This window comes from Streptococcus ilei (assembly GCF_000479335.1).
Lineage (GTDB): Bacteria > Bacillota > Bacilli > Lactobacillales > Streptococcaceae > Streptococcus > Streptococcus ilei.
Genome location: NC_022584.1, coordinates 863,906 through 979,248, shown reverse-complemented (window position 1 = coordinate 979,248; position 115,343 = coordinate 863,906). Strand labels below are relative to the sequence as shown.

The window sequence follows — 115,343 nt, the reverse complement described above, 5'->3', positions numbered from 1 at the left end:
TCTTTCTTCACCGATGAGTCCGAAAACCTTAGCCCCCATTTCCCCGTTCCCGACTGGAAGGGCTTGTTTTTCCCAACCATCATAGGTAGCAGCAGCAGGTTGATTGTAACTTAATTGATAATCTGTTTGTTTTGCCACAGGAGTCTCAACTTTCATCGTTTCCTTATCTTTATTCGTCTCAATCGAAGTAGTCGAATCGTCTGTATGATGACTTTCAACAGCTCTATCAGGAGTTGAGCTTCTTTCTTCAGAAATAGGAGCGATATGTGGATTCTCTGACTTGGATCCTCCAGTTCTGTCAGTCGGACTCTCTAGTGATGGGGCAGCTTCAAGGTGGTTGCTTTCGTTTTGACTTCCAACAATACTATCAGCATCTACCTGGTGTGAGCTGAGAAAAAATGCACCTAGTAAAACAGAAGCAGTGCCAACTGTTAGTTTGCGGATACTATAACGACAGGATGTTTCCCAAAATCTTTGGTCCATAGAACTCTCCTCTATTTTTTTGAGACCGCTTACATTATTGATTAAAGACAGTCCCTTCATATTTATTTCTATCATATCCAATTTAATAGGGAAACAGGAAAATGTCAATAGCATTTAGGTAAGATGCATATTTGAGAGTGTTATTTCTTAAAATAGTAGAGAAATAGGAGATAAATAAGCTATTGATTTTTGCCATAGAGAATCGGTAAGAGTAAGGCCGACTGGAATGACCTGTACTAATACAATGGTATGAAATTGAAAAACAGTTTATTTTCTAAAAACTAGTCAAAATCCTTTTATTCACAAGGAATCATGTTATAATAAGACCATAAAACGTTTTCAAGAGAGAAGGACAAGACATGGAAAATGAAACAGTTGACTATGGAAAAGTAACAGGAATGGTACACTCTACGGAAAGCTTCGGTGCTGTAGATGGACCAGGGATCCGTTTTATTGTCTTTCTTCAAGGCTGTCAAATGCGGTGTCAGTATTGCCATAACCCGGATACTTGGGCTATGGAAACCAACAAGTCTCGTGAACGAACAGTAGATGATGTATTGGAAGAAGCCCTTCGCTATCGTGGTTTTTGGGGCCAAAAAGGTGGGATCACTGTCAGTGGCGGAGAAGCCCTGCTTCAGATTGACTTCTTGATTGCCTTCTTTACCAAGGCTCAAGAGCTGGGCATCCACTGTACTTTAGACACCTGTGCTCTGCCTTTCCGAAATACCCCTCGTTACTTGGAAAAATTTGACAAACTGATGGCAGTGACCGATTTGGTGCTCCTTGATATTAAGGAAATCAATGATGAACGTCACAGATTTGTAACCAGTCAAACAAACAAGAATATTTTGGCCTGTGCCAAGTATTTGTCTGATATTGGCAAACCAGTATGGATTCGTCACGTCTTGGTGCCAGGTTTGACAGACCGAGATGATGATTTGATCGAACTTGGTAAATTTGTCAAAACCCTTAAAAATGTTGATAAATTTGAAATTCTTCCCTACCATACCATGGGTGAGTTCAAATGGCGAGAATTGGGCATTCCTTATTCCCTAGAAGGAGTAAAACCTCCAACAAAAGAACGAGTTCAGAATGCTAAGGACTTGATGGAAACTGAAAGCTACCAAGATTACTTGAAACGGGTTAAAGGATAAATAGATCGAGACAGTTGGTTCTTCCAGCTGTCTTTTTTCTGATGAAATGCATCACTATTCCCTTTCTTTAAACGGAAAAACGTGCTAAAATAGAGTGAATCTATAAATGAAAATGAAGAGGTAGAAACATGTCAAAAATTCTTGTTTTGGGTCACCAAAACCCTGATTCAGATGCTATTGGCTCATCTGTAGCCTTTGCTTATCTTGCAAAAGAAGCTTATGGTTTGGATACAGAAGCAGTGGCTCTTGGAACTCCAAATGAAGAAACAGCCTTTGTATTGGATTATTTTGGTGTGGAAGCGCCACGCGTGATTACATCTGCTAAGGCAGAAGGTGTAGAGCAAGTCATCTTGACGGACCACAATGAATTCCAACAATCTGTTTCAGATATCGCTGAAGTAGAAGTTTACGGTGTGGTAGATCACCACCGTGTGGCTAACTTTGAAACTGCAAGCCCACTTTACATGCGTTTGGAACCAGTTGGATCAACATCTTCTATCGTTTACCGCATGTTCAAAGAACACGGTGTAGCTGTTCCAAAAGAAATTGCAGGTTTGATGCTTTCAGGTTTGATTTCAGATACCCTTCTTTTGAAATCTCCAACAACTCACCCATCTGATAAAGTGATTGCGCCTGAATTGGCTGAATTGGCTGGTGTGAACTTGGAAGAATACGGTCTTGCCATGCTCAAGGCTGGTACAAACTTGGCAAGCAAATCTGCAGAAGAATTGATCGACATCGATGCTAAGACTTTTGAATTGAACGGCAACAATGTCCGTGTGGCTCAAGTCAATACAGTTGATATTGCCGAAGTATTGGAACGTCAAGCTGAAATCGAAGCAGCTATCCAAGTCGCAATTGCAACTAACGGATACTCTGACTTTGTCTTGATGATTACAGACATCGTCAACTCTAACTCAGAAATTTTGGCTCTTGGTGCTAATATGGACAAGGTGGAAGCAGCCTTCAACTTCAAACTTGAAAACAACCACGCTTTCCTTCCAGGTGCTGTTTCTCGTAAGAAACAAGTGGTACCACAATTGACTGAAAGCTTTAATGCTTAATGATAAACGGGATAACCCATTGTTAAAAAAGGAGTTTCGGCTCCTTTTTTGCTAGGAGGAGACTATGTTAGAATCTGGCGATTTGATTTTTGTGAGGGATCATACGGAAATGGGACAGGCCATCCAGGCATCTACTGGGAACTATAGCCATGTGGCCATCTTTTTGGATGGAAAGTTCTATCATGCCACGGTGGAAGGTGGCGTCCTGGCCCAGTCCTCTGAAGATTTCTTTGAAACTGAGAAGGTATATGACCTATACCGCTATGCAGAGATTGATGACAAAGAAGTCAAAAAGCGAGCAGAAAACCTTTTAGGTGCTCCCTACAATGTTTCCTTTTACCCAAATGGAGATGGCTTCTATTGTTCCCAGTTCATCGCTGAACTGCTCCCTATCTTTGAGACCATTCCCATGAAGTTTGGTGATGATGAGCAGCAGATTAGTGATTTCTGGAGAGATTACTATAAAGAACTAGGATTAGCTGTACCTCTGAATCAGCCTGGTACTAATCCCAGTCAGTTAGCCCAGTCTCCCCGTCTACAGTTTAAAGAAAGATATACGGATGATTACAATCATTAATCCCACACGTTTGACACGTCAGCCTTTTTTTAAGGATTTGATCAACTATCTGGATCAGCAGAATGATGTGATCCTGCGGCAAATCAAGGCCCAATTTCCAGATCAGCCGGTGGACAAGCTGATGGAAGAATATATCAAAGCGGGCTTCATCCTTCGAGAAAATAAACGCTACATCCTCAGCCTGCCTTTCTTGGAATCTGCTGAAGCAGTCGACTTGGATCAAGAAGTCTTTGTCCGAGAGGAGAGTGACCTTTATCAGGAACTGAAAGCCAAGGTCTTCCAAACGGAACTTCGCAACACGACCAATACAGCGATTCTCATAGAAGAGACAGACTTTGAGCGAAAGGCACAGACCCTGTCCAATTACTTTTACAAGGTGAAACACCAATACCCTTTGACGGAGGTTCAAGAGAAACTCTATGCCATCTTGGGAGATGTCAATCCCGAATATGCACTCAAGTATATGACCAGCTTTTTGCTCAAGTTCCTCAAAAAAGATGAAGTCCAGCAAAAGCGCAGAGACATCTTTGTCGATAGTTTAGAGGTCTTAGGCTATATCCGAAAAAATGATGAAGGCAAATATGAATTAGCAGTGGACTTGGACAAGGAAAGACTGATATTTTTGAAACACTAGAAAAGGCTAGGAAATTTTCCTAGCCTTATTTGATTAGAGATAACGTTCAGCAATAGCAGCATCACCTGGATATTCTTCTTTGACGCCATTGACGATTTGGTAGCAGTCAGCTCCTTTTCCAGCGATAATGACGGCATCTTCAGGCTTGCTGGTAGTTGCCATCGCCAGTTGAATGGCTTGCTCGCGATCTGCAATTTTCTCGACAGGGCGCGTGATAAAGCTGCTAATCTCTTCAGCGATAGCCAAAGGATCTTCATAGTTGGGGTCATCCGCTGTGAGGAAGACTTGGATCTCAGGATGGTCTTCTAAGAGCAGGCCAAAGTCCTTGCGGCGGCTCTCTCCTTTATTCCCAGTTGATCCAAGGACCAGTGAAATCGTTCCTGTCTGATGGGTTTCAACAACAGAGAGCAGTTTTTTCAAGCTATCTCCATTATGGGCATAGTCAATAAAAACTTTTGCCCCATTCTTTTGAGTCAAGACTTCCATCCGGCCAGGAACACGGGTTTTGGCAATCCCCTTTTTGATGTCTTCAAGACTCGCTCCTAGACGAAGGCAGGCGAGACCTGCAGCTACAGCATTTTCTTGATTGAAGTGGCCGATGAGCTGGGTATCATAATCCCCTGCCAGCTTGCCAGTGACAGAAAAGCTAAAGGCTTTTGAGTTGTGGACTTGGTTGGTCGATTGACTACCGTAGAAGTCGTGGTCTTGCTCAGTCACCTGCTCCGCAAGAATGTTAAAATGGTCCATATCACTATTGACGACAACAGCACGACTATTTTCCATCAAGAGACGTTTATGGTAGAAGTAGTCTTCGAAACTTGGATGCTCAATCGGTCCAATATGGTCAGGGCTGATGTTGAGGAAGACACCAACATCGAATGTGAGTCCGTAAACACGTTTGACTAGATAGGCCTGACTAGAGACCTCCATAATCAGGTGAGTCCGATCATGGGCAACTGCCTGGGCCATCATTTCAAACAAATCGATACTTTCTGGGGTGGTCAAGGTTGATTTGAAGAAGGTCTTGCCATCCAAGGTTGTATTCATAGTGGATAGCATGGCAGGACGATGGCCTTGCTCAAGAATCTTGTAGGCATAGTAAGCAGAAGTGGTTTTGCCCTTGGTCCCTGTAAAAGCTAAGAGTTTTAGCTGGCGCTCAGGGTGGCCATAGAATTCCATGGCAATTAAGCTCATAGCCTGTTTAATGTCCGTAACGATAATGGCCGGGATGCTGACCTCAAAGTCCTGCTCAGCGACATACCACTGTAAACCTTGCTCGATCGCTTGCTCCAAAAATTCCTTCTTGAAATTTGCCCCCTTCACAAAAAAGAGGGTCTCAGCGTTGACCTTTCGACTATCGTAGCTAATTTGATTAAAAGAAACACCACTTGCAGAATAGTGGTATTCTCCGTCTTGCAGGATCTCACGAAAGTTGTGATCCTCTTTTAAAATGTTTAGTACAGTTTCTATCTTCATCATAATCCTATTTTAAACTGAAAGCCCTTATTTTACAAGTGTAAAGGAAAAGTTTATAATGAAAGAAGACTATAAAGTAGAGGAAACATATGAGTAACGAAACAAGTAATCAACAGGCCCAAATGCTCCGTGGAACTGTCTGGTTAACAGCCAGTAATTTCATTAGTCGTCTCTTAGGAGCGGCCTATATCATCCCTTGGTATATCTGGATGGGCAAACATGGTGCAGAGGCAAACGGTCTCTTTACCATGGGCTACAATATCTACGCTTGGTTTTTGCTGATTTCAACAGCAGGAGTTCCTGTAGCGGTTGCTAAGCAAGTGGCCAAGTACAATACAAAGGGTCAAGAAGAACACAGTTTTGCCATGATTCGTGGCTTCCTTAAGTTCATGTCTTTATTGGGCTTGGTTTTTGCCATTATCATGTATTTGCTTTCTCCAGTATTTGCAAACTTGTCTGGAGGTGGGAAGGACTTAATCCCTGTCATGCAGAGCCTTTCTTGGGCAGTCTTGATTTTCCCTTCCATGAGTGTTATTCGAGGCTTCTTCCAAGGTCATAACAATCTGAAACCTTATGCCATCAGTCAAATTGCTGAGCAAGTGATTCGGGTTATCTGGATGCTCTTGACAGCCTACTTCATTATGAAGGTCGGCTCAGGTGATTACGTTGAAGCCGTGACCCAGTCCACTTTTGCAGCCTTTATTGGGATGGGAGCGAGTCTCCTTGTCCTCCTCTATTACCTCTGGAAAACAGGACTTCTACAGCACATTATCCATCGACCAGAGTCTGATAATGAGATCGATACTAAGGCTCTCTTGTGGGATACCATTCGTGAAGCGATTCCGTTCATTGTAACAGGATCAGCCATCCAGCTCTTCCAAATTATCGACCAGATGACCTATAGCAATGTCATGTCTTGGTTTACCAACTTCAGTCGTTCAGAACTCTTGGTTCAGTTCAGCTACTTTTCAGCAAATCCAAATAAAATCACCATGATTTTGATTGCGGTAGCGACCTCTATTGGAGGAGTGGGGATTCCTCTTCTTACAGAGAACTATGTCAAGGGAGATTTCCGGGCTGCGGGTAAGCTGGTTCAAGATAATTTGACCATGTTAGTAGCTTTCTTGCTTCCAGCGACGATTGGAGCAGTAGCCATTGCAGAGCCGCTTTATACTGTCTTTTACGGGAAACCAGATTCCCTCGCTTTGGGACTCTTTATCCTAGCGATGCTACAGACTATTATTTTAGGCTTGTATACGGTACTTTCTCCTATGATCCAGGCTCTTTTCCAAAATCGGAAGGCGATTCTTTACTTTGGCTATGGAGTGTTGGTGAAACTGATTCTACAAGTGCCTTTCATCTATTTCTTTAAAGCCTATGGCCCTCTTCTTTCTACTACGATTGGTTTAATGATTCCAATCGTCCTCATGTATAAAGAAATCCATGTCGTAACTAAATTTAATCGAAAGACTGTCTTTAAACGGAGCTTATTAACAGCTATTTTAACCTTGATCATGCTCTTGGTGGTCCTAGTTGCAGGCTTTATCCTTGGCTTGGTCATCAAACCAAATGGTCGAGTGACGAGTATGATCTATGTAGCTGTGATTGGCGGTGTGGGGATCATCGTTTATGGTGGCCTCGGTCTTCGTCTTCGTTTCTTAGATCGCTTCATCGGTAGCAAGGCGGCTAGTCTTCGAAATAAATTTCATATTTCATAACCAGTAGAGGTTGGGTCCGTACCCACCTCTTTTTTTCATTATAGTTTGAAGCTATATCTAGCTCTTGAAAAAGGAAAAACCGAATCCTCTAAAGAAGTGATACAATAGAGACAATTGAATTTACGTCCATTGGAGGTTTGTATGAGTCACAAAAAAAACATTAACACCATCCTAGCTCAAGCGGGAATTAAGTCAGATCCAGCAACGGGGGCTTTGATTACTCCGCTTCATTTTTCAACCACTTACCAGCATCCAGAGTTTGGTCAATCTACTGGTTTTGACTATATTCGTACCAAGAATCCGACTCGGGTAAACGCTGAAAAGACCTTGGCAGCCATTGAGAGTGCAAAGCATGCCTTGGTGACGAGCTCAGGTATGTCTGCTATTGTCTTAGCCTTTAGTATTTTTCCTGTTGGCAGTAAGGTCTTGGCAGTACGGGATCTTTATGGGGGCTCTTTCCGCTGGTTCAACCAGAAGGAACAAGAAGGACGCTTTTTCTTTACCTATGCAAATTCAGAAGCAGAATTGGTAGAGGGATTGAAAGAGGAAGTGGATATCCTCTATATTGAAACGCCGACTAACCCGCTCATGCTAGAGTTTGATATCCAGAAACTAGCTGCCTTAGCTCATGAAAAAGGGGCAAAAGTGATTGTAGACAATACCTTCTATAGCCCTATCTACCAACGTCCAATTGAAGAAGGAGCAGATATCGTCCTCCACTCAGCGACCAAGTATCTAGCGGGGCATAATGACGTGTTGGCTGGTGTTGTTGTGACTGATGATGAAGGACTCTATGAGCAACTCTTTTATAATCTCAACACAACAGGAGCTGTTCTCTCTCCTTTTGACAGCTACCAATTGATTCGCGGTTTAAAAACCTTGGCTCTTCGTATGGAGCGCTCCACTGAAAATGCGCAGAAGGTAGTAGAGTTCTTGAAGGGGCATCCAGCTGTTAAGGAAGTCTTGTATACTGGCAAGGGAGGCATGGTTTCCTTTAAAGTAAGCCACCAAGAAAAAATTCCAACCATTCTCAACCACTTGCAGGTCTTTACCTTTGCAGAAAGCTTGGGTGGAGTGGAGAGTTTGATTACCTACCCAACAACACAGACCCACGCAGATATTCCTGCAGAGGTTCGTCATTCCTATGGGTTAACGGATGACTTGCTTCGCCTTTCCATCGGAATTGAAGATGCACGGGATTTGATTGAGGATTTAGAACAAGCATTGGCTAGATAGGAGTCCATCATGGGAAAAGAACAATTTTTGACTGTCCCTAATCGTTTGGGGCATCATACTAGCAAGTGGAAGGAGTCAGAGCAAGATCCAGAACTTCTTCCTGCTTGGATTGCAGATATGGATTTTGAATCCTTGCCTGCGGTTCGACAAGCCATTCGAGATTACGCGGATCAATTAGTCTACGGCTATACCTATCCTAGTGAGGAACTTTACCGAGCTGTTCAAGAATGGGAAAAGACAGAACATGGATATGTGTTTGAGAAGGAAGCGATTGTCTTTATGGAAGGAGTTGTTCCCTCTATTTCAACGGCTATTCAGGCTTTCACCAAGGAAGGCGAGGCTGTTCTCATCAATACGCCAGTTTATCCACCCTTTGCCCGTAGCGTCCGCCTCAATCAACGCAAATTAGTGACCAATTCCTTAGTAGAAGTGGATGGACTCTTCCAAATTGATTTTGAGCAATTGGAAAAAGACTTTGTGGAGCACCAAGTCAAGCTCTACATCCTGTGCAATCCTCATAACCCAGGCGGTCGCGTCTGGGAACGAGAAGTCCTAGAAAAGATTGGTCGCCTTTGTCAAAAATATGGGGTCTTGCTTGTTTCAGATGAAATTCACCAAGACTTGGCGCTATTTGGAAATCGACACGTATGTTTTAATACGGTAGATCCAAGCTTTAAGGATTTCACCCTTGTCTTATCGAGTGCGACCAAAACCTTCAACATCGCAGGGACAAAAAATTCCTATGCCATCATCGAAAATGATGCACTAAGAAAATCCTTCCAAGCTCAGCAGTTGCGAAACAATCAACATGAAATTTCTGCCCTTGGCTTTATAGCCACCGAAGTAGCCTATCAGAATGGAAAGGCTTGGTTAGAGGACTTAAAGGAAGTCTTGGAAGAAAATATCGATTACACTGTAGAAGTTTTGCGTGAGCAGACAGATATTGGTGTAATGAAACCGCAAGGGACCTATCTACTCTGGCTTGATTTTTCTGCCTACGGTTTGTCAGAGGAAGAACTCCATGCTCGACTTCATGACCAGGCCAAGGTCATCCTCAATAAAGGGACAGACTTTGGAGTAGAAGGGAAGCAACATGCCCGTTTGAATGTGGCAGCTCCGAAAACCCTAGTCCAAGAGATTGTCGATCGGATCGTAACAAATTTTCCTAAAAAAGGTTGATTTTAAGGGTTGACTTTTCTATAGGGGAGGAGTATACTCAAGGGGAATAACGGTAGGTGAGGCTACCACAAGGATACGGATGACTACCGCAAAGCAGTGGAGACACTACTCGTTGGTCAACAGTCCTGATCGCAAAGGTCAAGACTAAGCTCATTTCATTGCCTTGCGGAGCTAAAGCTTGGACGGTCTATTTTTTGAGAATTTTTATTAAAAAATAAACGACGAGTTTAATGAGTCCTACCTGTAAAAGGGGAGGGCTCTTTTCTTATGCTTAAGAAGCCTCTCACCTATCAAGTAGAGAAGGAGAGCACTATGATACAAATCGATGATCATCCCGAACCGCACATAGCCAGCCAATCGCTGATTTGTGTCATCGGGACTCTATAAGCGTTTGGCTCCTGATTTAAAAGGAGATTCCAATGCAAACAACAAAAGAAAGACTCATTGCTGCATTACAAGATGCAGAAACAAAAACCTTAGCAACCTATCAATCTAGCTGGTCTGGCTTGACGGAAGACCAAGTAGAGGAGAACCGGGATAGCTATGGAGAAAATGTCCTCACAAAGGGACAGGAAAGCTCTATCTGGAAACGGATTGTTGAATCCATCATTAATCCCTTCACAGTCATCCTGCTTCTCATTGCCCTTGTTTCTCTGGTGACCAATGTTTGGTTAGCCAAACCAGGAGAGGAAGACCCAACGACTTCTCTCATTATTGTCGTTCTCGTTCTCCTCTCTGGAGGGATTCGCTTTGTCCAAGAATTGCGAAGTGACAAGGCTGCTAGTAACCTCTCTCGAATGATTGTCAATACAGCAACGGTGATTCGAGAAGGCAAGGAAGCAGAAATCCCTATCGATGAAATCGTTGTGGGCGACTTGATCAAACTGAGTGCAGGTGATATGATTCCAGCAGATGTGGTCTTACTAGATTCACGAGACTTTTTCGTTCAACAATCCGGCTTGACTGGTGAGAGTGATGCTGTCGAAAAAGTTTGTTTAAAAAAGGCGACTAGCCAAAATCTAGACAGTCTCCTAGAGAGTGAGAGTCTGGCTTTCATGGGGACCAACGTTATCTCAGGTCGAGCAACAGCCTTAGTTTTAGTGGTTGGGGATGAAACCATGATGGGAGCGATTGAACAAACCATCAATACCTACGATGAACCAACCTCTTTTGAACGAGAAATGAACACCATCTCTTGGTTGTTGATTCGACTGATGATGGTGATGGTGCCCATTGTCTTCTTTTTCAATGGCTTGACAGATGGGGACTGGCTAGAAGCGGGCGTCTTTGCCCTCAGTGTGGGGGTAGGCTTGACTCCGGAAATGCTTCCGATGATTATCACTGCTAGCTTGGCCAAGGGCTCCATTATCATGGCCAAAGAAAAAGTGGTCATCAAAAAGCTCAACGCCATCCAAGACCTAGGGGCTATCGATATCCTCTGTACGGATAAGACGGGAACCTTGACTCAAGATGAGATTGTACTCGAATACCCCCTTGATATTCATGGGGAGCTTGATTTGTCCGTCCTTCGTCGGGCCTATCTCAACTCTTACTTCCAAACGGGTCTTAAAAATTTGATGGACCGGGCCATTATCAGTCGGACAGAACGAGAAGCTAAGAAACATGAAATCGTCAGAGGTTTAGATCAAAGCTTCCAAAAGATTGATGAACTGCCTTTTGACTTTGAACGCCGGCGGATGAGTGTCATCGTCAAGGATGAGCAAGGCCTTGTGAGCATGGTCACCAAGGGAGCCTTGGAAGAAATGTTAGCAGTGTCTCGTTATGTAGAATACAAGGATGAGATTATTCCCCTAACAGACCAAGTGCGAGAAGAAGTCTTGGCAGAAGTAGCTCAGCTTAATGAGCAAGGTTTACGCGTGCTAGGTGTCAGCTACAAATCAAACCTTGAGGAAGGCTATGCCTTTGAAGTAGCGGATGAAGCGGATATGATCTTGACGGGCTATCTTGCTTTCTTGGACCCACCAAAACCATCTGCAGCACCAGCCATCAATATCCTTGCTGAATACGGAGTTGCCACGAAAATCCTTACGGGTGACAATGAAAAAGTGACCCAAGCTGTCTGTGAAAAGGTGGGTCTGGATGTGGACCGCATTTTGCTGGGTAGCGATATTGACAGTCTTTCTGATCCAGAGTTGGCCCAGGCAGTCGAAACCACTACCGTCTTTGCAAAATTGTCTCCGGATCAAAAAGCACGCATTATCCTTCAACTCAAAGCAAATGGCCACAAGGTCGGCTATATGGGAGATGGTATCAACGATGCTCCATCCATGAAGGTGGCAGATGTGGGGATCTCGGTTGATACAGCCGTTGATATTGCTAAAGAAACAGCAGATGTTATCCTTCTGGATAAGGACTTGATGGTCCTTGAAAAAGGCTTGGTAGAAGGACGCAAAGTCTATGCCAACATGACCAAGTACATCAAGATGACCGTTTCTTCCAACTTTGGGAATATCTTCTCTCTTCTCTTTGCCAGTATTTTCCTTCCTTTCCTTCCGATGGCCCCTATCCATCTCATCGTTTTGAACTTGGTTTACGACCTTTCCTGTATCGCCTTGCCTTTCGACCGGGTGGATAAGGACTTTTTGAAGAAACCAAGAATCTGGGAAGCAAAATCCATTACCCGCTTTATGGCCTGGTTCGGACCTATTTCCTCTGTCTTTGACATCCTGACCTTTATCATTCTCTACTTTGTTATCGTACCAATGATTACGGGATATGGCTATGTCCATGGTGCAGATAGTGCAGGACTCTTCATTATGCTCTTTCAAACAGGCTGGTTTATCGAGTCCATGTGGTCCCAAACCATGGTAATCTACATGCTTCGTTCTCCAAAATTGCCCTTTGTTCAAAGTCGACCAGCTTTTGCTGTCATGGCAACGACCCTATTGGGCGCGCTCTTGGTTACCTTCTTACCATATGGCCCATTGGCTTCCTTGTTAAAAGTAGCGCCACTGAATGCTCTCTATTTCCTATTACTAGCGGGGATTCTCTTCCTTTATATGGCAAGCGTCACCCTGGTCAAACACTATTATATTGGTAAGTACAAGGAGTGGCTATAAGATAGCTATTAAAATAAGAAAAGAAAAGGTTTGCATATTTGTAGGCCTTTTTCTTCCTTTTTGATATAATAAGATGAATATAGAGAAAGAAGGAACCACAATGGGAAAACTTGAAGTTATTAAACATCCACTTATTCAGCATAAATTGTCTATTTTGCGTCGGACTGATACCTCTACAAAGGCTTTTCGTGAATTAGTTGATGAAATTGCTATGTTGATGGGCTACGAGGTGTTGCGCGAACTTCCTCTTGAAGATGTAGAAATCGAAACACCTATCACAAAAACGGTTCAAAAACAAATTGCTGGTAAAAAACTAGCAATTGTCCCAATCCTTCGTGCAGGAATCGGGATGGTAGATGGGCTCTTGAGTTTGGTACCGGCTGCCAAAGTTGGGCATATCGGGATGTACCGCGATGAAGAAACCTTGAAGCCAGTTGAATACTTGGTGAAATTGCCAGAAGATATTGATCAACGTCGCATCTTTGTAGTAGATCCAATGCTTGCAACTGGTGGATCAGCTATTCTTGCGATTGATTCTTTGAAAAAACGTGGAGCTAGCCACATCAAGTTTGTCTGCTTGGTGGCAGCACCTGAAGGGGTGAAAGCTCTTCAAGAAGCTCATCCAGATGTTGATATCTTTACAGCAGCCCTCGACGACCACTTGAATGATCATGGCTACATTGTTCCAGGCCTTGGAGATGCTGGGGACCGCTTGTTTGGTACCAAATAAGCGCCTATCCAATCCTTCTTTGGGAAAGTAAAAAATTGACCTTTGTTGACCAATGGGATATAATAGCTTTTATAAAGATTGGAAGGAGAGTTAGCCTCTCGAATCAACCGGATGAAACTCATGAGGTGGTGCCGGTTATAATGGATAAAAGGAGATGAATGAATGATTCCAGTAGTTATTGAACAAACCAGTCGTGGCGAACGCTCGTACGACATCTATTCCCGCTTATTAAAAGACCGTATTATCATGGTAACAGGACCGGTAGAAGATCAAATGGCCAATTCGATTATTGCCCAATTGCTCTTCTTGGATGCCCAAGATAATACCAAAGATATCTATATGTATATCAATACGCCAGGAGGCTCTGTCTCTGCAGGGTTGGCTATCGTCGATACCATGAACTTTATCAAATCAGACGTCCAAACTATTGTTATGGGGATGGCTGCTTCAATGGGAACTGTGATTGCATCAAGTGGTGCCAAAGGCAAACGTTTCATGTTGCCAAATGCTGAGTACATGATCCACCAACCAATGGGTGGTACTGGTGGCGGTACCCAACAAACAGATATGGCGATTGCTGCAGAACACTTGTTGAAAACACGTCACAGATTGGAAAAAATCTTGGCAGAGAATTCAGGTCAAACCATCAAGAAAATCCATGCTGATGCAGAACGGGATAATTGGATGACTGCAGAAGAAACCTTAGCTTATGGTTTCATCGATGAAATCATGGCCAACAACAATCTTGGATAAGGAAACTCAACCACTGCGTCTTGCTCGACAATCCAAAGATAATTGAGAGGCTAGGACTTTTGTCCCAGCCTCTTTTTTAGTCTTTCTAGAAAAAGATAGAATTTTTACCTAAAATTTGCTATACTTGTAACAGAAGCAGAAAGGGATTGTATATGTTTGAGAAGCAAGCTAGAACAGGCTTAATTGTAAAATTGTATTATAATCGAGATGCAAAGAAATTACAGGGAATTGGGGATGTGATCTATCATTCCAAAAAAATGCGCTATGTACAGGTCTATGTCGATAGTCCTCAAGTCCTTGAAATCGTGCAGCAATTAAAAAAAGAACGCTTTGTAAAGAAGGTACAAATTTGCCATATTCAAGAATTGGATCGTGATTTTGTGGGAAGTTTGCATCGTCAAAAGGATGAAACACAAGGAGAAAACGCAATCATTTAAAGGATTGCGTTTTTTATATTGACAATTTTCAGATAATTCGGTATATTCTTAATATCTATTTATTTAAAGAATTATTTAAGGAGATTATTACAAATGAAGAATAAATTTGCTCTTTCATTTTTAACAATTGCAAGTGTCGCTCTTCTTGCTGCCTGTGGTGAAGTTTCAACTTCAGGTTCAAACACAACTGGTAACGAAATCGGCAAAGAACTAAAAATCGGTTTTAACTTTGAAAAAACTGGTGAAGTAGCAGCATATGGTAGTGCTGAACAAAAAGGTGCTCAATTGGCCGTTGATGAAATCAATGCTAATGGTGGAGCCGATGGTAAGAAGATTGTTGTCACAGACAAAGATAACAAATCTGAAACAGCTGAAGCAGCTACAATCACTACAAATCTTGTCACTCAATCAAAAGTGAACGCTCTTGTAGGACCTGCAACTTCAGGTGCCACTGCCGCAGCGGTTGCGAATGCTGGTAAAGCAGGTGTTCCATTGGTAACCCCATCTGCAACACAAGATAATTTGACAAAAGGTCAAGATTACCTTTTCCGTGCAACCTTCATCGATAGCTTCCAAGGACAAATCATTTCAAAATACACAACTGAGAACTTGAAAGCGAAGAAAGTTGTTCTTTACTATGATAACTCATCTGACTATGCGAAAGGGATTGCTGAAGCCTTTAAGAAATCTTATAAAGGTGAAATCGTAGCGACAGAAACTTTCCAATCTAAGGATACAGACTTCCAAGCTGCCCTTACAAAAATCAAAGATAAAGACTTCGACGCGATTGTTCTTCCAGGGTACTACACTGAAACTGGTAAAATCGTAAACCAAGCACGTGGTATGGGAATCAAACAACCAATCATCGGTGGTGATGGATTTAGTGATGCGAAATTCGTTGAACAAGCAACACCTGCTGCAGCTACAGATATCTACTACGTAGCTGGATTCTCTACTGAAGGTGAAATGACTGATAAAGCCAAGAAATTCGTAGAAGCTTATAAAGCGAAATACAACGAAGAACCTTCAATGTTTGCGGCTTTGGCATATGATTCAGTTTACATGATTGCAGAAGCATCTAAAGGTGCTAAGAACTCTGTTGAATTGAAAGACAACCTTGCGAAGTTGAAAGACTTGGAAGGTGTTACTGGTACAATGTCTATTGACAAAGACCATAATCCGGTTAAATCTGCACTTATGATTGGCTTAAAAGATGGTAAAGTTGAGTCAGTTGAGTCGGTTAAACCTTAATTATCATTTGTTGTTTGTACAAGAGGCTGGGAGAATGAAAATTCCTGGCCTCGCTCTTTATTGTTAGAAAGGATGGTTCAAATGCTCCAGCAATTAGTGAACGGTCTAATCTTGGGAAGTGTCTATGCACTCTTAGCCCTTGGTTATACCATGGTGTATGGAATTATCAAATTGATCAACTTTGCCCATGGGGATATCTACATGGTAGGTGCCTTTATGGGATATTTCTTATTGAACTCATTGAAAGTTAACTTCTTTGTAGCCTTGCTTCTGGCGATGGTTGGGACAGCTATTTTAGGGGTTGTGATTGAATACCTGGCTTATCGTCCGCTTCGTCATTCAACTCGGATTGCAGCCTTGATCACAGCCATCGGGGTTTCCTTCTTGCTCGAATATGGGATGGTCTTCTTTGTAGGGGCCAATACCCGTTCCTTCCCGCAAGTCATTGAAATTGTTCGTTACAACTTTGGTCCTATTTCAATCTCCAACATTCAATTGATGATTTTAGGAGTGTCTATTTTCTTGATGGTTGCTCTTCAATTTATTATCCAAAAGACAAAGATGGGGAAAGCCATGCGTGCCGTTTCCGTTGATAGCGATGCTGCTCAATTGATGGGGATTAACGTCAACCGGACCATCAGCTTTACCTTTGCTTTGGGATCAGCCTTAGCGGGTGCTGGTGGTGTCTTGATCGGTTTGTACTACAACTCGATCGAACCTTTGATGGGGATGACACCAGGGATCAAAGCCTTTGTCGCAGCCGTTCTTGGAGGAATCGGAATCATCCCAGGTGCGGCTCTAGGTGGATTTGTCATCGGTTTGTTGGAAACCTTCGCTACAGCGATCGGTCTCTCAGATTTCCGTGATGCCATTGTGTATGCCATCTTGATTGTGATCTTGCTCATCCGTCCTGCAGGTATCCTCGGTAAAAATGTGAAAGAGAAGGTGTAAGCCATGAAACAAAATTTAAAAGTGAATTTAGTCTGGCTTGGTCTTTTGGTAGCAGGTTTTGCCTTGATCCAAGTCTTGGTTGCAGCAGGTGTCCTCAACCTCTTCTATATCCAAATTTTGGAACAAATCGGGATTAATATCATTCTTGCGGTTGGTTTGAACCTCATCGTTGGTTTTTCAGGTCAATTCTCGCTCGGACACGCTGGATTTATGGCGATTGGTGCCTATTCTGCAGCTATTCTCGGTTCTAAATCACCAACCTACGGCGCTTTTTTTGGCGCTATGGTTTTAGGAGCCTTGATCGCTGGTATCGTTGCCTTGATCGTTGGGGTACCAACCCTTCGGTTGAAAGGAGATTATCTGGCGATTGCAACACTTGGGGTTTCAGAAATCATCCGGATCTTGATCGTCAATGGTGGTACTCTAACAAATGGTGCCGCGGGGATCCTTGGTTTACCAGCTTTTACAACCTGGCAATTGGTATACATATTTGTTGTCATTACGACTATTTTTACCATCAACTTCTTACGCAGTCCAATTGGGCGTTCTACCCTTTCTGTTCGTGAAGATGAAATCGCCGCAGAATCTGTTGGGATCAATACGACCAAAGTTAAAGTCATTGCCTTTGTATTTGGTGCGATCACAGCGGCGATTGCTGGATCTCTTCAAGCCGGCTTTATCGGTTCTGTTGTTCCGAAAGATTACTCTTTCACCAATACCATTAATGTCTTGATCATTGTCGTTTTCGGTGGTTTGGGATCGATGTCAGGAACAGTTGTGGCAGCCATCGTCTTGGGGATTTTGAACATGGTGCTTCAAGACTTCTCAAGCATCCGTATGATCATTTACTCATTAGCCTTGATTCTCGTAATGATCTTCCGCCCAGGTGGTCTTCTTGGAACATGGGAATTTAGCTTGAAAAAACTACTCTCAAAAAAGGAGGCTAACTAATGGCACTTCTTGAAGTAAAAAATTTAACAAAAAACTTTGGTGGTTTGACAGCCGTTGGGGATGTGACCATGGAACTCAATGAAGGGGAATTGGTTGGTTTGATTGGACCCAACGGTGCCGGTAAAACAACCCTCTTCAACCTCCTAACAGGAGTGTATGAGCCAAGTGAAGGGACCATTACTTTAGATGGGCACCTTTTAAACGGGAAAGCCCCTTATAAAATCGCTGCTGGTGGTCTTGGACGGACCTTCCAAAATATCCGTCTCTTTAAAGATTTGAGTGTTTTGGACAATGTCTTGATTGCCTTTGCCAATCACCACAAACCACATGTTTTTGCTAGTCTTTTCCGTTTGCCAAGCTATTACAAAAATGAAGAAGCATTGAAAGCAAAAGCCCTCGAATTGTTAGCGATATTTGGTTTGGAAAAAGAAGCAGCTACCTTGGCCAAAAACTTAGCTTACGGTCAACAACGTCACTTAGAGATCGTTCGTGCCCTTGCTACAGAGCCAAAAATCCTCTTCTTGGATGAGCCTGCTGCAGGGATGAACCCTCAAGAAACCGCAGAATTAACCCAACTGATCCGTCGCATTCAAAAAGAATTTAATATTACGATCATGCTGATCGAGCACGATATGAGTTTGGTCATGGAAGTAACAGAGCGGATTTATGTATTGGAATATGGTCGCTTGATTGCCCATGGTACGCCAGATGAAATTAAGTCCAACAAACGTGTAATCGAAGCATATCTAGGAGGTGAAGCCTAATGTCTATGTTAAAAGTTGAAAATCTTTCTGTACACTATGGCATGATCCAGGCTGTCCGTGATGTCAGTTTCGAAGTCAATGAAGGGGAAGTTGTTTCCTTGATCGGTGCCAATGGCGCTGGGAAAACATCTATTCTTCGTACCATTTCAGGTTTGGTGCGTCCAAGTGCTGGGAAAATCGAGTTTTTGGGTCAGGAGATTCAAAAGGTTCCGGCTCAAAAAATTGTAGCTGCTGGGCTCTCTCAAGTTCCAGAAGGCCGCCACGTCTTTCCAGGCTTGACCGTTATGGAAAACTTGGAAATGGGAGCTTTCTTGAAGAAGGATCGAGAAGAAAATCAAGCGAACTTGAAGAAGGTCTTCTCACGTTTCCCACGTTTGGAAGAACGGAAGAACCAAGATGCAGCTACCCTATCTGGTGGGGAACAACAAATGCTTGCAATGGGTCGTGCCCTCATGTCGACGCCAAAACTCTTGCTTCTGGATGAACCTTCCATGGGATTGGCACCTATCTTTATCCAGGAAATCTTTGATATCATCCAAGATATTCAAAAACAAGGTACAACCGTTCTCTTGATTGAGCAAAATGCCAACAAGGCTCTTGCCATCGCAGACCGCGGTTATGTTTTGGAAACAGGGAAAGTCGTTCTGTCCGGAACAGGAAAAGAACTCTTAGCCTCAGAAGAAGTCCGCAAGGCCTACCTTGGTGGATAAATAGATTAAGGGAGTGGGACAGAAATCGGTAATTCGTTAGAATTCGATTTCGTCGTCCCACTCAACCACTGCGTCTTGCTCCATACTCCAAAGACAATTGAGAGGCTAGGACTTTTGTCCCAGCCTCTTTAAAAATGGTTTCGCTTCGATTGGAAAAATCTAGTTTTCAATGGGGAGAATGCAAGGATTATTAGGCAATTCTGAATTTTGAAAACAAGAGAAAACTGCTGAAAGCGTTTGAAATCAAACATAAAATCAAGTATAATAAAACTAATAAAAGCATAGGAGAATGATTATGGCTGTTAAAGATTTTATGACCCGTAAAGTAGTGTACATTAGTCCTGAGACTACCATTGCCCATGCGGCAGATTTGATGCGGGAACAAGGTTTGCACCGTTTGCCAGTTATTGAAAATGACAAATTGGTCGGCTTGGTGACAGAAGGTACCATTGCAGAAGCTAGTCCATCAAAAGCGACCAGTCTTTCCATTTTTGAAATGAATTACCTACTCAACAAAACCAAAGTTAAGGATGTCATGCTTCGTGACGTAATCACTGTCTCGAAATTTGCTAGCCTAGAAGACGCGACCTACCTCATGTATAAGAACAAGGTTGGCATTCTTCCAGTCGTGGACAATGATCAAGTTTCTGGTGTGATTACAGACCGTGATGTTTTCCGTGCCTTCCTTGAAGTATCCGGTTATGGAGAAGAAGGAGTGCGGGTTCGTTTCGTGACAGAAGACAAGGTTGGGGTCCTAGAGCAAATCATTCATTTAATTGTAGAAGAAGGATACAATATTGCCAATACAGTCAATATCCCAACCAAAGATGATCATGTCGTCATTGAAGTTCAGATTGATGGGATTACCGATACTGAAGCCATCAAGAAGAAGTTTGAAGAAAATGGTATCCGTGTGGACGAAATTAGTCGCACATCTGCAAAAGCCTTCTAAAATAAAGAGCCTGAGAATCTCTCAGGCTCTTTATTTGTCTTAGCGAGCAATGGGTTGCTTGTTGGTATCCAAGGTAAATCCTTCTCCCAGTATTTCGTGGGCTTCTGTAATGGTAATGAAGGCGAATGGATCAATTTTATTAATCAAATCTTTCATTTGTTTCATTTCGTTCCGAGAGACGACGCAGTAGACGATCTTCATTTCTTGTTGGCTATAATAGCCCATACCGTTCATGAATGTGACCCCTCGACCCAAATCAGTCGTGATTTGTTTAGCAATTTCATCCGGTTTGGAAGTAACCACGAGGAACCCTTTTCCTGCAAAACCTCCTTCACCGACGATATCAATGACGACGGTGTCAATCAGGATAAAGAGGAGGGTATAGGCCGCAATTCGGAAGTCCTTAAAGACAATCAAAACAGTTGTCAAGACGATGGCATCCACAATCAACATGAGGCGTCCCATAGAAAGTGTCGTATACTTGTTAAAGATACGAGCGACGATATCGGTTCCACCTGTTGTACCGCCTGCGTTGAAGATGATCCCTAGTCCAGTTCCAAGGATAACCCCTGATCCGATGCAGGCTAGGAGAATATCGCCATCTAAAGCAGTGTAAATCGCATTCTGGAGATGATGACTCCCTGGAATCATCTCGAAAATAGCCATCCAAGAAGAAACAGAGAAGGTTCCTATCAAACTCAGGTAGAGAGAGCGGAGGCCAAGTAATTTCCAAGCCAGAAAAAAGAGGGGGATATTGATGGCCAAGTTCATGACCGAAACGGGAATTTTAAAGAGGTAGTAAGTAATCAGGGTAATCCCTGTAGCCCCTCCTTCATAAAAGTGAAATGGAATTACTAGAAAGAAGATTCCAAAAGAAAAAATGCCAGCCCCAAAAATAATAGCTAGAATATTTTTTGCCTTAAACATGCTCGTTCTCCTAATCGTTTTTCACCATACATTTTACCAAAAAAAATGAAAAATAGGAAATAATTTTCATCCATTTTCACGAATTCGGACAGGATTTTTACCCCTATTTTTGGTAAAATAAATAGAAGTGATGCATGTTAGAGAAATGAGTATAGAAAGATAAGATAAGAGAATGAAACAGGGAACATTAATTTCAATTGAAGGCCCAGAAGGAGCAGGGAAATCCTCCGTTTTAGAAGCCTTGTTACCACGCTTGGAAAAGGCAGGGATTGCCTATATTACCACGCGGGAACCAGGTGGCGTAGGAATAGCAGAAAAAATACGCGAAGTTATTCTTGATCCATCCCATACGGAAATGGATCCTAAGACAGAATTGCTTCTTTATATCGCCAGTCGTCGCCAACACTTGGCAGAACGCGTCCTTCCAGCTTTGGAAGCAGGGAAGCTAGTCATTATGGACCGGTTTATCGACAGTTCGGTAGCTTATCAAGGTTTTGGCCGTGGATTAGCAGTAGCGGATATTGAATGGTTAAACCAGTTTGCGACCGATGGTCTCAAGCCAAACCGGACCTTCTATTTTGACATTGATGTAGAAGAAGGATTGGCTCGAATTGCTAAGAGTGCTAGTCGTGAAGTCAATCGCTTGGATTTAGAAGGCCTCAGTCTTCATCAGAAAGTCCGTCAAGGCTATCTGGCCATCCTCGAAAAAGAACCGCAACGTGTGGTGAAAATTGATGCCAGTCAAAGTTTTGACAAGGTGGTCGAGGATACTTGGGTTCTACTCAAAGAAGTCTTGGAGATCAGTGAATGAAGTTAGAACAAGTGCAAAAACTTCAACCTCAGTTAGTAGATCGCTTCCAAGCTGTTTTAGAACAGGGACGATTGAGCCACGCCTATCTCTTTACAGGTGATTTTGGCAGTTTTGAGATGGCCCAGCTCTTGTCCCAAAGTCTTTTTTGTACGGATAAGAAGGGTGTCTGGCCCTGTGGGACTTGTCGGGCTTGTCGCTTGATTGAAGAGGATGAATTCTCAGATGTAACAGTTGTACGACCGGTCAATCACATCATTAAGACAGATCGGATCCGAGACTTGATCCAGAATTTTTCTCAGTCAGGCTATGAAGGATCTAAGCAAGTCTTTATCATTTGCGATGCAGACCGGATGCACGTCAATGCGGCCAATTCTCTCCTAAAAGTGATTGAAGAACCTCAGAGTGAAGTACATATCTTTCTGCTGACAGCAGATGAGCAGTTGGTTCTCCCGACTATTAAAAGTCGGGCGCAGCAGGTTCATTTCCCGAAAAACCAAGATTTCCTAAAAGAGTATCTCCTTCAGGAAGGTTTGTTGCTTCAACAAGCAGATCTGTTAGCCAACTTTAGCCAAGGTTTTCATGAGGCCCAAAGTCTCGCCCAGAATACATCCTTTTTCGATCTGGCGAGGGAGTGTGAGCGTTTCGTCACAGCTTGTCTAAAAGCAGATCCGCATGTTTACTTGTTGGTCTCTCGCTTGGTCCAAGAGACGGATGATAAAGAAAAGCAGGCCCAAGCCTTTCGCTTGATGGAAGTGTTCTTTGCACGCTCCATCAGTCTGTCCCTAGGAAGAGACTATCTAGAAAAATTAGTCTTAGCCAAACAGATGTGGGAACGTAATGTGAGTTTTCAAAATGCTCTTGAGTTTATGGTCCTGCAGTTGAAAAATAGAAGGTAAAGAGATGAATAAAAAAGAATTATTTGATGCTTTGGATGGCTTCTCCCAGGAATTGCTGGTTACATTAGCAGAGGTTGAAGCCATTAAGAAAAATCTCAAACTCATTGTCGAGGAAAACACTGCTCTCCGTCTTGAAAATGATAAATTGAGAGAACGGTTAGGAGAAGTGGAGAAAACCAGCTCTCCTAAATTCCATCGAAACGGTCGTGAAAATTTGCAAAGAATTTACAATGACGGATTTCATGTTTGTACAGATTCCTATGGTCAACGCCGTGAAAACGATGAAGAGTGTATTTTCTGTGATGAATTGTTATTTAGGGAGTAAGTATGCAGATTCAACGAAGTTTTAAAGACCAAAGAGAGACAGGAACCCTCTTTTTGGTGCCGACTCCGATTGGCAATCGGGACGACATGAGCTATCGTATGATCCAAACCTTAAAAGAGGTAGATCTGATCGCTGCGGAAGATACACGCAATACAGGACTCTTGCTCAAGCATTTTGAGATTAGGACGCCACAAATCAGCTTTCATGAGCATAATGCTATGGAGAAAATTCCTGATTTACTAGCTCATTTGGAATCTGGAAAGAATGTGGCTCAGGTATCGGATGCTGGATTGCCAAGTATTTCGGATCCAGGTCATGACTTAGTCAAGGCAGCCATTGAGCGAGAAATTCCCGTTGTGGCGGTTCCTGGTCCGAGCGCCGGTATTACGGGTCTAATTGCGAGTGGATTGGCTCCCCAGCCTCATATCTTTTATGGATTTCTCCCGCGAAAGGAAGGGCAGCAAAAGGCTTTTTTCCAAGAGAAACGAGACTATCCTGAGACCCAAATCTTTTATGAGTCACCGCACCGGGTACGTGCGACGCTTCAAAATATGCTGGCAGTTTATGGGGACCGTCCAGTTGTGCTAGTCCGAGAACTGACCAAGATCTATGAAGAGTACACGCGAGGGACCATTGCGGAGTTAGTAGCTTACCTAGAGGAAAATCCCCTGAAGGGAGAGTGTCTCTTGATTGTGGAGGGGGCCAGTGAGCAGGAAGCTAATCTAGAAGAAGTGGATTTGATCCAAGAGATTGATCTTCTGGTCCAGTCTGGCATAAAAAAGAACCAGGCAATCAAACAGGTTGCCAAACAATTTGGGCTACAAAAGAGTGATCTTTATGCCCGTTACCACCAAGAGGAAGAAAAAGGAGAAGCTGATGGAAATTAGAATGGCCTATCCCAATGAAATCAATCGGATTATGGAAATCATTCAAGATGGTAAGGACAGTTTAGCCGCAGCTGGAGTGGACCAATGGCAGGATGGTTATCCGGATCAAGAAATTATTTTTGAGGATATCCTAGAGAGCCGTGGTTATGTGGCTGTAGAAAATCAAGAAGTCGTGGCCTATGCCGCTCTCCACAAGGGAAATGAAGCTGCCTATAATGACATTTATGATGGAAAATGGGAACATGATAACTATCTCTATATCAGTTTCCACCGAGTCGCTGTTGCCAAAGAAGCCGCAGGTCGAGGCGTAGCCCAAACTTTCCTTCAAGGTTTGATCGAAGGAGAGAAAGGTCCAGACTTTCGCTGTGATACCCATCCTGACAACAAGGTCATGCAGCATCTTTTAGAGAAGTTAGGCTTCCATTACTGTGGGAAGGTACCAATTGATGGTGTTCGTCTCGCTTATCAGAAGATTAAACGGAAGGCAGAAACTAGCCTTTTCCAAGTGATTAGCGAAGATGATCGATGGGACTACCGTGCGGAGCAATCTCAAAATGACTAGGTTCTATCGGCGACTCTATCAGAGTCCCTTGGGACCTCTATCTATTGTGGTGGATGAGGAAAGCTTAGTTGGGATCTGGTTTTGTGACCAAGCTAATTGTGAGCAAGGGATTGATCACATTGAAGAAAAGTGTCGTCCTCTTCATGAAGCTGTCTTTGAATGGCTGGATCAGTACTTTTTAGGGGAAGATCTTCCCATCCCCATTGCCCTGTCTCCTCAAGGGACAGAGTTTCAACAAAGAGTTTGGACCTACCTAGCTCAGATTCCCTATGGGGAAAGTCGGACTTACGGAGAGATTGCTCAAGCCCTGTCTTGCAGATCGGCCCAAGCAATCGGTCAAGCAGTAGGACGGAATCCCTTTATCCTCCTTATCCCATGTCACCGAGTGCTGGGGATGGAGAATAAATTGACTGGCTATGCGGCTGGATTAGACCGCAAACGTTGGCTGTTGAATCATGAGGCCATATCTTGGAAAGAATAAGGAGAAAAAATGTTATCATTTATTGAATACCCAAAATGTTCGACTTGCCGCAAGGCGAAATCGGAGTTAACGAGTTTAGGTTGTGAGTTTGATAGCCAAGATATCGTGGTAGATACCCCGACCAGTGAGCAATTGCAAACCTGGATGACGGAATCTTCCCTACCAATTAAATCATTCTTTAATACGAGTGGGATGAAGTATCGGGAATTGGGCTTGAAAGACAAGGTGGCCCAACTGACAGTGAAAGAAGCGGCAGATCTTTTAGCTAGTGATGGCATGCTGATCAAACGCCCACTATTAGTGAAGGATGGGAAAATTGTTCAAGTGGGCTATCGGAAACCATACTCGGACTTAGGTTTGTAAGAGATTCTGGGCAAAAATTGTCCAGCTTTCGATGTTTAATAGGCGTAACTGTATAACGCAGTGGTTGATTGGTATCTTCGTTCGCTTTTTAAGCTCCAAAGATGACCTAATCAACTGTGCGGGGGTGGGAAAACGAACTCTTTTTAACCAGTTAGAGTTCTTTCCCACTCCCATTTTGCTGTGAAGATGATATAATCATACGAGTGAAATCAATGAAAGAGAGTCAATCATGAGTATTTTAGAGGTAAAAAATTTAAGCCACGGCTTTGGAGACCGGGCTATTTTTGAGGATGTGTCCTTCCGTTTGTTAAAGGGAGAGCATATCGGATTAGTCGGAGCCAATGGTGAAGGGAAATCTACCTTCATGAGCATCGTGACAGGGAAGATGTTGCCTGACGAAGGAAAGGTTGAGTGGTCTAAGTATGTGACAGCTGGTTATCTGGACCAGCACGCTGTCTTGAAAGAAGGGCAAACTGTGCGCGACGTTTTACGGACAGCCTTCGACGAACTCTTTAAAGCAGAGGCTCGCATCAATGACCTCTATATGGAAATGGCTGAAGATGGAGCGGATATGGATGCCCTCATGGAAGAGGTCGGAGAGCTCCAGGGTCGATTAGAGAGTCGGGATTTCTATACCTTGGATGCTAAGATTGATGAGGTGGCACGGGCTCTTGGCGTTATGGATTTTGGGATGGAGACGGATGTCACAGCCCTTTCAGGTGGCCAACGGACCAAGGTTCTCTTGGCGAAACTCCTTCTTGAAAAACCAGATATCCTTCTCTTGGACGAGCCAACCAACTACTTGGATGCAGAGCACATCGATTGGCTTAAACGCTACTTGCAGAATTATGAAAATGCCTTTGTCCTCATTTCCCACGATATTCCTTTCTTGAATGATGTGATCAACATCGTCTACCATGTAGAAAATCAACAATTGACCCGCTATTCTGGAGACTATTACCAATTCCTCGAAGTCTATGAAATGAAGAAATCACAATTGGAAGCGGCTTATGAGCGCCAGCAAAAAGAGATTGCTGACCTCAAAGATTTCGTAGCCCGAAATAAGGCGCGAGTGGCAACGCGGAATATGGCCATGTCTCGTCAGAAGAAGCTGGACAAGATGGAACTGATTGAATTGCAAAGTGAGAAACCAAAGCCTTCCTTTGAATTTAAAAATGCCCGTACCCCAGGACGTTTTATCTTCCAGGCTAAGGATCTCCAGATTGGCTATGATCGTCCTTTGACTAAGCCTTTGAACTTGACCTTCGAGCGCAATCAAAAGGTAGCCATTATCGGAGCCAACGGAATCGGGAAAACCACTCTCTTGAAGAGCTTGCTAGGGATTATTCCACCAATTGCTGGTGAAGTCGAGCGCGGGGATTATCTTGAGCTTGGCTACTTCGAGCAAGAGGTCGAAGGGGGCAATCGTCAGACACCGGTAGAGGCAGTCTGGAATGCCTTTCCGGCTCTCAATCAAGCAGAAGTTCGTGCAGCTCTTGCCCGCTGTGGTTTGACTACCAAGCATATCGAGAGCCAAATTCAGGTACTATCCGGTGGGGAGCAAGCCAAGGTACGCTTCTGTCTCTTGATGAACCGTGAAAACAATGTCTTGGTACTAGACGAGCCGACCAACCACTTGGATGTGGATGCCAAAGAAGAGTTGAAACGGGCTCTTAAAGAGTACAAGGGATCTATCCTGATGGTTTGTCACGAGCCAGATTTCTATGAAGGCTGGATGGACCAGATCTGGGACTTTAATGAATTGACTTAAACATAAAAGGGAGTGGGACAGAACGAATTTTGACTAAAAATCGTTCGTTGTCCCACCCCCGCAAGGCTGATTAGGTCATCTTTGGAGTTTAAAAGGCGAACAAAGATGCCAATCAGCTACTGCGTCTTGCAGTTATAACTATCATATATAAAAGGCTGGACACTTTATGCCCAGCCTCTTTTGTTATTTTTTAAAGTTGTAGTCTTTAACGACTTCCATTTTTTCAATTTTGACATCTTCTTTTGGTTTGTCTTTGTCGTCTGTTTCAACTTCGGCAATTTTGTCAACTACATCCATGCCGTCGATGACTTGTCCAAAGACGGTGTAGTTGCCACCATCAAGAGTAGGGTTTCCTCCGTTTTTATAGGCTTCGATGATTTTAGCTGGGAATCGGTCTGTTGGAAGCTTGCTGGAGATATCTGCCTTATTTTGGTTGATGTAGAATTGGCTACCATTTGTATTTGGACCTGAATTGGCCATGGCTAGAGCTCCACGAAGGTTGTAAAGATATGGAGAATACTCATTCTCAAAACCAGTACCTGAATCTTTAGATTTATCTTTGCCCTTCCAGATGGATTCCCCACCCGTACCATCACCTTTAGGGTCTCCTGTTTGGATCATAAAGTTGTTAATGACACGGTGGAAGAGGAGGCCGTCATAATAACCTTCCTTAGCGTGGGTTAAGAAATTCTCAACGGCTAAAGGGGCGTATTTAGGAAAGAGTTTGACTGTAATGTCTCCTTGGCTCGTAGTGATTTTCACGACCGCTTCATCTTCAGCAACTTCATTTGAGAGCTGAGGAAAGACTGCATTTTCATTGGTCATGGCATCGTTAAAATCTTTGCGCAGTTGTTCTAATTTCTTTTGTTCGCTAGCATCTTGACTAGAAGTAGTCGTTTGCTTAGTTTCTGAAGTCGAGCTAGAGGATGTTTTTGTATCTGATTGATGAGAGCCACATCCTGCCAAAGCTAAACCGGAAAATACAAGTAGGGCAATTATTTTTTTCATATTAATCCTTTCAACACATTAGTCTATCCTCTATTGTACCTTAATTTTTCATTTGATTCAAATCTAGTCATAGGAGGGGCCTATATTCAACTTGCGGGCCTATGGAAAATAAGGTATGATGGAAAGGTATTTCTTTGTTCTGTTAACATTATCCTGTCAATTTAAGAAAACACACTATTTAAAAATTTTGGAAAAGAAATATTCCCCTTAATTATTTATCGTATCATTTAACTATGAGGGGGTTCAAAACGAAGACAAACATCATTTTTTGGGTTTGTCTTTTTATCTATTCAAAAATCTGAATTTGAAATCTATGTTCTAAGGGCTTTGTCTTCAATCTGAGTCTGTCTTTTTTTGTTTATTCAAGTATCAATACTATTTTCTCTTTTGCGAGAAAAAATCTTGGTTTCCTTTTTTAATTGCTTTATAATAGAGTCATACTGCGGCCTTCTGCTGTGATAAAGAAGGCAGATTTTAGGAGATGAGAAATTGGCTTTTTGTGTTTAAAAAACGCGATTTGTTGATTTCTTACTAAAGGGAGATTGATATGGCAATGATAGAAGTGGAACATCTTCAGAAAAATTTTGTGAAGACAGTCAAGGAACCAGGGCTGAAGGGAGCGTTGCGTTCCTTTATTCATCCTGAAAAGCAGACCTTTGAAGCGGTCAAGGATTTGACCTTAGAGGTGCCCAAGGGGCAGATTCTAGGTTTTATCGGGGCAAATGGTGCTGGGAAGTCGACCACCATTAAAATGCTGACAGGGATTTTAAAACCGACATCTGGTTTTTGTCGGATTAATGGCAAGATTCCACAGGATAATCGCCAGGATTATGTCAAGGATATTGGAGTAGTCTTCGGACAACGAACTCAGCTATGGTGGGATTTGGCCCTGCAAGAGACTTACACGGTTTTGAAGGAGATTTACGATGTCCCAGACTCGCTCTTTCACAAGCGCATGGATTTTTTGAATGAAGTCTTGGATTTGAAGGAATTTATTAAGGATCCTGTGCGGACTCTTTCATTGGGTCAACGGATGCGGGCGGATATTGCGGCTTCCTTGCTCCACAATCCCAAGGTTCTCTTTTTAGATGAGCCAACTATTGGTTTGGATGTGTCGGTCAAGGATAACATTCGTCGGGCTATCACCCAGATCAATCAAGAGGAAGAAACAACCATTCTCTTGACCACTCACGACCTGAGTGATATTGAGCAACTCTGTGATCGGATTTTTATGATTGATAAGGGGCAAGAGATTTTTGATGGAACGGTGAGTCAGCTCAAGGAAACCTTCGGCAAGATGAAGACTCTTTCCTTCGATCTGATGCCAGGTCAAAGTCATTTAGTCTCTCACTATGAAGGCTTGCCTGATATGTCCATTGATAGACAAGGAAATAATCTGACTATTGAATTTGATAGTTCCCGCTACCAGTCAGCTGATATTATCAAGCAAACCTTATCTGATTTTGAAGTCCGTGATTTGAAGATGGTAGATACGGATATTGAAGATATTATCCGTCGCTTCTATCGAAAGGAGCTCTAAGATGGTCAAATTGTGGCGACGTTATAAACCCTTTATCAATGCAGGGATTCAGGAGTTGATTACCTATCGAGTCAACTTTCTTCTTTATCGGATTGGCAATGTCATGGGTGCTTTTGTGGAATTTTATCTCTGGAAGGCTGTCTTTGATTCCTCGCAAGAGTCTTTGATTCAGGGTTTCAGTATGGCAGATATCACCCTCTACATCATCATGAGTTTTTTGACTAATCTTCTGACTAGGTCGGATTCTTCCTTTATGATTGGTGAGGAGGTCAAGGATGGTTCCATTATCATGCGTTTGTTGAGACCAGTGCATTTTGCAGCTTCTTACCTCTTTACGGAACTCGGATCCAAGTGGTTGATTTTTATCTCTGTTGGACTGCCATTTTTAAGTGTCATCGTATTGATGAAAATTTTATCTAGGCAAGGGGTTGTAGAAGTGCTAGGATTAACCATCCTTTATCTCTTTAGCTTAATCCTAGCCTACCTGATCAACTTTTTCTTTAATATCTGCTTTGGATTTTCAGCCTTTGTGTTTAAAAATTTATGGGGCTCTAATCTGCTTAAGAATTCTCTGATTGACTTTATGTCTGGGAGTTTGATTCCCTTGACCTTCTTTCCTAAAATCGTTTCAGATATTCTGTCCTTTTTGCCTTTTTCATCCTTGATTTACACTCCGGTTATGATTATTGTTGGAAAGTACGATGCTAGTCAGATTTTTCAAGCACTCGTTTTGCAGTTTTTCTGGCTCTTAGTGATGGTGGGCTTGTCTCAGTTGATTTGGAAACGAGTCCAGTCATTTATCACCATTCAGGGAGGTTAATATGAAAAAATATCAACGCATGCATCTGATTTTTATCAGACAATACATCAAGCAAATCATGGAGTACAAGGTCGATTTTGTGGTTGGTGTTTTAGGTGTTTTCCTGACTCAAGGCTTGAACCTCTTGTTTCTCAATGTACTCTTTCAACACATTCCATCGCTAGAAGGATGGACCTTTCAAGAAATTGCCTTTATTTATGGTTTTTCCTTGATTCCCAAGGGATTGGACCACCTCTTTTTTGACAATCTCTGGGCTCTGGGACAACGTTTAGTGCGAAAAGGAGAGTTTGACAAGTACCTGACTCGCCCCATCAATCCTCTCTTCCATATTCTGGTTGAGACCTTTCAGATTGATGCCTTGGGCGAACTCTTGGTCGGTTGCATTCTATTGGGAACAACAGTATCAAGCATTACTTGGACTCTTCCAAAATTCCTACTTTTTCTAGTCTGTATTCCTTTTGCGACCTTGATTTATACTTCCTTGAAAATCGCGACAGCCAGTATTGCTTTTTGGACCAAGCAGTCAGGCGCCATGATTTACATTTTCTATATGTTCAATGATTTTGCCAAGTATCCTATTTCCATTTACAATTCGCTCCTTCGTTGGTTGATCAGTTTTATCGTGCCATTTGCCTTTGCGGCTTACTATCCTGCTAGCTATTTCTTGCAAGGCAAGAATGGGCTCTTTAATATCGGTGGTTTGATGTTGATTTCCCTTGTTTTCTTTGGCATTTCCCTCAAACTCTGGGACAGGGGATTGGATGCCTACGAAAGTGCGGGATCCTAAGAGGAAGAATCTCAAAGCCTTGTCTTAGGACAGGCTTTTTTAATGGTGATGAAAATTTCTTGATAATAAAATTCTGACCACATAGTTTGTCGAGTCTACCTCATAAGCAAAACTGATTGTTTGGGCTTTTTTTTCGGATATAGTAGTCATTGTCAAAGGGGGTGAAGCTTCCTAGCAAAATAGAAAACGAGGGAGTATCATGAAAAAAGCCATTCTCAAAAAGAAGGGGGTCGCGGGCTTGTCCAAGATGAAAGCAGCTGATTTGAACCAAGCTTTGGCTGATCACTTTACAGAAGAAGAGCTAGCACAAGAGTTCACGGTTCGGGGCTATCAGTTGACGGAGAAAGGAAAGCAAGCGCTGAAAGACTATCAAGCTATCATTGGCCGTCTTCCAAAGAAAAATCTATCATCAACAGTGCCTGAGAGGTACTGTTTTTGTTGTTTATTTCGCACATGAGAGAAAAGGATTTTACTAGAGAACTAGCTTAGAAATATGGTATAATAAAGGTTATGGCAAACAATAATCAATCAAAAAAAACACGGTCGACGAGACGACTGTCTAAAGCAGAAATAGAAAGAAAAAAAGCAATTCGCCGAATGATCATGACGATTGTCTTAACTCTCGTCTTCATTTTCGCCTTTTTACGATTAGGAGCCTTAGGCTTAGTGACTTACAACCTTATCCGGCTCTTGGTAGGTAGTCTGGCTTATGTGGCAATGACAGCTGTTATTTTCTACCTCTTCTTTTTCAAATGGATTGAGAAGCATGAGGGAACCTTGTCGGGCTTTTTAAGTCTTTTTGCAGGCTTACTACTCATGTATCAAGCTTACTTTGTCTCCCTTTTGAAACTGGAAGGTTCTTCAGTGGGACCAACCTTATCACGTATCTTAGGAGACCTCGTGCATCTTCGTGTCTCTTCTTTTGCAGGAGGAGGTTTGCTTGGTGCAATCTTGTACACGCCGGTTGCTTTCTTGCTCTCTAACATTGGGACTTACTTTATCGGAGGACTCTTGATCCTATTAGGGCTTCTCTTGATGAGTTCTTATTCGGTTTATGACGTGTATGAGCAAGCTGTCGCAGCTTTTCACTCCTTTATGGAAAAACGGGAAGTTCGTCGCCAGGAGCGCTTTGCTGAGCGTGAAGAGAAGAAGGCTCTTCAAGCAGAAGCAGAGGAGGCTGCCCGCATCGAGCAACTTGCAGAAGCTAGTCCCATGAGCACGGAAGGCTATCCTGTAGATCTTGAGACAGGTGAAGTTATTGAACCTGAGTTCGAAGCAGAAGTGCCTGCTGAGGAGGCCTACCCTCAGATCTATCTACCAAATGAAGAAGAAGGCTATTCGGAAGACTGGCCAGAAGACGATCCAGAGGAGATGGAAGAACTTACTGAGGAGGATATGGATGAAGAAGTCACTGTGGATTTCACGCCTAAGGAACTCCTTCAGTACAAACTTCCAACCATTGATCTCTTCGCACCTGACAAGCCTAAAAATCAATCCAAAGAGAAAAATATCGTTCGTCAGAATATCCGCATTCTGGAAGAAACCTTTGCAAGCTTTAACATCAAGGCGACAGTGGAGCGGGCGGAAATTGGTCCATCTGTTACCAAGTATGAAGTCAAACCGGCTGTCGGTGTGCGGGTCAACCGCATCTCCAACCTCGCAGATGATTTGGCCTTGGCCCTAGCAGCCAAGGATGTGCGGATCGAAGCACCGATTCCAGGGAAGTCTCTGGTCGGGATTGAAGTTCCCAACTCAGAGATTGCGACAGTTTCCTTCCGTGAATTGTGGGAGCAATCCAAGACAGACCCAGCTAAACTCCTTGAGATTCCACTTGGGAAGGCTGTAGATGGTTCAGCTCGGACCTTTGATTTGGCCCGGATGCCCCATCTCTTGGTAGCGGGTTCTACCGGATCTGGTAAGTCGGTTGCGGTCAATGGGATCATTTCGAGTATTTTGATGAAGGCCCGTCCGGACGAAGTCAAATTTATGATGGTCGATCCAAAGATGGTGGAACTTTCTGTTTACAATGATATTCCTCACCTCTTGATTCCAGTTGTGACCAACCCACGCAAGGCCAGTCGAGCCCTACAAAAGGTTGTTGATGAGATGGAAAATCGCTATGAGCTCTTCTCGAAAGTGGGTGCTCGGAATATTGCTGGTTTTAATGCCAAGGTTGCTGAGTACAATACCCAGTCAGAGATGAAGCAAGTACCCCTCCCATTGATTGTGGTCATTGTCGACGAGTTGGCAGACTTGATGATGGTTGCAAGTAAAGAAGTGGAAGATGCTATTATTCGTCTTGGACAGAAGGCGCGTGCAGCAGGGATCCACATGATCCTTGCGACCCAACGGCCATCGGTTGATGTTATTTCAGGTTTGATCAAGGCCAATGTGCCTTCCCGTGTCGCTTTTGCGGTATCATCTGGGACTGACTCACGGACCATCTTGGATGAAAATGGGGCAGAGAAATTGCTCGGTCGTGGAGACATGCTCTTTAAACCGATCGATGAAAATCATCCGATTCGTCTGCAAGGATCCTTTATCTCAGATGACGATGTCGAGCGGATTGTGAACTTTGTCAAGGAACAAGCAGAAGCGGATTATGATGATGCCTTTGATCCAGGCGAAGTATCCGAGTCGGACTTTGACGGAGGCATGGGCGGCTCTGACGAGGGTGATCCACTCTTTGAAGAGGCTAAGGCTCTTGTGATTGAAACTCAAAAAGCCAGTGCGTCAATGATCCAACGTCGCTTATCGGTCGGCTTTAACCGGGCAACTCGCCTCATGGAAGACTTGGAAGCAGCAGGTGTCATCGGACCAGCTGAAGGAACCAAGCCAAGAAAGGTCTTGCAGACCAATTAATCTTTCTTTAAATGAAGAAGGAATGAGATAGTTGACAATAGCAAAAGCCTGCCTGTACAAGGGGCAGGTTTTGTTTACGAAAAAAAGAAAAGGAGAGCAGATGCAGCTCGATACTATTCACCATATTGCCATTATTGGACACGATTATGATAAAACCAGAGAATTTTATGTCGACAAATTAGGCTTTGAACCTTTAGACGAACACCATCGGCCTGAAAAGCAGGATATTCTCTTTAATATTCGAAAGGGAAATCTGACCTTGGAAATATTTATCAAACCAGATGCTCCAAAGAGACCCTTTCTCCCTCATCCAGAGCATACCGGTCTCCGTCATCTGGCTTTTCGAGTAGAAGACGTTCAAGCCTGTCTAGCAGAGTTTGATCAATTAGGAATCCCTCATACAGAGCTACGGGTGGATGATTTTGATGGGCGCAAAATGGCCTTCTTCTTTGATCCAGATGGCTTGCCTCTTGAACTTCACGAATAGGTCTACAGAATCTTCGTTCTCTAGTCTGAAGCAAGAAGATATTCTTTTTGCTAAACTAGATACAGAAAAAAGAAAGAAGAAAATATGGAAGAGAAGCGCTATAGCGGGCTAACGAATGAGCAAGTCCAAAGCCGAATCAGAGAAGGCAAACAAAATCGAGTAACCATTACGGCAGAAAAGTCGACGAGAGAGATTGTTTATTCAAATGTCTTCACTTATTTCAACCTAGTCTTTGGTATTTTAGCTATTTTATTGATACTAGTACGGTCTTGGAACAATATGTTATTTGTTCCTATTGTCGTCGTTAACTCCTTGATCGGGATTGTTCAAGAATTGCGGTCCCGTCGGATTTTGAATAAGATGCGTCTCCTTCAAGTGGAGAAAGCTCGAGTGATTCGTGAAGGAGAACGGTTAGACCTTCCTGTTCATCAGGTGGTAGAGGGAGATGTCGTCTTGTTCCAAGCGGGGGATCAGATCTATGCGGATGCCAAGATTCTAGATGGCTCGATCATGGTCGATGAGTCTCAATTGACAGGAGAAGCAGATGAAATCCCTAAAGCTGAGCATCAGACACTCATGTCAGGAAGTTTTGTTATTTCAGGCCAGGCAGTTGCGGTCTTGGAACAAGTAGGCGATGCGTCTTATATTAATCAGCTGAGTCTCTCTGCAAAAAAAGTCAAGGGACACGAAGAATCCGAAATGGTTCATGCAGTGGACGGTCTTGTCCGAATGATCGGAATGATTCTCATCCCGATTGGCTTACTGTTGTTCTTGCAGAGCTATCTAGGAAATCACGAAACCCTCAAAGTTAGCATCACCTCTATGGTCGGTGCCATCATTGGGATGATTCCAGAAGGTCTCTACCTCTTAATGACTCTGGCCTTGGTGCTTGGGGCAACCCGTTTAGCCCTTCAAAAGGTCCTACTCAACAGTATGAAGGGGATTGAAACCCTATCCCGTATCGACGTCCTCTGTCTAGATAAGACGGGAACCATTACCGAACACAGGATGCAAGTGAGTGAGCTTCTACCCTTGGTGCTAGAGGAAAAAGAAGGCAAAGAAATATTAAGTCACTATCTCCAAGCAAGTGAAGATCAGAATGATACCATCTCGGCCATTCGGCAGTATCACTCTGTCCAACCCGCCCAAGTATGGCCCGTTCAAGACCGCCTACCTTTTTCATCTAAGAAGAAATTTGGGGGCCTTCAGTTCCAACAAGGGATTTACCTATTAGGGGCACCAGATGTTTTGCTGAGAGATGATCTCGATGCTTACCAAGAAGTGTGGCAGCGAGAGATTGAACGAGGGGCGCGTGTTCTCATTTTTGGGCAATACCAGGGGGAACAGTTGACGGAAGTATTAGAAGCTCCAGTCCTCCCTCTTCTAGCCCTGGTCTTGGAGAATCCTGTACGAACGACTGCTCCTGAAACCTTTGCTTATTTCCAAAAACAAGGGGTGACCATCAAGGTTATTTCAGGGGATCATCCTGTGACAGTTGCTGCCGTAGCTCAGAAAGCAGGCATTCCAGATGCGGATCAAGTCGTAGATGCGAGTCAGCTCAGGACGCGTGAGGAGGTAGTAGAGGCGGTACGAATCTACACAGTCTTTGGACGAGTTAGTCCAGAACAAAAACAAATCCTCGTAGAGAGCTTGCAAGCGGATGGCCATAAGGTTGGGATGACAGGGGATGGGGTCAATGATATCCTCGCTATGAAAAAAGCAGATTGTAGTATTGCCATGAATACGGGGCATGATGCGACCAAAAAGGTAGCTCAGGTTGTGCTTTTAGATTCAGACTTCTCACACATGCCGTCGATTGTGGATGAAGGTCGCCGAGTGGTTAACAATATTCAGCGTTCGGCCAGTCTCTTTTTGGTCAAGAATATCTTTTCAATTTTGTTGGCTATACTGGCTATTCTCTTTAGTTTCACTTATCCCATTCAGGCTTCTCAAATGTCCTTGATCAGTGGATTTACCATTGGAATCCCCGGTTTCTTACTAGCCTTGGAGAAGAATCGTGCCCGGATAGAAGGAGACTTTGTTGAGACTGTGATAGAGCAAGCTCTTCCGGCTGCCTTGACCAATCTCATTTCAGTCCTTTTCCTTGTGGTTCTGGGTCCTTTCCTTGGATTAAGTCAGGGAGAGATTTCGACCATCTCCATCTACTTGCTGGCTTTGATTGGATTTACAAAAGTATACCAACTCAGTCTTCCCTTTAATCATGTGAAATTGGGAATCATTCTTCTTAATGTGGCAGGTTTTTCTTTATCGGTCTTTGTTTTTTCTTCCATTTTCAATCTCAGTCGTCTTCATTTTACTGGTTGGATCTTGACCCTTGTCTTAGGGTTGGTCATGGAAGGAGTCTTATGGTTGATGAATCGTCTTGTCTATAGCTTGGTGACCCATCGGCATAAGTCTAGAATAAAATAAAAAAAAAACAGTATGAACTATGATTTTAGTTCATACCGTTTTTTTATTGTTATATTTCAGATGAAGAGACTGATTGTCATAATGAGGTAAAGGAAAAAGGTAATGAGGAAGCCTGCTCGCCAAAAGTACTTAAAAAACTTTGGATAGTAAAAACTGCGTCTCTTTTTCAAAAAATAAGTGGTTAAGCCAATAGCTAGAAGAGACAAGGCCAATAATAATTGAGGCAACAAATTATGGTAGTAAGCCGCATCTGAAATTAAATAGTACTCTAGCGCGAACAGAGGAAAAGCCAGGTCGGCAAAATTCCAGCCATAACGGCGCAGTTTAAAGACTCGAATAATAATCCCACTGAGAATGAGGGTCAAAAAAATAAATACAAGGGAAGCAACTTTTATTAACATACCTCCATTTTATCACAAAAGAAAAAAAAGTGTGATGAAAATGAAATTTTTTCTTGCATTCGGAAGAAAATAGTGTATAATAGAAAGGTATGCGCAGAGCATACTTGTGGGAGGTAAAAATCTGTAATTACCGCCAAAACCACAAAGGAGGATTTAAGAAATGGCTAAAAAAGTCGAAAAACTTGTAAAATTGCAAATCCCTGCTGGTAAAGCTACTCCAGCTCCACCGGTTGGACCAGCACTTGGTCAAGCAGGTATCAACATCATGGGATTCACTAAAGAGTTTAACGCTCGTACAGCTGACCAAGCTGGTATGATTATCCCAGTTGTGATCACTGTTTATGAAGATAAATCATTTGATTTCGTTACAAAAACACCACCAGCTGCTGTTCTTTTGAAAAAAGCTGCAGGTGTTGAAAAAGGATCAGGTACACCTAACAAAACGAAAGTTGCAACAGTTACTCGTGCACAAGTACAAGAAATTGCTGAAACTAAGATGCCAGATTTGAACGCTGCAAACATTGAGTCTGCAATGCGTATGATCGAAGGTACTGCTCGTTCTATGGGATTCACTGTTACTGACTAATTGTAACAATCCTATTTGCCCGCAATACACTTGATCATGAGACGAGTGACGTGGGAGATGAAAATCGATATGACCACATTACAAGGAGAAAGATAAAATGGCTAAAAAAAGCAAACAACTTCGTGCTGCACTTGAAAAAATTGACAGCACAAAAGCATACAGCGTAGAAGAAGCTGTAGCTCTTGCAAAAGAAACTAACTTTGCAAAATTTGACGCAACTGTAGAAGTTGCATACAACTTGAACATCGACGTGAAAAAAGCTGACCAACAAATCCGTGGTGCAATGGTATTGCCAAACGGAACTGGTAAAACAGCTCGCGTTCTTGTATTTGCACGTGGTGCAAAAGCTGAAGAAGCAAAAGCTGCTGGTGCAGACTTCGTAGGTGAAGATGACCTTGTTGCGAAAATCAACGATGGTTGGTTGGACTTCGACGTAGTTATCGCTACACCTGACATGATGGCTCTTGTTGGACGTCTTGGACGTGTCCTTGGACCACGTAACTTGATGCCAAACCCTAAGACTGGTACTGTAACAATGGATGTTGCTAAAGCAGTTGAAGAGTCTAAAGGTGGTAAAATCACTTACCGTGCAGACCGTGCAGGTATCGTTCAAGCGATCATCGGTAAAGTGTCATTTGACGCTGATAAATTGGTTGAAAACTTCAAAGCTTTCAACGATGTTATTCAAAAAGCAAAACCAGCTACAGCTAAAGGTACTTACGTAACTAGCTTGACTTTGACTACAACTCAAGGTCCTGGTATCAAAGTGGATGTTAACTCACTTTAATTAGAAATGAAAGCTACCTTCGGGTAGCTTTTTTTATTTGTTTGAATGATTTTAGAAGCTTCCACCTTGATGATGAATACGAAAAATATTAAAACGCTTGCATAAGTACAGGAAAAAGGTATAATATAGGTGAAAATAAAAATTAAGGAGAATCAAATGATTTTTAAACGTTCAAACGGAGAATTCCGTGAAACTGATCGAGTGACTCGTTTCAAGTTGATCAAGTCAGGTAAGAACTGGTTGCGTGCAGCTACTTCAAACTTTGGTTTGCTCAAAGTGATTCGTGGTCAAGTCGAAGAGACAGTTGTAGCTGAGGTGCGTGAAGATGCTGTTTCTGCTAAGAGCCGTCACTTGGTAAAAGGGATCTTAGTGGCAGCGGCAGTTCTAAGTGCTACTACAGTTGCAAATACTACCTTTGCGGATGAAGTAGGAAACGAAGTAGTTTCTTCCTCTACGGCAGTGAGTGCTCCATCCACTTCACCTGAAGCTGCCCCATTAACTGAAGAAGGCTCTAAAGAAGTCTCAGCCCCTCAAAATGAAACTGCTACAGAAACACAACCTTCAGCAGTAAGTTCATCTGAAGTGGTCGAACGTGCTGTAGCATCGGATGATAAAGCTATTTTGGAACAAAATGCTTCTGAGGCTGCATTATTGAATCAGATAGCAGAAAAATATGCTTCCAATCATCAAAATGCAGAACAGAAAGCTGCTATCAAAGAGGCTGTTGCTAAAGTTCAATCAGAATTGCCAGCAAAAGAAGCTTCGACCAATTCTGGTGAGAATGCTCCATCATATGCTGAGCAACGATCACGCTTGAACAAGTCAGTAGATGACATGATGGAAACCTTGAAGGCGGCAGGTTTCAATGGAAACACAACCGTTAATGGTGCACCTGCAATTTCTGCTCAGTTGGCACCAATCTCAACATCTACTTCTGGTAGTGTAGCTACTAACCCAGTTATTTCAGATGCTAATGGTGCAACGATTGAAGATGCAGCCTTCAACAAAGCAGGCTATGCATTAGATCCAAACGCTGATCGTTTCACTTTCGGTGTATGGCAATTCCTTAAAACCAACCACGCTACTGGAGCTAAAACAAACTTTGATTATTATGCTACTCTTGCAGTAGATCGTTCAGCTATCACTGGTAGCCTTTCAACTAATCCAGATGTTTACTTGCGTATTGTGAAGAAATCTGATGGATCAGAAGTTTACACTCGTACCCTCAAAGCTGGAGAAAGCAATATCTCCCTTCCAAGCTACATCACCAACAACAACTCTGATGTAACTAATACTTTGACATACGCAGCTGCTAACGGAACTAATCCAGGTAACGTAACCTTCTCATTGGTGAATGCGAACCTTGAGTATGAAACACTTCAAATTCGTGATACCAACTACCCAGGTAACGAAGGTGAAGATAAACAAAACGTTCAAACCTCTGTTCCTTATGCTAAAGCTGATCAAACAACTTACTATAGAGTTGTTGACAGTAGCAAGTACACAGAAGGACAACCATACAAACCAACTGGAAATGAAACAGTTCTTGCAAGCTATACTCAAACAGGTCTTGCAGGGCAACAATTCACAGCTTCAAACAATCGCGAGATTGCTGGTTACAAACAAGTAGCAGCAACAACTGACTCAACTCAAAAAACATCTGGTATCCTTGGTAAAGGTGTTGTTGGACAAAAACTTGTCGAACTTCAAGGTGGAGCCAACCACTACTACGTGAAACGTATTTCTGAAATCGTTGATACTGATGGCTCAACTGTAACGAAATTCTACGCCCTTGATCCATCTCAAGTGAACAATTTTGCTACATCAGATATTGGTACTGAAGATGTATCGAAATATACACTCATCTACACAAGTAAAGTTAACAAAGCTGCTGAAGAGTGGAAGGCTGATGAGACAAAAGTTACAAAAGTAAACAGCAAAAATGGCGACTACTATATTGAAGTCAGCGAAACTGCTGGAAGTAAATCCCTCATTATCAGTGGTTGGTCGTCTACTACTGAGACAGATACTTATAAACAAATGGATGGAACTCTACACACTTATCCACGTCCATTCAAAGGTGCTCCAAGCACATCATTGACACCTGCGGGTGCTGGTAACAACAGTTACAATGTCATTGCTGGTAAAGTTCCAGTGATTCAAGCAGACGGATCTGTAGCAGATGATCCTACAGCTCCAAACGGAAAAGTATACTCTAATTTGAAGGGGTACGCATCATTCTCTAACAACTACTCAATTCCAACAGCGATTAAACCTTCAACTGATGTGAACTATTACTTTGTCAAGTCTGATGTTAAAGGAAATGTCTTCGTTCACTATAAAGATACTGAAGGAACAACCCTTAAAAATTCTGTAACTGACGAAGATCAACAGCCAATTAACAAACACTATGACACAGTCGTAGACAACCGCCCACAAACAATAGAAAAAGATGGCAAGACCTATGAATTGGTACCAGCAGGCAACTACACAGTTGGTGAAGTAGATGACCAAGGTCACTTGAAGTCTTCAGATCCTACAACTGGAGAAGTTGCTGAACAAGATAAGAATGTCACCTACATCTACAAATTGAAAGAAGAGCCTAAGGGTAACGTCTATGTTCACTATGTAGATACAGAAGGCAAGACCATCAAGTCAGATGTTACTGACGAAAAAGCTCAACCAGTGGATAAAGACTACGATACAGTGGTAGACAACCGCCCACAAGAGATTGAATTCGAAGGTAAGACTTATAAATTGGTACCAGCAGGTAACTACACTGTCGGTGAAGTAGATGATCAAGGTCACCTCAAGTCAACAGACCCTACAACAGGTAAAGTGATCGAAGGCGATAAGAACGTCACCTATGTATACAAAGTGAAAGAAGAACCTAAGGGTAACGTCTATGTTCACTATGTGGATACAGAAGGCAAGACCATCAAGGAAGATGTAACTGACGAAAAAGCTCAACCAGTAGACAAAGACTACGACACAGTTGTAGACAACCGTCCACAAGAGATTGAATTCGAAGGTAAGACTTATGAATTGGTTCCAGCAGGTAACTACACAGTAGGTGAAGTTGATAAAGAAGGTCACTTGAAGTCAACAGACCCAACAACTGGTAAAGTCATCGAAGGTGATAAGAATGTCACTTATGTATACAAACTGAAGGAAACACCAGCTGAGCCTAAGGGTAACGTTTATGTTCACTATGTGGATACAGAAGGCAAGACCACAGAAGGTAAGACCATCAAGTCAGATGTGACGGATGAAGAGGCTCAAACAGTGGGCAAGGACTACGACACAGTTGTAGATAACCGCCCACAAGAGATTGAATTCGAAGGCAAGACCTATGAATTGGTACCAGCAGGTAACTACACAGTTGGTGAAGTAGATGATCAAGGTCACCTTAAGTCTACTGATCCTACCACAGGTAAAGTTATCGAAGGAGATAAGAACGTTACCTACGTATACAAACTGAAGGAAACCCCAGCTGAGCCGAAGAAGGGTGAAGTCGTCATCACTTATGTAGACGAAAATGGTAAGGAAATCGAAAAACCTCGTCAAGATACACCAAACTCACCGTATGACACACCATATAACACTACTGAGGAAGGTGAAAAACCGAATACTATCAAGACACCAGATGGTAAGACCTATAAGATCGTACCAAAAGGTGACTACCCAGTAGGTAAAGTTGACGAAGATGGACACTTGGAATCATCTGATCCAGTTAAAGGTAAAGTTGACAAACCAAAATCAACCATCACTTACGTCTATAAAGAAGTGAAGGGTAACGTCTATGTTCACTATGTGGATACAGAAGGTAAGACCATCAAGTCAGATGTGACGGATGAAGAGGCTCAAACAGTGGGCAAGGACTACGACACAGTTGTAGATAACCGCCCACAAGAGATTGAATTCGAAGGCAAGACCTATGAATTGGTACCAGCAGGTAACTACACAGTTGGTGAAGTAGATGATCAAGGTCACCTTAAGTCTACTGATCCTACCACAGGTAAAGTTATCGAAGGAGATAAGAACGTTACCTACGTATACAAACTGAAGGAAACCCCAGCTGAGCCGAAGAAGGGTGAAGTCGTCATCACTTATGTAGACGAAAATGGTAAGGAAATCGAAAAACCTCGTCAAGATACACCAAACTCACCGTATGACACACCATATAACACTACTGAGGAAGGTGAAAAACCGAATACTATCAAGACACCAGATGGTAAGACCTATAAGATCGTACCAAAAGGTGACTACCCAGTAGGTAAAGTTGACGAAGATGGACACTTGGAATCATCTGATCCAGTTAAAGGTAAAGTTGACAAACCAAAATCAACCATCACTTACGTCTATAAAGAAGTGAAGGGTAACGTCTATGTTCACTATGTGGATACAGAAGGTAAGACCATCAAGTCAGATGTGACGGATGAAGAGGCTCAAACAGTGGGCAAGGACTACGACACAGTTGTAGATAACCGCCCACAAGAGATTGAATTCGAAGGCAAGACCTATGAATTGGTACCAGCAGGTAACTACACAGTTGGTGAAGTAGATGATCAAGGTCACCTTAAGTCTACTGATCCTACCACAGGTAAAGTTATCGAAGGAGATAAGAACGTTACCTACGTATACAAACTGAAGGAAACCCCAGCTGAGCCGAAGAAGGGTGAAGTCGTCATCACTTATGTAGACGAAAATGGTAAGGAAATCGAAAAACCTCGTCAAGATACACCAAACTCACCGTATGACACACCATATAACACTACTGAGGAAGGTGAAAAACCGAATACTATCAAGACACCAGATGGTAAGACCTATAAGATCGTACCAAAAGGTGACTACCCAGTAGGTAAAGTTGACGAAGATGGACACTTGGAATCATCTGATCCAGTTAAAGGTAAAGTTGACAAACCAAAATCAACCATCACTTACGTCTATAAAGAAGTGAAGGGTAACGTCTATGTTCACTATGTGGATACAGAAGGTAAGACCATCAAGTCAGATGTGACGGATGAAGAAGCTCAACCAGTGGACAAAGACTACGACACAGTTGTAGATAACCGCCCACAAGAGATCGAATTCGAAGGCAAGACCTATGAATTAGTTCCAGCAGGTAACTACACAGTAGGTGAAGTGGATGACCAAGGTCACCTTAAGTCTACTGACCCAACAACAGGTAAAGTTATCGAAGGCAATAAGAATGTAACTTATGTATACAAACTTAAAGAAACTCCAGACAAGCCTGTAGAACCAACTCCAGACAAGCCTGTAGAGCCAACTCCAGACAAACCTGTAGAACCAACTCCAGATAAGCCTGTAGAGCCAACTCCAGACAAACCTGTAGAACCAACTCCAGATAAGCCTGTAGAGCCAACTCCAGACAAACCTGTAGAACCAACTCCAGATAAGCCTGTAGAACCAACTCCAGACAAGCCTGTAGAACCAACTCCAGACAAACCTGTAGAACCAACTCCAGACAAACCTGTAGAACCAACTCCAGACAAGCCTGTAGAACCAACTCCAGACAAACCTGTAGAACCAACTCCAGATAAGCCTGTAGAACCAACTCCAGATAAGCCTGTAGAACCAACTCCAGACAAACCTGTAGAGCCAACTCCAGACAAGCCAGTGAATCCAACACCAGATAAGCCTGTAGATCCAACACCAGATAAACCAGTGAATCCAACACCAGATAAACCAGTGGACCCAACACCAGGTAAACCAGTGGACCCAACACCAGGTAAACCAGTGAATCCAACACCAGGTAAACCAGTGGACCCAACATCAGGTAAAGGACAACTTCCAAATACTGGTGAAACTACATCTGTAGGATCAACTGTACTCGGACTAGTTGCAGGCCTTGTAGGATTCGTGGCATTTGGTCGTCGAAAAAAAGAAGACGAAAAATAATTCTTCTTTCTTTGGTGAAAGATTGATTTTGCTGAATTCCAAATAGCAAGGTCTACTCGATGACTAGAAAAGGTTTTATGGCCTTGAAAAAGGGGATGATGCATCCCCTTTTTTAGACCAGTCAATCACTTTAGTTATCACAATGAGATTTTTATAATAGGAGCCTCAAGTTCTAAACAGGTTAAAAGCTACAACCTGTTTGTTTCAAGAGGCTCTTTTTGATAGGCAAGAAAGTTATACAACTTCATTAATTTGGAATGTGGAAAGGAAGTTCTACTTTTGGGGGAATCACCTATTCATACGAGCTGGCATACTCAGAAATGGTCAATAGAAAAGTATGAGGTAAAATAATCGATTTTAAGACGACAAGATAGAATTTTTTTGATAGATATCACTATATAAAAAACGCTTTTTGTGGTAAAATAATACAGATCATAAAAGGAGTGACAAAATGGTAGAACCTAAGTATAAACGTATTTTAATTAAGTTATCAGGTGAAGCGTTAGCCGGTGAACGGGGTGTCGGAATTGATATCAAAACGGTTCAAAAGATGGCCCTTGAAATCAAAGAAGTTCATGACCTTGGAATTGAAATTGCTCTCGTCATTGGTGGAGGCAACCTCTGGCGTGGAGAACCTGCGGCGGAAGCAGGTATGGATCGCGTTCAAGCAGATTACACTGGAATGCTTGGAACAGTTATGAACGCCTTGGTGATGGCAGATTCTCTTCAACAAGTTGGAGTAGATACGCGTGTTCAAACAGCGATTGCTATGCAACAAGTTGCTGAGCCTTATATCCGTGGCCGTGCCCTTCGTCACTTAGAAAAAGAGCGCATCGTCATTTTTGGAGCGGGAATTGGTTCTCCATACTTCTCAACAGATACAACGGCTGCTCTTCGTGCCGCTGAAATTGAAGCCGACGCAATCTTAATGGCCAAGAATGGTGTCGACGGCGTTTATAATGCTGATCCAAAGAAAGATAAGACAGCTGTGAAGTTTGAGGAGTTGACTCACCGCGATGTGATTAATAAAGGTCTTCGCATTATGGATTCGACAGCATCAACCATCTCAATGGACAATGATATTGACTTGGTAGTCTTTAACATGAATGAGCCAGGTAACATCAAACGTGTTGTCTTTGGAGAAAATATCGGTACCACCGTTTCAAATAATGTAGAAAAATAAGGAAGTTAGAGGAATAAAATGGCAAATCCAATCGTAGAAAAAGCAAAAGAAAGAATGACTCAGTCTCACCAAAGTTTGGGACGTGAATTTGGAAGTATCCGGGCAGGCCGTGCAAATGCAAGTCTCTTGGATCGTATCTATGTTCAATATTACGGAGTTGATACACCATTGAATCAAATTGCATCTATCACGATTCCAGAAGCTCGTGTGATGTTGATTACACCTTTTGACAAATCTTCATTAAAAGACATCGAGCATGCTTTGAATGCTTCTGATCTTGGTATTACTCCGGCTAACGATGGATCTGTTATCCGCTTGGTCATCCCAGCTTTGACAGAAGAAACACGTCGTGACTTGGCCAAAGAAGTAAAAAAAGTTGGTGAAAATGCTAAGGTAGCCATCCGTAACATCCGTCGTGATGCTATGGATGAAGCTAAGAAACAAGAAAAAGCAAAAGAAATTACTGAAGATGAATTGAAGGGTCTCGAAAAAGAAATCCAAAAAGTAACGGATGATGCTGTGAAACATATCGATGAAATGACAGCACACAAAGAAAAAGAATTGCTTGAAGTCTAAACATTTCCAGCAGTTTACAGAGGAAATGAACTCAGTTGGCACTGCTGGCTGGGTTTTATTTCCATTAAAGGGCTATTGATTATCATTAGCCAGAAAGAAGGAAGAAATGAATACCAATCTCGCACATGATATCGTGGGCCTTGTTACGGATGAAAATGACCGCTTTTACTTTGTCCAAAAGGATGGGCAGACCTATGCCTTAGATAAGGCTGAAGGAGAGCATGCTCTTGGAGAATCCGTCAAAGGCTTTGCCTATACTGATATGAAGCAACGTTTGCGTTTGACCACTCTAGAAGTCACAGCACGTCAGGACCAATTTGGCTGGGGGACAGTGACAGAAGTTCGTAAGGACCTGGGTGTTTTTGTCGATACGGGCTTACCAGACAAGGAGATCGTCGTCTCTCTTGATATCCTGCCAGAAATCAAGGATCTGTGGCCGAAAAAAGGTGATAAACTCTTTGTTCGTCTGGAAGTCGATAAAAAAGACCGGATCTGGGGTGTCTTGGCTTACCAAGAAGACTTCCAACGGATTGCCCGTCCAGCCTACAATAACATGCAGAACCAAAACTGGCCGGCTATCGTCTATCGCTTAAAGCTTTCAGGGACTTTTGTTTATCTACCTGAGAACAATATGCTGGGCTTTATCCATCCAAGTGAGCGCTATGCTGAACCTCGTTTGGGACAAGTCCTAGATGCTCGGGTTATTGGTTTCCGAGAGGTGGATCGGACCTTGAACTTGTCACTAAAGCCACGCTCGTTTGAAATGCTGGAAAATGATGCACAGATGATTTTGGCATATTTAGAAAGCAATGGAGGCTTTATGACCTTGAATGATAAGTCTTCCCCAGAAGAAATTAAGGCAATCTTTGGCATTTCCAAGGGGCAGTTCAAAAAAGCTCTGGGAGGCTTGATGAAAGCAGGGAAAATTACACAGGATGCCTTTGGTACAGAATTAAAATAAAGGGAGTTCTATGCGAAAATCATTTTATACTTGGCTGATGACAGAGCGCAATCCCAAAAGCAATGCTCCCAAGGCCCTTCTGGCAGATCTGGCCTTTCATGAGACAGCCTTTCCAAAGCATACAGATGATTTTGATGAGGTGAGTCGCTTTCTGGAAGAGCATGCCAGTTTCTCCTTTAATTTAGGAGATTTTGATGCAATTTGGGAAGAATACCTAGGTCATTAAGCACAAGAAAAACAAAGTGGGCCGGGGATGGTCAATTCTCGGTCTCTTTGTTATAATAGAGAAAACTTACAGAAATAGAGAGGTTCTTTATTTGAAAGAACATTCAATTGATATTCAATTAAGTCATCCAGATGATCTCTTCCATTTATTTGGATCCAATGAACGTCACTTGCGCTTGATGGAGCAAGAGTTGGATGTGGTGATCCATGCCCGAACAGAAATTGTCCAGGTCATCGGTCAAGAAGAAGATTGTGAAAAAGCTAGACAAGTTATTGAGGCTTTGCTAATCTTGGTGAATCGTGGCATGACTATCGGGACGCCGGATGTCGTAACAGCTATTCAAATGGTTCGTAATGATGAGTTGGATAAGTTTGTTGCCTTGTATGAAGAAGAAATCATCAAGGATAGCTACGGCAAGCCCATTCGGGTCAAAACACTGGGTCAAAAGATTTATGTGGATAGTGTCAAGCACCATGATGTCACCTTCGGGATTGGACCAGCGGGGACTGGTAAGACCTTTCTAGCGGTGACCTTGGCAGTGACCGCCCTCAAGCGTGGTCAAGTCAAGCGGATCATTTTGACACGTCCAGCTGTAGAAGCAGGAGAAAGCCTTGGTTTCCTTCCAGGGGATCTCAAGGAAAAGGTAGACCCTTATCTACGTCCAGTTTATGATGCCCTCTACCAAATCTTGGGCAAGGACCAGACCACTCGGATGATGGAACGGGAGATTATTGAGATTGCTCCTTTAGCTTATATGCGGGGTCGGACCTTGGATGATGCTTTCGTCATTCTCGATGAAGCGCAAAATACAACCATCATGCAGATGAAGATGTTCTTGACCCGTCTTGGTTTTAACTCCAAGATGATTGTCAATGGAGACACCAGCCAGATTGACCTACCTCGAAATGTCAAATCCGGCTTGATTGATGCCCAGGAGAAATTAAAAAATATTTCTCAGATCGACTTTGTGCATTTCTCTGCTAAGGATGTTGTTCGCCATCCTGTTGTAGCAGAAATCATTCGGGCCTACGAGCCAATCCCAAATCCAGTGTTCAAAGAAAAACTGGATGTGGAAGAAGAAGCAGAATAAAAAGGCAAAGATCTTGTGATCTTTGCCTTTTAAATGTCAGAAATTATACTAATTCGTCGATTGGTGTGAAGTCGCGCTCTAGGCCTTCTGCAACCGGTTGGCTAGTGATGTGGCCTTGATAAGTAGTAACCCCTTGGCGTAAGCCTTCATCAAGGGCGATAGCCTTATGGAACCCTTTGTCAGCTAAAGCTTCCACATAAGGAAGAGTTACGTTGGTAAGGGCGATGGTAGACGTGCGAGCGACAGCACCTGGAATATTGGCAACGGCATAGTGGAGCACACCATGTTTTTCGTAAACAGGCTCCGTATGAGTAGTCACACGGTCTGCTGTCTCAATAACCCCACCTTGGTCAACTGCAACGTCGACGATCACAGAACCTGGACGCATTTGTTTGACCATATCGTCCGTCACTAATTTTGGAGCTTTTGCACCAGGAATCAAGACAGCCCCGATGACAACATCGGCATCACGGACGCTGGCTTCAATGTTAAATGGGTTGGACATGAGGGTTTGGATTTGGTGACCGAAGACATCTTCTAGAACTGACAAACGTTTGGCACTGATATCCAAGATGGTGACTTGGGCACCGAGTCCAAGAGCGATACGAGCTGCATGGGTTCCAACGACCCCACCTCCGATAATGGTGACTTTTCCTTTAGGAACACCAGGTACACCACCTAAGAGAACGCCTGATCCTCCTTCTTGTTTGGTGAGGAAGTGTGCTCCGATTTGCACGGCCATCCGTCCAGCAACCTCACTCATTGGGACCAAGAGTGGTAATTGTCCTTCAAGGTCTCGCACTGTTTCGTAAGCTACCCCAGTTGTCTTAGCAGCAACCATGGCATCTGCTAATTCAGGAGCGGCAGCCATGTGCAAGTAAGTGAAGAGCAAGAGGTCTTCACGAAGGAAGCCGTATTCTTCAGCGAGGGGTTCCTTTACTTTGACGACCAATTCAGCTGCCCAAGCCTCTGCAGCAGTCGCAACGATAGTTGCCCCTTGTTTTGTGTAATCTTCATCCGCAAAGCCAGAGCCAAGTCCAGCATTTGTTTCCACCAAAACTTGATGGCCCTTGCCCACCAAGCTGTGTACGCCAGCTGGTGTCAAACCGACCCGATTTTCGTTGTTTTTTATTTCTTTTGGAATACCAATTAACATTGTTTTCTTCTCCTTGCTTGAATATAGGTGTAAAAAGGCCATTGGTGTGAGATTGCTCTCCTAACTCAATGACCTTTTCACTCCTCATCCCAATTTTTTAATCGAATGATTTTATTTTATATAAAAGCTAGTCAAAAATCAAGAAAAAATTTTAGATTGCCTTCCTTTATGTTTTCTGCTAAACTAATCCCTAAAGAAGGAGTGTCTAATGGAAAATTTATATGTGAAGTTAGCGGCTTATCGTGAAATGGAGACAGAGCGTTTACGTTTGCGTCCGGTCACTCTTGAAGATGCACCGGCTATGTTTGAGTACGCTTCTGATGAGACTGTTACGCGCTATACCTTTCCAACCAATCAAAGTCTTGAAGAGACGTGTAATAACATTGCCCTCTTTTACCTAGCTAGCCCACTTGGAAGATGGGGGATCGAGCTCAAAGAAAATGGAAAATTTATCGGAACGATTGATTTACTGGATTTGGATCTTTCTCTGAAGAAGGGGAGTATAGGCTATGTTCTGAATAAAGACTATTGGAACCAAGGTCTTGCGACAGAAGCTACCAAGACAGTGATTGCCCTAGCTTTTGAACAGTTAGGGATGAACAAGCTCATTGCCGTTCATGATAAGGAAAACCCAGCTTCTGGACGGGTGATGGCCAAAGCAGGGATGCAATTTTCCCACGAAGAAGCTTATGCGATGCTAGACCCGCATGAAAAAGGGCGAATGGTGACGAGAGTCCATTATGTCCTCGCGAAGGAAGAATATTTGGCAGAAAAATGAGTCAGGATATTGACAAAAGGCCTATCTCCATGATATAGTAGATAGGTACTGCTGGTTTAGCTCAGTCGGTAGAGCGCATCCATGGTAAGGATGAGGTCGCCGGTTCAATCCCGGCAACTAGCATAGTAGAAGAGAGAAGCTTAGAGAGGATCTAGGCTTCTTTTTTGTCTTTATCTTCTAACTGGGAGTCTATTTGCAAACTCTTTTTCAACAATATTCAAAAAAACGTTGACAAGCATAGAAATACGTGGTAAAGTTATAGCAACAAAGAGAAAGGAGAAAACCATCATGAACAAAGTAGATGTTTTGATGACACAATTGAATACACAACTTCTCCAATCTCAGTTGAGTTCGATTTAAAAAATGAATGAAACCCAAGGTGGAGGAGTCTGTCTTGGGTTTTTTGTATGCATTTTTGCCTGCCTTAACTGAATTGGTGATAGGCATCAGAAGGCCCAAGTGTGGACTGAGCACGCTCTCAGCTCCTTGCTTGGGTTTTTTCTGTGCCATTTTGAAAAGGAGAGTAGATGATAAGAGCTATTTGGGAGTATATCAGAGAGCGCAAGTGGCGCTATATTAGCATTGCTGTGGTCCTGATTCTTTATGATTATACCTTATTGATCCCGACTCAAGTTATTCAGCGTTTAGTGGATCATTTGAGTCAGCAGACGCTGACGAAATCCAACTTTGTATGGGATATGGTCCTCTTGGTAGGATCAGCCATCCTCAATTACCTGACGGCTTTTTATTGGCAGTTGCGCCTTTTTCAGTCGTCCATTCATTTTAAGTCGACCCTTCAGGAGCAAGCATTTCGTAAGCTAGTAGCCATGCGGCGTCCCTTTTTTGAGAAATTCCGCTCAGGAGATCTCTTGACGCGCTTTACGACAGATGTCGATGGCATGGCCGATATGGCTGGTTACGGAATGATGATCATCCTTTATGGTGGCGGTTTATTTACCTTTATTATATTGGCCATGTTTTTCCTTTCTTGGCAATTGACTTTGATTTGTTTTATCCCCATGATATTTCTTGTCGTATCCACCTATTTTTTGAGTAAAAAGCAGGAGGATTACATTGAGCAAAACAGGGAAGCAGTCGCGCAGTTAAACGATGAGGTCTTGGAGTCTATCGAAGGGATTCGGGTCATGCGTGCCTATAGTAGACGGGACCAGCAGGTCAAACAGTTCCAAACAAAAACAGCTAGTCTTGCTAAAACAGGAGATAAAATCGCCTCTATTCAATATTCTTTTGGCCCTTTAGCCCTTTTGTTTATTGGAGTTTCGACTGTCTTACTCTTGGTATTTGGAGGTCAATCCTTAGCTAGTGGGCAATTGAGCTTAGGAAAACTATTGGCCTTGCAACTGTATTTGGTCTTCTTGGTTGAGCCTATGTGGATGCTATCAGATTTTATCTTGGTCTACCAGACTGGGCAAATGTCCTTTAAGAAGTTAAAAGAAGTGATTGATGAAACAGATGATTTAGAGCCAGATGGTCCGCATTTCTTGGAACAAATTGATTCGGTAGAGTTTAAGGATTATTCCTTCCGCTATCCTGGTGCTGAACGAGAGAGCCTGTCAGGTATTGATTGGACCGTTCAGAAAGGCCAAATAGTAGGGATTGTTGGTCGTACCGGATCAGGAAAGACTAGTCTGGTTCGACAATTCTTGCGGCAGTACCCAGTTGGTGAGGGAGAATTCTTGGTCAACCAGCAACCGATCGTTGCCTACAACCGGCGCTCCATTGAAGATAAAATTGGCTATGTTTCCCAAGAACATATTTTATTCTCGAAATCCATTCGTGACAATATTGCTCTGGGTAAAAATGGTGCTAGTGAAGAGGATTTAGTGGAAGCGGTAGCCCAAGCTGCTTTTGCGGATGATCTCGAGCGGATGTCTCAGGGAATGGACACCATGATCGGTGAAAAAGGGGTCTCTGTATCAGGAGGTCAAAAACAACGGATCTCTCTGGCGCGTGCCTTTTTAAGGGATGCAGATCTCTTGTTGTTAGATGATTCCCTTTCTGCAGTGGATGCCAAGACCGAACAGGCCATTATTGACAGCATTCAAACAGAGCGGAAAGGCAAGACGACCATCATTGTTTCTCATCGCTTGTCTGCTGTCCATCAGGCGGATTGGATCATTGTCTTGGATCAAGGACAGATTGTCGAAGAAGGCAGAGCTAGTGATCTGCTGGCTCAAGAGGGTTGGTACTACGAACAATACCAACGGCAACAAAAACAGGAAGGAGAATAAGATGAAAGTATTGAAACGATTATTATCTAGGATCACGCTTTATCCTACAGTCTTTCTTGTTGGCTTTATTTGTCTCTTATTAGCGACCATCTTTTCTGAGTTGTCTCCATTCATTCTTCAAAAGATGATTGATGGGCCTTTGACCGCACTGACCCATAGTGGAGAGCAAGGTCAGCTACTCCAGATGGGAGGTTTTTATCTCTTGGTCTTAAGCATTGGACAGCTGATTAGCTACCTAGGGAATCGGATCTTGCTACACGGAAGCAATCAAGTAACGGCTAACCTAAGAGACCAAGCCTTTCAAGTCATGCAAGGTCTACCGATCTCTTATTTTGATGATAAGCCGGCTGGAAAGATCGCGACAAGAATTGTCAATGATACGGAAACCTTGCGGACTCAGTTTTATAACTCCTGTATGGTGTTGATTATCTTTTTAGTACGTTTTCTCTTTGTTCTAGGGATTCTCTTTTACCTGAGCCCTATGATGGGCCTTCTCTTGTGTTTGGTCTTTCCGATTTTCTACGGGATCCAGTATCTCTACAAGGTCATGACGGACCAGCCAATGAAGGATTTCTTTGATGCGAGAAGCGAGGTCAATACCCAGGTCAATGAACTCTTGCATGGTGCCAGCATGATCCAACTCTACGGGCAAGAGCCCCATGTTATCGAGGAGTTTGAAGCCACTACCCAGAAGATGCTATGGGCTAATGACCGGATCCTTTTAGCTGATTCAATCGCTTCTTGGACCTTGACGGAATTGCTCAAGTATTTGGTCATTGCAGGTATTTTGACCATCGCTGGCATGTCTTACTTAAAAGGGAATATTGGTGTGACGGCTGGTTTCTTGTTTATCAATATCAACTATGTCATGAACCTCTTTGAACTAATGGCTGCCCTTAGTCGTCAATTTCCGAATATTCGGCGATCACTAGAGACGGGGAGTCGTGTCCTTACCTTCTTGGATCAACCCTTAGAGGCCGATGGTGTATTGGAGCTGAAGATAGAAAAGGCTCAAGTCGTGTTTGATGATGTTCAATTTGCTTATGAAGAAGGCAAGCCAGTTTTACAGGATATTGCCTTTCAGGCGAGCCCTGGGGAAACCATCGCCCTTGTGGGCCATACTGGGTCAGGTAAGTCTTCCATTATGAACCTGCTCTATCGTTTCTATGATCCTCAAGATGGAGCGATTTTGATCGATGGGCAAGATATTCGCCAAGTCTCTCGTGAGAGCCTGCGAAGCCACATGGGCATTGTTCTGCAAGATCCTTATCTATTTACAGGAACCATTGCCAGTAATGTGGCCATGAGTCAGGATCATATTGACCGGGATGCGATCAAAGATGCGCTGAAAAAAGTCGGGGCTTGGCCTTTTGTAGAGCGCCTTGAAAAGGGAATCGACCATCCAGTGGTTGAAAAGGGTTCCGCCTTCTCAAGTGGGGAGCGTCAACTGATTTCCTTTGCTCGAACCCTCTATATGAATCCGAAAATTTTGATTCTGGATGAAGCGACCTCCCACATTGATACGGAGACAGAGGAGATTATTCAACAGGCCATGGCAGTCCTACAGAAAGGTCGGACCACCTTTATCATTGCACACCGCTTATCGACCATTCAAGATGCGGATCAGATCCTGGTTCTATCAGAAGGACGTATTGTCGAACGTGGGCAACATGCAGACTTAATTGCCCATGGTGGCATTTATGCCCAGATGCATGCCATCCAACAAACGGTTGAATAAGGATGGCTATGAATGTCAGTCTTCAAATAGTAAAAGTAGCGTGTATTCTAGTATATACGCTATTTTTATGCTATAATTGAAATGATAGTGAGGTGATCCAAGATGTATATTGAAATGGTTGATGAGACCGGTCAAGTCTCTCAAGAAATAATCAAACAAACCCAGGAAATTTTAGAATTTGCTGCAAAAAAATTGGGCAAAGAAGACAAGGAAATGGCAGTGACCTTTGTAACCAACGAACGCAGCCATGAATTGAACTTGGAATACCGTGATACGGATCGCCCAACGGATGTAATTAGTCTGGAATACAAACCAGAGATGGATATTGCTTTTTCAGAAGAAGATTTAGAAGACCATCCAGAATTAGCAGAAATGATGGCAGAGTTTGATACCTATATTGGAGAGCTCTTTATTTCTGTAGATAAGGCGCGTGAGCAAGCGGCTGAGTATGGCCATAGCTTTGAGCGCGAGATGGGCTTTTTAGCAGTGCATGGCTTCCTTCATATCAACGGTTATGATCACTACACTCCGGAAGAAGAGAAGGAAATGTTTGGCTTACAGGAAGAGATTTTGACAGCCTATGGACTCACAAGACAATAAACGAAAATGGAAAAATCGAGAACTGATTGCCAGTCTTGAATTTGCTTTAACAGGGATTTTTACAGCCTTTAAAGAAGAAAGAAATATGCGCAAGCATGCTCTTTCAGCTATCTTAGCGATTGTTGCCGGCTTCCTTTTTGGCATTTCAGCAACAGAGTGGCTCTTTCTACTCTTAAGTGTTTCTTTGGTGATTGCCTTTGAAATCATGAATTCTGCTCTTGAAAATGTAGTGGATTTGGCGAGTGATTACCATTTCTCCATGCTGGCCAAAAATGCCAAGGATATGGCGGCAGGAGCAGTTCTCGTTATTTCGGGTTTTGCCTTGGTGACAGGTCTCATGATATTTGTGCCCAAATTATGGGCTCTAGTACTTGGATAAGGGGGATATTTCCCTCATGAAAGGAAACTATGACATTTAAATCAGGCTTTGTAGCTATTTTAGGACGTCCCAATGTTGGGAAGTCAACTTTTTTGAACCACGTCATGGGGCAAAAAATTGCCATCATGAGTGATAAGGCGCAGACAACGCGCAACAAGATTATGGGAATCTACACGACCGATAAGGAACAGATTGTCTTTATCGATACGCCAGGGATTCATAAACCTAAGACAGCCCTTGGAGACTTCATGGTAGAGTCTGCCTATAGTACCCTTCGGGAAGTCGATACGGTTCTCTTTATGGTGCCGGCAGATGAACCACGTGGGAAGGGTGACGATATGATTATCGAACGCCTCAAAGCAGCCAAGGTGCCCGTTATCCTTGTGGTGAATAAGATCGACAAGGTACACCCAGACCAACTTTTGGCACAAATCGATGATTTCCGTAGTCAAATGGACTTCAAGGAAATTGTGCCGATTTCAGCCCTGCAAGGAAATAATGTTTCGCATTTGATTGATATTTTGAGCGAAAACTTGGAAGAAGGTTTCCAATATTTCCCTGCTGATCAGATTACGGACCATCCAGAGCGTTTCTTGGTTTCTGAAATGATTCGGGAAAAGGTCTTGCACTTGACGCGGGAAGAAATTCCCCATTCTGTTGCAGTAGTCGTGGATTCCATGAAGCGGGATGAGGAGACCGATAAAGTCCATATCCGTGCGACCATCATGGTGGAACGTGATAGCCAAAAAGGGATTATCATCGGAAAAGGCGGTGCCATGCTCAAGAAGATTGGAACCCTTGCGCGTAAGGATATTGAACTGATGCTGGGGGACAAAGTCTTCCTAGAAACCTGGGTCAAGGTTAAGAAAAATTGGCGGGATAAGAAATTAGACCTTGCCGATTTCGGATACAACGAAAAAGAATATTAAGAAGAGGTGGGCAGAAGCCTGCTTCTTGTTTTTGAAAGGAGTTCTATGCCCGAGTTACCAGAAGTTGAGACCGTCCGACGTGGTCTTGAGAAATTAATTCTAGGGAAAACCATCCAATCCGTGGAAGTAAAGTATCCTAAGATGATTCAGACGGATCTGGATGCTTTTCGTCAAGATCTTCCAGGTCAAGAGATTCGATCCATGGGGCGTCGTGGGAAATACCTCTTGTTTCATCTGACGGATTTGGTTTTGATCTCGCATTTGCGGATGGAAGGCAAGTATTTCTTTTATCCAGACGAAGTCCCTTTTCGCAAGCACGCCCATGTCTTCTTTCATTTTACAGATGGTAGCACCCTGGTCTATGAAGATGTCCGCAAGTTTGGGACCATGGAAGTCCTAGTGCCTGAGCTTGTAGACAGCTATTTTGTGAATAAAAAAATTGGTCCAGAGCCGACAGAAGCGGAATTTAAATGGCCTGCCTTCCAAGCAGCTCTGAAAAAATCAAAGAAACCCATTAAATCAGCCCTTTTGGATCAAAAATTGGTGGCTGGTCTGGGCAATATCTATGTGGACGAGGTGCTCTATCGAGCCAAGGTTCATCCAGCCCGTTTGGGGCAAAGTTTGACTGCTCCAGAAGCCAGAGCCGTTCGCAAAGAAACAATTGCCGTATTAGCTCAGGCTGTCGAAAAGGGAGGCTCCACCATTCGCTCCTACAGCAATGCCTTCGGAGAAGATGGCACTATGCAGGAACAACACCAAGTCTATGGGAAAACGGGTCAGCCTTGTAGTCGTTGTGGCTCTCCAATCGAGAAAATCCAACTTGGGGGACGGGGGACTCATTTTTGTCCCCATTGTCAAAAGGTAAAGTAAATGGGAAAGATTATTGGATTAACAGGAGGGATTGCCTCTGGTAAGTCGACTGTGACCTCCTATTTGAGAGAAAAAGGCTATGCTGTCATTGATGCTGATCGTGTGGTCCATGACTTACAGGCACAAGGTGGAGAGCTCTATCAAGCTTTGGTAGAGCATTTTGGGACAGAAATCCTTCTAGATACTGGAGATTTGAATCGTCCTGCTCTGGCTGAACGCATTTTTTCAAGCCAGAATGAGATCGCCTGGTCCAACCAGGTACAAGGCGAAATGATTCGCAAAGCCCTGGCGCGAGAACGGGATCGATTGGCAGAAACAGAAGACCTCTTTTTCATGGATATCCCCTTGTTAATCGAGCAGGGATATCTGGACTGGTTTGACCAAGTCTGGCTGGTCTATGTGACGGAGGATACTCAGTTAGAACGTTTGATGGAAAGAAATGCTTTGACAGAGGACCAGGTGCGCGATCGTTTGGCGGCCCAGATGTCTCTGGAGGAGAAAAAAGCTCTTGTGGATCTCGTGATTGATAACAATAGCAAGCGTGATCACCTCTATCAGCAAATTGATAGGGTTTTAGAACAAATAGAAAGAAGATGATCCTATTTCACAGGAAATAAAATGGCGTAGAAATCTTTTCATTGCCTGGATTGGTTGTTTTTTTGTAGGGGCCAGTCTTTCATTAGTGGTCCCCTTTATGGCCCTATTTGTGGAGGAGTTGGGAGTGAGAGGTCCGGCCGTTCCTTTTTATGCAGGGATTGCTGTTGCCTCCTCCTCCTTGACATCTGCCCTGATGGCCCCAATCTGGGGGAGTTTGGCAGACCGCTATGGTCGTAAACCCATGATGCTGAGAGCCTCGATTGCCATGACCTTGACCATGGGAGGAATCGCTTTTGTCCCCTCCGTCTTTTGGTTATTGCTCCTACGCTTATTAAATGGTGTCTTTTCAGGCTTTGTTCCTAACAGCACGGCTCTCATTGCTAGTCAGGTGCCAAAGAATCAATCTGGGTATGCTTTAGGGACCTTATCGACAGGAACCATTGCAGGTACCTTGATGGGACCCCTGTTGGGGGGATTGATTGCTGAGCAATTTGGTATGCGTAATGTCTTTCTCCTCGTTGGTTTTTTCCTCTTTCTCGTCTCTGTTTTGACCTGGTGGGGCATTGAGGAAGACTACCAACAAATTTCGAAGGAGGAGCACATTTCAAGCTGGACTTTACTGGCTTCTATCCAGCATAAGGACATTTTACTAGGTCTCTTTTTGACCAGTATGACCATCCAGATGATTGGCCAGTCCATTTCTCCCATTCTTCCTTTGTATGTGCGGGAGTTAGGCCAGAGTAACAATATTATCTTTGTTTCCGGCTTGATTGTATCAGCGATGGGGATTTCCAGTATTCTTACCTCTGGTTGGATGGGTAAGCTAGGAGATAGAATTGGCAATCACCGCCTTTTGCTCTTGGCCCTTCTCTATAGTGGGATCCTCTATATCTTCTGCGCCCTTGCGCAGACCCCTTTTCAATTAGGTCTTTTTCGATTCTTATTTGGTATTGGAACAGGGGCCTTGATGCCAGGTGTGACCGCCCTCTTAAACCGTATGACTCCCAAAGAAGGGATCTCTCGGATTTTTAGTTACAATCAACTCTTCTTTTATGTTGGGGGAGTTCTTGGTCCGATGATGGGCTCTAGTATTGCTATGCATGTCAATTACCATTGGGTATTTTATGGGACCGCTATTCTTGCCTTTATAGATTTGGCCTTCCTTTTATTCATCTTTAGAAAGTATTTGAAAGTGAGAGAAATCAGTGCGCATTAAAGTACAACTAACCTGCACGAGTTGTGGCAGTCAGAATTATTTGACAAGCAAAAATATGAAGACCCACCCGGAAAAAATTGAAGTTTTGAAGTATTGTCCCAAAGAGAGAAAAGTGACATTACATCTTGAAACGAAATGATTTTTATGGTAAAATAGGTAAGATTTTAAGGAGTTTTTTAATTATGACTAAACCGTTGATTACTATTTTATTGGTACTATCTGTATTAATTATTATCGCTATCTTCATGCAACCAACTAAAAATCAATCTAGCAACGTATTCGATGCAAGTTCAAATGATTTGTTCGAACGTTCAAAAGCTCGTGGATTCGAAGCAGTGATGCAACGACTAACAGGAGTAATGATTTTCCTTTGGTTACTCATTGCGATGATTTTAATGGTATTATCCAGTAAATAAGATAGGCTTAGACATTGTCTTTGCCTATTTTTTCATCTATGAGTCGTTTGATGGGGAGATTGTCACTTGTAAAGAAATCTCTCTAAAAGAAAGAAAATAAAGGAGGCTGGCTATCCAGCGCAAGATATGAAAAGTAAAATTATTGATTATTTAAAACAGGAGGGAAAAGCTCAGGTTGATCAATTGGCACAAGCCATTGGGAGTACAGATGCCAAAGGTTTTCGTGAACTGATTAAGACCATTTCGCTGATGGAGCGACGTCGTCAACTAACCTTTGAAGAAAATGGCTATTTAAGTCTCCTTGATGCTAAACCAAAAGGGACCATTACTGTGAAAGGAATTTTCCATGCTCATAAGAGTGGCTTTGGTTTTGTCAGCTTAGAGGGGGAAGAAGAGGATCTCTTTATTGGACGAAATGATGTCAACCATGCTATTGATGGGGATACAGTTGAAGTTGTCATCACCAAGGTAGCTGATCGCCAAAAGGGGACAGCGGCAGAGGGGAGAATCGTTGATGTCTTGGAGCATAGTCTCCAAACAGTTGTCGGCCAAATCGTTCTGGATGAAGAAAAGCCCAAGTATGCAGGCTACATCGTTTCAAAGAATCAAAAGATTAGCCAACGGATCTACGTGAAAAAGCCAGCCCTGCAATTGGAGGGGACCGAAGTTCTCAAGGTTGCCATTGAACAGTATCCGAGTCGGAAGCACAACTACTTTGTGGCCACTGTTCAAGATGTGGTTGGACATGTGACAGATCCTGGAATCGATGTCTTGGAAGTCCTGGAGTCCATGGATATCGTCTCAGAATTTCCAGAAGCAGTCCTCAAAGAAGCAGAAAGCATTCCAGACAAGCCTAGTGAGAAAGATATGGAGGGACGTTTGGACCTTCGAGATGAAATCATCTTTACCATTGATGGTGCCGATGCCAAGGACTTGGATGATGCGGTTCACATTAAACGCTTGGAAGGTGGGAATTTTGAGCTTGGCGTTCACATAGCCGATGTCTCTTATTATGTAACCGAAGGTTCTGCCTTGGACAAGGAAGCCCTCAACCGCGCGACCTCTGTCTATGTGACAGACCGGGTCGTGCCCATGTTACCTGAGCGTCTATCAAACGGGATTTGTTCCTTAAACCCTCAAGTGGATCGCTTGACCCAGTCAGCCATTATGGAGATCGACCAGCGTGGTCGGGTACTTCGCTACCAGATCACCCAAACGGTCATTAAAACGACTTTCCGGATGACCTATAGCGATGTCAATGAGATCATTGCTGGAGACCAGGAGAAGCGTGAGGAATACCAAGCCATTGTGCCAAGTATTGAAGCTATGGTTGGCCTTCATCAGATCTTAGAAGGAATGCGGGAAAAACGAGGAGCCCTGAACTTTGATACCAGCGAAGCTAAAATCCTGGTCAATCCTCAAGGAAAACCAGTAGACATCGTCTTGCGCCAACGTGGGGTTGCAGAACGGATGATTGAATCCTTTATGCTGATTGCAAATGAGACAGTAGCTGAGCATTTTGCCAAACGAAAACTTCCCTTTATTTACCGGATTCACGAAGAACCCAAAGCAGAGAAAGTGCAAAAGTTTATCGATTATGCTTCTAGTTTTGGCCTTCCAATTTATGGGACAGCTAGTTCCATGAGTCAGGAAACCTTGCAGGACATCATGAAGAAGGTAGAAGGGGAACCCTATGCTGATGTCTTGTCTATGATGTTGCTTCGTTCCATGCAGCAAGCGCGTTATTCCGAGCACAACCACGGACACTATGGGCTAGCAGCTGAGTTCTATACTCACTTCACCAGTCCGATTCGCCGGTATCCAGACTTATTAGTCCACCGCATGGTGCGAGAGTATGGAAAAGATTCTGAAGTGGCTAGCCATTTTGAACAGGTCATTCCAGATATTGCTAGCCAATCCTCTAGCCGGGAACGCCGCGCCATTGATGCGGAACGGGAAGTAGAAGCCATGAAGAAGGCAGAGTACATGGAGGACTATGTTGGCGAAGAGTACGATGCATTGGTGTCCAGTGTCGTCAAGTTTGGTCTCTTTGTTGAATTGCCAAATACTGTAGAAGGTTTGATCCACATCACCACCTTACCTGGTTTTTATCATTTTAACGAGCGCGATTTGACCTTGCGCGGGGAAAAATCAGGCGTGACCTTCCGTGTCGGTCAGGAGATCCGAATCAGGGTCGAAAGAGCGGATAAGATGACTGGCGAGATTGATTTTTCGTATATCCCAAGTGAGCTGGATTTGATTGAAAAAGTCACTAAAGCATCGGATCGTAAAGATCGAAATGGACACTCTAAGCGCCCTTCTTCTAAGAAAGAAGAACGAAAGCAAGGGGGCTTTAGAGAGAACAAGCGCAAGCATTCTTCAAAAGACAAGAAGAAAAAGAGTAAGAAACCTTTTTACAAGGAAGTAGCTAAGAAAGGAGCTAAGCATGGCAAAGGGCGAGGGAAAGGTCGTCGCACAAAATAAGAAAGCAAGCCACGATTATACAATTGTTGATACCATTGAAGCAGGAATGGTCCTGACTGGTACAGAAATCAAGAGTGTTCGAGCAGCTCGTATCAACCTCAAGGATGGATTTGCCCAAGTCAAAAATGGGGAAGTCTGGCTCAGCAATGTTCATATTGCTCCCTATGAGGAAGGCAATATCTGGAACCAAGATCCAGAACGCCGTCGCAAACTCTTGCTGCATAAGAAACAGATTCAAAAACTGGAGCAGGAAACTAAAGGGACTGGGATGACTCTAGTTCCCCTTAAGGTTTACCTTAAGGATGGTTATGCTAAGCTCTTGTTAGGCTTAGCCAAAGGGAAGCACGATTATGACAAACGTGAATCCATCAAACGGCGGGAACAAAATCGTGACATTGCTCGTGTCATGAAACAATACAATACGCGTTAAAGTAAGAAATAGGAACAGCTGAAGCAAGGGCTGAAAACTGTTCCTATTTTTAAATTTCTCTTCTTGAAACCGCTTGCATTTTTATCTGGATAGGGGTATACTGAAGGTAGCGTTGGTATAGTTGTTTTTCGTCGGCTTGAAATTGATTTTCTAGCCTCTTTTGTAGTCATAAAGGAGATCGACTATGAGAAAACTACTGGTCAAACTGATGATTGCTTTGATGGCCTTTGCCTTGATTCCAGTTCAAGTTGCGCAGGCCTGCTCAGCCTTCATTGTTGGGAAGGAACTCACGACAGATGGTTCCATGCTCTTTGGGCGGACTGAAGACTATCCTTATGCGCCCGATGGTGGTCGCCACAATAAAACTTACGAAGTGGTACCTGCCAAAGACTATAAGGATGGGGATATGTTGGAGGATGAATCCAATGGCTTTGCTTATCCGCACTTGAGTCATGAAATGAAATATACCGCAACTTATGATGCGGCGCATGGAGATGGTTCCAACGGGAACTTCGGAGCACACGGCTTTAACGAAGCGGGCGTTTCCATGACTTCTACCGTATCGGCAACCCCACACGATAAAATTTTGAAAGCAGACCCACTCGTGAAAAATGGATTGGCTGAGGCTGCTATGGTAGACTTGGTTCTTCCACGTGCCAAAACAGCTCGTGAAGGAATTGAGTTGGTTGCCAAGGTACTTGATGAAAAAGGATCTGCCGAAGGAAACATTATTGTCGTAGCAGATAAAAATGAACTCTGGTACATGGAAATCCTATCTGGACACCAATATGTAGCTATTAAATTCCCTCAAGACCGCTATGCCATCTTTGCCAATACCTACTATCTAGGAAATGTGGATTTCAAGGACAAGGACAATGTCATTGCTTCGAAAGATGTGGAAGCAGTTGCTAAAAAGGCAGACCACTACAAGACTGATAAAGATGGGAACTTCCATATCGCAGACTCTTATGGTCCAGATGAATATACCGAACGCAACCGCTCACGGACCTATGCAGGGATTACCTTGATGGATCCGAAAGCGGACATCAAATATGATGATAAGCACTTTGACCTCTTGCGCAAACCAACGGATCCTTCTAAAAAGTATAGTCTAGAAGATGTTTTCGCTGAACAACGGAACCGTTTCGAACACCTCAAACAATATACTCCAGATGACTTGGTGGAACCAGGTAAAGAAGTAGATACCAATAAGTATAAGTATGCTCTTGGAAATGAAAACGTCATCAACGCCCACGTTTACCAAATTAAGAAGGACTTGCCAACTCCATTTGGTGGTGTCGTTTGGTTGGGGCTCGCTCAAAGCCGGAACACCCCTTATGTGCCATTCTATGGTATTGTCAATGATACCTATGCACCATTCAAGGTTCGTTCTGCTAAGTACGATCCAACTTCTTGGTACTGGGCTGTTTGGCATATTGACCAAATGGTCATGAAGTACCCAGACCTCTTTGGCAACACCATCCAAGAGAAGTGGAAAGAATTGGAAAAAGGTTGGATTAAGGAACAAGCAGCTTTGGATCAAAAATACAGTGGACTCACTGATGATCAAGCGAAAGCTACTGCAGACGAAGTAACAAGTGATTCTATCAAACGTGCGGAAACCATCTTCAAACAAATCAAGCAAGTTGAAAGCGAGATGGAAGATAAGATTCGTACGGAAAAAGGTTTGGAAGCAGACTTTGTTTATGACGGCTATAACAAGGCCAATCTGGTAGCAGCAGCTGAAGCTGAAAAAGCATCAGCAAAAGAAACGGATAAGAAGGAAGAAACAGCTTCTAGTCAGTCTTCTACGAAGGCAAGTGATTCAAATAGCAGTTTAACCGCCATCTTAGGAGTTTTAGCCCTTGCAGGATTTGGCTTGGCAGGTTTCTACTTTAAAAAATCAAAAAAGAATGAAAATGAAGAATAAGAAGATAGAGACTGATAGATAAGCCTCCTGTCTCAAATGGATTCTTAGAGAGTGGAATAGAAGTCTTCACAAAGGAAGCTTGCAATTCCACTCTTTTTATTGTTATTTGCTTGCAATTTTTGTATGATAGGAATAGATAGAAAGAAGGAGAAGAAACGGATGCCTAAAAAATTGATTGCCTATAAGCGGATGCCTTTGTGGACTAAGGATACCATGCCAGAAGCAGTCCAAAGAAAGCACAATACCAAGATAGGAACCTGGGGAAAGATTACCGTCCTCAAAGGAAAGTTGAAGTTTGTCGAGCTGACAGAAGATGGGGAAGAAGTAGCCAGCCATGTTTTTGAAGCAGGTGCGGATAATCCTATGGTTCAACCGCAAGCTTGGCACCGTGTAGAGGCCCTTACAGATGATGTAGAATGGTTTTTAGAATTCTACTGTGAGCCCAAAGATTATTTCCCAAAAAAATATAATAGCAACCCCGTCCATTCAGAAGTACTAGAAGCTATGGAGTCCCTTTCTCCAGGGAAGGCCCTGGACTTGGGATGTGGGCAAGGACGCAATGCCCTATTTTTAGCCCAACAGGGCTTTGAAGTGACGGCGGTCGATCAAAATGAATTGGCTCTGGAAATCCTACAAAGTATTGTGGAACAAGAAGATTTGGAAATGACGGTGGGACTCTATGATATTAACTCAGCAGCCCTGACGCAAACCTATGACTTGATTGTTTCAACGGTAGTCCTCATGTTCTTACAAGCAGACCGCATTCCAGCTATTATCCAAAATATGCAAGACCAGACCAATCCTGGTGGCTATAACTTGATTGTTTGTGCCATGGATACAGAGGACTATCCTTGTCAGGTACCTTTCTCCTTTACTTTTAAAGAAGGTGAACTAGCAGATTACTACAAAGATTGGGAACTTATTAAATACAATGAGAATCCAGGTCATCTTCATAGACGAGATGAAGAGGGCAATCGGATTGCCTTACGCTTTGCGACTATGTTGGCAAAGAAAAAATAAATAATTAGCTAGACAAGGTTCCCTTTGAGGAGGCACCTTGTCTTTTTTGAAAACTTTCTGAGAACACTTGATTTTTTACAGAAAAGGAGTAGACTGGTAGTGTATCTTTTAACAATATTGAGGTAAAACATGTGAAGCTCTATGTTCAACTGATGATTATCTTTACCATCTCTTTAGTCGGGGAGGGAATATCGACATTATTTCATTTACCAGTTCCTGGTAGTATGATTGGCTTATTGATTCTATTTCTTTGTTTGCAATTAAAATGGCTCCGCCTCCGTCATGTGAACCTGGTAGGGTCTTTTCTATTAGCCAATATGACCATTTTATTTTTACCTCCAGCGGTTGGGATTATGGATAAGTTTGATGTCATCCAGCCTTATTTATTTCCAATCGTGTTGATGATTCTGGGAGCTATCATCATCAATATTAGTCTCATTGCGCTTGTTGTTGGATTTATCAAGACCAGATATGAGGGTAATTATGAAGGAGGGGAAAAATGATGGAAAATTTATGGTCAAATCCTCTCTTTGGGATATCTTTATCCATCTTTGCCTATCTAATTGGGATGATGATTTTTCGTCGCTTCCCTCATCCCATCACGACTCCTCTCTTAGTTGCTACGGTGTTGGTCATCGCCTTCTTGAAACTGACAGGGATTTCCTATAAGGCTTATAATATTGGGGGGACTTACCTCAGCAATTTGATTGTCCCCTCAACGGTTGTCTTAGGTATTCCCTTGTATAAGAGTTTCCATTTGATGAAGCACCATGCCAAGAGTATTCTTCTTAGTAGTTTTTTAGCAGTAGTGGTCAACACAGTTTTCACAGCTGTCTTGGCTAAGATTTATGGGATGAAGTACTTTCTAGCTATTTCCCTCTTTCCTAAGTCTGTGACAACAGCCATGGCAGTGGGGATTACTGAGAAAATGCAGGGGATTACCACAATAACTTTGGTCGTCGTTGTGGCAACAGGGATTCTAACCAGTGTCTTGGGGCCGACTATTCTTAAATTCCTAAAAGTAGAGGATCCTGTTGCCATTGGGTTGGCCCTTGGAGGGACAGGTCATGCGGTGGGTACTGGCACAGCCTTTCAGTATGGTCAAGTAGCCGGGGCTATGGGAGGTTTAGCAATTGGGATAACAGGTGTTTTCTACGTCTTTGTAAGTCCCCTTGTGGCGAGCCTTATTCTTTCCTAAAAAGGATGATAGTGTTCAGAAAAAAGCTTGGAAGAAGTTCCGAGTTTTTTTATTGTACAGGTAGATTGAGAAGGTGTATGATAATTTGAATTTCAAACAATTTTCAGATAGATTACTAATTGGTTACAGTAGTTGTAAGCGCTTGCCAAACCTTGGACCAAAAGGTATACTAAAAGAGGTTATACGGTTAATATTTAGTTAAAGGAGTTCAATATGAAGAAACGATATGCTCGATCAGCCTTGGGCTTGATCACTGCTCTCTTCCTCTTTGCCCAACCGGTAGAGGCCTGTACAGGTTTTATCATCGGAAAAAAATTAACAGCAGATGGGAATGCTTTGTACGGACGTACAGAGGACTTAGAACCGAACCACAATAAGAACTTTGTGGTGCGAGAACGAACTTATAACAAGAAAGGGGATGTCTTTGAAGATGCAACCAATGGCTTTAAGTATGAGCTCCCTGAAGTAAGTTATAAATATACAGCTGTCCCAGATGTGACACCAGAACAGGGTGTATTTGATGAAGCTGGTTTTAATGAGCATGGAGTGTCCATTTCAGCGACTGTCTCAGCTTCTGCAAATGACAAGATTCAAAAGGTCGATCCTTATGTAGAGGACGGATTGGCTGAGTCTGCTCTCACTAGTGTTGTTCTTCCGAGTGTAAAAACGGCTCGTGAAGGAGTCGAGCTAATTGCAAAAATTGTGGAAGAAAAAGGGGCGGCAGAAGGTAATATTGTGACGATTGCGGACAAGGAAGGAATCTGGTACATGGAGATTCTTTCTGGTCACCAGTATGTAGCGATTCTCTTCCCAGAAGATCGCTATGCTGTCTTCCCAAACACCTTCTTCTTAGGACATGTAGATTTTACAAATACAGAACGGACGATTGCCTCCAAGGATGTTGAAAAAGTTGCCCGTGATGCAGGATCCTATAAAGAAATCGATGGCCAATTCCATGTATCTCAATCCTACAATCCCCCTTTGCATGAGGCGGACCGTTCTCGTGTTTGGTCTGGTATTAAATCACTGGATCCAGATGCAGATGTGAACTATGATGACGACTATTTTGACTTGATGCATACAACGGATCGGAAATTGACGCTACGAGATGCGATGAATCTCCAACGCAATCGATTAGAAGGAACAGACTTCAAACCACAAGATCAAATGGAGTTAGATGGAAAAGGGATCCCAGAAAAAGGGAAGTTTGATGAAGTCTATAAATACCCGATTTCAAATCCGAATGTTATGGAAGCCCATATTTTCCAACTAAAGGACAATGTTCCTGATAGTGCTGGTGGGGGAACCATGTGGTTAGCGATGGGAAGCCCACGAAATGCCCCATATCTTCCATACTATGGAAACATCACCAATACTTATCAAGCTTATCAAGAATTAGGAACAGCCTATAATCCCCAATCTTGGTATTGGACTATGTCTCGGATCAATGATTTAGTTGCTAAATATCCTGATTTATTTGGAGATGGAGCAATCCGTACCGAAATGGAACGCTTAGAATCTCAATGGATGGCTGAGCAAGAAATCAGTGACCAAGAACAAATTGCCCTCGCTTCACAGCCAGAGCAGGCGAGTCTAAAAGCGACAGAAACGAGCATGGCTCGTGCGCAAAAGACCTTTGATCGTCTACAAGAAATTCGTCAAGAAGCAGAAGAAAAAGTGATTGCTCAATATGGACAAGGCGCCATTGACGATTTAACGGATGAAGAAGATGCAAACCAAGAAGAAGAGATCAATTTGGTACCATTTGACTATGACTTCATCATCACGATTGGCCTAGCCCTTGTGACAGTGATCGGTGTAGGAGTTTTCTTCATCAAAACAAAGAAAGCAAAGGGAGGTAAGAAGGATGAATAAGTTTCAACGAATATTGCTCTTCCTATTTCTGGTCTTAGCAGGGATTGGTATGGAGTTTGAGCTAGGTTTTCTCTCTCAACAAGAGTTTAGCCAAGTAGCAGGGAGAGATTTGGTTTTAAACCTGCTCGTTTTAGGAGTGATTGTCGTTCCTCTTTATCTCTTTATTAAAGGACTTGCAAAAAGATTTGAGGTTCCCCTGCTTGTTTTGTGGGCTACCATGTTTGGCGGTGCTTTTGTTGCTGGCTGGCTCAGTTTTTCAGGGAACAGCCTAATTGACCATTTTAATAGTCATCTCATTCAGGATGTTAGTACCTTTAATAAATGGACAGATGCTTTGACAGCCCCATTTGCTGAAGAATTTTTTAAAGCTCTAGTGGCCTTCTGGATTCTCTTGATTTTGGGTCGTAAAGATTTGAAATCGATTTTAATCGCCGGTTTTGGATCTGGTCTCGGATTCCAAATCATTGAAGACCTTGGTTATGTGGCGCGTCAAACACGATCTGGAGACCTCTCAGCAGTAACGGAGGCAGTGAACCGTATTTCTGGTGGCTTAGCATCTCATGCAGTCTACACGGCTGTTGTCTCTGTTGGAGCCTTTCTCATCTTATCTCAGAGCACCAAACAAAAAGAAAAGCTCTTTGGTCTCTGGTGTGTGGTCTCCACGGTGGCGAATCACTTCTTATGGAACTCCCCATTCTATGAAACAGATCATCGGATCAATATTTTGGTAGGCTTGCTCTTTGCCTTCCAAGTTGGAACCTTTATTGAGGTGGTTCTCTTTGCTTATAAAAAACCGAATCTAGCCCTTTTAAAGAAAAACTAAGGAAAGATTCAGTAGCTATCATACATTAAAAAGCTTAGAAACTTTTGTTTCTAAGCTTTTTTTCTAGATTCTATTTGCTTTCTTCTTTTTTCTTTAGACCAAAGAAGGCTAAGACGGATGTCAACAGAGCGAGCATATAGATAGCAGGAGAGTCAGTTGTTCCTGTTTCTGGCAGGGTAGCAGAGCCTGCTGTGAATGTTTTAGCGACTGTCAATGACAAGTGATAGTTGCTGGCATCGACCTGTTTATCATCCTTAGCAGATGGTAAAGTATTCTTTGTTTGGTGAGTTAGTTGATTAGGAGAATTCGTACCAACTAGAGCTGGAATATATGTTTGATCCTTTTTACCGGTAGATGGATTAGTTGGTTGCTCATTTTTACCGGTAGATGGGATAACTGGTTGGTCATTGCTTCCTGGGTAGGACTTTGGATCAGCAGGATCTGTTCCCTGTTTGATTTCTTCAATATCTGCCACACCATCTCCATCTGAATCTTTGCTAGCAGAAAGAGAGATTGTACGAGAATTTGGATTAATCACTGCATAAGCTGTGAGATCTGCCTTAGCAAGGTAATCTGCAAAGGCAACGTCCATGGAAGGACCTTCCTCACGAGCTCCTCCTAACATGGTGTAACCATCCCCACCTGCTGCTAAGAAGTCATTGGTAGTCAAGTAGTAGTCTTTAGCAAGGTTGAGAGGTTCATATTGACCGGTTTCTGGATTTTTAATTTCGACATAGAGGACGCGTTTTTCAGCTGGTAGGCTAGTATCGTAATAAACTTTTGCTCCAGAAACTTGGAGGAAGCCTCCGCTTGGTTCAAGGAGGGGTTGACCGTTTTCATCAAGAACTGTTTTGCCATCTTTTTCTTGTAAAATAGATCCAAGAGATTTCGTAAACATATCAGCAATATTCTGACCGGTTACTTTAATTTGAGAAATGGTATTCCCAAATGGGAGAACAGCAATGACGCTTCCTTTAGTGATTGGCTTATCTTTGGCAATGGTTTCGCGCAAGCCTCCACCGTTAGTTACAGCGAGGTTAGTCTTATGACTAAATCCGGTTTGACCATATTCGTAGAGGGCATCCGCTACGACATTTCCAAGGTTGGTCTCGCGGACACGGACATTTTCCCGTTGACCATTTAGTTCTACAGGACTATTGTCACGAACAATTTTTGCATTCTCGGCATCGTATTGTTCCTTGATCTTTTGGACCATGGCAGCTACTTTTGCATTTGGCACTACATTTTTTGTTGAAGCAGCTGAAATTTGTTGAGGATTTCCAAGCAATTGGTTGGCTTGATAGGTGATTTTGCCGATATTGTTCAGGTAGCTACCGGTTTGGTTATAGGTTACGTTTTCTCCATAAGTGGTTGATTGAACCGTATGGGAATGTCCATCAATGACGGTGACGCGTTTACCTTTCAGTTTTGGATTTTTTGAAAGTTCTTCAGCTAAGGTAGATCCTCGCCATTCGACTGGTGTAGTAGTATCTACCCCCAAGTGAGCAAGGACAACATAGTTTTTGTATGTCTTGCCCTCAGCAGTAGCACGTGCTTCAATTTCATCAATGACCTTGTTTACTTCTGATATAGGATCCGTGAAGGTGACACCTTGGACATTCTTAGGGTGGGTTTTAGTAGCTGTTTCAGGAGTTGTTACACCGATAACGACAAACTCATCCCCAACTACATTCTTATCTTTATCGACAATGGTTGAAGCTTCAAATAAGCGAGCACCGTTGATGTAGGTGTTGGAGCTGAGAAGTGGAAAGTTTAAGATTTCTTTGTATTTCTTAGCCTCATCCAAACCAAAATCGAACTCATGGTTTCCGACTGCCATAGCATCGTAGCCAATTTCGTTCAAAATTTTCGCCCGTTCTTCCCCTTTCGAACTATTTGAAATCGGGAGTCCTTGAAAGGCATCACCAGCATCTACGACCAATGTAGATGGATTTTTCGCCCGTTCTTCATCGATGACGGCGGCTAATTTAGCATCTCCAATCACACCCTTTTCTTCGACGATCCGACCATGAACGTCGTTGGTATGTAGGATATTTGCTTCAGGCAACTCAGCTGAACTCTCTGTAGCACCTTCGGAAGTAGCAGTACTAGCTTCTGTTGAAGCAGGAGTTGCAGCATCCGTAGCATTTGTTGAAGCAGGAGCTGCTTCAAGGCTAGTTTCAGGAGCTGTTTGCTCATCTGCAGCTACCTGAGAAGCTAGGAAGGCAGGAGCAAGCAATAAGATCGGTAAAAGAAGTTTCTTCTTTTTCATAAACGGTCCTCTTTTCTATTTTATTCCGTACTAAATATTATAGCTAAAAATAGAAGAAAAAGAAAACGATTTCTGATGCTTGGGTAAATAATTCTTGTGCGAGCTTTGGTGTTTCATCTAGTTGGCCTTAGCAATAAAAAAGAGAGTGGGACAAAAGTCCTAGCCTCTTAATTGTCTTTGGATTGTCGAGCAAGACGCAGTGGTTGAGTGGACTCTACTACGCTGATTTCATCAGCTTTTACAGCTCTACTCAACTGTGCGGAGGTGGGACGACGAAATCGAATTCTAACGAATTATCGATTTCTGTCCCACTTTCCATTTTCTTATTCAGTTATAGGTTGGTTCCAAGTGGTAAAGTCAGTAACACTTAATACGACAGTTGCGATTTCGATCGGCTCTTCTTTTGCTCCAGTTGACAACCATTTCGTGATCACTGCTTCAATCGTAGCTGCAAAGATTTCAACAGCATACTTATAAGGAACTTGGAATTTATTTACCAAATGGTCTTTGGCGTGTGGAGTATCGTCAAGAAGTTGCAGGGTGAAATTTTTCATTAGAAACTGAAACTCTTGGTAATCCATCTGCATCAAGGCGTAAATAAAATCATAATTATCTTGAATATATTGAAGGGAGGCAAGAAAATTTGCTCGATTGACAGTGCTTGTAGCGAATAGTTCTCCCAACTCGCCTAATAGTTCAGATTTTAGTTGGTTGAACATATCTTGTTTGTCTACATAATGGAGATAGAATGTCCCTCGATTAATGCCGGCTTCTTTTGTTAATTGGCTAATGGTAAGACTCTCAAGTGATTGTTCAAGAAGTAGGCGTGATAGGGCACTTCGGATAGCATTTTTAGAATTCGTTTTTCTCTTTTTTCGGGTCATAGTTCCTCCTTTATCATGTAGTTTGGTATAAATTATTGTTCACTAATCATCATATTATACAGAAATCAAATTTATTCCTCAACAGAATAAAATTTTAGTATCATTCTATAAGTCTAAATAGCTTAAAATCGGGTCTTGTTCTTATACTGTGAAAGCCACTTTGGCAGGATTATAAAATTTTTTCCCAGCTCTACTTTCAAAGGGGCTATTATATAAAAAAACAAGAAAAAACTTGAAATATCAGTTATCTAAACCAATTAAATAATTCGAATATATTTGTTATTATATCACAAACTAAGAAAAGGAGGTCAGATGATGCTTGGAGAATTCTCTCTCTTGAACTAGATAAGATCAAGCCTATTCATTGTCTATTTTTGCATAGAAAAGTATTAGTTTATAGTCCAGATTTCTCCATAAGTTTATGATTGTCAAGAGCTTGTTCATTCCAGGAATTTTAGTCGTTTTCATAGATTGATTATCCTTGGTCTTCCCGTGAAAAAGGACTATAATAAAGATAGGAACTTGTGTTTAAGTGGGAGAAGAAATATGGCTTATATTGAGATGAAACATAGTTACAAGTGCTATCAAACAGGTGAGACTCACATCATTGCCAATAAAGATGTTACTTTTGAAATTGAGAAAGGCGAATTGGTCATCATTTTGGGAGCATCAGGCGCAGGAAAATCAACCCTTCTCAATATTTTGGGAGGCATGGATACCAATGATGAAGGAGAGGTTCTGGTGGATGGGAAAGCCATCTCAAGTTTCTCATCACACCAACGAACGGATTATCGCAGAAATGATGTTGGCTTTGTTTTTCAGTTTTATAATCTCATTCCCAATTTGACGGCCAAGGAAAATGTTGAGCTAGCATCTGAAATTGTTTCTGACGCCCTAGATCCTGAACAAGTCTTGCGAGAGGTTGGATTGGGAGAGCGAATGAACAACTTCCCAGCCCAGTTATCTGGTGGGGAACAACAACGGGTGGCTATTGCACGCGCAGTGGCAAAGAATCCTAAGATTCTCCTTTGTGATGAACCAACAGGGGCTTTGGATTACCAAACCGGCAAACAGGTTTTAAAAATTCTTCAGGACATGTCTCGTAAGAAAGGAGCAACAGTGATCATCGTCACCCATAATGCTTCCTTAGCACCAATAGCAGATCGCGTCATTCAGATGCATGATGCCCAAGTAAAAACCGTGACCATCCATAAATCTCCGTTAGATATCGATAGCCTAGAGTATTAGGGAGGTTGTTCATGAAGCGAAAAGTATATTGGAAAGATCTATGTCATTCCTTTACCAGTTCCAAAGGGCGCTTTTTGTCCATTTTAACGCTGATGATGCTGGGTACCTTAGCTCTGGTCGGTTTAAAAGTAACGACCCCAAATATGCATCGGACTGCCCAGCGCTTTATAGACCAACAAGAGATGCTGGACCTAGCTGTCATGGGAGATCTTGGTTTGGATAAGACTGACCAAGAAGAGCTACAAGGATTGACGGGGGCCAGCTTGGAGTTTTCCTACCTGACAGATGTGACGATTGACGGAAAGGACGAAGCTGTTCGACTTTTTTCCACTCCAGAAACCATCTCACGCTTTCAGCTGGCTGCAGGGCGGCTTCCGCAGAAGGAAGATGAGGTCGCTCTAGCAGCGTTTTGGAAAGATCGTTACCAGATTGGGGATCAGCTAAGGATACATGAAAAAGCTGGAAGTCCATCTGTTTTAAAGACAAAAAACTATCGAATTGTTGGCTTTGTAAAGTCTGCTGAGATGTGGTCCGAAAAAGACTTGGGCCAAGCTACAAGTGGGAGTGGTTCCTTGGATGCCTATGGCGTCCTCTCAAAAGATGCCTTTACTAGTCCTGTTTATAGCCTTGCTCGGATTCGGTTTGATGATTTGAGGGGGTTCAATCCATTCTCAACTAGCTATCAAGATCGTCTGGTCTCCCATCAAAAGGACCTGGAAGAACTCTTAGCTGGAAATGGTCAGGAGCGCTATCGAAAGTTGCAGGCTGATGGGAAACAAAAGATCCAAAAAGGGCAAGAAGAACTTGATGCTGCCAACAAACAGTTAGCAGACGCACGCGAAAAGGCAGGTCAAGCACAGACACAACTAACGGAGCAATCCAATAAACTGAATCAACTGTCTACACTCTTGCCCAAGGAAGAAATAGAAACAAGGCGACTCAAGTTGGCAGAAGCTCAAAAGCAACTAGATCAGCAATTGGTCAACATTCAGACAGGTGAATCGGAACTAGCAACTAAACAGAAGGACCTGGAAAAGGCCAAGGAAGATCTGAAAAATCTAGAGCAACCAAACTATCATGTCTATGATCGAAAAACCATTCCAGGTGGCCAGGGTTACCTCATGTATAGTAATGCCAGTGCCAGTATCTCCGCAGTAGGCAATCTATTTCCTGTGGTACTCTACGCAGTCGCTGCCATGGTCACGTTTACGACCATGACTCGTTTTGTTGATGAAGAACGGAGCCATGCGGGCTTGTTCAAAGCCTTGGGCTATCGAACGAAAGATATCTTAGCAAAGTTTCTCTTGTATGGCTTGGTTGCTGGAACAGTTGGGACAGGCATCGGAACTCTTCTCGGTCATTATGTTTTATCTGGAACCATTTCGCAAATTATTACGCAGGGGATGGTCGTAGGAACTAGTCAACAGTATTTTTATGGGTCCTATAGCTTATTAGCCTTGGGGCTCTCCCTTCTTTCTAGCGTCTTTCCAGCTTATCTAGTCGCTAAGAGAGAGTTGAAGGAAGAAGCCAGTCACCTCCTCCTTCCAAAACCGCCAGTTTCCGGATCCAGTATTTTGCTCGAACGGCTACCGTTTTTGTGGAAACGTCTGAGTTTCACCCAAAAGGTGACCGCTAGAAATATTTTTCGCTATAAACAGCGGATGGTGATGACCATATTTGGTGTTGCCGGTTCGGTTGCTCTTCTTTTTGCGGGCTTGGGGATTCAATCCTCAGTCGGTGGAGTACCCCAACGCCAGTTTGGGGAAATCCTCAAGTACGATATGATTCTCTCGACCAAATCCAGCCTGACAGACGAAGAGGAAGAATCCTTGAAGAAGCGCTTGAAGCAAGCAGATATAAAAGAGACAGAAGCCATTTTTACAAAACAAGTGGAGGCTTCTTATCCTTCCGGACGTGGAAAACAAAGCATGACCTTAATGGTGTCCTCTAAAGACAGCTTGGAACCTTTTATCAGTCTCCGCTCAGAAGGGGGAAGACTCGACCTATCCAATGGGGCGGTAATTACCAGCAAATTAGCGCAGCTGGCCAAGGTGGGCGTTGGAGATGACTTGCGGATAGATGGTCATAAGATTAGGGTAGCTGCGATTACTGAAAATTATGTAGGCCATTTCGTCTATATGAATCAAGCAAGTTATCAGAAGATCTATGGAAAAAAGGCTAAGAAGAATGCCTATTTGGTCCGATTACAGTCACCTTCGCATCAGTCGGTCCAGAAGGTCAGTCGGGACATGATGGAAGATGGAGCCGTGCTTGCTGTCACGCAAAACACTTCCTTGATTTCTCTCTTTCATTCCGTAGCCCAATCATTGAATAAGACCATGATGATTTTAGTTCTAGTATCTATTTTGCTGGCGATTGTTATTTTATACAATTTAACCAATATCAATGTTGCAGAACGAATCCGTGAGTTATCAACCATAAAGGTATTAGGTTTTCATCATCAAGAAGTCACACTTTATATATATCGAGAAACCATCCTTTTATCTCTTGTTGGGATAGGATTGGGCTTGGTAGGAGGCTATTATCTCCATCGCTTCTTGATTGCCATGATAGCCCCAGATGCCATTCTCTTTTATCCACGAGTAGCTCTTGGTGTCTATCTTTATCCTATTGTTGGTGTCATTCTGATCCTAGCTAGCTTAGGAATCTTGGTCAATCACCATCTACGCAAGGTAGACATGCTGGAGGCTTTGAAATCTGTTGAATAGAAAATAAACTTCTACCCTAGGGTGGAAGTTTTTAATAGCTTTGGTATAATGAGAAAAGGAGAAGAGACATGATAAAAATTGCTTTGCTTTCGGATATACATGGGAATACAACTGCTTTAGAGGCTGTGCTTAAAGATGCCAAGCGGGCAGGTGTAGAAGAATACTGGTTATTAGGGGATGTCCTTATGCCGGGGACTGGTAGACGACATCTTTTGAACCTACTTGAAGAATTGCCTATCACCGTACAGATTTTAGGAAATTGGGAAGATAGCTTGTGGCGAGCGATGAAGGGGATGCTGGATCCATCAAGGGCTAGTCACCGTTATTTGATGCGCCATTGTCAGTATATCTTAGAAGAAATTCGTCCAGAAGAAATAGAGGCCATGCAAAGTCTGCCCATGCAAGTGCATCGGGAGGTTTCTGGCTTAAGAGTGGGCATCACTCATCATTTGCCGGACAAAAACTGGGGACGAGAATTGATCCATATAGGAGACCAGAAAGATTTTGATTGCCTCGTAAGCAATCCCCCTTGTGATATAGCAGTCTATGGCCATATCCATCAGCAGTTTTTCCGATATGGAAGTGGTGGAGAGCTCATCTTGAATCCAGGTTCTATCGGCCAGCCCTTCTTTTTGCAAGCCAATCTTCGAAAGGATCTCCGGGCCATGTATGCTATTCTAGAGTTTGATGAATCGGGTTTGAAAGATGTTGACTTTCGGCGGGTGTCCTATGACATTGAGAAAGAACTCAAACTCGCTAAGGATCTGAAACTACCTTACTTCCAAGTTTACTATGAAAGTTTAGTCAATGGGATTCACCATACCCATAATCAGGAGCTTCTACATGAAATAGCCCAGCGAGAGGGACACAATGTAGAAGTAGACGCATGGTTGAGAGATTTTTTCAACTAGTGTAACAGTTGACATTACAACAAATAAGGGTATAATAGACTAAAAGAAAGAACTTTAACGTCGGAAGAGTAAATGTATCTAGTTACTGATGGCTTTAGATCCAGTTTAAGACATCCCTATCTAGATGGAAGAGAGGAGTATCCATGCAAATTTCAAGTCGTTTTACCATTGGAACCCATGTATTAGTCATGATTGCTTTAAAAGGAGATTGTACCAAGGTGACCAGTGATATGATTGCTGGCAGTGTTGGGGTGAACCCGGTCATTATTCGGAAAACCTTGTCTCAATTAAAAAAGGCAGGCTTGATCCATGTAGCGCGTGGAACAGGTGGGGCCGAGATGGCCAAAGAATTGGAAGCCATTAGTTTGTTAGATATCTACCAGGCGGTTGAATGCCTTGGGAAGACTGGTCAATTATTTGGTTTCCACGAGCATCCAAATCCAGCTTGTCCGATTGGAAATAGTATCCATGGTGTTTTAGATGGGAAGCTGGAAAAGATTCAATTGGCCATGGAAAAGGAAATGGCTCAGACCAGCCTCAAAGAAGTGGTGGAGCAAACCAAGAAACAGATGGAGCTAGCAACCGTTTCTTGATTTGAGTCTGTAAGAAACTTGAAGTAAAAAAGCTTCTAGTATAGACTGAAAGGACGTTTTGTGTTCATTGAGTAAAATAGCAACACTCCTTCTAGCTTTACTTCACTAGGGCTACGAAGCTGACTAGAATAAATCCAATTGCAAAAATCCATGTCCAGTAACGATTAGGAATGAACATGAAGGAAGAACGATCGCGGAAAGCAATGCGTTGCCCTGTTTCCTCATCAATCATATATCGAACTTGATCGGAAACAAATTTCTTTGTTAGCAAATAATTGACTGCTGCAGCAAGAATTCCCAACATACATCCTAAGATGATACTATCTGTACTCTTATTTACATTAAGATGCAGGAAGGAATAAATCATATTCGCCAAAGCTCCTCCAATCATAAGAGCAAGGGGAACGAGCAAGCCTTTACCACGCCAAACAATCATACAACAATCTCCTTATTATCTAACTTAATCAAAATAGAGCAAGTCTTTGCTGGTTTCGGTAAAGAGACCAAAGCCATCTTTTGTGACATAGCCACAGTCTTCAATCCGAACTCCGACTTTTCCAGGGATGTAGATGCCTGGTTCGACTGAGAAGCACATGCCTTCTTCGATGACCATGTCATTTCCTTCCATGATAGAAGGGAATTCATGCACATCCATTCCGATACCGTGTCCGAGGCGGTGGTTGAAGTATTCGCCGTATCCTGCTTTTTCAATGACGCTTCGGGCAGCACGGTCTATTTCATGCGCCGTTACACCTGGTTTGATCATATCTAGAGCAGCCTGTTGAGCTTCTAAAGTCAAGTGGTAGATTTCTTTTTTAAAGTCATCGGGTTTTCCAACCGCAACGGTTCGCGTCATATCTGAAGCATAGCCATTCACCATACAGCCCAAGTCGAAGAGAAGAAGAGCATCTTTTTCAATTTTGTTGCTTCCTGGGATGCCGTGTGGGTTGGCTGCATTATTACCAGTCAAGACCATAGTTTCAAAGCTCATTTCATAGCCCAAGCGTTTGATGCCAAAGTCGATTTCTGCGACGATATCAGTTTCTGTTTTATCCAGTGAGATGGCGTCAAATCCCATATTGACAGCCTTATCCGCATATTGACCAGCAACTAACATCTTTTGGATCTCATCAGCAGATTTAATCAAGCGCATGCGGTTAATCCGAGGGCTGAGATTGGTAAATGTTGCTTGTTCAAAGACTGAACGAAGCCCATGGTACTTGGTCAAAATCAAATTATCAAATTCCAAAGCGACCTTTTTGGCTTCTGGATTAGCGCTAGCCCCTTTGATTTTTTCCCAAGGATTTTCAGAATCCACGTACCCTACCACTTGGAAATCCACAACTGCAGTCGCCCGTTCTACCTCAAGAGCAGGGACAAAAAGAAGTGGTTCATGGTCTGGATAAACGAACAAGAAGAGCTGACGCTCGTGAGGATCACTGTAAAATCCAGTTAGGTAATTGATGGTGACAGGATCGGATACAACAGCAACATCCGTTTTTTCGGTTTCAAGAAATGCTACAATTTGATCTAATTTAGACATAAGCTACCTTCTTTCTATTGATAATATTTTGTCAGATTTTCCCTAAAAAATCAAGAGTTTGCAAAAAGATGTTAAAATGCTTGAAAGTGTTTACAATAAGTGATAAAATAGTTGTTATAGAAGACTGAAAACGAAATTTTCAATAAAGAAAGGAAGTAATATGAATACAGACGATACTGTAACCATTTACGACGTTGCCCGAGAGGCGGGTGTCTCAATGGCGACTGTTAGCCGTGTCGTGAACGGAAATAAGAACGTTAAGGAAAATACTCGTAAAAAAGTATTGGAAGTCATTGAACGTTTGGACTATCGTCCGAATGCAGTAGCTCGTGGACTTGCGAGTAAGAAAACCACAACGGTAGGTGTTGTGATTCCAAATATTACCAATAGTTATTTCTCTACTCTGGCAAAGGGGATCGATGACATTGCTGAAATGTACAAGTACAACATCGTCCTTGCCAACAGCGATGAAGACGATGATAAAGAAGTTTCTGTTGTCAATACTCTTTTCTCAAAACAGGTCGATGGGATTATCTTCATGGGTTATCACTTGACAGAAAAGATTCGTTCAGAATTCTCTCGTTCTCGGACACCGGTGGTCCTTGCTGGGACAGTTGATGTCGAACATCAATTGCCAAGTGTCAATATCGATTACAAGCAAGCGACAGTAGACGCGGTTACACTATTGGCTAAACGAAATAAAAAGATTGCTTTTGTAAGTGGACCATTAGTAGATGATATCAACGGTAAGATTCGCTTGGCTGGCTACAAAGATGCTTTGAAAGCAAAAAAATTGTCTTACAGTGAAGGCTTGGTCTTTGAGTCTAAGTACCGCTATGAAGAAGGCTATAACTTGGCTGAACGCATCATTGCATCTAAAGCAACAGCAGCCTTTGTAACTGGGGATGAATTGGCAGCAGGTTTGCTTAATGGTCTAGCTGATCAAGGTGTGAACGTACCGGAAGATTTTGAGTTGATTACCAGTGATGATTCACAAATTACACGCTACACTCGTCCAAATCTTTCAACTGTTGGCCAACCACTTTATGATTTGGGGGCTATCAGTATGCGGATGCTGACAAAAATTATGCATAAGGAAGAATTGGAAGAAAGAGAAGTTCTTCTTGCCCATACCATCAATCATCGTGGGACTACGAAGAAGTAAAAACAAAAGGAAGCCAAGGCTTCCTTTTTTCTTGTCTCTGCATGAATCTCCGGTAAAACTTGAAGGGGTCTGCCAAATCAGGTATAATAGAGGGTATGAAAGTTTTACTGTATCTTGAAGGAAAATCCGTTTTACAAAAATCAGGGATTGGCCGTGCCCTCCAACATCAGATGCATGCCTTGGATTTGGCTGGGATTCCCTATACGACAGATATTTTAGGAGATTATGATGTGGTCCATATTAATACCTATGGTCCTCGGAGTTTGTTACTCTTACATGCTGCCAAACGTCGGGGGAAAAAGGTCATTATGCATGGGCATTCCACACGGGAAGATTTCCAAAATTCCTTTATCGGATCCAATTTGTTTGCTCCCTTATTTGGCAAATATTTGGCTCATATGTATAAAAAAGCCGATTTTATTATTACCCCTTCAGAGTATTCGAAACAACTGATTCAGTCCTACGGGGTCAAGACTCCAATTGTCGCTGTTTCTAATGGGATTGATTTGTCTAAATATAAAAAAGATCCCAAAAAAGAAGAGTTTTTTCGGAAGCACTTTAATATCCAAGAAGGAGAGAAGGTCGTTTTATGTGCGGGTCTCTACTTTAGACGAAAAGGGATTGAAGACTTTGTAGAAGTGGCTCGTCGGATGCCAGATGTCCGCTTTATTTGGTTGGGGTCGATTAATAAATGGTTGATTCCTCGGGCTATTCGTCGTCTGGTCGAGAAAGATCATCCGAGCAATGTTGAATTCCCTGGCTATTTTAAGGGAGCTGTATTCCAAGGGGCCATGACAGGTGCGGATGCCTTCTTCTTCCCGTCTTACGAGGAAACGGAAGGAATTGTTGTCCTAGAGGCCTTAGCGGGTCACCAGCATGTCGTTCTCCGGGATATTCCAGTTTATCATGGTTGGGTGGACCAAGAGTCAGCAGAATTGTGTCATTCAGTGGATGAGTTTGTGGACTCTCTTGAAAAAGTCTTGTCTGGTCAAGTGGATAAGCGAGATGCGGGAGACCAGGTCGCTCAAAGCCGCTCAATTGATTTGGTAGCCGATCAACTAGTCAAAGCTTATCAGCAGGTATTGGAGATGTAATATGCGTATTGGATTATTTACAGATACTTATTTTCCGCAGGTATCGGGGGTTGCGACCAGTATTCGAACCCTTAAAACAGAATTGGAGAAGTTGGGACATACTGTTTTTATCTTTACGACGACGGATAAGGATGTCAACCGCTATGAGGACTGGCAAATTATCCGCATTCCAAGTATCCCTTTCTTTGCTTTTAAGGATCGGCGGATTGCTTATCGCGGCTTTACCAAGGCTTTGGCCATTGCCAAACAATACAAACTGGATATGATCCATACACAGACAGAGTTTTCTTTAGGACTACTCGGGGTTTGGATTGCTAAGGAGCTTCGAATCCCAGTGATTCATACCTATCATACCCAGTATGAAGATTACGTGCGTTATATTGCTAAGGGGATGGTTATCCGACCAAGTATGGTCAAATACATCGTCCGTGGGTATATGAATGACTTGGATGGGGTGATCTGTCCGAGTGAGATTGTCTATGACCTCTTGCTAAAATACAAGGTCAAGGCTGAGAAACGGATTATTCCAACAGGAATTGAGTTGGCAAAGTTTGAACGACCTGAAATCACGCAAGTAGAAACGCAAGCCCTTCGTAAAAAATTAGGAATTCAAGAGGGTGAAACCATGCTCTTGAGCTTGTCACGGGTTTCTTATGAAAAAAATATCCAAGCGGTCATTGCTGCCCTGCCTGAAGTCTTAGAAGAAAATGCGCATATTAAATTGATTGTGGCAGGAGATGGGCCTTATTTAGGGGATTTGAAAAAACAGGTGCAAAATTTAGGCATCGAACAGGCTGTGATCTTCACAGGGATGATTCCACCGAACGAAACAGCCCTTTACTATAAGGCGGCAGATTTCTTCATTTCTGCTTCAACGAGTGAGACGCAAGGTCTTACTTATCTGGAGAGCATCGCTAGTGGGACCCCCTTAATTGCTCAGAAAAATCCTTATTTAGATAATGTGATCAATGATCGGATGTTCGGAATCTTGTATGATCAGGAAGAAGATTTGGCTGCAGCTATTCTAGAAGCTACTATAGCCACCCCAGAGAAGGATGAGGCTAAGTGGGAGGAGAAGCTGTATGAAATTTCTTCTACAAACTTTGGTCGCAGGGTCTATGAGTTCTATCTAGACGCCATTATTTCGAAAGATTTTTATAATGAGCGTCATCCTGAGGAAAGTCGTACCAAACGGGTAACCAAGTCCATTGTGAAAATTCCACAAAAGGTCATCGCTATGCCAGTGAATGGGTCTGTGCGAATCATGAAGGGATCTTTTAAACAGGTCAAGAAAATTCGTCATATCACCAAGTTGTTGGATTAGCCTTTATCCAATAAGCAGGGGGCCTAAAGAAGGGCTTCTTCCTTATTGGATGGGAGTTTTTTTCTCTTGCAAAAATTTTCAATCGTGCTATAATACTAGTCAGAGACATATCAAATCTAGGAAATCTGATAGAGAGCGCGTGGAGCTGGAAATCGCGTAGAGGATGGATTTGGGACTACTCGAGATACTTTTATGCAAACATAAAACGGTGGCCACGTTAGAGCCAATCAGAGGTGAGACTCTTTTTGAGTGTCATAAATGAAGGTGGAACCACGTTGCGACGTCCTTTTTGGATGTCGCTTTTTGTTTTTCTTGATTTAAGACTACAAAATAAGGAAACACTTCTGTTTTAGAAATAATAGATAACCAATATAAGGAGAACATCATGATTAAGATTACTTTCCCAGATGGCGCTGTTCGTGAATTCGAATCTGGCGTTACAACTTTTGGAATTGCTCAATCCATCAGCAATTCCCTAGCTAAAAAAGCTCTTGCTGGTAAATTCAACGGCAAACTCATCGACACGACTCGTGCGATCACTGAAGATGGAAGCATCGAAATCGTGACACCTGATCACGAAGATGCCCTTCCAATCTTGCGCCACTCAGCAGCCCACTTGTTCGCTCAAGCTGCTCGTCGCCTTTTCCCAGACATCCACTTGGGTGTTGGGCCAGCGATTGAGGATGGATTCTACTACGATACAGATAACCAAGCTGGTCAAATTTCTAACGAAGACCTTCCTCGTATCGAAGAAGAAATGCAAAGAATCGTTAAAGAAAACTTCCCATCTATCCGTGAGGAAGTGAGCAAGGATGAAGCACGTGAAATCTTCAAAAACGACCCTTACAAGTTAGAATTGATTGAAGAGCACTCTGAAGATGAAGGCGGTTTGACCATCTATCGTCAAGGTGAATATGTGGACCTTTGCCGTGGACCTCACGTCCCATCAACTGGTCGTATCCAAATCTTCCACCTTCTCCATGTAGCAGGTGCTTACTGGCGTGGAAATAGCGACAACGCGATGATGCAACGTATCTACGGTACAGCTTGGTTTGATAAGAAAGACTTGAAAAACTACCTTCAAATGCGTGAAGAAGCCAAAGAGCGTGACCACCGTAAACTTGGTAAAGAGCTTGACCTCTTCATGATTTCTCAAGAAGTTGGACAAGGACTTCCATTCTGGTTGCCAAATGGTGCGACCATTCGTCGTGAATTAGAACGTTATATCGTTGACAAAGAGTTGGCTTCAGGCTACCAACACGTCTATACTCCACCACTTGCTTCTGTAGAACTTTACAAGACTTCTGGTCACTGGGATCACTATCAAGAAGATATGTTCCCAACTATGGATATGGGTGACGGTGAAGAATTTGTTCTTCGTCCAATGAACTGCCCGCACCACATCCAAGTCTTCAAACACCATGTTCACTCTTACCGTGAGTTGCCAATCCGCATCGCTGAAATCGGTATGATGCACCGTTACGAAAAATCTGGAGCCCTTACAGGTCTTCAACGTGTACGTGAAATGTCTCTTAACGATGGTCACCTCTTTGTGACTCCAGAACAAATCCAAGAAGAATTCCAACGTGCCCTTCAGTTGATTATCGATGTTTATGAAGACTTCAACTTGACTGAATACCGCTTCCGTCTCTCACTTCGTGACCCTCAAGATACCCACAAGTACTTTGACAACGATGAGATGTGGGAAAATGCCCAAACTATGCTTCGTGCAGCACTTGATGAAATGGGCGTAGACTACTTTGAAGCAGAAGGGGAAGCTGCCTTCTACGGTCCAAAATTGGATATCCAGGTTAAGACAGCTCTTGGTAAAGAAGAAACTCTTTCTACAATCCAGCTTGACTTCTTGCTTCCAGAACGCTTCGACCTTAAATACATCGGAGCTGATGGTGAAGAGCACCGTCCAGTTATGATCCACCGTGGGGTTATTTCAACTATGGAACGCTTCACAGCTATCTTGATTGAGAACTACAAGGGTGCCTTCCCAACATGGCTAGCACCACACCAAGTAACCCTTATCCCAGTTTCTAATGAAAAACATGTGGACTACGCATGGGAAGTAGCGAAGAAACTTCGTGACCGTGGGGTTCGTGCCGATGTGGATGAACGCAATGAGAAAATGCAATTCAAGATCCGGGCTTCACAAACGCAAAAGATTCCTTACCAATTGATCGTTGGTGACAAGGAAATGGAAGAGCAAGCCGTCAACGTTCGCCGTTATGGTCAAAAAGAAACAGAAACCATGCCGGTAGATGCATTTGTCGAATTGATTCTTGCTGATATCGCAAATAAATCACGTGTTGAAAAATAAAAGATAGAAGAGAGTGGGACAGAAATCGGTCATTCGTTAGAATTCGATTTCGTCGTCCCACCTCCGCACAGTTGAGTAGGGCTGTAAAAGCTGATGAAATCAGCGTAGTAGAGCCCACTCAACCACTGCGTCTTGCTCGACAATCCAAAGACAATTGAGAGGCTAGGACTTTTGTCCCAGCCTCTTTTATGTGGATGGTTAAGTGCTGTTCGAGTGGCTTCTATTATCTAGATATCATTTTTCCATTGCATAACCTTTTTCTTTCTCTTTCTTTACAAATCAAAGTATAACTCCCATTTTTAAAAGAAATTTGCTATAATGAAAGGAAAGAGATTTGAAGAAGCAAAGAAAAAATAGAAGTAGGTACATGTATGAAGAAAATTCTTGTTGTAGATGATGAAAAGCCGATTTCGGATATTATAAAATTCAATATGGTGAAAGAAGGTTATGAAGTCTTGACTGCCTTCGATGGGAAAGAAGCACTGGCTGTTTTCGAAGCTGAGAACCCAGATATTTTGATTCTGGACCTCATGCTTCCTGAAATTGATGGTTTGGAAGTAGCGCGTACCATTCGAAAGACCAGTAATGTACCGATTATTGTCCTATCTGCTAAAGATACCGTATTTGATAAGGTTATCGGTCTTGAAATTGGTGCGGATGACTATGTGACTAAGCCATTCTCAAATCGTGAGCTTCAAGCTCGCGTAAAAGCTTTGTTGCGTCGGACAGAACTAACGGTAGAATCACAGACAGAGTCTATATCAGATTCAGATATTGTGATTGGTGATTTGAAAATCATTCCGGATGCCTTCCTTGCTCAGAAAAAAGGCAAAGAGCTCGAGCTGACCCATCGCGAATTTGAGTTGCTCTATCACTTGGCGACCCATGTAGGGCAAGTCATGACCCGTGAGCATTTACTGGAAACAGTCTGGGGCTACGATTATTTTGGAGATGTTCGGACAGTGGACGTAACGATTCGACGTTTGCGTGAAAAAATCGAAGATATTCCAGGTCGTCCGGAGTATATTTTAACGCGCCGCGGTGTCGGTTACTATATGAGAAACAATGATTAATCACATCAAAGAAGTCATGACCTCTTATAATTTTGTTTTTATATTAATCACTCTTGGATTTATTATCGTGGTGGCCTTGCTGATCCTAGAAAATCGCCGGGATAACATGAAGCTACGTTTGTTGAATGATAAAATTAAGAGTTTGATTACCGGAGAATATTCAGATATTATTGATTTACAAGGAGGTCCTGAATTGACAGAGATTTCCAACAATATCAATGATTTATCAGAAGTTATCCGTTTGACGCATGAAAATTTGGAGCAAGAAACCAAGCGCTTGACCAGTATTCTTTCCTATATGACAGATGGAGTCTTAGCGACCAATCGTCGAGGACAGATTATCCTGGTTAATGAAATGGCTGCCAAACAACTCAATGTCGTGGTCGAAGAGGTCATGAACACTAGTATTCTGGATTTGCTTGGCATTAGTGAAGAGTATGAACTGCGTGACTTGATTACCAATGTTCCGGAACTGACGATCGATTCGCAGGATGAAAATGGGGAGTACATCTCTTTACGGGTTCGCTTCGCCTTGATTCGGAGAGAGTCTGGTTTTATTTCTGGTCTGGTTGCCGTTTTGCATGACACAACTGAACAGGACAAGGAAGAGCGGGAGCGTCGTTTATTCGTATCCAACGTTAGTCATGAACTCCGAACTCCATTGACCAGTGTCAAATCCTACTTGGAAGCCTTGGATGACGGAGCGATTTTTGATCCAGTTGCACCGGAATTTGTTAAAGTATCTTTGACAGAGACCAACCGGATGATGCGGATGGTGACGGATTTATTGAGTCTTTCACGGATTGATAATGAAACCAGTCAATTGGATGTTGAATTGACCAACTTTACAGCTTTTATTACCTTCATTTTGAACCGCTTTGATAAGATGAAGAATCAGGCTGGAGAGAAGAAATATGATATTGTTCGTGAATATCCCATTTCTCCTGTCTGGGTTGAAATTGATACAGATAAGATGACGCAGGTCTTAGACAATATCTTAAATAACGCCATTAAATATTCCCCAGATGGTGGGGAAATTCGTGTGGGGATGAAAACAACGGATGCCCAGTTGATTATTTCGATTTCGGATGAGGGCTTAGGGATTCCTAAAAAGGACCTCCCTCGTATTTTTGACCGCTTTTATCGTGTGGATAAAGCCCGTAGTCGCGCCCAGGGTGGGACTGGTTTAGGGCTTGCCATTGCGAAGGAAATTATCAAGCAGCACAATGGATTTATTTGGGCCAAGAGTGAATATGGAAAAGGTTCTACTTTCACGATTGTTCTACCATATGATAAAGATGCTATCCGGGATGATGGATGGGATAATGAGGATGAATAAGAAAACAAATGGATGAAAAAGGGTTTAAGTATAGTATTTTGGCTTCAGGATCGAGTGGTAATTCATTTTACCTAGAGACACCTAAGAAAAAAATTCTAGTAGATGCAGGCTTGTCCGGGAAGAAGATTACAGGTTTGCTTGCAGAAATTGATCGCAAACCCGAAGATCTTGATGCTATTTTGATTACACATGAACATTCGGATCACATTCATGGCGTTGGTGTACTCGCTCGTAAATACGGGATGGACCTATACGCCAATGAAGCTACATGGAAGGCCATGGAGGGAAGCAAGTACCTTGGGAAGATCGATGACTCCCAGAAACATCTTTTTGAGATGGGCAAGACCTTAACCTTTGGGGATTTGGATGTGGAAAGTTTTGGTGTCAGCCATGATGCTGCGGCTCCACAGTTCTATCGTTTCATGAAGGATGGAAAGAGTTTCGTCATGCTGACAGATACAGGTTATGTTAGCGATCGGATGGCAGGAATTGTTGAAAATGCTGATGGCTATTTGATTGAGTCCAACCATGATGTGGAAATCCTACGGGCAGGCTCTTACGCCTGGAGATTAAAGCAACGGATCTTATCCGATTTGGGTCACCTCTCTAATGAAGATGGTGCCGATGCCATGATTCGGACCCTAGGCAATAAGACCAAGAAAATTTATCTAGGCCACTTATCTAAGGAAAACAATATCAAGGAATTGGCCCATATGACCATGGTCAATCAATTGGCTCGAGCAGATCTAGCAGTGGGGCATGATTTTGACGTCTTGGATACATCTCCAGATACAGCGACTCCATTAGTAGATATCTAAATGATTAAAAAGAGAGTGGGACAGAAATCGGTAATTCGTTAGACTTCGATTTCGTCGTCCCACCTCCGCACAGTTGAGTAGGGCTGTAAAGCTGATGAAATCAGCGTAGTAGAGCCCACTCAACCACTGCGTCTTGCTCGGAAATCCAAAGACAATTGAGAGGCTAGGAGTTTTGTCTCAGCCTCTTTTAGGTCAGTATTGTAGACTGGAAATGAATGGAAAGATAGGAGTAGTAAGTTTGAAATATGTATATATGACAGTGGGGTTTATTTCCTTAGGATTAGGGATTATTGGGATTCCTTTACCGATTTTACCTACGACCCCGTTTCTTTTATTAGCCATGGCTTGTTTTGCAAAAAGTTCTCAACGATTTGAAAAATGGTTACATGGGACCAAGTTGTACCAAACTTATGTAGCAGATTATCGGGAAACAAAGTCGATCTCTAAGAAGCGGAAAAAACGAATTATCCTACAAATTTACCTATTGATGGGGATTTCCATTTACCTGGCTCCACTCTGGTTTGTGAAATTAGGTCTAGTGGGATTAACTATTTTTATAAGCTATTATTTGTTCAAAGTGATTCCGGATAAAGAAGAATGAGATAAGGAAAGAATAGCCTATAAATCCTATCGTGAAAACAAGGGAAAGGAGTGCGATACGCACTCTTTTTTGGTATAATAGAGGAGCGCATCTTTTGGACGAAATGAGTCATAAGATTCGATCCAGATGCATAAATGAAGAAAGAAAGTAGTAACGTGATGCAAGCCTTATATAACCTTCTTGCTGAGAAATTTCGGCTGACTTTTGACGATACAGAATTGTTGGAAACAGCTTTTACACATACCTCATATGCGAATGAGCATCGCCTCTTAAAAATTTCACATAATGAACGTTTGGAATTTTTAGGAGACGCTGTTCTCCAGTTAGTGATTTCCGAATATTTATTTGCCCTCTACCCAAGTAAGCCAGAGGGTGATTTGTCAAAAATGCGCTCCATGATTGTTCGTGAGGAAAGCCTGGCAGGTTTTTCTCGTGATTGTGGTTTCGATCAATTTATCAAACTTGGCAAGGGAGAGGAAAAATCTGGAGGACGTAACCGAGATACCATCTTGGGAGATTTGTTTGAAGCTTTTTTAGGGGCCTTGCTCTTGGATAAGGGAGTGGAGACTGTTCGGAATTTCATTCAGCAAGTCATGATTCCTAAAGTCGAGGCAGGTCAATTTGAACAAGTGATTGACTATAAGACACGCTTGCAAGAAATCCTTCAAATCCACGGCGATGTACAGATTACTTATGAGGTGACGAGTGAGTCAGGTCCGGCTCATGCCAAGGAATTTGAAGTTCAAGTGTCTGTCAATGGGAAAATCATCGGTCAAGGACGTGGCCGGTCTAAAAAGGCTGCAGAACAAGAAGCAGCAAAAAAAGCAGTGGAAAATAAGGTGGATCCCTCATGTATTTAAAGGAAATTGAGATTCAAGGATTTAAGTCTTTTGCAGATAAGACTCGGGTCATATTTGACCAAGGGGTAACCGCAGTAGTTGGCCCTAATGGATCTGGAAAATCAAACATTACAGAAAGTCTACGGTGGGCCTTAGGGGAATCAAGTGTCAAGAGCCTACGTGGAGGCAAGATGCCCGACGTGATTTTTGCAGGGACGGAGACTCGTAAACCCTTGAATTACGCCTGTGTAACGGTAGTGCTGGATAATCGGGATGGCTTTATCAAACATGCTGCTAAGGAAATTCGAGTAGAACGTCATATCTATCGCTCGGGTGACAGTGAGTACAAGATTGATGGCAAGAAAGTCCGTTTGAGAGATGTCCATGATCTTTTTATGGATACTGGACTTGGGAGAGACTCTTTCTCTATTATTTCTCAGGGGAAGGTCGAGGAAATCTTCAACTCGAAACCAGAAGAGAGACGGGCTATTTTTGAGGAAGCCGCTGGGGTTCTTAAATTTAAGACGCGTCGTAAGGAAACGGAATCTAAGTTGGTCCAAACCCAGGATAATTTGGACCGTTTAGAAGACATTATTTTTGAGTTAGAGGGGCAAATCAAACCTCTTGAAAAGCAAGCGCTTGTGGCCAAACGTTTCTTAGAATTGGATCAACAACGCCAAGTCCTTTATTTGGATGTTTTGATTGCTCAGATCGAAGTCAATAAAAAAGACTATGATCAAGCAGTCCAAGAAGAGGCCTCTATCCAGGAGCAATTAAAGGCTTATTACCAGAAAAGAGAAGAGTACGAGGCAGAAAGCCTCCGATTGAAACAGAGTCGTCAGGCCCTTCAACACCAATTATCAGATGATCAGGTTAGCCTCATAGAATTAACTCGCCTCTTAAGCGATTTAGAGAAACAAATCGAATTGGCACGCTTGGAGTCACAACAGGTCGCCCGAAGCCGTCAGGAAAATCAAGAGCGGGTCAATGCTCTGGAAGAACGCCTACAAGTTCTTCGGAATCAATTGGAAGAAAAACAAGCCAATACAAAGAGTCTTCAAGAAGAACTCCAAAAGAGCCAAGAAGCTCTCGAAAGTCTGGAGAAAGAATTGGCCAGCTTCTCAGAAGATCCAGATCAGGTGATCGAGTATCTACGTGAAAAATACGTGGCCTTGATGCAGGATGAAGCAGAGCGGTCAAATGAATTAACAACAATTGAAAATCAATTGGAAGCTTCAGCTCAATTGTCACAAAGTAAAAAGGAAGATTACAAAAATCAAATCCAATTGGTGACAGAATTGCAGGAAAAAGAGCAAGTTGCTAAAGAGGCTTATCAACTCGCTCAAGAGCATCTCAAACACTTGCTTGAGACCTATCAGTTAGAAGCGAAACAGTTTGAGGAAGCTCGCCAGGCCTATCAATCAGGCCAAGCCAAGATGTTTGATCTACTGGATCAAAGTAAGGAGAAACAGGCTCGCATTAACAGTTTAGAGGCGATTCAAAAAAATCATAGTAATTTTTATGCAGGCGTAAAGAGTGTCTTGCAAGAAGCGGCTCGCTTAGGTGGAATCGTGGGAGCTGTCAGTGAAAAACTTTCCTTCTCACCAGAGTATCAGACTGCCTTAGAGATTGCTCTAGGAGCCAGCAGTCAGCATATTATCGTAGAAGACGAAGGAGCAGCAACACGGGCAATCGAACATCTGAAGAAGAATCGCTCGGGTCGGGCAACCTTCCTTCCTTTGACAACCATTAAACCACGCTACCTTGCAGGAAAGAATCAAGAACTGATTGAAGCCTGTCCAGGGTTCCTAGGGATGGCTAGCAGTTTGGTTGACTATGATCCTTCCCTCGAGTCGATTTTCCAAAACCTTTTAGGTGTCACGGCTATTTTTGATACGATTGAGCACGCTAAGGCGGCTGCTCGCAAGGTTGCCTACCAAGTTCGTATCGTGACACTGGATGGAACTGAACTGCGCACAGGTGGTTCCTATGCAGGTGGTGCGAATCGAAGCAATAATTCGATTTTTATCAAGCCAGAACTGGATCGTTTGCACCAAGAATTGGCCTCTCTTCATAAGAATTTGCGAGAAGTAGAAGGGCAGGTTCAAGAGCAACAGGACCAAGTGACCCAATCACAAGAAAAACTAGAATCTTTGAAAGGCCAAGGAGAAGGGGCGCGACTAGAAGAGCAACGCCTTCAATTGGCTTTTGAGCAAGCTCACCAGCAACTCTTGGATGCCCAAGAACTGTTAGAACTTATCCGTACAGAGCTGGATGAAGGTAGCGACCAGGAGCTTCTCAAAAAACGGGATCACTTGCAAGCGCGACTGAAAGAAATTGAGGCGGAAAAAGAGCAAGTCACTGCTGAGATTGAAGAAGTCAAGCTCAATAAAGATGTCGTTGTCGAGAAAATTGAAAATTTACGAGCAGCCATTGCCAAGCTCCAATTACAGAAAACAGAGTTGAAGAGTCGATTGACTTATGACCAAACAGATGCCGAACGCTTGCAGCAAGAGTTGGCTTCTACTGAACGGGAAATCCAAGCTCTCCAATATGCGATTGAGCAGGGAGAAGATCGACATGAGCAAATCGATGTTTCTGTCCTTGAAAAACAACTGCAAGCAACCCTTCAAGAGAAAACCGCTCTGGAGCAAGCTGTGATTCGTAAGCAATTTGAATTAGAGGATTTGGAAGGCCAGTCTGAAGATGTAGCGGGTCATATGGAACAAGCCCGTCGTCAAAATGAGGAGTGGATTCGCCTACAGGCCAAAGCAGAATCCAATCGTGATCGCTTGGCAGACAAATTGAATAAACTCATGTTGGCACTGACAGACGAATTCAAGATGAGTTTTGAAGAGGCATCTAATCAGGCCAACGAACTAGAAAATCTAGCCCAGTCTGAGCAAGTCTTAAAAGACTTGGAGAAAGCGATTAAAGCCTTAGGCCCTGTCAATATTGATGCTATCGAACAATACGATGAGGTCAAGACTCGGTTTGATTTCCTTTCCGGTCAACGAGAAGATGTCTTGGCAGCGAAGAATCTTCTTCTTGAAACCATTAATGACATGAATGATGAGGTGAAAGAACGCTTTAAGTCTACGTTTGAAGCGATTCGTGAATCCTTCCGAGTAACCTTTAAACAGATGTTTGGGGGAGGATCCGCTGATCTCACCTTGACGGATGGGGATCTCTTGTCAGCTGGGGTCGAGATTTCTGTTCAACCGCCTGGTAAGAAAATTCAATCCTTGAATTTGATGAGTGGTGGGGAGAAAGCTTTGTCAGCATTGGCGCTGCTCTTTTCAATCATTCGTGTCAAGACTATTCCATTTGTCATCTTGGATGAGGTAGAAGCGGCTCTAGACGAGGCCAATGTTAAACGTTTTGGGGATTACCTCAATCGTTTTGATAAGGAAAGTCAGTTTATTGTGGTTACCCACCGTAAGGGAACCATGGCTGCAGCAGATTCCATCTATGGAGTGACCATGCAAGAATCTGGAGTCTCTAAGATTGTATCTGTGAAGCTGAAAGATATAGAAGGAATGGATAATGGAAATTAAATTAGTCGCAACAGACATGGATGGGACCTTTTTGGATGAAAATCATCAATTTGATCAAGCTTTATTCCTAAAGGTATTAAAGAAGTTTCAAGAAAAAGGGATCTACTTTGCGGCAGCAAGTGGTCGGCCTCTCCTCTCTTTGAAGACAATCTTTAAAGAGGTTCAGGATCAAATTATTTTTATAGCTGAAAACGGCAGTGTTGTTGAGTTTCATGGTGAAGATGTCTATGAAGCGACCATGAGTCCTGATTTTTACCAAGCTCTGTTTGCCAAGTTACAAGAAAGTCCTTATTTCGATAAAAATAAGTGCTTGTTAACGGGAAAACTCGGGAGCTATGTTTTAAAGACCGTTGATCCAGACTATCTAGCTGCTTCGCAAAACTACAATGAAAATATTCAAATGGTGTCAGATTTTTCAGAAATTGATGATCTTGTCTTTAAGATGACCACCAATTTTGACCAAGAAGTATTAGCGGAAGGGGAAGCCTGGGTTACCCAAAATGTTGAGGGTGTTAAGGCTATGACCACTGGTTATGAGTGCATTGATATTGTCTTGGATTATGTGGACAAGGGAGTCGCCATCCAAGCACTAATGGATCAGCTAGGCATTAGTCGAGATCAAGTCCTAGCTTTTGGGGATAACCTCAATGATCTTCATATGATGCAGGTTGTTGGCCATCCAATTGCGCCAGAAAATGCCCGTCCAGAGATTTTGGAATTGGCTGAAAAAGTATTAGCTCACCATTCGACAGGATCTATCCTTCGCTTCATGGAGGAAGAATTATGAGTCAGATTAAGGTTATCGCACTAGACTTGGACGGTACTCTCTTAAACTCAGAGAAGAAAATCTCCCCTCGGAACTTAGCTGCCATTCGTGCAGCTCAAGAAAAAGGGGTCAAGGTAGTTTTGACGACGGGTCGTCCCCTCAAGGCTATGGATTTTCTGCTTCAAGAGATTGGGACTGCCGGCTTGTCAGATGAATACACCATTACGTTTAATGGTGGCTTGGTACAAAAGAATACAGGGGAGATCATTGCGAAGACAGTTTTCTCTCGTGATGATGTCGTCCGTATTTATGAGGAGACAGAGGACCTTGGTTTGCCCCTAGATGCCATCAGCGAAGGGGTTGTTTATACACTTGTATCTGATCAAGAATCTCTTTACCCTCTCTATAATCCTTACTTGAACTTTATTCCCGTTTCTATTGAAGATTTGTCCAGTCAGATTTCCTACAATAAGTGTGTAACGGCCTTTCAACAGGACTATTTGGATGGCGCTATTCCAAAGATTTCTCCTGAATTAAGGGAGCGTTTTGAGATTTTTAAATCCAGAGACATGCTCTTGGAATGGTGCCCCAAAGGCGTTCAAAAGGATCGAGGCTTGGAAGCTTTGGTTGCGTATTTAGGAATCGATGCTAGCCAAGTCATGGCGTGTGGAGATGAAGCCAACGATGCCAGCATGTTAAGATGGGCAGGCCTAGGAATCGCCATGGCTAATGCGGTGGATAAGGTGAAAGAGATTGCCACACTAGTCTCAGACTACACCAATGATGAAGATGCAGTCGGAAGAGCGATTGAAGAATATGTATTGAAGGAGGGTCAATAATGGGATTATTTGACCGACTATTTGGAAGAAAAGAAGAAACAAAACCACAAGTTCAGGATCTTACAGAAGAGCTTGTGGAAAGCCCTGAGAAAGCAAGCTCGTCAGCTGAGCCAGTATCACAAAAGGCTTCACAAAGTGATGAAGCAAAGATTTCGGCAATGGAAGCCTACTATGCAGAATTAAAAGAGCGAATGGCTGCCGAATCAGCGCGATCATCGCAAGAGTCGACAGCATCCATTGAAGAAGTTCCTTCAGAAGAGCATGTAAATCAGGAAACAGCTATCGAGGAAGAGGGCTCTTCTCAACTAGAGCAAGCTACCTCTCCTGAGGAAGTAACCGAACCTGCTCCTGTTCCTGAAGAACAGACTATAGAAGTAGAAACGTTACAAGAAGAGAATCTTGAAGAAGAGCCTCTGAATTCTTCATCAGATCTTGCCCAAGAAGCCTTTGATGAGGATGTTTTTGCAAAGAATGAAACAGAGGATGAGACTTCAAGTCTTTCCAAAGAACCCGAGGAAGTAATTGAAGAAGCAACTACTGAAAGTTCAGAGGAAGAAACAGGAGAGTTTGAAGAAGACACTCCAGTAGAAGAAACAACTAGCGAACCTGAAGATACAGAAGAGCTTGAAGCAGAATTGTCAGTAGAGGAAGCTGCTAGCGAACCTGAAATTTCAGAAGAGGTTGAAGAAGAGCCTTTAGTAGAAGAAACTACAAGTGAGCCAGAGATTGCTGAACCTACAGAAACGGTTCAAGAAAAATACAATCGGAGCTTGAAGAAAACTCGGACAGGCTTTGGAGCAGCACTTAATGCATTCTTTGCCAACTTCCGTTCTGTCGACGAAGATTTCTTTGAAGAGTTAGAAGAACTCTTGATTATGAGTGACGTAGGGGTCCAGGTCGCTTCGAATCTGACAGAAGAGCTCCGCTATGAAGCCCGTTTGGAAAATGCCAAGAAACCGGATGTCTTGCGTCGCGTGATCATTGAAAAATTGGTGGATCTCTACGAAAAAGATGGCCAATACAATGAGCAAATTAACTTTAAAGATGGCTTGACGGTCATGCTCTTTGTGGGAGTGAATGGCGTTGGGAAAACAACCTCTATCGGAAAACTAGCTCATAAGTACAAGAAGGAAGGGAAAAAAGTGATGTTGGTCGCAGCAGATACCTTCCGGGCAGGTGCCGTTGCTCAGTTAGCTGAATGGGGACGCCGTGTGGATGTGCCTGTTGTCACTGGTCCTGAAAAGTCAGATCCTGCAAGTGTCGTCTTTGATGGAATGGAACGGGCCGTGGCAGAGCAAGTCGATGTTTTGATGATTGATACTGCTGGTCGCCTTCAGAACAAAGACAATCTGATGGCTGAATTAGAAAAAATTGGTCGCATTATCAAGAGGGTGGATCCTACAGCCCCTCACGAAACCTTCTTGGCATTAGATGCTTCCACAGGACAGAATGCTCTGGTCCAAGCCAAGGAATTCTCCAAGATCACGCCTATTACTGGAATCGTCCTCACTAAAATTGATGGAACAGCTCGAGGAGGAGTGGTCCTTGCAATCCGAGAAGAGTTGGATATTCCTGTAAAATTAATTGGTTTTGGTGAAAAAATCGATGACATCGGTGAATTCAATTCTGAGAACTTTATGCGTGGCTTGTTAGAAGGCTTGATATAAAAAAAACTCATCTCTCTAGAGATGAGTTTTTAAGTTGCATTTTTTAGTAAGAAGGATAGATTATTCTTCAATCGTTGGTTGCCAGACCCATTCAGCATTGTAATCCTTCAAGAGGTCGAAGGATGCTTGAGGTCCCATGGTTCCAGATTTGTACTCATGAAGAGGGACTTGATTTTCTGCCCATAATTTCTCAATCCGGTCAATCAAGTTCCAAGATGCTTTTACTTCGTTCCAGTGGCTAAAGTTGGTAGAGTCATTATTTAAGACATCATAGATTAACTTTTCGTAAGGCTCTGGAGAAGCACCGGTCGCTGTCGCATCAGTTTCATAATCCAAGGATATCGGAGCGATCTGGAATTGCTCGCCGACTTCTTTCCCGTTGACAGAGAGAGAGAAGCCTTCGTTTGGTTGGATGTAGATGGTCAGCACATTGGGTTCAATTTCTTGACCAAAAATAGAGTCCATCTGTTTAAAGACCACATTCACATGGGTTCCCTTTTTTGTGAGACGTTTTCCTGTACGGAAGAAGAAAGGTACTCCACGGAAGCGATCACTATCCACAAAGAAGGCACCAGAAGCAAAGGTTTCGGTCATGGATTCAGGGTTGACATTTGGTTCACTACGGTAAGAGATGTCCTTTTTCCCTTGGATTTTTCCAGAACGATACTGGCCTCGAATAAACAATTTCTTTAATTCTTCATCAGATGGGTTGACCAATTGTTCAAAGACTTTCACCTTCTCTTTACGGATGTCTTCCTTGGTGAAGGAAGCTGGTTTGTCCATAGCTAAAAGAGAAAGCAGTTGAAGGGTATGGTTTTGGACCATGTCGCGGAGGGCACCAGATTCATCATAGTAGCCACCACGTTCTTCGACTCCTAGTCGTTCTGCAAAAGTGATTTGAACATTGTCGATATAGTCACGATTCCAGATGTTTTCAAAGATTAGGTTGGCAAAGCGGAGGGCAAAGATGGACTGGATCATTTCTTTACCGAGGTAATGGTCAATCCGGAAAATTTGCTCTTCTTCAAAGGTTTCTTCCAGTTCTTTGTTGAGCTGACTAGCTGTTTCTAAATCCGTTCCAAATGGTTTTTCAACGATCAAACGCTCAAAGCCTTTTCCATCCACAATGCCTTCAGATTTCAAATGTTTGGCAATTGTACCAAAGAATTGAGGTGCCATGGATAGGAAGAAGAGTTTATTATGCTCAGCTTGGTAGGTGTCATTGAGCTGATTTTGAAGTTCACGAAGCTTGATGTAGTGCTCCGTGTCATTAACATCGTGACTTTGATAGTAAAAATGACTGGCAAATTCCTGCGCCTGTTCAGGACTGTCTGCTAAATCCGAAATGGATTCAACGACAACGGATTCAAAGTATTCTTTGCTCCAAGGACGACGAGCAGTTCCAATCACTGCGAAATGCTCTGAAAGATTTCCAGTTTTATAGAGTCTAAAAAGGGAAGGATAGAGCTTGCGGTGGGCTAGATCTCCACTGGCCCCGAAAATGGTTACAATTACTTTTGAGGACATGTTCATACCTATTTTCTAACTTGATAAACCATATTCTACCATAAAATTCAGAAAATTTCTCTTTGAAAGTAAAAGGATTCTGAGTTTCATAGAGAAGGATGAGGGAAGAAACCACGAAAAAAGGTTGGACCGAAAGGTCACAACCGAGTAATGTTTAGTAGCCTTTAGAAGACTCGATAGACATAGGGATTAGTAGGTTTTTCTACTGAGTGAGCTTCCTCTATGTCTAAGACAGGAAGGCTTTGGCCAAGTTGTTTATGGTATTGGATCTTGAGAGTTCCAGTCGCCTGGACCCAGGTGTTATCGTCATAGGTTTGGGAGGCTCCTTTGGTTAACAGACCATAGACTCCTGAGTCGGCGATACAGTGGATAATCCCAAAACGGAAAAGGAACTGGCTACCCGGATCCTGGGGATCCTTATAAATGAAGCCGGTTAGGGTAAAGGTTTTTCCAGCAAATTCATCTGGATAGTCGTAGATCACTTCCATGACTTCCATATAGTTTTCTGTCGTGATCTGGATATGATCTTGCTTGAGGTACTTCTTGGCTGCAGCCCTCATCTCAGATTCATAAGCAGACTTGGTAAAATAACTGCTAGTATCTGGCTTGAGGTATTGGTTGGTTGTGCCCTCATCATTTTGAATATCTTTGGAAGAGCCAGCCGCGATGGGAAAATGATAGCCCTTGGCTGAAACCGTTTGGGAATCCAAGGTCACTGTCGGGAATCCAATCCCTACAATCAAGGGAATCAGGAGCAGAAGAATACTCATGACTTTGGCTTTTTTACTGGTGAGGTGACTATGAACGGGCAGATTCTTCATCCAAATATAGAGCTGGACGACAGCCAAGAGGAAGGAAAGAATCATAGAGATATAGGCTAAATAGGAATAATGCATATTAATGTATTGGTTGAGCTTACCAGAAAGCTGCAAATACATAGTAATTTCGAAATAGCCTGCTAAAATGAGAAATCGAATCATAGGACCACCCCCACAAACCAAGCATAAACCAAGACAACGAGACTGACGATGCTAATGAATTGGACAATAAAGCGATTGGTCAGATAATTCTTCATCATCAAGAGGTTCTTGACGTCTAACATAGGTCCGATAACCAGAAAGGCTAAAACGGGAGCTAAGCCAAAACTCGAGAGAAGGGAAGAGCCGATAAAAGCGTCCGCCTCACTACACAAGGAGAGGAGGAAGGAGAGAAGCATAAGGAGGAGTATGGCTAGGAGTGGCGTCGCTGAAATAGAAGTTAGCACGCGAGTTGGCACATAAACCTGAACCACACTGGCAAATAAACAACCGAAGACCAGATAGCGTCCAGTGTCGAAAAACTCGTCAATGGCCTGCACAAACACTTGGAAGAAGCGTTGACCGGCAGATAGTTTTGAAAAGTCATGAAGATGGACTTCCTTGCGGTTGGCCCGTTGAATAGAAGCTGTTTGGAAAAAACCTAGGAAAATTCCCAGAACAGTCGCCACCAGGATAGAGCCGATCGCTCGTAAGAGAGCCATTTGAATAGAATTGCCAAAGGCAGAATAAGTGGCAAAGAGGACAATGGGATTAATAACCGGGGCTGTCACTAGGAAGGGCACAGCTGTATAGCTAGGTACCTTCTTCTCTAAAAAGCGATTGATGATGGGGACGATACCACACTCACAGGAAGGGAAAATAAAGCCAATCAAGGTCCCAAATAGAATTCTCCCCCATTTATTTTTGGGAAGGGCTCGGTAGACTTTTTCAGGGGTAATGTAGACATCAATCGCCCCTGAAATGATACTTCCAATTAAAACAAAGGGAAGGGCTTCAATCATAATCGAAAGAAAAATCGCTCCAGCCTGAAGGACACTGGTTGGCAGTTGTTGGAAGAAACTCATTTGTTAGAATCCTTCTGCTCTTTTTCCCCTGCTTTCTCATTCTTCTTGTCATCTGGTAAAGTGACTTGAGGGGGATCTGGGAAGACAGCAAATTCCTCAAAGAGTTTGTCTAAATCGTCTGTTTTTGAAAATTTAATCGCCATGATAGGTCTCCTTTTCTTTTTTTCTCATTATATCAAATTCTCAAAAAAGAGGGGAAAATCAAGTCCAAAAGTAAGATGAAAAAGCAGTATAGAAGGCCTTCTATGGTATAATAGAAGATATGGAAAAATATGAAAAAATAGCCCAAGAATTGGGCGTCAGTCTCAAACAGATTGATACTGTTTTGACCTTAACAGCAGAGGGATCCACCATCCCCTTTATCGCTCGGTATCGGAAAGATGCTACGGGTAATTTAGATGAAGTAGCCATCAAAGCTATTATCGACATGGACAAGTCTTTAACAGCCTTAGCTGATCGGAAAGAAACTGTTCTCGCTAAGATTGAAGAGCTTGGGAAACTGACCCCAGCCTTAAAAGAAGCGATTGAGCAAGCTGAAAAATTGGCGGATGTGGAAGAATTGTATCTTCCCTACAAGGAAAAACGCCGGACCAAGGCAACCATTGCGCGTGAGGCAGGACTTTTTCCACTTGCTCGGATGATTTTGCAAGATCAAAAGGATTTGGAAATAGTAGCAGAGGGATTTTTATCAGAAGCTTTTCCAACTGTAAAAGATGCCATTTCTGGAGCAATCGATATTTTAGTCGAAGCGATTGCAGAAGACCCGCAATTGCGTAACCTCACTTACCAGGAGATTCGCAAACACTCCTTGATAACCTCTAGCTTGAAGGATGAGAGCAAAGACGAGAAGCAAGTCTTCCAGATCTATTATGATTTTTCTGAGAAGATTGCAAATATGCAGGGCTACCGGACCCTTGCCTTAAACCGTGGAGAGAAATTAGGAGTATTAAAGGTTGGATTTGAGCATCCTGTAGACCGTTTGATTCGTCATTTTGAAGCCCGATTTAAATCGAAAAATAGCTACATCGAAGAAGTTATCAACCAGGCTCTGAAAAAGAAGATGTTGCCAGCTATGGAGCGTCGGATTCGGACAGAATTGACAGAAGTGGCAGAAGATGGGGCCATTCAACTTTTCTCTGAAAATCTTCGTCACCTCTTGTTGATTGCTCCCCTCAAAGGGCGCGTGGTCTTAGGCTTTGACCCAGCTTTCCGGACAGGAGCCAAGTTGGCTGTTGTCGATCAGACAGGAAAGATGTTGACCACTCAGGTGATTTATCCTGTTGCACCAGCTAAACCAGCACAAATTGAGGCGGCGAAAGAAGAGCTGAAGCGTTTGATTCGTGAATACGGCGTAGAAATTATTGCGATTGGGAATGGGACGGCTAGTCGAGAAAGCGAAGCCTTTGTTGCGGAAGTCCTTAAAGAAGTTCCAAATGTGAGTTATGTCATTGTCAATGAGAGTGGTGCATCTGTCTATTCAGCTAGTGAATTGGCCCGCCATGAGTTTCCAGAATTGACGGTTGAAAAGCGCTCAGCCATCTCCATTGCGCGTCGTTTGCAGGATCCGCTGGCTGAGTTGGTCAAGATTGATCCAAAATCAATTGGAGTTGGCCAGTACCAGCACGATGTCAGCCAAAAGAAATTGTCTGAGAGTCTTGACTTTGTTGTCGATACCGTGGTGAACCAAGTTGGTGTCAATATTAACACCGCTAGTCCAGCTCTTTTGTCTCACGTGGCCGGTCTCAATAAAACCATTTCTGAGAACATCGTGAAGTATCGAGAAGAAGAAGGGTTGATCACCTCGCGTGCACAGATTAAAAAGGTTCCTCGTCTGGGGGCGAAGGCCTTTGAACAAGCAGCTGGTTTCTTACGGATTCCAGAAAGTGAGAATTTCCTTGATCGGACCGGGGTCCATCCAGAAAGTTACCCTGCAGTGAAAAAGCTCTTTACCTTACTTGGAATCACGGAGATGGATGAAGAAGCCCAAGCCAAATTGAAACAAATTGATACGGTTTCTATGGCCAAAGAACTTGAAATTGGTCCGGAAACCTTGAAAGATATTGTGGCGGATCTTCTCAAGCCAGGTCGCGATTTACGTGATTCTTTTGATGCTCCCGTCCTTCGCCAGGATGTTCTTGACTTGAAGGATTTGAAGATTGGTCAAAAACTTGAAGGAGTTGTCCGCAATGTTGTTGACTTTGGAGCATTTGTCGATATTGGGATTCATGAAGATGGTTTGATCCACATTTCACAGATGAGCCAGCACTTTATCAAGCATCCAAGTCAAGTTGTTTCAGTTGGCGACCTAGTGACCGTATGGGTTTACAAGATTGATGTAGAACGTGAAAAAGTAAATCTTTCCCTTTTGGCGCCACATGAATCTAACTAAATACGTTCAAGAAGTTTCGTTGGAAGATTTTGGTCGCCCCTTTCTCCATCAAGCCATCTGGAATACCCGCTTGCGTTCGACAGGTGGACGTTTTTTCCCAAAGGATGGTCATCTGGATTTCAATCCCAAAATACTAGAAAGATTTGGCTGGGAGATTTTTCGAAAGATTGTCCGTCATGAGTTGTGTCACTACCATCTCTACTATATGAAAAAGGGCTATCGCCACCAGGATCAAGATTTCAAGGCCTTACTCAAAAAGGTAGACGGCTTGCGGTATGCCCCTTCAGTTGATAAGGGAAACTATAAGATTTATGTTTGTACGAGCTGTGGGCAAGAATTCAGGAGAAAGCGGCAGATTGATCTGCAAAAGTACCGCTGTGGTCGGTGTCGAGGACTACTTAAGTATCAAGGGACAATTGATCCAGGAAATCGGCCTTGAGTCGGATGACAGTGACTTGATTTCGGGATATACTGTTCTAAAATAATAGGAGGTATGCCCTTGAATCCAACTTTTTATAAATTACGTCGAGGCAGAATCGTTTTCGGAGTATTTGCTGGACTAGCGGATCGATTTGGGCTCGATGCAAACCTATTGCGTTTTCTCTTTGTGCTCTTTAGTATCTTTCATGCTTATGGGCTTGTAGGCTTGGCTATTTATTGCCTATGTGCCTTCTCCTTGCCGTATAAAGAAGATCTTGAAAGAGAAAAGTATGGCCTCGGACCTCGCAAACGGAAGGATGCACAAGTAATCAAAGACGATGATCCATTCTTTTAAAGAATTTTCATGAATCGAATAAGAATGTGAGGCTGGGACAAAAGTCCTAGCCTCTCAATTGTCTTTGGATTATCGAGCAAGACGCAGTGGTTGAGTGAGCTCTACTACGCTGATTTCATCAGCTTTTACAGCCCTACTCAACTGTGCGGAGGTGGGACGACGAAATCGAATTCCAACGAATTACCGATTTCTGTCCCACTCTCATCTTTTTTTTCAAATGAAGAAACGATAGAAATATGGGATAACAAGGATAAAGAGAAACATCAAAGAGTACTGGAATGAGTGTGAGAATAATAGCATCAGTTTTGATACTAAAAAAAGATGCTTGAGCAAGTCTTACCTGGGATAATTTGCTATAATAGTAAGAGAAAACAAAAAGGGAGAAGCCTATGGCAATAACAGTCCGAGATTTAATTGATAAGCTTCGTTTGAAGGTTGTGTACGGCAATGAAAGCCTATTTGAAAAAGAAATCACAACGGCAGATATTTCACGTCCTGGACTTGAAATGACAGGATATTTTGATTACTATACTCCAGAACGAATTCAATTGGTTGGGATGAAAGAGTGGTCTTACCTCATCAAGATGACCTCCCACAATCGTCACCAAGTTTTGAGAAAGATGTTCCAGCCGGAAACACCGGTACTCATCATCGCGCGGGATCTAGAGGTTCCTGAAGAAATGCTCCGTGCTGCAGAGGAAAAGCAAATCGCGATTTTAAGCAGTCGCGTTCCAACTAGTCGCCTATCTGGTGAACTATCAAGCTACCTAGATTCTCTCCTTGCGGAAAGAACTAGTGTCCATGGTGTCTTGATGGATATCTATGGCATGGGGGTTCTGATCCAAGGAGATAGTGGAATCGGGAAGAGTGAGACTGGTTTAGAGCTCGTCAAACGAGGGCATCGTTTGGTAGCAGATGACCGGGTAGATGTCTTCGCCCGTGATGAGATGACCTTGTGGGGTGAGCCTGCTGAAATTCTACGTCATATGCTAGAGATTCGGGGAGTAGGGATCATTGATGTTATGAGTCTCTATGGTGCCAGTGCTGTGAAAGATTCTTCACAGGTTCAAATCGCGGTCTATTTAGAAAACTACACCAAGGAACAAACCTACGATCGTCTTGGCAATAATGCAGAAGAAATTGAGTTCTGTGGAGTGACTATTCCAAGAATTCGCATCCCTGTTAAGACAGGTCGCAATATTTCCGTTGTCATTGAGGCAGCAGCAATGAACTACCGCGCCAAAGAAATGGGATATGATGCTACTAAAACCTTTGAAGATCGATTGACCCAGTTGATTGATCAGAATGAGGTGAAAGTATGAATCCAGTAGCCATTCAACTTGGTCCCTTTAGCATTCGCTGGTATGCGATTTGTATCGTCCTCGGTCTCCTTTTGGCGGTTATCCTGTCTATGAAAGAAGCCCCTCGTAAAGGGATAGAGTCAGACGATATTATTGATTTCATTCTGATTGCTTTTCCAGTAGCGATCATAGGGGCCCGTCTTTACTATGTTATTTTTCAATGGTCTTATTACAGGGAACACCCAGGAGAGATTTTTGCCGTATGGAACGGTGGGATTGCTATCTATGGTGGACTCCTGGCAGGGGCTCTAGTCCTCTACCTATTTTCACGCAGTCGTTTGATTGACCCAGTTGATTTTTTAGATATCGCTGCACCGAGTGTCATGATTGCTCAAAGTATTGGCCGTTGGGGCAATTTTGTTAACCAAGAAGCCTACGGAGCCATTGTTAAGAATTTAGATTATTTACCTTCTTTCATTCGGAATCAGATGTTTATTGATGGACATTACCGTCAACCGACCTTCTTATATGAATCTTGTTGGAACTTGCTTGGTTTTGTGCTGATTCTTTACTTGCGTCGTCGTCCGAAACTGTTGAGAAAGGGCGAAATTACTGCTTTCTATCTAATCTGGTATGGCTTTGGTCGAATGATTATTGAAGGAATGCGGACAGATAGCTTGATGTTTTTGGGAATTCGAGTTTCACAATGGCTTTCCCTGGTCCTCATCCTGCTTGGAATCAGCATCATGATCTATCAACGAAAAAAGAATGCACCATTTTATAGAACGGAAATAGATTAAGGAGAAAAGAAATGTTTATTGAAATTGCCTATGGGCTTTTAGGGTTAGCTTTAGTAGTTTTGGTCATCTACTTGATTATCTTGTTTTCAAAGATTGGAAAAGTTGTAGATGAGACTCAAGTAACGATTAAGACCTTGACATCAGATGTAAATGTAACCTTACACCAAACCAATGAGTTGTTAGCAAAAGTGAATGTTTTGACAGAAGATTTGAATCAAAAAGTTGCAACCATTGATCCACTCTTCACAGCAGTGGCAGATTTATCTGTATCTGTGTCGGATCTGAATGATCAAGCACGTCAGATTAGCAAAAAAGCTGTCGTTGTTGGTGGAAAGACTGTTAAAACATCCGTCGGATTAAAAGCAGCTCGCATGGCTATGAAATTATTTAAATAAGAAAAGAGGTACCTTATGGGACGTTTATCATCATTATTAATTGGAACGATCACTGGCGCATCCGCAGCCTACTTCCTGACAACCAAAAAAGGGAAAGAGTTGACTGGTAAAGTCAAAGGTTTTGTAAAAGAATACCAAGAGAATCCACAAGAAGTTCATGATTCTGTGAAACAATCTGCAATGGAACTATCCAAGCAAGCATCAGACGCTATTCAGCAAACCAAGGAAAAAGTTGAAAGTGGCGAGATCAACAAAGACACTGTTATCGAGACAGTGAAAGATAAGACGCAGGATGTGGTAGAATTTTCACAAGATGCTATCCAAACGATTAAGGAAAAAATCCAGCAAAAGACCGGCAATCAAGCAAGTCCTTTCCAGCCTAAACAGGAAAAAGAAAGTGAAGAGATTGTCCTTGAATTGGAAGAAGAAACAGCTCTTCCAGAAGTGGAAGAAGAGATCAAAGAAACAGCTGTAGAAGAAGAATAAAATAATCCCTCACCATTGGTGAGGGATTTCTCTTATACAATGACAAACGTGGATGGGAAATGCCAAAAAGCCTCCCGAAGGAGGCTAAAAAATTCATCTTAGTCCTTTTTCCGTTTTAACTGGAAAATGCGGAAAGCTTGGATACTTCCCAAACTACAAGCAATTGCTGAGGCAAAAGCAAAAAAGGTATTCATCTTCATTGATAAAAAGACGAAACTAAATAAAACAGTTAAGACACAAAACACAGCAATATTAAGGAAAAATAGTAGCTCACTTAATTGCGGAGCTGGTTCAGTATCAAGGTTAAAATCATAATTAGTTGTTGTATTCTCTTGTTGAAGAGGGACTTCGACATAGTCGTATTCTTCAACAACTCTAAGTTTTCTTGCGGGCATATTTCTCTCTCCTAACAGTACTCTATTATTTTAACACGTTTTCAAGCATAGAAATGTTACAAAACTGTTACAATTTTTACAAAATTAAGAAATTTAGAGAGCAAAATGACTTTTTTGGTATAATAGTTTTCATGAAAAAGATAATTATTACAGCTACAGCTGAAAGTATTGAACAGGTTCAAGCCCTTCTAGAAGTAGGTGTGGACCGTATTTATGTCGGAGAAAAGGAATTTGGATTACGACTTCCTCACACTTTCTCGTATGACGAATTAAGTCGAATTTCTGATCTAGTCCATGCGGCAGGTAAGGAAATGACAGTGGCTGTCAATGCCTTGATGCACCAAGACATGATGGATCGTATCAAACCATTTTTAGATTTTCTTGCTTCGATTAACGTCGATTATATCACGGTAGGAGATGCAGGCGTCTTTTATGTATTGAAGCGGGATGGCTACAGCTTTAAAACCATTTATGATGCTTCTACCATGGTGACAAGTAGCCGTCAGATCAATTTCTGGGGACAAAAGGCTGGTGCTTCAGAAGCAGTTCTTGCTCGAGAAATCCCATCTGCAGAGCTTTTCAAGATGCCAGAAATCTTAGAGATTCCTGCTGAAGTATTGGTTTATGGGGCCAGTGTGATTCATCATTCCAAACGCCCTCTTTTGCAGAATTACTACAATTTTACGCACATCGATGACGAAAAGACGAGAGAGCGCGATCTCTTTTTGGCAGAACCAGGAGATCCAGAAAGCCACTATTCTATCTTTGAGGACAAGCATGGAACTCATATTTTTGCCAATAATGACCTGGATTTGATGACCAAACTCTCTGAGTTAGTGGAGCATGGTTTCACCCACTGGAAGTTAGAGGGGATTTATACACCTGGTCAAAACTTTGTGGAAATTGCCAAGTGTTTTGTGAAAGCACGTGAGCTCTTGGAAGCTGGAACCTTCACTTCGGACCAGGCCTTCCTATTGGATGAACAGATTCACCAATTGCATCCCAAGAATCGCTTCCTCGATACTGGATTTTATGACTACGATCCAGACATGGTTAAATAAAGGAGAAAAGCCTGCCAGGAGTGCGGGCCTTCCTTTTTGATGATGGTAAAGAATGAGAATTGTCAAAACAATTCCCAAACCATTGCCTTTCGACTGGATTTGCTATAAAATAGACAAGATTGATAATCTAACTAATATACTTGTAATATACTAGGAGATATGATGACAAAACAATTGAAACGTCCAGAGGTTTTATCCCCCGCTGGAACTTTAGAAAAACTAAAAGTCGCTGTTCGCTATGGTGCGGATGCTGTCTTTATCGGTGGGCAGGCCTATGGTCTTCGTAGCCGTGCAGGAAACTTCACCTTTGAGCAAATGGAAGAAGGAGTCCAATTTGCGGCTAAGTATGGAGCCAAGGTCTATGTTGCGGCCAATATGGTCATGCACGAAGGAAATGAAGTAGGAGCTGGAGAATGGTTCCGTCGTTTACGGGATATCGGAATCGCAGCGGTCATTGTTTCAGACCCTGCCTTGATTACCATCGCAGCGACTGAAGCGCCAGGTTTGGAAATTCACCTTTCTACGCAAGCTAGTGCTACCAACTATGAGACCCTTGAGTTTTGGAAAGACTTGGGCTTGACACGGGTCGTTTTGGCTCGTGAAGTTTCGATGGAAGAACTAGCTGAGATTCGTAAGCGGACGGACGTTGAGATTGAAGCCTTTGTTCACGGAGCGATGTGTATTTCCTACTCTGGTCGTTGTACCCTGTCCAATCATATGAGTATGCGGGATGCTAACCGTGGTGGCTGTTCCCAATCTTGTCGTTGGAAGTATGATCTCTACGATATGCCGTTCGGTCAAGAACGCAAGAGTCTCAAAGGGGAAATCCCTGAAGAATTCTCGATGTCAGCAGTTGATATGTCGATGATTGATCATATCCCTGATATGATTGAAAATGGAGTGGACAGTCTTAAAATCGAAGGTCGCATGAAGTCCATTCACTATGTCTCTACTGTAACGAACTGCTACAAGGCGGCTGTTGATGCTTATTTGGAAAGTCCTGAGAAGTTCGAAGCCATTAAGCAAGATTTGATTGATGAGATGTGGAAAGTGGCCCAACGTGAGCTAGCGACTGGTTTTTACTATGGTACTCCTTCAGAAAACGAGCAACTGTTTGGGGCTCGTCGGAAGATTCCAGAATACAAGTTCGTTGGAGAAGTGGTTGCCTATGATGCGGACAAGCAAATTGCGACCATTCGTCAACGGAATGTCATCAACGAAGGGGACCAAGTGGAATTTTACGGACCTGGTTTCCGACATTTTGAAACAGTCATCGAAGATTTGCATGATGCCAAGGGCAATAAAATTGACCGAGCACCAAATCCGATGGAGTTATTGACCATTCATATGCCAACACCAGTTGAACCAGGTGATATGATCCGTGCTCTCAAAGAAGGCTTGATCAATCTCTATAAAGAAGATGGAACGAGTCAAACAGTTCGTGCCTAAAAAGTACAAGAAAAAAACACCGCATGCCTCCCTAGCTTGGAAGTTTACGGTGTTTTTTGTTGGGCGATTCGAATCGTATGTGGAACAAGACTAATCTTTTGAATGTCAGAAATTCGAATAATGGTTGACATACTCTTTTTAAAATTCTTGACAATGAGTTGTTTTCGTTCCTGATCATATTTCACGATATCGCCTGTAAAGCTTTTATTTTGGAAAATGACATGGACTCCTTGTTTTTTTCGAAGGGCCAGTTCAATAATCTGAATAATTTTATCATCCTCTAGTGGGGCTGGTTGGGAGGTTTTATCGTTAAAAAATTCATTCGCTCGGTCCTTGAGAAGCTCAAGAAATCTTTTCATAGCATAATTCTCCATAAGTTGATACAATATATTATAGAAAATTTCATTCATTTTGTAAAATTTTTTACGAATTATTAAGGTGAAAGACATTGAAAGGAGTATTCATGGCAGATTTTAGTTTTGAAATTGAAGAACAACTCTTGGTGTTATCTGAAAATGAAAAGGGATGGACCAAGGAGTTAAACCGGGTGAGCTTTAATGGAGCACCTGCTAAATATGATATCCGCACTTGGAGTCCAGACCATACGAAGATGGGCAAGGGGATTACGCTCACTAATGAAGAATTCCAAGTTCTGTTAGATGCATTTAAACAGTAATGGACAGAGTAAGAAAGAGAGTGGGACAGAAATCGGTCATTCGTTAGAATTCGATTTCGTCGTTCCACCTCCGCACAGTTGAGTGTGGCTGTGAAAGCTGATGAAATCAGCCTAGTAGAGCCCACTCAACCACTGCGTCTTGCTCGACAATCCAAAGACAATTGAGAGGCTAGGACTTTTGTCCTAGCCTCTTTTTTGATGCTTTCTATAATTATAGCTTGAAACTATATCCTATTCAAGAAAACAAGATTAAGGCAAATCATTGTGGATGTTGACATTGACTGTTATAATAACCTTATTCGTTTATTTCATGTCGCACTTATAGGAAAGGAACCCTTATGTCAGATTTACTTAGTATTTACAAAGAATTACAAGCTAAAAAATGGGTGGACTTGAGTCACCAAATCAATGCAGAAAGTCCTCACTTTCCAGCTCTTCCCGCCTTGCAACAAGAAGACCTCTTCACACTAAAAGATGGCTTCCATGTCCAAAAATTTACAGTAGTTGGTCAATACGGAACGCATATCGATGCACCGATTCACTTTGTAGAAGGAGGCCGTTGGTTGGATGAGATTGATCTCAAGGATCTCCTCTTGCCACTTTATGTCATCGACAAATCGAAAGAAGTTTCAGCCAATCCAAACTTTATCTTGAGCAAACAAGATATTTTGGATTTCGAAGCAGAGCATGGACAAATTGCAGAAGGAGCTTTTGTCGCCTTCCGTAGTGATTGGTCCAAACGTTGGCCAGATCAAGATGCTATGCGCAACCTAGATGAAAATGGGGTTCAACAAAGTCCAGGATGGAGTCGTGAAGCTTTGGAATTCTTGATCCATGAACGCCATGTTAAGGCTGTGGGTCATGAGACCTTCGATACAGACGCGGGTATTCCTGCTGCAGAGCATGGCTTGGTCAATGAATACTACCTTTTGGAACAAAATATCTACCAAGTAGAAGTCTTGAACCACTTGGATCAAGTACCAGCAGTAGGTGCCTTGATTTCAATTGCCTTCCCTCACTGGGATAAGGCAACTGGTTCACCTGTTCGTGCCATTGCTATCTTGCCATAAGAAGACACAGAGGCTGGGACAAAAGTCCTAGCCTCTCAATTGTCTTTGGATTGTCGAGCAAGACGCAGTGGTTGAGTGGGCTCTACTAGGCTGATTTCATCAGCTTTTACAGCCCCACTCAACTGTGCGGAGGTGGGACGACGAAATCGAATTCTAACGAATGACCGATTTCTGTCCCACTCTCTTTTTTATATGATTTATTAAAAGCATGACTAGTGAAGCTAGCTTTCATTCTTTCGAAAGCTCTTATCTTACAAAAATGTAAGGTAATCAAGTTAAAATGAAAGATTAGACTATGGTAGCTCCAGTGATGATCAGTTAAAATTTAAACATCAGAAAAGGCTTGTTAAACAAACCTTTTCTGATATTAGCGCATGGTAACGAATTCTTCGGAACCGGTTGGATGGATGGCGACAGTGGCATCGAAATCGGCTTTTGTCGCTCCCATTTTGATGGCAACGGCAAATCCTTGAATCATTTCGTCTACACCATATCCAAGACCATGAAGGCCGACGACGGTTTCTTTTGGTCCTGCAGTGATGAGTTTAAATTTAGCCAGCTGACGATGTTGGGTCACAGCTGAATACATAGAGGCGAAACTAGAAGTGTAGACCTTGATAGCTTCTTTTCCATATTGTTTTTCGGCTTCTTCTTGAGTGAGACCGACTGTACCAATAGCGGGATGAGAGAAGACAACGGTAGGAATGGTTGAATAGTCCATTTTAGCATCGGTTTTTCCATTAAAGAGACGTTCGGATAGGGTACGCCCTGCCTTGATAGCGACAGGGGTTAATTCTTTTTCTCCTGTGACGTCCCCAAGAGCATAGATGCCAGGGACAACGGTATTTTGGTATTCATCTACTGCAATGAATCCTTTTTCATTTAAGGTGACACCTGCAGCTTCTAGATGGAGGTCCTGAACGTTTGGTTTTCGGCCGGTCGCCCAGATAATATGATCAGCAACAAAAGATGTTTGGTCTTCGAAATAGACACGGATTTGACCATTTTCTTCCTTTGTGAGTTGAACAGGAACCTTGTGAGGATGGAGGGACAATCCTTGTTTGTCCATCTCCTCCATTAAGCCATCGACAATGTAAGAATCAAACTTTCTTAAGGGACGATCACCGCGAACGAAGAGATCTGTCTGAACACCAAGGGCATGGAGGACACCGGCTAGTTCTACCGCAATGTAACCAGCTCCAATAATGGCAACTGATTTTGGTAGTTCTTCCCAAGCAAAGACATCGTCAGAGGTTTCTCCTAGGTCTGCTCCAGGTAGATCTGGGACGTAAGCATGGGCACCTGTAGCGATAACAATGTGTTTAGCCTTGATGGTTTCCCCGTTGACTTCAACCGTATGGGCGTCGATAAAGCGAGCGCGACCTTGGATATATTCCACACCATTTCGTTTAAAACTGCCGTCATAAGACGAACGAGCCCGATCAATATAGGCTTCGCGATTTTTTCTTAATGTCGCAAAATCAAAATTGGTCTGTTCAGAAGTAAACCCATAATCTGGACCGTAATCACGAATGGCTTCAGCAATTTGGGCGCCATACCACATAATTTTTTTAGGGACACATCCTTTGTTGACACAGGTTCCACCTAGTTGCTTTTCTTCAATAACAGCAGCGCGGGCTCCATGTTCTCCAGCACGGTTCATAGTAGCAATCCCTCCGCTACCTCCACCAATGGAGATAATATCAAATTCTTTCATGGTTAATACTCCTTTGTTGATTTACACCTTCATTGTAACAACATAGGTTACAAAAATCAAGAAATTGCCATCGTTGAATAGGAGGAGAAAACAAGATAGCAAAAAAAACTTGCAAAACAGATGATTTTGAATTGAAAAATGAGGAAATATGATATACTAAACTTATAATTTGAAACGCTTTCGAATACTGGAGGAAAGAAATGAAAAAATTTAAAAAATGGCAAATCGTTACAGCTACAGGCGCTGCACTAGCAGTCCTAGGAATCGGGAGCTGGCTTGCTTTTGGAAGATCTAGCAATGGTCCTGAGGAGTTGGTGGATATGACTCCTATGGTTCAAACAGTCAAAGAAGGTTCCATTGCTTCATCAGTATTGTTGACGGGGAAAGTCACTGCCAATCAGGAGCAATATATCTACTTTGACGGAACGAAAGGAGATTTGCAATCCATCTTAGTGAATGTTGGGGATCAAGTGACTGCTGGACAAGCCATTGTTCAATATAGCAGTACAGAAGCGCAATCTGCCTATGATGCCGCTGTTCGTGCAGTTAATAAAGCGGATCGTCAATTAAACGATCTCTTGACCAATGGGGTGACGATTGATACAACAGGGGATGAGGAAGCAGATAGCAGCTCAGCCTCTCAAGCTCAACGATCTTTGGATACTCAAGTGGGTGATTTACGCGATGCCCGTGCAGATGCTGTAGCCAATATGGAAAAAGCCAAGGCCTTATTGGATGCTACAACCGTAAAAAGTAGTACAGATGGGACAGTTGTAGAAGTTAATAAGGATGTTTCAAAATCAACAACAGGAACCAACCAAACTCTTGTTCATATCGTCAGCAATGGAAACCTTCAAGTAAAAGGAGAGTTGTCTGAATATAATCTAGCCAACATTTCAGTTGGCCAGGAAGTGACCTTAACCTCCAAGGTCTATCCTGGGAAAAAATGGACTGGAAAGATTAGCTATGTAGCTAACTATCCGACGGATGCAGGTCAGGCAGGTGCAAGTGCTGCAGGTTCTGGACAAGGAACAGGAGGAGCCAAATATCCGTTTACTGTAGATATTACGAGTGAGATCGGCGATTTGAAACAAGGTTTCTCTGTCAATATTGAAGTAAAAAGTTCAACCATCCATCCTTTAGTTCCTGTGACAAGTGTCCTATCGGATGGCGAGCAAAGCTATGTTTGGACCATTGAAGCTGGTAAGGCTAAAAAAGTTATGGTTACCTTAGGAAATGCAGATGCAGAAAATCAGGAAGTCTTATCTGGCTTGAAGAAAGATGCGCAAGTGATCATCAACCCTTCTGGAGATTTGGAAGATGGGAAAGAGGTCGGAAAATATGACAAAATTGATTGAGCTGAAAAATATCAATAAAAGTTATAAAAATGGAGATCAAACCTTACAGGTATTAAAGGATATCCATTTAGAAGTAGAAGAGGGAGAATTTCTAGCCATTATGGGACCTTCTGGTTCTGGGAAATCTACTCTAATGAATATTATTGGCCTTCTCGATCGTCCGACTAGTGGTGAGTACAGATTAGAAGGGGAAGAGGTTGGGAACCTCAGTGAGAAGAAGTTGGCTCAGGTTCGCAATGAGCAAATTGGCTTTGTCTTTCAACAATTTTTTCTCCTATCAAAACTCAATGCCTTTCAAAATGTCGAGCTCCCTTTGATTTATGCAGGAGTGAATCCTTCCAAACGAAAGGAATTAGCCGAACAGTTTTTAAAGAAAGTTGAGCTCGATACGCGGATGCACCACCTTCCTTCTGAATTGTCCGGAGGGCAAAAACAACGGGTGGCCATTGCTCGGGCTTTGGTGAATCATCCTTCTATTATCTTAGCGGATGAACCAACAGGAGCTCTTGATTCCAAAACCGGCGAACAAATTATGGAGCTTTTGACAGCACTCAATCAAGAAGGGAAAACCATCATCATGGTAACCCACGAAACGGAGATTGCTGCCTATGCCAAACGTCAGATTGTCATTCGAGATGGAGTGATATCATCGGATAGTCGCAATGAAAGGAGGACCTGATGCAGAACTGGAAATTCGCCATTAGTTCCATTATGGGACATAAAATGAGATCTTTCTTAACCATGGTAGGGATTATTATCGGGGTTGCCTCAGTCGTTGTCATCATGGCTCTCGGAGATGGGATGAAAGCTGGAGTGACCAAGACCTTTACTAAGGATCAACAGTATGTTCAGATTTCTTATTCCGCCCGAAAGAGTGGCTACATGACTGGTTTTAATCTTGGCCCAGAACCTGTCTCAGAAGAAGGCGGCGCTGAAGGTGGTGGGGAAGGTGGCGTCGCAAGTGAAGAAGACCAAGGAATGTCACCACCAG

The 115,343-nt window shown here is 42.8% G+C and carries 107 protein-coding genes, 1 tRNA gene, 1 pseudogene and 1 riboswitch (2 of these 110 running past the window's edge); of the genes and pseudogenes, 92 read left to right on the top strand and 17 right to left on the bottom strand.

The features are described from left to right. A protein-coding gene (locus N596_RS09475; RefSeq protein WP_081698224.1) for a glycosyl hydrolase family 95 catalytic domain-containing protein crosses the window boundary here: on the bottom strand, positions 1 to 483 show its 5' portion. It extends 4,404 nt beyond the left edge of the window; 483 of the gene's 4,887 nt are visible here — the first part of the coding sequence; the start codon lies at positions 481 to 483; the stop codon falls past the left edge of the window. 359 nt (positions 484 to 842) lie between these two features. Here N596_RS09475 and pflA point away from each other — a divergent pair, with 359 nt between their 5' ends. From pflA to N596_RS04685, 4 genes are all read left to right on the top strand, one after another. Further along, positions 843 to 1,637, top strand: coding sequence for a pyruvate formate-lyase-activating protein (gene pflA, locus N596_RS04700; RefSeq protein WP_023024058.1), 795 nt, complete (start codon positions 843 to 845; stop codon positions 1,635 to 1,637). Between the two features lie 128 nt (positions 1,638 to 1,765). Continuing rightward, a complete protein-coding gene (locus N596_RS04695; protein WP_023024057.1) occupies positions 1,766 to 2,701 on the top strand; it encodes a manganese-dependent inorganic pyrophosphatase in 936 nt (311 codons plus the stop codon). A 64-nt stretch (positions 2,702 to 2,765) separates the two neighbouring features. Continuing rightward, complete coding sequence (locus tag N596_RS04690; RefSeq protein WP_023024056.1) at positions 2,766 to 3,278, top strand: YiiX/YebB-like N1pC/P60 family cysteine hydrolase; 513 nt, start codon at positions 2,766 to 2,768, stop codon at positions 3,276 to 3,278. After that, entirely contained in the window at positions 3,262 to 3,912 is a 651-nt protein-coding gene (locus N596_RS04685) for a DUF1803 domain-containing protein (RefSeq protein WP_023027133.1), read from the top strand. Before N596_RS04690 ends, N596_RS04685 begins: the two co-directional genes overlap by 17 nt. A gap of 33 nt (positions 3,913 to 3,945) precedes the next feature. Here N596_RS04685 and N596_RS04680 read toward each other — a convergent pair whose 3' ends face one another. Continuing rightward, complete coding sequence (locus N596_RS04680; RefSeq protein ID WP_023027132.1) at positions 3,946 to 5,391, bottom strand: UDP-N-acetylmuramoyl-L-alanyl-D-glutamate--L-lysine ligase; 1,446 nt, start codon at positions 5,389 to 5,391, stop codon at positions 3,946 to 3,948. Positions 5,392 to 5,477: 86 nt separating this feature from the next. On the opposite strand from N596_RS04680, the gene N596_RS04675 reads away from it, so the two are divergent. The 13 genes from N596_RS04675 to N596_RS04615 all read left to right on the top strand — a co-directional run bounded on the left by N596_RS04675 (position 5,478) and on the right by N596_RS04615 (position 20,100). Beyond that, entirely contained in the window at positions 5,478 to 7,106 is a 1,629-nt protein-coding gene (locus N596_RS04675) for a putative polysaccharide biosynthesis protein (RefSeq protein WP_023024053.1), read from the top strand. Positions 7,107 to 7,247: 141 nt separating this feature from the next. Continuing rightward, on the top strand, positions 7,248 to 8,342 hold the full coding sequence (locus tag N596_RS04670; RefSeq protein WP_023024052.1) for a cystathionine gamma-synthase: 1,095 nt from the start codon (positions 7,248 to 7,250) through the stop codon (positions 8,340 to 8,342). Positions 8,343 to 8,351: 9 nt separating this feature from the next. After that, on the top strand, positions 8,352 to 9,521 hold the full coding sequence (locus tag N596_RS04665) for a MalY/PatB family protein (protein WP_023024051.1): 1,170 nt from the start codon (positions 8,352 to 8,354) through the stop codon (positions 9,519 to 9,521). Positions 9,522 to 9,562: 41 nt separating this feature from the next. Beyond that, positions 9,563 to 9,717: riboswitch (M-box (ykoK) riboswitch) on the top strand. A 223-nt stretch (positions 9,718 to 9,940) separates the two neighbouring features. After that, positions 9,941 to 12,601 carry a magnesium-translocating P-type ATPase gene (gene mgtA / locus N596_RS04660; protein ID WP_023027131.1) on the top strand — a complete coding sequence of 887 codons (2,661 nt, stop codon included), beginning with the start codon at positions 9,941 to 9,943 and terminating at the stop codon, positions 12,599 to 12,601. A gap of 100 nt (positions 12,602 to 12,701) precedes the next feature. Then, the gene (gene upp / locus N596_RS04655; protein WP_023024048.1) at positions 12,702 to 13,331 is read left to right on the top strand and encodes a uracil phosphoribosyltransferase; all 630 of its coding nucleotides are present in this window, start codon (positions 12,702 to 12,704) and stop codon (positions 13,329 to 13,331) included. Positions 13,332 to 13,493: 162 nt separating this feature from the next. Then, positions 13,494 to 14,084, top strand: a complete 591-nt coding sequence (locus N596_RS04650; RefSeq protein WP_023024046.1) for an ATP-dependent Clp protease proteolytic subunit — start codon at positions 13,494 to 13,496, stop codon at positions 14,082 to 14,084. A gap of 152 nt (positions 14,085 to 14,236) precedes the next feature. Next, positions 14,237 to 14,521, top strand: coding sequence for a DUF2129 domain-containing protein (locus tag N596_RS04645; RefSeq protein WP_023024043.1), 285 nt, complete (start codon positions 14,237 to 14,239; stop codon positions 14,519 to 14,521). A gap of 93 nt (positions 14,522 to 14,614) precedes the next feature. Then, complete coding sequence (locus N596_RS04640) at positions 14,615 to 15,772, top strand: ABC transporter substrate-binding protein (RefSeq protein ID WP_023024042.1); 1,158 nt, start codon at positions 14,615 to 14,617, stop codon at positions 15,770 to 15,772. A gap of 81 nt (positions 15,773 to 15,853) precedes the next feature. Then, the gene (locus N596_RS04635; RefSeq protein ID WP_023024040.1) at positions 15,854 to 16,723 is read left to right on the top strand and encodes a branched-chain amino acid ABC transporter permease; all 870 of its coding nucleotides are present in this window, start codon (positions 15,854 to 15,856) and stop codon (positions 16,721 to 16,723) included. A 3-nt stretch (positions 16,724 to 16,726) separates the two neighbouring features. Then, a complete protein-coding gene (locus tag N596_RS04630; protein WP_023024038.1) occupies positions 16,727 to 17,674 on the top strand; it encodes a branched-chain amino acid ABC transporter permease in 948 nt (315 codons plus the stop codon). Next, entirely contained in the window at positions 17,674 to 18,438 is a 765-nt protein-coding gene (locus tag N596_RS04625; RefSeq protein WP_023024036.1) for an ABC transporter ATP-binding protein, read from the top strand. Before N596_RS04630 ends, N596_RS04625 begins: the two co-directional genes overlap by 1 nt. Beyond that, positions 18,438 to 19,148, top strand: a complete 711-nt coding sequence (locus N596_RS04620) for an ABC transporter ATP-binding protein (protein WP_003008277.1) — start codon at positions 18,438 to 18,440, stop codon at positions 19,146 to 19,148. Before N596_RS04625 ends, N596_RS04620 begins: the two co-directional genes overlap by 1 nt. Before the next feature lie 295 nt (positions 19,149 to 19,443). Continuing rightward, positions 19,444 to 20,100 (top strand): CBS domain-containing protein, encoded by a 657-nt coding sequence (locus tag N596_RS04615; protein ID WP_023024035.1) that lies wholly within the window; start codon positions 19,444 to 19,446, stop codon positions 20,098 to 20,100. Between the two features lie 39 nt (positions 20,101 to 20,139). On the opposite strand, the gene N596_RS04610 is transcribed toward N596_RS04615, so the two are convergent. Next, complete coding sequence (locus N596_RS04610; protein ID WP_023024032.1) at positions 20,140 to 21,027, bottom strand: YitT family protein; 888 nt, start codon at positions 21,025 to 21,027, stop codon at positions 20,140 to 20,142. 172 nt (positions 21,028 to 21,199) lie between these two features. Here N596_RS04610 and tmk point away from each other — a divergent pair, with 172 nt between their 5' ends. The 8 genes from tmk to N596_RS04570 all read left to right on the top strand — a co-directional run bounded on the left by tmk (position 21,200) and on the right by N596_RS04570 (position 27,123). Then, on the top strand, positions 21,200 to 21,838 hold the full coding sequence (gene tmk / locus N596_RS04605; RefSeq protein WP_023024030.1) for a dTMP kinase: 639 nt from the start codon (positions 21,200 to 21,202) through the stop codon (positions 21,836 to 21,838). Beyond that, entirely contained in the window at positions 21,835 to 22,734 is a 900-nt protein-coding gene (locus N596_RS04600; protein ID WP_023024028.1) for a DNA polymerase III subunit delta', read from the top strand. The genes tmk and N596_RS04600 overlap by 4 nt, the downstream gene beginning before the upstream one ends. A 4-nt stretch (positions 22,735 to 22,738) precedes the next feature. Continuing rightward, a complete protein-coding gene (gene yabA / locus N596_RS04595) occupies positions 22,739 to 23,059 on the top strand; it encodes a DNA replication initiation control protein YabA (RefSeq protein WP_023024026.1) in 321 nt (106 codons plus the stop codon). Positions 23,060 to 23,061: 2 nt separating this feature from the next. Then, on the top strand, positions 23,062 to 23,946 hold the full coding sequence (rsmI, locus tag N596_RS04590; RefSeq protein ID WP_023027128.1) for a 16S rRNA (cytidine(1402)-2'-O)-methyltransferase: 885 nt from the start codon (positions 23,062 to 23,064) through the stop codon (positions 23,944 to 23,946). Beyond that, complete coding sequence (locus tag N596_RS04585; RefSeq protein WP_023027127.1) at positions 23,936 to 24,508, top strand: GNAT family N-acetyltransferase; 573 nt, start codon at positions 23,936 to 23,938, stop codon at positions 24,506 to 24,508. The genes rsmI and N596_RS04585 overlap by 11 nt, the downstream gene beginning before the upstream one ends. Beyond that, positions 24,501 to 24,989 (top strand): methylated-DNA--[protein]-cysteine S-methyltransferase, encoded by a 489-nt coding sequence (locus N596_RS04580; protein ID WP_023027126.1) that lies wholly within the window; start codon positions 24,501 to 24,503, stop codon positions 24,987 to 24,989. Before N596_RS04585 ends, N596_RS04580 begins: the two co-directional genes overlap by 8 nt. Before the next feature lie 9 nt (positions 24,990 to 24,998). Next, positions 24,999 to 25,352: an arsenate reductase family protein gene (locus tag N596_RS04575; protein ID WP_023027125.1), complete on the top strand. Its 354-nt coding sequence runs from the start codon at positions 24,999 to 25,001 to the stop codon at positions 25,350 to 25,352. Positions 25,353 to 25,581: 229 nt separating this feature from the next. Further along, positions 25,582 to 27,123 carry an ABC-F family ATP-binding cassette domain-containing protein gene (locus tag N596_RS04570; protein WP_023027124.1) on the top strand — a complete coding sequence of 514 codons (1,542 nt, stop codon included), beginning with the start codon at positions 25,582 to 25,584 and terminating at the stop codon, positions 27,121 to 27,123. A 183-nt stretch (positions 27,124 to 27,306) separates the two neighbouring features. Here the strand turns inward: N596_RS04570 and N596_RS04565 are convergent, their stop codons facing one another. Beyond that, on the bottom strand, positions 27,307 to 28,131 hold the full coding sequence (locus N596_RS04565) for a peptidylprolyl isomerase (RefSeq protein ID WP_023027123.1): 825 nt from the start codon (positions 28,129 to 28,131) through the stop codon (positions 27,307 to 27,309). A gap of 547 nt (positions 28,132 to 28,678) precedes the next feature. Between N596_RS04565 and N596_RS04560 the strand changes: the two genes are divergently transcribed. The 7 genes from N596_RS04560 (at position 28,679) to N596_RS04530 (ending at position 37,057) form a co-directional block, all read left to right on the top strand. Beyond that, entirely contained in the window at positions 28,679 to 29,671 is a 993-nt protein-coding gene (locus N596_RS04560) for an ABC transporter ATP-binding protein (protein ID WP_023027122.1), read from the top strand. Between the two features lies 1 nt (position 29,672). Beyond that, a complete protein-coding gene (locus N596_RS04555) occupies positions 29,673 to 30,491 on the top strand; it encodes an ABC transporter permease (protein ID WP_023027121.1) in 819 nt (272 codons plus the stop codon). A gap of 1 nt (position 30,492) precedes the next feature. After that, positions 30,493 to 31,278, top strand: a complete 786-nt coding sequence (locus N596_RS04550; protein ID WP_023027120.1) for an ABC transporter permease — start codon at positions 30,493 to 30,495, stop codon at positions 31,276 to 31,278. A 199-nt stretch (positions 31,279 to 31,477) separates the two neighbouring features. Then, positions 31,478 to 31,735: a hypothetical protein gene (locus N596_RS04545; RefSeq protein ID WP_023027119.1), complete on the top strand. Its 258-nt coding sequence runs from the start codon at positions 31,478 to 31,480 to the stop codon at positions 31,733 to 31,735. A 53-nt stretch (positions 31,736 to 31,788) separates the two neighbouring features. Continuing rightward, a complete protein-coding gene (locus tag N596_RS04540; protein ID WP_023027118.1) occupies positions 31,789 to 34,140 on the top strand; it encodes a DNA translocase FtsK in 2,352 nt (783 codons plus the stop codon). Positions 34,141 to 34,240: 100 nt separating this feature from the next. Further along, positions 34,241 to 34,627 (top strand): SMU1112c/YaeR family gloxylase I-like metalloprotein, encoded by a 387-nt coding sequence (gloA2, locus tag N596_RS04535; RefSeq protein ID WP_023027117.1) that lies wholly within the window; start codon positions 34,241 to 34,243, stop codon positions 34,625 to 34,627. 84 nt (positions 34,628 to 34,711) lie between these two features. Further along, entirely contained in the window at positions 34,712 to 37,057 is a 2,346-nt protein-coding gene (locus tag N596_RS04530) for an HAD-IC family P-type ATPase (protein ID WP_023027116.1), read from the top strand. Between the two features lie 56 nt (positions 37,058 to 37,113). Here N596_RS04530 and N596_RS04525 read toward each other — a convergent pair whose 3' ends face one another. Continuing rightward, positions 37,114 to 37,458, bottom strand: a complete 345-nt coding sequence (locus tag N596_RS04525; protein ID WP_023027115.1) for a DUF3397 family protein — start codon at positions 37,456 to 37,458, stop codon at positions 37,114 to 37,116. Between the two features lie 160 nt (positions 37,459 to 37,618). Between N596_RS04525 and rplK the strand changes: the two genes are divergently transcribed. The 8 genes from rplK to N596_RS04485 all read left to right on the top strand — a co-directional run bounded on the left by rplK (position 37,619) and on the right by N596_RS04485 (position 48,789). After that, on the top strand, positions 37,619 to 38,044 hold the full coding sequence (rplK, locus tag N596_RS04520) for a 50S ribosomal protein L11 (RefSeq protein ID WP_006595850.1): 426 nt from the start codon (positions 37,619 to 37,621) through the stop codon (positions 38,042 to 38,044). A gap of 97 nt (positions 38,045 to 38,141) precedes the next feature. Beyond that, on the top strand, positions 38,142 to 38,831 hold the full coding sequence (gene rplA / locus N596_RS04515; RefSeq protein WP_006595851.1) for a 50S ribosomal protein L1: 690 nt from the start codon (positions 38,142 to 38,144) through the stop codon (positions 38,829 to 38,831). A gap of 156 nt (positions 38,832 to 38,987) precedes the next feature. Then, a complete protein-coding gene (locus tag N596_RS09675; RefSeq protein ID WP_023027114.1) occupies positions 38,988 to 44,753 on the top strand; it encodes an accessory Sec-dependent serine-rich glycoprotein adhesin in 5,766 nt (1,921 codons plus the stop codon). A gap of 451 nt (positions 44,754 to 45,204) precedes the next feature. Further along, positions 45,205 to 45,936 carry a UMP kinase gene (gene pyrH / locus N596_RS04505; RefSeq protein ID WP_006595852.1) on the top strand — a complete coding sequence of 244 codons (732 nt, stop codon included), beginning with the start codon at positions 45,205 to 45,207 and terminating at the stop codon, positions 45,934 to 45,936. 18 nt (positions 45,937 to 45,954) lie between these two features. Then, positions 45,955 to 46,512, top strand: a complete 558-nt coding sequence (gene frr / locus N596_RS04500) for a ribosome recycling factor (RefSeq protein ID WP_023023992.1) — start codon at positions 45,955 to 45,957, stop codon at positions 46,510 to 46,512. Between the two features lie 106 nt (positions 46,513 to 46,618). Continuing rightward, entirely contained in the window at positions 46,619 to 47,473 is an 855-nt protein-coding gene (cvfB, locus tag N596_RS04495; RefSeq protein WP_023023990.1) for an RNA-binding virulence regulatory protein CvfB, read from the top strand. A 10-nt stretch (positions 47,474 to 47,483) separates the two neighbouring features. Further along, the gene (locus N596_RS04490; RefSeq protein WP_023023987.1) at positions 47,484 to 47,699 is read left to right on the top strand and encodes a YozE family protein; all 216 of its coding nucleotides are present in this window, start codon (positions 47,484 to 47,486) and stop codon (positions 47,697 to 47,699) included. Positions 47,700 to 47,790: 91 nt separating this feature from the next. Continuing rightward, positions 47,791 to 48,789, top strand: coding sequence for a PhoH family protein (locus N596_RS04485; RefSeq protein ID WP_023027113.1), 999 nt, complete (start codon positions 47,791 to 47,793; stop codon positions 48,787 to 48,789). A 43-nt stretch (positions 48,790 to 48,832) separates the two neighbouring features. Here N596_RS04485 and ald read toward each other — a convergent pair whose 3' ends face one another. After that, complete coding sequence (gene ald, locus N596_RS04480; RefSeq protein ID WP_023023983.1) at positions 48,833 to 49,945, bottom strand: alanine dehydrogenase; 1,113 nt, start codon at positions 49,943 to 49,945, stop codon at positions 48,833 to 48,835. A gap of 208 nt (positions 49,946 to 50,153) precedes the next feature. On the opposite strand from ald, the gene N596_RS04475 reads away from it, so the two are divergent. The 20 genes from N596_RS04475 to N596_RS04385 all read left to right on the top strand — a co-directional run bounded on the left by N596_RS04475 (position 50,154) and on the right by N596_RS04385 (position 69,480). Next, the gene (locus N596_RS04475; RefSeq protein ID WP_023027112.1) at positions 50,154 to 50,723 is read left to right on the top strand and encodes a GNAT family N-acetyltransferase; all 570 of its coding nucleotides are present in this window, start codon (positions 50,154 to 50,156) and stop codon (positions 50,721 to 50,723) included. A 50-nt stretch (positions 50,724 to 50,773) separates the two neighbouring features. Next, positions 50,774 to 50,846: transfer RNA gene (locus N596_RS04470), tRNA-Thr, on the top strand. Between the two features lie 404 nt (positions 50,847 to 51,250). Next, positions 51,251 to 52,975: a tetracycline efflux ABC transporter Tet(46) subunit A gene (gene tetA(46) / locus N596_RS04465; protein WP_023027111.1), complete on the top strand. Its 1,725-nt coding sequence runs from the start codon at positions 51,251 to 51,253 to the stop codon at positions 52,973 to 52,975. Between the two features lies 1 nt (position 52,976). Next, complete coding sequence (gene tetB(46) / locus N596_RS04460) at positions 52,977 to 54,713, top strand: tetracycline efflux ABC transporter Tet(46) subunit B (protein WP_042361187.1); 1,737 nt, start codon at positions 52,977 to 52,979, stop codon at positions 54,711 to 54,713. Between the two features lie 102 nt (positions 54,714 to 54,815). Next, positions 54,816 to 55,313, top strand: coding sequence for an rRNA maturation RNase YbeY (ybeY, locus tag N596_RS04455; protein ID WP_023027110.1), 498 nt, complete (start codon positions 54,816 to 54,818; stop codon positions 55,311 to 55,313). Next, positions 55,294 to 55,692, top strand: coding sequence for a diacylglycerol kinase family protein (locus N596_RS04450; RefSeq protein ID WP_023023974.1), 399 nt, complete (start codon positions 55,294 to 55,296; stop codon positions 55,690 to 55,692). The genes ybeY and N596_RS04450 overlap by 20 nt, the downstream gene beginning before the upstream one ends. Positions 55,693 to 55,721: 29 nt before the next feature. After that, positions 55,722 to 56,621, top strand: a complete 900-nt coding sequence (era, locus tag N596_RS04445) for a GTPase Era (RefSeq protein WP_023023972.1) — start codon at positions 55,722 to 55,724, stop codon at positions 56,619 to 56,621. 45 nt (positions 56,622 to 56,666) lie between these two features. Beyond that, complete coding sequence (mutM, locus tag N596_RS04440) at positions 56,667 to 57,491, top strand: DNA-formamidopyrimidine glycosylase (protein WP_023023970.1); 825 nt, start codon at positions 56,667 to 56,669, stop codon at positions 57,489 to 57,491. Beyond that, positions 57,492 to 58,088, top strand: coding sequence for a dephospho-CoA kinase (gene coaE / locus N596_RS04435; protein ID WP_023023968.1), 597 nt, complete (start codon positions 57,492 to 57,494; stop codon positions 58,086 to 58,088). 16 nt (positions 58,089 to 58,104) lie between these two features. Further along, entirely contained in the window at positions 58,105 to 59,304 is a 1,200-nt protein-coding gene (locus tag N596_RS04430) for a multidrug efflux MFS transporter (RefSeq protein ID WP_224781604.1), read from the top strand. After that, entirely contained in the window at positions 59,294 to 59,443 is a 150-nt protein-coding gene (rpmG, locus tag N596_RS09670; protein WP_081453577.1) for a 50S ribosomal protein L33, read from the top strand. Before N596_RS04430 ends, rpmG begins: the two co-directional genes overlap by 11 nt. Positions 59,444 to 59,486: 43 nt before the next feature. After that, positions 59,487 to 59,720 (top strand): preprotein translocase subunit SecG, encoded by a 234-nt coding sequence (gene secG / locus N596_RS04425; RefSeq protein WP_006595869.1) that lies wholly within the window; start codon positions 59,487 to 59,489, stop codon positions 59,718 to 59,720. 126 nt (positions 59,721 to 59,846) lie between these two features. Then, the gene (gene rnr / locus N596_RS04420) at positions 59,847 to 62,204 is read left to right on the top strand and encodes a ribonuclease R (RefSeq protein WP_023027109.1); all 2,358 of its coding nucleotides are present in this window, start codon (positions 59,847 to 59,849) and stop codon (positions 62,202 to 62,204) included. Then, positions 62,167 to 62,634, top strand: a complete 468-nt coding sequence (smpB, locus tag N596_RS04415; protein ID WP_006595871.1) for an SsrA-binding protein SmpB — start codon at positions 62,167 to 62,169, stop codon at positions 62,632 to 62,634. The genes rnr and smpB overlap by 38 nt, the downstream gene beginning before the upstream one ends. A gap of 184 nt (positions 62,635 to 62,818) precedes the next feature. Then, positions 62,819 to 64,564: a C69 family dipeptidase gene (locus N596_RS04410; protein WP_023027108.1), complete on the top strand. Its 1,746-nt coding sequence runs from the start codon at positions 62,819 to 62,821 to the stop codon at positions 64,562 to 64,564. Positions 64,565 to 64,723: 159 nt separating this feature from the next. Further along, positions 64,724 to 65,584 (top strand): SAM-dependent methyltransferase TehB, encoded by an 861-nt coding sequence (gene tehB / locus N596_RS04405; RefSeq protein ID WP_023027107.1) that lies wholly within the window; start codon positions 64,724 to 64,726, stop codon positions 65,582 to 65,584. Positions 65,585 to 65,715: 131 nt separating this feature from the next. After that, positions 65,716 to 66,087 carry a CidA/LrgA family protein gene (locus tag N596_RS04400; RefSeq protein ID WP_023027106.1) on the top strand — a complete coding sequence of 124 codons (372 nt, stop codon included), beginning with the start codon at positions 65,716 to 65,718 and terminating at the stop codon, positions 66,085 to 66,087. Continuing rightward, positions 66,087 to 66,782, top strand: a complete 696-nt coding sequence (locus N596_RS04395; RefSeq protein ID WP_042361427.1) for an LrgB family protein — start codon at positions 66,087 to 66,089, stop codon at positions 66,780 to 66,782. Before N596_RS04400 ends, N596_RS04395 begins: the two co-directional genes overlap by 1 nt. Positions 66,783 to 66,995: 213 nt before the next feature. Beyond that, positions 66,996 to 68,657: a C69 family dipeptidase gene (locus N596_RS04390; RefSeq protein WP_023023953.1), complete on the top strand. Its 1,662-nt coding sequence runs from the start codon at positions 66,996 to 66,998 to the stop codon at positions 68,655 to 68,657. Further along, positions 68,650 to 69,480: a PrsW family glutamic-type intramembrane protease gene (locus N596_RS04385; protein ID WP_023023951.1), complete on the top strand. Its 831-nt coding sequence runs from the start codon at positions 68,650 to 68,652 to the stop codon at positions 69,478 to 69,480. Before N596_RS04390 ends, N596_RS04385 begins: the two co-directional genes overlap by 8 nt. Positions 69,481 to 69,550: 70 nt before the next feature. On the opposite strand, the gene nt5e is transcribed toward N596_RS04385, so the two are convergent. Further along, on the bottom strand, positions 69,551 to 71,752 hold the full coding sequence (gene nt5e / locus N596_RS04380) for a cell surface ecto-5'-nucleotidase Nt5e (RefSeq protein ID WP_023023948.1): 2,202 nt from the start codon (positions 71,750 to 71,752) through the stop codon (positions 69,551 to 69,553). Positions 71,753 to 72,075: 323 nt separating this feature from the next. Further along, positions 72,076 to 72,636: a TetR/AcrR family transcriptional regulator gene (locus N596_RS04375; protein WP_023023946.1), complete on the bottom strand. Its 561-nt coding sequence runs from the start codon at positions 72,634 to 72,636 to the stop codon at positions 72,076 to 72,078. A 546-nt stretch (positions 72,637 to 73,182) separates the two neighbouring features. Between N596_RS04375 and N596_RS04370 the strand changes: the two genes are divergently transcribed. The 4 genes from N596_RS04370 (at position 73,183) to N596_RS04355 (ending at position 78,117) form a co-directional block, all read left to right on the top strand. Further along, positions 73,183 to 73,884 carry an ABC transporter ATP-binding protein gene (locus N596_RS04370; RefSeq protein WP_042361184.1) on the top strand — a complete coding sequence of 234 codons (702 nt, stop codon included), beginning with the start codon at positions 73,183 to 73,185 and terminating at the stop codon, positions 73,882 to 73,884. Between the two features lie 11 nt (positions 73,885 to 73,895). Continuing rightward, positions 73,896 to 76,613, top strand: a complete 2,718-nt coding sequence (locus N596_RS04365) for an FtsX-like permease family protein (protein WP_023027103.1) — start codon at positions 73,896 to 73,898, stop codon at positions 76,611 to 76,613. A 68-nt stretch (positions 76,614 to 76,681) separates the two neighbouring features. Continuing rightward, positions 76,682 to 77,524, top strand: a complete 843-nt coding sequence (locus N596_RS04360) for a metallophosphoesterase family protein (protein WP_023027102.1) — start codon at positions 76,682 to 76,684, stop codon at positions 77,522 to 77,524. 143 nt (positions 77,525 to 77,667) lie between these two features. Beyond that, positions 77,668 to 78,117, top strand: a complete 450-nt coding sequence (locus N596_RS04355) for an Rrf2 family transcriptional regulator (RefSeq protein ID WP_023023935.1) — start codon at positions 77,668 to 77,670, stop codon at positions 78,115 to 78,117. Between the two features lie 97 nt (positions 78,118 to 78,214). On the opposite strand, the gene N596_RS04350 is transcribed toward N596_RS04355, so the two are convergent. Together N596_RS04350 and N596_RS04345 are read right to left on the bottom strand one after the other, a co-directional pair. Next, positions 78,215 to 78,553 carry a cytochrome o ubiquinol oxidase gene (locus N596_RS04350; protein WP_023023933.1) on the bottom strand — a complete coding sequence of 113 codons (339 nt, stop codon included), beginning with the start codon at positions 78,551 to 78,553 and terminating at the stop codon, positions 78,215 to 78,217. Between the two features lie 24 nt (positions 78,554 to 78,577). After that, positions 78,578 to 79,660: a M24 family metallopeptidase gene (locus N596_RS04345; protein ID WP_023023931.1), complete on the bottom strand. Its 1,083-nt coding sequence runs from the start codon at positions 79,658 to 79,660 to the stop codon at positions 78,578 to 78,580. A 160-nt stretch (positions 79,661 to 79,820) separates the two neighbouring features. Here N596_RS04345 and ccpA point away from each other — a divergent pair, with 160 nt between their 5' ends. The 14 genes and pseudogenes from ccpA to ftsY all read left to right on the top strand — a co-directional run bounded on the left by ccpA (position 79,821) and on the right by ftsY (position 97,071). Next, the gene (gene ccpA / locus N596_RS04340) at positions 79,821 to 80,825 is read left to right on the top strand and encodes a catabolite control protein A (protein ID WP_006595886.1); all 1,005 of its coding nucleotides are present in this window, start codon (positions 79,821 to 79,823) and stop codon (positions 80,823 to 80,825) included. Positions 80,826 to 80,920: 95 nt separating this feature from the next. Continuing rightward, positions 80,921 to 81,919, top strand: coding sequence for an LTA glycolipid anchor biosynthesis glycosyltransferase, IagA/BgsA family (locus N596_RS04335; RefSeq protein WP_042361181.1), 999 nt, complete (start codon positions 80,921 to 80,923; stop codon positions 81,917 to 81,919). A gap of 1 nt (position 81,920) precedes the next feature. After that, the gene (locus tag N596_RS04330; protein WP_023027100.1) at positions 81,921 to 83,243 is read left to right on the top strand and encodes a glycosyltransferase family 4 protein; all 1,323 of its coding nucleotides are present in this window, start codon (positions 81,921 to 81,923) and stop codon (positions 83,241 to 83,243) included. 163 nt (positions 83,244 to 83,406) lie between these two features. Beyond that, positions 83,407 to 83,596 (top strand): annotated as a pseudogene (locus N596_RS10415) (hypothetical protein). 32 nt (positions 83,597 to 83,628) lie between these two features. After that, on the top strand, positions 83,629 to 85,572 hold the full coding sequence (gene thrS, locus N596_RS04325) for a threonine--tRNA ligase (protein ID WP_023027099.1): 1,944 nt from the start codon (positions 83,629 to 83,631) through the stop codon (positions 85,570 to 85,572). Positions 85,573 to 85,943: 371 nt separating this feature from the next. Continuing rightward, complete coding sequence (gene yycF / locus N596_RS04320) at positions 85,944 to 86,645, top strand: response regulator YycF (RefSeq protein WP_023027098.1); 702 nt, start codon at positions 85,944 to 85,946, stop codon at positions 86,643 to 86,645. Next, positions 86,638 to 87,984 carry a cell wall metabolism sensor histidine kinase VicK gene (gene vicK, locus N596_RS04315; protein ID WP_023027097.1) on the top strand — a complete coding sequence of 449 codons (1,347 nt, stop codon included), beginning with the start codon at positions 86,638 to 86,640 and terminating at the stop codon, positions 87,982 to 87,984. Before yycF ends, vicK begins: the two co-directional genes overlap by 8 nt. A gap of 8 nt (positions 87,985 to 87,992) precedes the next feature. Beyond that, on the top strand, positions 87,993 to 88,802 hold the full coding sequence (walJ, locus tag N596_RS04310) for an exodeoxyribonuclease WalJ (RefSeq protein ID WP_023027096.1): 810 nt from the start codon (positions 87,993 to 87,995) through the stop codon (positions 88,800 to 88,802). Between the two features lie 211 nt (positions 88,803 to 89,013). Continuing rightward, positions 89,014 to 89,403, top strand: coding sequence for a YbaN family protein (locus N596_RS04305; protein WP_373364506.1), 390 nt, complete (start codon positions 89,014 to 89,016; stop codon positions 89,401 to 89,403). A 158-nt stretch (positions 89,404 to 89,561) separates the two neighbouring features. Continuing rightward, complete coding sequence (gene rnc, locus N596_RS04300; protein WP_042361176.1) at positions 89,562 to 90,263, top strand: ribonuclease III; 702 nt, start codon at positions 89,562 to 89,564, stop codon at positions 90,261 to 90,263. Beyond that, positions 90,254 to 93,799, top strand: a complete 3,546-nt coding sequence (gene smc / locus N596_RS04295) for a chromosome segregation protein SMC (protein WP_023027094.1) — start codon at positions 90,254 to 90,256, stop codon at positions 93,797 to 93,799. Before rnc ends, smc begins: the two co-directional genes overlap by 10 nt. Then, complete coding sequence (locus tag N596_RS04290) at positions 93,789 to 94,586, top strand: HAD family hydrolase (RefSeq protein WP_023023908.1); 798 nt, start codon at positions 93,789 to 93,791, stop codon at positions 94,584 to 94,586. Before smc ends, N596_RS04290 begins: the two co-directional genes overlap by 11 nt. Continuing rightward, the gene (locus tag N596_RS04285; protein WP_023023906.1) at positions 94,583 to 95,404 is read left to right on the top strand and encodes a Cof-type HAD-IIB family hydrolase; all 822 of its coding nucleotides are present in this window, start codon (positions 94,583 to 94,585) and stop codon (positions 95,402 to 95,404) included. Before N596_RS04290 ends, N596_RS04285 begins: the two co-directional genes overlap by 4 nt. Then, on the top strand, positions 95,404 to 97,071 hold the full coding sequence (gene ftsY, locus N596_RS04280; RefSeq protein WP_023023905.1) for a signal recognition particle-docking protein FtsY: 1,668 nt from the start codon (positions 95,404 to 95,406) through the stop codon (positions 97,069 to 97,071). Before N596_RS04285 ends, ftsY begins: the two co-directional genes overlap by 1 nt. A gap of 60 nt (positions 97,072 to 97,131) precedes the next feature. Here ftsY and zwf read toward each other — a convergent pair whose 3' ends face one another. The 4 genes from zwf to N596_RS10240 form a co-directional block, all read right to left on the bottom strand. Then, complete coding sequence (gene zwf, locus N596_RS04275; RefSeq protein ID WP_042361174.1) at positions 97,132 to 98,598, bottom strand: glucose-6-phosphate dehydrogenase; 1,467 nt, start codon at positions 98,596 to 98,598, stop codon at positions 97,132 to 97,134. A gap of 164 nt (positions 98,599 to 98,762) precedes the next feature. After that, positions 98,763 to 99,578, bottom strand: coding sequence for a TIGR03943 family putative permease subunit (locus N596_RS04270; RefSeq protein WP_023023901.1), 816 nt, complete (start codon positions 99,576 to 99,578; stop codon positions 98,763 to 98,765). Next, positions 99,575 to 100,480: a permease gene (locus N596_RS04265; RefSeq protein ID WP_023023898.1), complete on the bottom strand. Its 906-nt coding sequence runs from the start codon at positions 100,478 to 100,480 to the stop codon at positions 99,575 to 99,577. Before N596_RS04265 ends, N596_RS04270 begins: the two co-directional genes overlap by 4 nt. After that, positions 100,477 to 100,623 carry an SPJ_0845 family protein gene (locus N596_RS10240; RefSeq protein WP_023023895.1) on the bottom strand — a complete coding sequence of 49 codons (147 nt, stop codon included), beginning with the start codon at positions 100,621 to 100,623 and terminating at the stop codon, positions 100,477 to 100,479. The genes N596_RS04265 and N596_RS10240 overlap by 4 nt, the downstream gene beginning before the upstream one ends. Positions 100,624 to 100,742: 119 nt before the next feature. On the opposite strand from N596_RS10240, the gene N596_RS04260 reads away from it, so the two are divergent. The 7 genes from N596_RS04260 (at position 100,743) to N596_RS04230 (ending at position 106,626) form a co-directional block, all read left to right on the top strand. Further along, positions 100,743 to 102,869 carry a Tex family protein gene (locus N596_RS04260; RefSeq protein ID WP_023027092.1) on the top strand — a complete coding sequence of 709 codons (2,127 nt, stop codon included), beginning with the start codon at positions 100,743 to 100,745 and terminating at the stop codon, positions 102,867 to 102,869. Then, complete coding sequence (locus tag N596_RS04255) at positions 102,856 to 103,308, top strand: SprT family protein (RefSeq protein ID WP_023027091.1); 453 nt, start codon at positions 102,856 to 102,858, stop codon at positions 103,306 to 103,308. Before N596_RS04260 ends, N596_RS04255 begins: the two co-directional genes overlap by 14 nt. 60 nt (positions 103,309 to 103,368) lie before the next feature. Then, positions 103,369 to 103,644, top strand: a complete 276-nt coding sequence (locus N596_RS04250) for a PspC domain-containing protein (RefSeq protein WP_048689503.1) — start codon at positions 103,369 to 103,371, stop codon at positions 103,642 to 103,644. A 389-nt stretch (positions 103,645 to 104,033) separates the two neighbouring features. Beyond that, complete coding sequence (gene hprK, locus N596_RS04245; RefSeq protein ID WP_023027089.1) at positions 104,034 to 104,966, top strand: HPr(Ser) kinase/phosphatase; 933 nt, start codon at positions 104,034 to 104,036, stop codon at positions 104,964 to 104,966. Next, entirely contained in the window at positions 104,963 to 105,745 is a 783-nt protein-coding gene (gene lgt / locus N596_RS04240) for a prolipoprotein diacylglyceryl transferase (RefSeq protein WP_006595908.1), read from the top strand. Before hprK ends, lgt begins: the two co-directional genes overlap by 4 nt. An 11-nt stretch (positions 105,746 to 105,756) precedes the next feature. Beyond that, positions 105,757 to 106,140 (top strand): DUF948 domain-containing protein, encoded by a 384-nt coding sequence (locus tag N596_RS04235; RefSeq protein ID WP_006595909.1) that lies wholly within the window; start codon positions 105,757 to 105,759, stop codon positions 106,138 to 106,140. Between the two features lie 15 nt (positions 106,141 to 106,155). Then, positions 106,156 to 106,626, top strand: coding sequence for a YtxH domain-containing protein (locus N596_RS04230; RefSeq protein ID WP_006595910.1), 471 nt, complete (start codon positions 106,156 to 106,158; stop codon positions 106,624 to 106,626). A 98-nt stretch (positions 106,627 to 106,724) separates the two neighbouring features. Here N596_RS04230 and N596_RS04225 read toward each other — a convergent pair whose 3' ends face one another. Continuing rightward, entirely contained in the window at positions 106,725 to 107,021 is a 297-nt protein-coding gene (locus N596_RS04225; protein WP_006595911.1) for a DUF3270 family protein, read from the bottom strand. 131 nt (positions 107,022 to 107,152) lie between these two features. Between N596_RS04225 and N596_RS04220 the strand changes: the two genes are divergently transcribed. Together N596_RS04220 and N596_RS04215 are read left to right on the top strand one after the other, a co-directional pair. Beyond that, entirely contained in the window at positions 107,153 to 108,082 is a 930-nt protein-coding gene (locus tag N596_RS04220; RefSeq protein WP_006597381.1) for a peptidase U32 family protein, read from the top strand. A 162-nt stretch (positions 108,083 to 108,244) separates the two neighbouring features. Next, positions 108,245 to 109,531, top strand: a complete 1,287-nt coding sequence (locus N596_RS04215) for a peptidase U32 family protein (RefSeq protein ID WP_042361172.1) — start codon at positions 108,245 to 108,247, stop codon at positions 109,529 to 109,531. A 44-nt stretch (positions 109,532 to 109,575) separates the two neighbouring features. On the opposite strand, the gene N596_RS04210 is transcribed toward N596_RS04215, so the two are convergent. Next, the gene (locus tag N596_RS04210; protein WP_042361426.1) at positions 109,576 to 109,905 is read right to left on the bottom strand and encodes a hypothetical protein; all 330 of its coding nucleotides are present in this window, start codon (positions 109,903 to 109,905) and stop codon (positions 109,576 to 109,578) included. Between the two features lie 89 nt (positions 109,906 to 109,994). Between N596_RS04210 and N596_RS04205 the strand changes: the two genes are divergently transcribed. Next, positions 109,995 to 110,207 (top strand): YdbC family protein, encoded by a 213-nt coding sequence (locus tag N596_RS04205; RefSeq protein ID WP_006597402.1) that lies wholly within the window; start codon positions 109,995 to 109,997, stop codon positions 110,205 to 110,207. 338 nt (positions 110,208 to 110,545) lie between these two features. Next, a complete protein-coding gene (locus tag N596_RS04200) occupies positions 110,546 to 111,277 on the top strand; it encodes a cyclase family protein (protein WP_023027086.1) in 732 nt (243 codons plus the stop codon). 367 nt (positions 111,278 to 111,644) lie between these two features. On the opposite strand, the gene gorA is transcribed toward N596_RS04200, so the two are convergent. Continuing rightward, positions 111,645 to 112,994, bottom strand: coding sequence for a glutathione-disulfide reductase (gene gorA, locus N596_RS04195; protein ID WP_023027085.1), 1,350 nt, complete (start codon positions 112,992 to 112,994; stop codon positions 111,645 to 111,647). 200 nt (positions 112,995 to 113,194) lie between these two features. On the opposite strand from gorA, the gene N596_RS04190 reads away from it, so the two are divergent. The 3 genes in view from N596_RS04190 to N596_RS04180 are tightly spaced (each overlapping or abutting the next) and all read left to right on the top strand, a layout consistent with a single transcriptional unit that may run on beyond the window. Next, a complete protein-coding gene (locus tag N596_RS04190; RefSeq protein ID WP_023027084.1) occupies positions 113,195 to 114,352 on the top strand; it encodes an efflux RND transporter periplasmic adaptor subunit in 1,158 nt (385 codons plus the stop codon). Then, positions 114,336 to 115,031: an ABC transporter ATP-binding protein gene (locus N596_RS04185; RefSeq protein WP_042361170.1), complete on the top strand. Its 696-nt coding sequence runs from the start codon at positions 114,336 to 114,338 to the stop codon at positions 115,029 to 115,031. Before N596_RS04190 ends, N596_RS04185 begins: the two co-directional genes overlap by 17 nt. Beyond that, positions 115,031 to 115,343 carry the beginning of an ABC transporter permease gene (locus N596_RS04180; RefSeq protein ID WP_023023869.1) on the top strand. The gene runs 1,040 nt beyond the window's last position, so only the first 313 of its 1,353 coding nucleotides appear in the window; it begins with the start codon at positions 115,031 to 115,033; its stop codon lies off the right edge, out of view. Before N596_RS04185 ends, N596_RS04180 begins: the two co-directional genes overlap by 1 nt.

Bases quoted from the DNA above. Each gene is read 5' to 3' on its own strand.
- pflA (WP_023024058.1), top strand. From the start codon at position 843: ATGGAAAATGAAACAGTTGACTATGGAAAAGTAACAGGAATGGTACAC.
- N596_RS04695 (WP_023024057.1), top strand. From the start codon at position 1,766: ATGTCAAAAATTCTTGTTTTGGGTCACCAAAACCCTGATTCAGATGCT.
- N596_RS04690 (WP_023024056.1), top strand. From the start codon at position 2,766: ATGTTAGAATCTGGCGATTTGATTTTTGTGAGGGATCATACGGAAATG.
- N596_RS04685 (WP_023027133.1), top strand. From the start codon at position 3,262: ATGATTACAATCATTAATCCCACACGTTTGACACGTCAGCCTTTTTTT.
- N596_RS04680 (WP_023027132.1), bottom strand. From the start codon at position 5,391: ATGATGAAGATAGAAACTGTACTAAACATTTTAAAAGAGGATCACAAC.
- N596_RS04675 (WP_023024053.1), top strand. From the start codon at position 5,478: ATGAGTAACGAAACAAGTAATCAACAGGCCCAAATGCTCCGTGGAACT.
- N596_RS04670 (WP_023024052.1), top strand. From the start codon at position 7,248: ATGAGTCACAAAAAAAACATTAACACCATCCTAGCTCAAGCGGGAATT.
- N596_RS04665 (WP_023024051.1), top strand. From the start codon at position 8,352: ATGGGAAAAGAACAATTTTTGACTGTCCCTAATCGTTTGGGGCATCAT.
- mgtA (WP_023027131.1), top strand. From the start codon at position 9,941: ATGCAAACAACAAAAGAAAGACTCATTGCTGCATTACAAGATGCAGAA.
- upp (WP_023024048.1), top strand. From the start codon at position 12,702: ATGGGAAAACTTGAAGTTATTAAACATCCACTTATTCAGCATAAATTG.
- N596_RS04650 (WP_023024046.1), top strand. From the start codon at position 13,494: ATGATTCCAGTAGTTATTGAACAAACCAGTCGTGGCGAACGCTCGTAC.
- N596_RS04645 (WP_023024043.1), top strand. From the start codon at position 14,237: ATGTTTGAGAAGCAAGCTAGAACAGGCTTAATTGTAAAATTGTATTAT.
- N596_RS04640 (WP_023024042.1), top strand. From the start codon at position 14,615: ATGAAGAATAAATTTGCTCTTTCATTTTTAACAATTGCAAGTGTCGCT.
- N596_RS04635 (WP_023024040.1), top strand. From the start codon at position 15,854: ATGCTCCAGCAATTAGTGAACGGTCTAATCTTGGGAAGTGTCTATGCA.
- N596_RS04630 (WP_023024038.1), top strand. From the start codon at position 16,727: ATGAAACAAAATTTAAAAGTGAATTTAGTCTGGCTTGGTCTTTTGGTA.
- N596_RS04625 (WP_023024036.1), top strand. From the start codon at position 17,674: ATGGCACTTCTTGAAGTAAAAAATTTAACAAAAAACTTTGGTGGTTTG.
- N596_RS04620 (WP_003008277.1), top strand. From the start codon at position 18,438: ATGTCTATGTTAAAAGTTGAAAATCTTTCTGTACACTATGGCATGATC.
- N596_RS04615 (WP_023024035.1), top strand. From the start codon at position 19,444: ATGGCTGTTAAAGATTTTATGACCCGTAAAGTAGTGTACATTAGTCCT.
- N596_RS04610 (WP_023024032.1), bottom strand. From the start codon at position 21,027: ATGTTTAAGGCAAAAAATATTCTAGCTATTATTTTTGGGGCTGGCATT.
- tmk (WP_023024030.1), top strand. From the start codon at position 21,200: ATGAAACAGGGAACATTAATTTCAATTGAAGGCCCAGAAGGAGCAGGG.
- N596_RS04600 (WP_023024028.1), top strand. From the start codon at position 21,835: ATGAAGTTAGAACAAGTGCAAAAACTTCAACCTCAGTTAGTAGATCGC.
- yabA (WP_023024026.1), top strand. From the start codon at position 22,739: ATGAATAAAAAAGAATTATTTGATGCTTTGGATGGCTTCTCCCAGGAA.
- rsmI (WP_023027128.1), top strand. From the start codon at position 23,062: ATGCAGATTCAACGAAGTTTTAAAGACCAAAGAGAGACAGGAACCCTC.
- N596_RS04585 (WP_023027127.1), top strand. From the start codon at position 23,936: ATGGAAATTAGAATGGCCTATCCCAATGAAATCAATCGGATTATGGAA.
- N596_RS04580 (WP_023027126.1), top strand. From the start codon at position 24,501: ATGACTAGGTTCTATCGGCGACTCTATCAGAGTCCCTTGGGACCTCTA.
- N596_RS04575 (WP_023027125.1), top strand. From the start codon at position 24,999: ATGTTATCATTTATTGAATACCCAAAATGTTCGACTTGCCGCAAGGCG.
- N596_RS04570 (WP_023027124.1), top strand. From the start codon at position 25,582: ATGAGTATTTTAGAGGTAAAAAATTTAAGCCACGGCTTTGGAGACCGG.
- N596_RS04565 (WP_023027123.1), bottom strand. From the start codon at position 28,131: ATGAAAAAAATAATTGCCCTACTTGTATTTTCCGGTTTAGCTTTGGCA.
- N596_RS04560 (WP_023027122.1), top strand. From the start codon at position 28,679: ATGGCAATGATAGAAGTGGAACATCTTCAGAAAAATTTTGTGAAGACA.
- N596_RS04555 (WP_023027121.1), top strand. From the start codon at position 29,673: ATGGTCAAATTGTGGCGACGTTATAAACCCTTTATCAATGCAGGGATT.
- N596_RS04550 (WP_023027120.1), top strand. From the start codon at position 30,493: ATGAAAAAATATCAACGCATGCATCTGATTTTTATCAGACAATACATC.
- N596_RS04545 (WP_023027119.1), top strand. From the start codon at position 31,478: ATGAAAAAAGCCATTCTCAAAAAGAAGGGGGTCGCGGGCTTGTCCAAG.
- N596_RS04540 (WP_023027118.1), top strand. From the start codon at position 31,789: ATGGCAAACAATAATCAATCAAAAAAAACACGGTCGACGAGACGACTG.
- gloA2 (WP_023027117.1), top strand. From the start codon at position 34,241: ATGCAGCTCGATACTATTCACCATATTGCCATTATTGGACACGATTAT.
- N596_RS04530 (WP_023027116.1), top strand. From the start codon at position 34,712: ATGGAAGAGAAGCGCTATAGCGGGCTAACGAATGAGCAAGTCCAAAGC.
- N596_RS04525 (WP_023027115.1), bottom strand. From the start codon at position 37,458: ATGTTAATAAAAGTTGCTTCCCTTGTATTTATTTTTTTGACCCTCATT.
- rplK (WP_006595850.1), top strand. From the start codon at position 37,619: ATGGCTAAAAAAGTCGAAAAACTTGTAAAATTGCAAATCCCTGCTGGT.
- rplA (WP_006595851.1), top strand. From the start codon at position 38,142: ATGGCTAAAAAAAGCAAACAACTTCGTGCTGCACTTGAAAAAATTGAC.
- N596_RS09675 (WP_023027114.1), top strand. From the start codon at position 38,988: ATGATTTTTAAACGTTCAAACGGAGAATTCCGTGAAACTGATCGAGTG.
- pyrH (WP_006595852.1), top strand. From the start codon at position 45,205: ATGGTAGAACCTAAGTATAAACGTATTTTAATTAAGTTATCAGGTGAA.
- frr (WP_023023992.1), top strand. From the start codon at position 45,955: ATGGCAAATCCAATCGTAGAAAAAGCAAAAGAAAGAATGACTCAGTCT.
- cvfB (WP_023023990.1), top strand. From the start codon at position 46,619: ATGAATACCAATCTCGCACATGATATCGTGGGCCTTGTTACGGATGAA.
- N596_RS04490 (WP_023023987.1), top strand. From the start codon at position 47,484: ATGCGAAAATCATTTTATACTTGGCTGATGACAGAGCGCAATCCCAAA.
- ald (WP_023023983.1), bottom strand. From the start codon at position 49,945: ATGTTAATTGGTATTCCAAAAGAAATAAAAAACAACGAAAATCGGGTC.
- N596_RS04475 (WP_023027112.1), top strand. From the start codon at position 50,154: ATGGAAAATTTATATGTGAAGTTAGCGGCTTATCGTGAAATGGAGACA.
- ybeY (WP_023027110.1), top strand. From the start codon at position 54,816: ATGTATATTGAAATGGTTGATGAGACCGGTCAAGTCTCTCAAGAAATA.
- N596_RS04450 (WP_023023974.1), top strand. From the start codon at position 55,294: ATGGACTCACAAGACAATAAACGAAAATGGAAAAATCGAGAACTGATT.
- era (WP_023023972.1), top strand. From the start codon at position 55,722: ATGACATTTAAATCAGGCTTTGTAGCTATTTTAGGACGTCCCAATGTT.
- mutM (WP_023023970.1), top strand. From the start codon at position 56,667: ATGCCCGAGTTACCAGAAGTTGAGACCGTCCGACGTGGTCTTGAGAAA.
- coaE (WP_023023968.1), top strand. From the start codon at position 57,492: ATGGGAAAGATTATTGGATTAACAGGAGGGATTGCCTCTGGTAAGTCG.
- secG (WP_006595869.1), top strand. From the start codon at position 59,487: ATGACTAAACCGTTGATTACTATTTTATTGGTACTATCTGTATTAATT.
- rnr (WP_023027109.1), top strand. From the start codon at position 59,847: ATGAAAAGTAAAATTATTGATTATTTAAAACAGGAGGGAAAAGCTCAG.
- smpB (WP_006595871.1), top strand. From the start codon at position 62,167: ATGGCAAAGGGCGAGGGAAAGGTCGTCGCACAAAATAAGAAAGCAAGC.
- N596_RS04410 (WP_023027108.1), top strand. From the start codon at position 62,819: ATGAGAAAACTACTGGTCAAACTGATGATTGCTTTGATGGCCTTTGCC.
- tehB (WP_023027107.1), top strand. From the start codon at position 64,724: ATGCCTAAAAAATTGATTGCCTATAAGCGGATGCCTTTGTGGACTAAG.
- N596_RS04395 (WP_042361427.1), top strand. From the start codon at position 66,087: ATGGAAAATTTATGGTCAAATCCTCTCTTTGGGATATCTTTATCCATC.
- N596_RS04390 (WP_023023953.1), top strand. From the start codon at position 66,996: ATGAAGAAACGATATGCTCGATCAGCCTTGGGCTTGATCACTGCTCTC.
- N596_RS04385 (WP_023023951.1), top strand. From the start codon at position 68,650: ATGAATAAGTTTCAACGAATATTGCTCTTCCTATTTCTGGTCTTAGCA.
- nt5e (WP_023023948.1), bottom strand. From the start codon at position 71,752: ATGAAAAAGAAGAAACTTCTTTTACCGATCTTATTGCTTGCTCCTGCC.
- N596_RS04375 (WP_023023946.1), bottom strand. From the start codon at position 72,636: ATGACCCGAAAAAAGAGAAAAACGAATTCTAAAAATGCTATCCGAAGT.
- N596_RS04370 (WP_042361184.1), top strand. From the start codon at position 73,183: ATGGCTTATATTGAGATGAAACATAGTTACAAGTGCTATCAAACAGGT.
- N596_RS04365 (WP_023027103.1), top strand. From the start codon at position 73,896: ATGAAGCGAAAAGTATATTGGAAAGATCTATGTCATTCCTTTACCAGT.
- N596_RS04360 (WP_023027102.1), top strand. From the start codon at position 76,682: ATGATAAAAATTGCTTTGCTTTCGGATATACATGGGAATACAACTGCT.
- N596_RS04355 (WP_023023935.1), top strand. From the start codon at position 77,668: ATGCAAATTTCAAGTCGTTTTACCATTGGAACCCATGTATTAGTCATG.
- N596_RS04350 (WP_023023933.1), bottom strand. From the start codon at position 78,553: ATGATTGTTTGGCGTGGTAAAGGCTTGCTCGTTCCCCTTGCTCTTATG.
- N596_RS04345 (WP_023023931.1), bottom strand. From the start codon at position 79,660: ATGTCTAAATTAGATCAAATTGTAGCATTTCTTGAAACCGAAAAAACG.
- ccpA (WP_006595886.1), top strand. From the start codon at position 79,821: ATGAATACAGACGATACTGTAACCATTTACGACGTTGCCCGAGAGGCG.
- N596_RS04335 (WP_042361181.1), top strand. From the start codon at position 80,921: ATGAAAGTTTTACTGTATCTTGAAGGAAAATCCGTTTTACAAAAATCA.
- N596_RS04330 (WP_023027100.1), top strand. From the start codon at position 81,921: ATGCGTATTGGATTATTTACAGATACTTATTTTCCGCAGGTATCGGGG.
- thrS (WP_023027099.1), top strand. From the start codon at position 83,629: ATGATTAAGATTACTTTCCCAGATGGCGCTGTTCGTGAATTCGAATCT.
- yycF (WP_023027098.1), top strand. From the start codon at position 85,944: ATGAAGAAAATTCTTGTTGTAGATGATGAAAAGCCGATTTCGGATATT.
- vicK (WP_023027097.1), top strand. From the start codon at position 86,638: ATGATTAATCACATCAAAGAAGTCATGACCTCTTATAATTTTGTTTTT.
- walJ (WP_023027096.1), top strand. From the start codon at position 87,993: ATGGATGAAAAAGGGTTTAAGTATAGTATTTTGGCTTCAGGATCGAGT.
- N596_RS04305 (WP_373364506.1), top strand. From the start codon at position 89,014: ATGAATGGAAAGATAGGAGTAGTAAGTTTGAAATATGTATATATGACA.
- rnc (WP_042361176.1), top strand. From the start codon at position 89,562: ATGCAAGCCTTATATAACCTTCTTGCTGAGAAATTTCGGCTGACTTTT.
- smc (WP_023027094.1), top strand. From the start codon at position 90,254: ATGTATTTAAAGGAAATTGAGATTCAAGGATTTAAGTCTTTTGCAGAT.
- N596_RS04290 (WP_023023908.1), top strand. From the start codon at position 93,789: ATGGAAATTAAATTAGTCGCAACAGACATGGATGGGACCTTTTTGGAT.
- N596_RS04285 (WP_023023906.1), top strand. From the start codon at position 94,583: ATGAGTCAGATTAAGGTTATCGCACTAGACTTGGACGGTACTCTCTTA.
- ftsY (WP_023023905.1), top strand. From the start codon at position 95,404: ATGGGATTATTTGACCGACTATTTGGAAGAAAAGAAGAAACAAAACCA.
- zwf (WP_042361174.1), bottom strand. From the start codon at position 98,598: ATGTCCTCAAAAGTAATTGTAACCATTTTCGGGGCCAGTGGAGATCTA.
- N596_RS04270 (WP_023023901.1), bottom strand. From the start codon at position 99,578: ATGATTCGATTTCTCATTTTAGCAGGCTATTTCGAAATTACTATGTAT.
- N596_RS04265 (WP_023023898.1), bottom strand. From the start codon at position 100,480: ATGAGTTTCTTCCAACAACTGCCAACCAGTGTCCTTCAGGCTGGAGCG.
- N596_RS10240 (WP_023023895.1), bottom strand. From the start codon at position 100,623: ATGGCGATTAAATTTTCAAAAACAGACGATTTAGACAAACTCTTTGAG.
- N596_RS04260 (WP_023027092.1), top strand. From the start codon at position 100,743: ATGGAAAAATATGAAAAAATAGCCCAAGAATTGGGCGTCAGTCTCAAA.
- N596_RS04255 (WP_023027091.1), top strand. From the start codon at position 102,856: ATGAATCTAACTAAATACGTTCAAGAAGTTTCGTTGGAAGATTTTGGT.
- hprK (WP_023027089.1), top strand. From the start codon at position 104,034: ATGGCAATAACAGTCCGAGATTTAATTGATAAGCTTCGTTTGAAGGTT.
- lgt (WP_006595908.1), top strand. From the start codon at position 104,963: ATGAATCCAGTAGCCATTCAACTTGGTCCCTTTAGCATTCGCTGGTAT.
- N596_RS04235 (WP_006595909.1), top strand. From the start codon at position 105,757: ATGTTTATTGAAATTGCCTATGGGCTTTTAGGGTTAGCTTTAGTAGTT.
- N596_RS04230 (WP_006595910.1), top strand. From the start codon at position 106,156: ATGGGACGTTTATCATCATTATTAATTGGAACGATCACTGGCGCATCC.
- N596_RS04225 (WP_006595911.1), bottom strand. From the start codon at position 107,021: ATGCCCGCAAGAAAACTTAGAGTTGTTGAAGAATACGACTATGTCGAA.
- N596_RS04220 (WP_006597381.1), top strand. From the start codon at position 107,153: ATGAAAAAGATAATTATTACAGCTACAGCTGAAAGTATTGAACAGGTT.
- N596_RS04215 (WP_042361172.1), top strand. From the start codon at position 108,245: ATGACAAAACAATTGAAACGTCCAGAGGTTTTATCCCCCGCTGGAACT.
- N596_RS04210 (WP_042361426.1), bottom strand. From the start codon at position 109,905: ATGGAGAATTATGCTATGAAAAGATTTCTTGAGCTTCTCAAGGACCGA.
- N596_RS04205 (WP_006597402.1), top strand. From the start codon at position 109,995: ATGGCAGATTTTAGTTTTGAAATTGAAGAACAACTCTTGGTGTTATCT.
- N596_RS04200 (WP_023027086.1), top strand. From the start codon at position 110,546: ATGTCAGATTTACTTAGTATTTACAAAGAATTACAAGCTAAAAAATGG.
- gorA (WP_023027085.1), bottom strand. From the start codon at position 112,994: ATGAAAGAATTTGATATTATCTCCATTGGTGGAGGTAGCGGAGGGATT.
- N596_RS04190 (WP_023027084.1), top strand. From the start codon at position 113,195: ATGAAAAAATTTAAAAAATGGCAAATCGTTACAGCTACAGGCGCTGCA.
- N596_RS04185 (WP_042361170.1), top strand. From the start codon at position 114,336: ATGACAAAATTGATTGAGCTGAAAAATATCAATAAAAGTTATAAAAAT.